The sequence below is a fragment of the Pseudomonas sp. GW821-FHT02H09 genome (assembly GCF_059421425.1).
Genome location: NZ_JBWKVA010000006.1, coordinates 138,808 through 252,768 on the forward strand (window position 1 = coordinate 138,808; position 113,961 = coordinate 252,768).

Genomic DNA, 113,961 nt, shown 5'->3' on the forward strand with positions numbered 1-113,961 from the left:
TGTCAAATACCTGCAACCTGGTCTGCGAAGGCTGCCTTTTCTTCGCCGGTTCCGACTATGAAGGGCATGTTCCGGTTACCGACCTTGATCAAATTGATCGATTCTTTGCCGCGGAAGCAAAGCGTGGAATCAATTATGCCGAGGTAGCCGGAGCCGAGCCGTCTCTGGTCGAAAGCAAACTTGTCGTGATGTCCCGACATATTCCAAAGGGAGTCATCTATACCAACGGCACCCGCAAGCTCACCCGCGAGCTGAACTATCGCCTGCAGATATCGCTCTGGGGCTTGCCCGAGGAAAGCGCCAAACTGAGGGGCGCGAACATATTCGCCAAGCAGGTGCGAAATTACGGTAATGACCCACGGGCCATCTTCGTCTTTACCGTTACCCGTCAAAACCTCCAAAGCATCCCGGCCATCGCGCGAATGTGCGCTGATGAAGGGCTGCGCCTTAGCTTCAACCATTACAGCCCGACGACTGACTACCTCACCCGACTGGGTAATGAGCAACTTGATCGTTCAGACTATTTTCGCTTCAGCCATAGCGACGATAACTTGCTACTTGACGCTCAAGATCTGGCTCTGTCACAGGTTTTAATTGGCGAAGCGATGGAAAACTTCCCCCAGACCATTCTCTACGACCGCAATTTCAATAAGTGGGTGCATAACGCCGACGGTCTTTATGACATCGACCCCGATACCGGCATCGCGACCAACTGTGCTGCCCGTGTAACACCTCACTACCGACATTTCCACGTCGATCTGCAAGATGCTGGTGAGGTCAAATGCTGCACGCCAAACATAGACTGCAGAGCTTGTCGGCTGTATGCCCAATCCCTGGGAAGCGCTTTGCAGCGACAAACCCGACGCGCACGCCAAGGGCCAGACTTTGAAGCCTGGATGGGACTTTGGAGACTCTGGCATCTTTTATTCTGGGGCGATCTGCCAGCAGCCTTCGACAACACCTGGACACCCGCCAACAGTCGCTTCCTGGCAGTACACCAACTCGAAAACACCCCCATGCCGGATGTCAGTTCAGCGCAGTAAAGCACCTCAAGCGTTATCCTCAATGCACGCCTGAATGCCCGTGCCCGACACACAGACAAAAAAAGCCCCGCTCTTCAATCGAAGGCGGGGCTTTTTGTTGCCATGCTCTAGCTCAAGGCGCGTAAGTCAGCAACAACTCACTTGGCACTTTGAAGTCCAGGGACATCATCACGCTCAGCGCGGTGATGGTGAAGATCGAGAAGACGAACAGCTTGCGCGCCCAGACTCGATCATCCACGGCCTTGTAGCCGGTCCAGGCCATGTACAGCCAGTACATGCCCATGGCGGCGGCGACGGCGAGGTAGCTCATGCCGGCGTAGCCGCTGAAGGTCAGCATCAAGGTCGCCACAAGGAACGCCAGGATGTAGAGCAGGATGTGCCGCTTGGCCACCTCAATCCCGCGCTTGACCGGCAGCACCGGAATCGATGCGGCCAGGTAATCGTTGAAGCGGAAGATCGCGATGGCGTAGGAATGCGGCATCTGCCACAGGCTGAACATCACCAGCAGCGTCAACGCCGCCATGTCGAAGCTGTTGCTCACGGCCACGTAACCGATCACCGGCGGCATGGCGCCCGACAGACTGCCCACCAGCGTGCCGTGAACCGACTTGCGCTTGAGGTACAGACTGTAGAAGCCGACGTAGATGACAAAACCGATCACCGCGAACAGCGCCGCCAACGGGTTGGCCACTCGGTACAGCAAAGCCACACCGGCGACCCCCAGGAGGGTGGCGTAAACCAGTGCCAGTTTCAGGGAGATGAGGCCCTGGACCAGCACACGGTTTTTGGTGCGTTCCATCTTCAGGTCGATGTCGCGGTCGATGCAGTTGTTGAACACGCAACCGGACGCCACCACCAACGAAGTGCCAATCATTGCGGCCAGGAACAGGGCGATGTCGACATGCCCTTTCGAGGCCAGGAAAAACCCGCCTGCCACAGAAAGCACGTTACCGAAAATGATCCCCGGTTTGGTGATTTGGATAAAGTGCTTTAGGGACATCCGGACTTTCCTCAGTGCGCCATCATGACGGAATGGATGCTGTACATGATCCACAGCGACAACCCGACCAACAGGAGGATAACCAGCGCCGCGAAAACAAACGCAATCACGTTGCTACGCTGGGCGGCGGAGCGGTCCAGGTGGAGGAAGTAGACCAGGTGCACCAGCACCTGGATCACTGCGAAGGCCAGTACGATCAACAGGGTCACGTCTTTCGGTAGCGACGGGTACATCACCAGGCCGAAAGGAATGATGGTCAGGATCACCGACAGGATGAAGCCGATGCCGTACGACTTGACGCTGCCGTGGCTGGCGTCGTGACTATCGTGGCCATTGTGTGAGTGAGCTGCGTTAGCCATTTACAGAGTCCCCATCAGGTAAACAACGGTGAATACGCAGATCCACACAACGTCCAGGAAGTGCCAGAACAGGCTCAGGCAGCTCAGACGGGTCTTGTTGGTCGCTGTCAGGCCATTCTTCTGGACCTGATACATCATGATCGCCATCCAGATCAGACCGCTGGTCACGTGCAGACCGTGGGTACCGACCAGGGTGAAGAACCCGGACAGGAAGCCGCTGCGGTTCGGACCGAAGCCTTCGGAGATCAGCGTATGGAACTCGTTGATCTCCATGCCGATGAAGCCCAGACCGAACAGGAAGGTGATGGCCAACCAGCCCAGCACCTGACTCTTCTTGCCTTTGAACAACGCCAGCATGGCGAAGCCGTAGGTGATCGAGCTGAGCAACAGGCAGGCGGTTTCGCCCAGCACGTATGGCAGTTCGAAGATGTCGTGGCCCGACGGGCCACCGGCTACGTTGTTTACCAGTACCGCGTACACCGCGAAGATCGACGCAAACAGAATGCAGTCGGTCATCAGGTAGAGCCAGAAACCGAATACGGTCATCTCGCCCGAGTCGTGGTGATGGTCATCGTGCCCATGGTCATGACCATGGGCGTGTCCAACATTGGTCACTAAGTTCGACATGGTTTAAGCCTGTTCCAACGAGGTTTCAACACGGGTGGCGGTGGCCGGAATCGCTTTGGCCGCAACCAGACGCTTGTGCTGCTCGGCTTCAATGCGCTCGATCACATCGACCGGCACCATGTAGCCCTGATCATCACGGGCAGCGTGGATCACGAAATAGATCACGGTGCCGGCAAGACCTGCGATGGCCATCCACCAGATATGCCAGATCATCGCAAAACCGAACACGGTCAACAGAGCACCCATGACCAGACCGGTCGCGGTGTTGTTTGGCATGTGGATCGGCTCGTACCTGGCCGGAGCCTTGTACGCAGTACCGTTTTGCTTGGCTTCGGTGAACGGGTCGATGCCGTCGGCTTTCGGCAGTACAGCGAAGTTGTAGAACGGTGGTGGCGAGGAGGTCGACCATTCCAGCGTGTGGGCATTCCACGGGTCGCCGGCTTCGCACATGTTCTGCGGCAGCTTGCGATCACGGATACTCACGTACAACTGGATCAACTGGCAGGCAATACCGAAGGCGATCAGTACCGCACCGACCATTGCAACGTGCAGGTATGGCGTCCACTCAGGGTTGGTGGTGCTGTTCAGACGACGGGTCATGCCCATGAAGCCCAGTGCATAGAGCGGCATGAACGCGACGAAGAAGCCCGAGATCCAGAACCAGAACGCTGCCTTGCCCCAACCTTCGTGCAGCTTGAAGCCGAACGCTTTAGGGAAGTAGAAGCCGAAACCGGCGATGTAACCGAACACGGCGCCGCCGATGATCACGTTGTGGAAGTGCGCGATAACGAACAGGCTGTTGTGCAGAACGAAGTCAGCACCCGGAATGGCCAGCAGTACGCCGGTCATGCCGCCGATGGCGAAGGTCACCATGAAGCCCAGGGTCCACAGCACCTGGCTGGTGAAACGCAGACGGCCCTGGTAGATGGTGAACAGCCAGTTGAATAGCTTCACCCCCGTCGGGATCGAAATCAGCATCGTCGCCAGACCGAAGAAGGCGTTGACGTTGGCACCCGACCCCATGGTGAAGAAGTGGTGCAGCCAGACCATGAAGCCCAGGATCGTGATCGCGCCGCTGGCGTAGATCATCGAGTGGTGGCCGAACAGTTTCTTGCCGGAGAAGGTCGAGATGACTTCGGAGAATATCCCGAACGCCGGCAGAATCAGGATGTAAACCTCGGGGTGACCCCAGGCCCAGAACAGGTTGACGTACATCATCGGATTTCCACCCAGTTCATTGGTGAAAATGTGGAAATCCATGTAACGGTCAAGCGTCAGCAAAGCCAGGGTAGCGGTCAGGATCGGGAAGGAAGCGACGATCAGTACGTTGGCCCAGGTGCAGGTCCAGGTGAAGATCGGCATGTCCATCATTTTCATGCCCGGGGTACGCATTTTCAGCACGGTGGCCAGGAAGTTGACCCCCGTCAGCGTCGTCCCTAGACCCGATAGCTGTAGTGCCCAGATGTAGTAGTCCACACCCACGCCCGGGCTGTAGCCCAGTTCCGACAGCGGTGGATACGCAACCCAACCGGTACGGGCGAATTCGCCGACACCCAGGGACACGTTGACCAGCACTACGCCAGATACCAGCAGCCAGAAGCTCAGGGAGTTCAGGAACGGGTAGGCAACGTCACGTGCGCCGATCTGCAGCGGCACTGCAAGGTTCATCAGGCCGGTGAAGAATGGCATCGCCATGAAGATGATCATGATCACACCGTGAGCGGTGAAGATCTGGTCATAGTGTTCAGGTGGCAGGTAGCCAGGCGAACCCTCGGTGGCCAGGGCCAGCTGGGAGCGCATCATGACCGCGTCGGCAAAACCACGCAGCAGCATGATCATGGCAACGACGATGTACATCACGCCGATTTTCTTGTGGTCGACCGACGTCAGCCACTCGGTCCACAAATAGGTCCACTTCTTGAAGTAGGTGATTGCAGCAAATACCGCCAGACCACCGAGCGCGATCATGGCGATGGTCACCATCACGATCGGCTCGTGGAACGGGATCGCTTCCCAACTTAATTTACCAAACATCGTTTACTCCTCTGCCCCGGCAGCTGAATGCGAACTCATGTCCATCCCTTCCATACCGGCCACTTCCTTCCCTTCCTTCTCGTGGTGCATCGGCTGGCCCGGTTTCATGCCTTCATACTTGTCGATGATGGTCTGGAACAGGTTCGGCGCGTACGAGGAGTAGAGTTCAACCGGGTTGTTCTGGCTTGGTTTGGAAAGGGCTTCGTATTCAGCTTTTTCAAGCTGTTTAGGTGCCTTCTTGACATCACTGACCCAGGCATCGAAATCTGCCTGAGAGGTGGCGATTGCTTTGAATTTCATGCCAGTGAAGCCAGCACCGCTGTAGTTGGCGGAGATACCGTCAAACTCGGCATTCTGATTGGCGATCAGGTGCAACTTGGTCTCCATGCCCGCCATCGCGTAGATCTGACCGCCCAGGCCCGGAATGAAGAACGAGTTCATCACGGTGTCGGAGGTGATTTTGAAGTTAACCGGCGTGTTGGCCGGGAACACCATCTTGTTGACGGTGGCGATGCCTTGTTCCGGGTAGATGAACAGCCACTTCCAGTCCATTGCGACCACTTGAATGGTGATCGGCTTGACGTCGGATTCCAGCGGACGGTACGGGTCCAGCGCGTGGGTCGACTTGTAGGTGACGTAACCCAGGGCAATGATGATGAGCACTGGAACAGCCCACACCGCGATTTCGATCTTGGTGGAGTGCGACCAGTTCGGCGCGTAGGTCGCGTCCTTGTTGGATGCGCGATATTTCCAGGCGAAAGCGAAGGTCATGACGATGACCGGCACCACGACCAACAGCATCAGCAGCGTTGCGGTGATGATCAGGTTTCGCTCGTCCAGGCCGACCTGGCCCTTCGGATCGAGCAAGGTCATATTGCAACCACCCAGCAACAACGTGCCGAGCAGAGGCAAGAAGCCTAAGAATCTGGGGTACCTGTTTTTACTCATCTCACGACCTCTAAAGCAGCTTGCGCAATGCAGTTGGGTTTTGATCGCCAACACTTCACCCTGCCAAGGGTTGGCATTTTTTCTTCGATTGAATAAGGGCCTGCCCGTCGCGCTAAACGCTGATCGACAAATCCTGGGCTAGCGGTAATTCTTATTCGAATTCGTGGTCAAAGGCCTTGTTACAGACCAATTCCATTTGGTGCGGATAGTTGGAAGGTTGCCGACACCTGGAGTCGTATGGAGCAATCAAACCGCCCCTCGCCTCCCCTCCTGACGAAGAATGGGCAGCGCCGGAAACTCAGTGCGTGCGATTGTAGATATGTAGCGTTTTATAAACCATGTCTCATATCGAAATAATTTTTATCGGATCTGGCAATAATCATTAACGATTATTGCATCACCCAGCGATCGTATCGCTTTTCATTCGCAACAGTAACCACAAGAAATGTAGGCTTAATGCGCTCATTTTAGACAGCTTCGCTGCCCGATCTTGCCCCTCAATTTGCCCCAAGACCTCTTGAAACAAGGCCTCCAGCGTTTCCCTGGAGCCTGTTAAATCTGCCTGATGGGGTTTTGCGGCTTTCGGCAATTTGATCGCTGAACGGGGAGAAATTCAGGCTGCCATACAGCACCAACATGACCACTTGAAATGTCTCGCCATACCCGGTGTGTGACAACGTGTCGCACATGCGCCGCACATTTCACTGCTGCAAACCACACTCTTTTTTCAAGGGCACCGAAATGCAAAGCGCCCCGATCCTCACACGCAGGACCAGGGCGTTTTTGTGTCGCTATGTGATGTGGCGGATGACTTCAGCGCAGGTTTTTGCGATTGCGGGAGATACCCAGCGGCACCAGCACCACCGTCAATACGAAGGCCACCAGCGCCCACTGCGCCAGGGACAAACCCAGCACGGGTGGGTAAGGCGTCTCGCAGAAACCGTCGACCCGAAAGCCCAGCGGGAAGATCGAAGCCAGCGGCAAGCCATCGACGATCGGCTGCAGGACGTCGATTCCGCAACTGACCGCCGGGTAGAACTGGATGTAGACGTGATGACCAGCCACCGCGGCGCCAGCGATGGCACTGAGCACCACCAACACTTCGAACACGGTAATACTGCGGCGGGTGTGCATCGCCGCGCCGATGAAGGCGAAGATCGCAATCAGCAATAAGGCATAGCGTTGCAGGATACACAGCGGACATGGCGCTTCGCCCAGCACCACCTGCATGTACAGCGCACCGCCGATCAGCGCCAGGCAGATCACACCCAGCAAGACCAGAAACCGTCGCTCGCGCCCCAAACGCAGTATTTCGTCACTCATCCCCGTATCCCTTTGCCAAAGTGGTGGTTTTCGTCTGTCCGCAAGTTTACACGCTGGCCGTGAGCGCACGCGGGCGGTTCGGTGGTTTTAACAGGAGGAATTAACGGCAGGGGAATTAACGGGGGATTAATCGTTGGAGATGATTTTGATCGTTCCCACGCTCCCGCGTGGGAATGCCTCACCGGACGCTCTGCGTCCGCTTTGTGACGCGCAGCGTCACGGGCTGCATTCCCACGCAGAGCGTGGGAACGATCATTCAATAAAGGTTTACTCCAGCGCCGCAGCCGGACCGAAGAACTCGTAACGGCTTTGTTTCTCCGGAACGCCCAACGCCTTGAGGTGACGTTTGATTGCGCCCATGAAGCCTTTGGGACCCAGGAAGTAAGCGTCCAGATCGCGCTCTTCAGGCATCCAGGCAGCAAGCTGATCCTGACTCAACAGCCCGACCCGGTGCGCCGCCGGACTGACGCCATCATCTTCGGCGTAGCAGTAGAAACGCTTGAGTTGCGGGTGACGCTCGGCCAGGCCATCCACCCAATCACGGAAGGCGTGGACACCGCCATTACGCGCACAATGAATGAAGTGCACCGGGCGTTTGCTCGCCAGAGCTGCTTCAAGCATCGGCAAAGTAGGTGTAATGCCGACACCGCCACTGATCAGTACCAAAGGTTTGTCGCTGGCGGTCAGGGTGAACTCGCCGGATGGCGGAAACAGCATGATGCTCGCGCCGACATGGAACCGGTCATGCAGGAAATTCGAGGCACGACCGCCAGCTTCGCGCTTGACGCTGATGCGGTACTGGCCGGCGTCAGCCAGGGCCGACAATGAATAGTTACGACGAATCTCTTCGCCATCGAGGATCAGTTTCATGCCGATATATTGGCCAGGCTCTGCCGCCAGAATCGGGCCCTTGTCTGCAGGCTCGAAGTAGAACGAAGTAATTTCCGAGCTTTCCTCGACCCGCGCGACCAGTTTGAATTCCCGCTCACCGCGCCAGCCGCCCGGTGCTTCGGCCTTCTGGTCATAGATCACCGTTTCAGCACCGATCAGGATATCGGCCAGTTGGTTATAGGCCGCGCCCCAGGCGCTTATGACTTCAGGGGTGGCAATCTCACTGCCGAGCACTTCGGAAATGGCCCGCAGCAGGCAGCTGCCAACGATTGGGTAATGCTCAGGGAGGATTTGCAGGGCAACGTGCTTGTTGATGATTTTCGCCACCAGATCGCCCAATTGGTCCAACTGTTCGATATGCCGCGCATACATCAATACGCCGTTGGCCAGTGCCCGAGGCTGATCGCCACTGCTCTGGTGGGCCTGGTTGAACAACGGACGCACTTGCGGGTATTCAGAAAGCATCATGCGATAGAAGTGAGTGATCAACGCTTCGCCACCGCTTTCCAGCAGAGGGACGGTCGATTTGACGATGGCACGGTCTTGAACGCTAAGCATAAGGGCAACTCCTGAGCTTTTTGGTTTCCAGCTGACTACCCTTTACCTATCAGTTTCCATGCCAACAATTAAATCTATATAAATCAATATGTTAATAAAATAGTAGTCATATCGACAATGCCTGCTTTATAGTCATTAAGACTATATGGAGTCAATATGACTGCAAAATCACTGCTCACCGCCCTGCTCCCTCTGGTCTCCGACCTGTCCCGCGAACTGCCGGAGGGCGAGCGCTATCGACGCCTGCTCGAAGCCATGCGCGCTCTGCTGCCGTGTGACGCCGCCGCCCTTTTGCGCCTCGACGGCGAATGGCTGGTGCCCCTGGCGGTGGATGGCCTGAGCCCCGACACCCTGGGCCGACGCTTCAAGGTCAGCGAACATCCGCGCTTCGAGGCGTTGCTCAGCAGTCCCGGGCCAACCCGTTTCGCCAGTGACAGCGAGTTGCCGGACCCTTACGACGGTCTGGTGGACGGTCTCGACGAACACCTGGAAGTCCACGACTGCATGGGTTGCCCACTGTTTATCGACGAACGCCCTTGGGGTCTGCTGACCCTCGATGCGCTGGACCCGCAGCGTTTTGAACCCATCGAACTGGACGCCCTGCAGGCCTTTGCCAGCCTCGCCGCCGCAACCGTCAATGCCGCTGAGCGTATGGAGCGTCTGGCCCTGCGCGTCGAGGACGAACACCAGCGTGCCGAGGTTTACCGTCAGGCCAGCGGCCAGCAAAACCGCGAAATGATCGGCCAAAGCAAAACCCATAAACGCCTGATGGAAGAGATCAGCCTGGTCGGCGGCAGCGACCTTACGGTGCTGATCACCGGCGAGACAGGAGTCGGCAAGGAGCTGGTGGCGCAGGCGATACACGCGGCTTCGCCGCGAGCCGACAAACCGATTATCAGCCTGAACTGCGCCGCCCTGCCGGACACACTGGTGGAAAGCGAGTTGTTCGGCCATGTGCGCGGCGCCTTCACCGGCGCGATGAACGACCGCCGCGGCAAGTTCGAACTGGCCAATGGCGGCACGCTGTTCCTCGATGAAGTTGGCGAGTTGTCGCTGACCGTTCAGGCCAAGTTGCTGCGAGTGCTGCAAAGCGGCCAGCTGCAGCGATTGGGTTCGGATAAAGAACATCAGGTCGATGTGCGCCTGATCGCTGCAACCAACCGCGATCTGGCCGAAGAAGTGCGCAGCGGCCGCTATCGAGCCGACTTCTATCATCGCCTCAGCGTTTACCCGCTGCTGGTGCCGGCGCTGCGGGATCGCGGCCGTGATGTGCTGCTGCTCAGCGGCTTCTTCCTGGAGCAGAACCGCTCGCGCATGGGCCTCAACAGCTTGCGCTTGACCAGCGATGCCCAGGCGGCGCTGCTGGCTTATGCCTGGCCGGGCAATGTCCGTGAACTCGAACACTTGATTGGTCGCAGTGCGCTGAAGGCGCTGGGCAATTGCCGCGAGCGCCCGAAGATCCTCAGCCTCAGCGCGGCGGATCTGGAGTTGCCGAATGTCGCGCAGCAAGCATCCCCGTCAGAGCCTGCCAGCGCCCCCGTGGATTTACCCGACGTCGCCGGGGATCTGCGCCTGGCTACCGAGAACTACCAGCGTCAGCTAATCAGCGCCTGCCTTGAGCGCCACCAGAACAACTGGGCAAGCGCGGCCCGTGAGCTAGGCCTGGACAGGGCAAACCTTGGAAGGATGGCCAAGCGGTTGGGGATGAAATGACACACATCCCCCGTAGCAGCTGGCGAAGCCTGCGTTCGAGGACGAAGTCCTCGCAAAACGGTCACCGTGTTCTACCTGTTACACCACGGTTTCAGGTTTTACGACTGCTGCGCAGCCGAACGCAGCCTTCGGCAGCTGCTACGAAGATCGCGCCGGTCTGGTTTACCGGGATTACCCCTAAAGCCAGCCCTGAACAAGTCGATAACCCGTTATCGATAGCTGTTCACGGCCCCGTTTCCGCGAACCACCTTATCCACAGAAGGTTTTTATGTCCTCCGATAAAGCCCGCGCAGACTCACTCTCGCTTCTGCTGTTTACCTTGCGCAGTGGCAAGCTGATGGCGATCAATCTGCTGAAAGTCAGTGAAATCATTCCCTGCCCGCCGCTGACCAAGCTGCCGGAGTCGCACCCGCACGTCAAAGGCATCGCCACTCTGCGCGGCGCGTCGCTGTCGGTGATCGATCTGAGCCGGGCGATTGGTGAAAAACCGTTGGTCGACCCGGACGGCGGCTGCCTGATCGTCACTGACGTCAGCCGCTCCAAGCAAGGTCTGCACGTTCAGGCCGTGAGCAAGATCGTGCATTGCCTGACCACCGATATCCGCCCGCCGCCCTACGGTGCCAGCGGCGCCAAGTCGTACATCACTGGCGTAACCCAGGTCGACGGCACCCTGGTACAAGTACTGGATATCGAGAAAGTCATCCACGGCATCGCCCCGGTACGAATCGAAATGGCACCGACCGAACTGAGCATGGAAGATGCCGAAGTGCTGGGTAATGCCAGGATTCTGGTGGTCGATGACAGCCAGGTGGCGTTGCAACAATCGGTGCACACCCTGCGCAACCTCGGCCTGCAATGCCACACCGCGCGCAGCGCCAAGGAAGCCATCGATTGCTTGCTGGACCTGCAGGGCACTGAACAGCAAATCAACCTGATCGTCTCGGACATCGAGATGTCGGAGATGGACGGTTACGCCTTCACCCGTACCCTGCGCGAAACCCCGGACTTCGCACACCTCTACGTGCTGCTGCACACCTCTCTGGACAGCGCGATGAACAGCGAAAAAGCCCGACTGGCCGGAGCCAACGCGGTGCTGACCAAGTTCTCCTCGCCAGAGCTCACCAAGTGTCTGATCGAGGCCGCCAAAGCCGTCGCGGCTCAGGGTATTTGAGCCTTGGCCGAGGACTACTGCCTGCTGCTGCGTCGAGACCTCACTAAGGTTTTGCCGCCCGTCGCCTGGCCGGCCGGCATCAGCCTGACCGTTTACCGTGCGCCGCTTGCCGAAACGGTTCATGGGCTGATGGAGCTGGGTTATCGGCAGGGCGGCGGCAGCGTGCCAGCACTGGACATTTGGCGTGAACGCTTCGAAACCGATGCCGAGTATGACCCGGCCCTGTGTTTTATCGCCACGCACGCCCAAGGGATTGTCGGCGTCGCCCAGTGCTGGACAAGCGCCTACATCAAAGACCTGGTGGTGCATCCCAGGGCTCAAGGCCAAGGGCTTGGGCGGGCTTTGCTGTTGCATGCATTCAGGGTTTTCCAGCAAAAACGCGAAGAGTATGTCGATTTGAAAGTGCTGGAAGATAACCATCGGGCCCGGCGCTTGTATGAAAGCGCGGGCATGCGTCTGGTGCGCAGAGAACTCGTTCCAGCGTAGCGCAGGCTGCGATCCTGGCGGTCCGGGATCCACCCAAGGATGACTGGCGCATAACTTGCTTTGTAACAGGCCTTTGCAGTGACTCTGTGGGTAATCCCGTCACCGCTCTCGTCTATCAATTGCAGCCGGCCGTTTAATGAATACAACGTTTTCCTGCGTAGGTTGCGGCAAGTGCTGCACCGACCATCACGTCCCCCTGACCCTCGCCGAAGCCCGGCAGTGGGCGGCTGACGGCGGCAACGTGATCGTGCTGGTGGAAGGCTTTCTCGGCAATGGCCTGGGCTTGCCTTTGCAGCAACGCGAGCATGCCGAACGACGTTCCTGTGTGGTGCCCAGCGGTGTGACCGAGGCTTATGTGGCGATCACCTTCGCCGCGTACAACGTTGGCCCCTGCCGGAATCTTGACGAAGACAACCTCTGCCGGATCTATGAACGCCGGCCTTTGGTGTGTCGCATTTACCCCATGGAAATCAATCCGCACATTGCACTCAAGCCAGCCGCCAAGGACTGCCCGCCAGAATCCTGGGAAAAAGGCCCGCAGCTGATTGTTGGCGGCGAGTTGGTCGACCGGGAACTGGCCGGCTTGATCCAGCGTTCGCGCCAGGCTGATCGGGACGACATCCAGACCAAGGAAGCCATCTGCGAACTGCTGGGCATTCGGACTACCGCGCTCAAGGGCGACGGCTTTACCGCTTACCTGCCGGACATGACGGCGTTCGCCATGGCCATCAAACAGATTGAAGCGCAGCCACCAGCGAGTTCGGCCAGCGAGTGGTTGTTCCATGTATCCGGGACAGATATCGCCGAACAAGTGCAGGCCGCCGGAGCGCAGGTGGCAACGACGCAGCCTTCAAACTACGCCTTCATCTCGCTGCGTGCGGCTTGATGCATCTGTGATCGCTCCCACGCTCTGCGTGGGAATGCAGCCGTAACGCTCTGCGTCACTGCCGAAAGCGGACGCGGAGCGTCCAGTGAGGCATTCCCACGCAGGAGCGTGGGAACGATCCAACGATCCATCCGGATCAATGACTCAGCGCTTGCCCATCGAGCGACGGGTGCCGGGAGGCGCTGCGCCCGGAGTCTTGGTGTGGCCGTTCTTGGCACCGTTTTTATACCAAGGCTGGCTGGCATTCTTCGCCGCGGCAAGCTCGCCCGGCTTGAACGGGAACTTGAACGCTGGGATTGCGGCTTTGTCTTCGGTGTCTGCGCTGGAGTCGACGCTGTTTTGCAGGTCAGCCTGTTCCTCGCTCTGGACGTCAGCAGCAGGCGGTTGTTTACGGGAAGTCATGAAAGCTCCAAGGGTGTAAAAATGGATCTGGCCGGGGTGACGGGCCGCAGAAGCCGGCAGTATACCTGTGCGACTGCGATCTTTAACCTGCGCACCGCGCGAATGGTCAGCCATTACTGACAGCGCTGTCAGTTAGCAGTCATTTTGCTGACCGGGTTTGAGGACTATAAGTAAGCCATTGATACTGGCCAAATCCCTCGACCACTTTGCTCTGGCGTCCTACAAGCATGCGTATTCAAAAAAAAACGGTGTTGATCGCAGGATTGCTGATTGCCTTGGCCGCAATGGCCACCTGGTTTGTGACCGGGCCGACCACCGCCAAACCGGCGGCGCCGAGCGCGATTCCAGTGCGGGTGATCAGCGTCGAGCAGAAGGACGTGCCACGCTATGTCAGCAGCATCGGCTCAGTGTTGTCGTTGCACAGCGTAATCATCCGGCCGCAGATCGATGGCATCCTGACCAAACTGTGGGTCAAGGAAGGCCAGCTGGTAAAAACCGGTGATCTGCTGGCCACCCTCGACGATCGCTCGATTCGCGCCAGCCTCGATCAGGCCCGCGCTCAGCTGGGGCAAAACCAGGCGCAGCTGCAAGTGGCCGAGGTCAATCTCAAGCGATACAAACTGCTAAGCGTCGATGATGGCGTCTCCAGGCAGACCTACGATCAGCAACTGGCGCTGGTGAACCAGTTGAAAGCCACCGCGCAAGGCAATCAGGCGGCCATTGACGCTGCGCAAGTCCAACTGTCCTACACCCAAATTCACTCTCCGGTGACCGGTCGAGTTGGCATTCGCTCCGTCGATGAAGGCAACTTTCTGCGCATGAGCGATACCCAAGGCTTGTTCTCAGTGACCCAGATCGACCCGATCGCCGTCGAGTTCTCCCTGCCGCAACAGATGCTGCCGACCCTGCAAAGACTGATCGGCGCCCAGACCCAAACCCAGGTCAACGCCTATCTTGGCGCCGACACCGATGGTGTAACCGGCGACTTGCTCGGTGAAGGCCATATGACCCTGATCGACAACCAGATCAACACCAACACCGGGACCATTCGCGCCAAGGCCGAATTCAGTAACGCCGGGCAAAAGCTCTGGCCAGGGCAATTGGTGACCATCAAGATCCAGACCGCCCTCGACAAAGATGCCTTGGTAGTGCCGCCATCCGTGGTGCAACGCGGGCTCGATCAGTATTTCGTCTATCGGGTCAAAGCCGACGAAGTGGAAGTGGTGCCGGTGCAGATGGTTTATCAGGGCAGTGACCTGAACATCATCAAGGGTGTGCAGCCCGGTGATGTGCTGGTGAGCGACGGCCAGTCGCGGCTCAAGGCAGGTTCCAGGATCGAGGTACTCAATGAGCCGACACCGGTCATTCAAACCGCGAAATCGGAGCTGCAACCATGAAGGGCCATGGCTCGGTTTCGGCCTGGTGCATCGATCACCCGGTCTCCACCCTTCTGCTGACCTTTGCGCTGGTGCTGCTGGGGCTGATCGCCTTCCCGCGACTGCCCATCGCGCCGTTGCCGGAAGCGGAGTTTCCGACCATCCAGGTCACTGCGCAGTTGCCCGGTGCCAGCCCGGACACCATGGCCTCCTCAGTGGCCACGCCACTGGAAGTACAGTTCAGCGCCATCCCCGGCATGACCCAAATGACCTCCAGCAGTGCCTTGGGCTCTACCAACCTGACGCTGCAATTTACCCTCAACAAAAGCATCGACACCGCAGCCCAGGAAGTTCAGGCGGCGATCAACACCGCCTCCGGCAAGCTGCCCAAAGACATACCGAGCCTGCCGACCTGGAGGAAACTCAACCCGGCCGACAGCCCGGTTCTGATCCTCGCTATCAGCTCGACGCAGATGCCCGGCACCGAACTCAGCGACTATGTGGAAACCCTGCTGGCGCGGCAGCTCAGCCAGATCGACGGTGTCGGCCAGATCTACGTCACTGGCCAGCAACGCCCGGCCATCCGCGTCCAGGTCGCGCCGGACAGACTGGCGGCCGTCGGTCTGACCCTGGCCGATATCCGGGTAGCCCTGCAGCAGGCTAGCTTGAATCTGGCCAAGGGTGCGCTATACGGCCCGTCGAGCATTTCCACGCTGTCGACCAACGACCAGCTGTTTCACCCCGAGGAGTATGGGCAGTTGATCGTCTCCTACAAGGACGGTGCACCGGTCCACCTCAAAGATGTCGCGCGGGTGATCAATGGCTCGGAAAACGCCTACGTTCAGGCCTGGTCCGGAGATCAACCAGGGTTGAACCTGGTGATCTTCCGTCAGCCCGGCGCCAACATCGTCGGGACCGTCGACCGCATCCAGGCTGAACTGCCGCGCCTGCAAGCGATGCTCCCGGCCACGGTGCAAGTGACCGTACTCTCGGACCGGACCAGGACCATCCGCGCCTCGTTGCATGAGGTGGAAATCACCCTGCTGATTGCTGTGTTTCTGGTGATCGCGGTGATGGCGCTGTTCCTGCGCCAGTGGTCGGCGACGATGATTGTTTCCAGCGTGCTTGGCGTGTCGCTGATCGCCAGTTTAGCGCTGATGTACGCGATGGGTTTCAGCCTGAACAACCTGACCCTGGTGGCGATCGTGATCTCCGTGGGTTTTGTGGTGGACGATGCGATCGTTGTGGTGGAGAACATTCACCGTCACCTCGAGGCCGGTGACGGCATGCGCGAGGCTGCAATCAAGGGCGCCGGCGAGATCGGGTTTACGGTGGTCTCCATCAGTTTCTCGCTGGTGGCGGCGTTTATCCCGTTGCTGTTCATGGGTGGTGTGGTCGGACGGCTGTTCAAGGAGTTCGCCCTGACCGCGACCTCGACCATTTTGATTTCGGTGGTGGTGTCGTTGACCCTGGCACCAACCCTGGCCGCACTGTTCATGCGAGCCCCGGGACACAATGCCCATACCAAACCCGGCTTCGGCGAACGACTGCTGGCGCTCTACGAAAAAGGCCTGCGGCGCGCCCTCGCCCACCAACGGCTGATGCTCGGGATTTTCGGCCTGACGTTCGCCATGGCGATCGTCGGTTACGTGATCATTCCCAAAGGTTTCTTTCCGGTGCAGGACACCGGTTTCGTGCTCGGGACCAGTGAAGCAGCGGCCGATGTGTCCTACCCGGACATGGTGGCCAAACACCTGGCGCTGGCGAAAATCGTCAACGCGGACCCGGCGGTTCAATCGTTCTCCCATTCCGTGGGCGTGACCGGCAGCAACCAGACCATCGCCAACGGCCGCTTCTGGATCGCCTTGAAAGACCGCAGTCAACGCGACGTCAGCGCCAGCCAGTTCATCGACCGGATCCGTGCGCAACTGGCCAAGGTTCCGGGGATCGTCCTCTATCTGCGGGCCGGCCAGGATATCAACCTCAGCTCTGGGCCGAGTCGCAGCCAATACCAATACGTGCTCAAGAGCAACGATGGACCAACCCTGAATACCTGGACCCAGCGTCTGACGGAAAAACTGCGAACCAACCCGGCGTTCCGTGACATTTCCAACGACTTGCAACTGGGCGGCAGCATTACCCACATCAGCATCGACCGCAGCGCGGCAGCGCGTTTCGGCCTGAATGCCAGCGATGTCGACCAAGCGCTTTACGATGCGTTTGGCCAGCGTCAGGTCAACGAATACCAGACCGAGACCAACCAATACAACGTGATCCTCGAACTCGACGCCAAGCAGCGCGGCAAGGCCGAAAGCCTGAATTACTTCTACCTGCGTTCGCCCCTCAGTGGCCAGATGGTCCCGTTGTCGGCGCTGGCCAAGGTCGATCCGCCCACCGTCGGGCCGCTGTCCGTTGCCCATGACGGGATGTTCCCGGCCGCCAACTTGTCATTCAACCTCGCCCCCGGCGTGGCGTTGGGCGATGCGGTGATCATGCTCAACCAGGCGAAGAACGAGATCGGTGTGCCCGCCTCGATCATTGGCAATTTCCAGGGCGCAGCCCAGGCGTTCCAAAGCTCGCTGGCCAGCCAGCCATGGCTGATTCTCGCGGCGCTGGTGGCGGTCTACATCATTCTCGGCGTGCTCTATGAGAGCTTCGTGCATCCACTGACGATCATCTCGACCTTGCCCTCGGCCGGCCTTGGCGCCCTGCTGATGCTGTGGATCTGGGGCCAGGACTTCTCGGTCATGGCGTTGATCGGCCTGGTGCTGCTGATCGGGATCGTCAAGAAAAACGGCATCCTGATGATCGACTTTGCCCTCGAAGCCCAACGCAAAGGTGGGCTAGCGCCGCAAGAGGCCATCTACCAGGCCTGCCTCATCCGGTTCCGGCCAATCATCATGACCACCCTCGCCGCGCTGCTCGGTGCCCTGCCGCTAATGCTCGGCTATGGCACCGGCGCCGAACTGCGCCAGCCGCTGGGGATCGCCGTGGTTGGCGGACTGCTGGTGAGTCAGGCGCTGACGTTGTTCACCACACCGGTCATATACTTGTGGCTTGAGCGGCTATTCCATCGGCCCAAACCAGCCCCAGTGCTGGCGACCACTGACTGAGGCGGGGTCATGCGCGTTCTGATTATCGAAGACGAAGAAAAAACCGCGGATTACCTGCATCGCGGTTTGACCGAACAAGGCTACACCGTGGACCTGGCCCGGGACGGCGTCGAAGGTCTGCACCTGGCGCTGGAAAGCGATTACGCGGTGATCGTGCTCGATGTAATGCTACCCGGCCTCGATGGTTTTGGCGTACTGCGTGCGCTGCGTGCGCGCAAGCAAACCCCGGTGATCATGCTCACCGCCCGCGAGCGCGTCGAAGACCGGATCAAGGGCCTGCGCGACGGCGCCGATGACTACCTCGGCAAACCCTTTTCCTTTCTCGAACTGGTGGCGCGTTTACAGGCATTGACCCGCCGCAGCGGCGGTCATGAGCCGGTGCAGATCAGCATCGCCGACCTGTGGATAGATTTGATCAGCCGCAAGGCCAGCCGGGCCGGCACGCGCCTGGACCTGACCGCCAAGGAGTTTTCGCTGCTCAGCGTGCTGGCCCGGCGTCAGGGTGAAATCCTCTCGAAAACCGCTATTGCCGAAATGGTCTGGGACATCAATTTCGACAGCGATGCGAATGTCGTCGAAGTGGCGATCAAACGCCTGCGGGCCAAGCTCGACGGACCGTTCGAAGAGAAACTGCTGCACACCATTCGCGGCATGGGGTATGTGCTGGAGAGCCGTGGTGTCTAACTCCATTGCGTTACGTCTGAGCGGCATGTTCACCCTGGTGGCTTTGCTGGTGTTCCTGCTGATTGGCTGGGCGCTCTATCAACAAGTCGACAAAGGCCTGGGCCTGCTGCCCGAAGCCGAACTGGTTGCGCGCTACAGCGTGCTCGAATCGGCCCTCAACCGCGATGGCACACCCGAACACTGGGTGAAGATCAACGCCAAGCTCAAGCTGCTCGGCGAAGAAGACAAACGCATCCGTTTCTGGGTGGTCAGCGGTGATGCCAGCTATGAATATGGCGCCCCGGACGCACAAATTCGCGCCTTTGCCCAAGGACCTTTGGGCATGCGTGACTTGACCTTGCCGGACCATCCTTATCCGCTGAAAGTGTTGGTCAGCCAACTCCCGGCCAAGGACCAGCAACCACCGCTGCGCTTTCTGATCGGCATCGACACCGAGACCTTCTCCCAGACCCAGCATCACTTGCTGATCGCCCTGATCAGCCTGGCCATCGTCGGTGTGTTACTGGCCTCGGTCTTGGGCTATTGGGTCGCACGGATCGGTCTGAAGCCATTGATAAAGTTGTCCCAGGAAGCTCAACGTCTAGCGCCGCCGTTGCTGTCCGGACGCCTGCAACTGTCACCGTTGCCGCCGGAACTCAATCAATTCGTCAGCGCCTTCAACTCGACACTGGAACGGGTCGAGCAAGCCTATTCACGCCTTGAGTCGTTCAACGCCGATGTGGCCCACGAGTTACGCTCGCCCCTGACCAACCTGATTGGCCAGACCCAGGTCGCACTGACTCGCGGGCGTTCGGCCGAGCACTACTTCGAAGTCCTGCAATCGAACCTCGAAGAGCTTGAGAGACTGAGGTCAATCATCAATGACATGCTGTTTCTGGCCAGCGCCGACCAAGGCAGCAAAGCCACCAAACTCACCCCGACGTCACTGGCCGATGAAGTCGCGACGACTCTGGATTATCTGGACTTCATTCTCGAAGACGCTCAGGTGAAAGTCGAAGTCAGCGGCGACGCCAACGTGCAAATCGAAAAAGCCCATCTGCGTCGGGCGCTGATCAATCTGCTGAACAATGCCGTGCAACACACCGCCCCCGGACAAGTCATCCGTGTACAGATCGAGGTGCAAGAACACCAGGTTGCCATCGGTGTCGCCAACCCCGGCAAGGCTATCGCCAGCGAACACCTGTCGCGGTTGTTTGAACGCTTCTACCGGGTCGATGCCTCGCGCAGCAACAGCGGCGCCAACCATGGATTGGGACTGGCCATCGTCAAGGCCATTGCGTTGATGCACGGCGGCGATGTGTTTGTGCGCAGCAATGACGGAATGAATACATTCGGTATTTACCTGCCGATTTAGCCCCCTGATGATCGTTGCGATCGTTCCCACGCTCCGCGTGGGAACGATCAAGAGCGTGGGAACGATCAGGCTCCTGACTATTACTGTAAAGGCAACAGTCCTTTATGCAATCCGCTCTTTTTCCCGACCTTGAAGACCGTTACTTTTGCCGCACTCACTAACACTAGCTCTGCAAGAAGGTCTTCAAGATGTCCAACTCCATGGGTATTGCCAGCGCTTTCGTTTTGTCTTCTTTATTCCTGTCACCCTTCGCCATGGCCAAAGAGTCTCCAGCATTCATTGCGCAAAATGCCGCACGCGCCAATGCCTTCGAAAAGTCCCAGGCCGAGTTGACTGCCAAGGCGCAAAACCCTGAGCAATCCCGGCAAACGTCAGCCAATCAGGCGCAACCACAGGTTGAGAAAGACAGCTGATCAGCACCATCGCTCTGTTTCCCTCGACACTTCTCTGGGCTCTTTCTCCTGAGAAGTTGTCTTCAAAGCCGCTGCTATCAGCGGCTTTTTTTTCGCTGTGTATAAACACCAACCTGCCTGGTTTTCTCTTGAGAAATACCCGCCGTATTTATACAGGTGCAAAAAATAACAACGGCCATTATTGATCAAAGGCGTTCTACTTCACGTGAGTCGTGCATTCAAATTCAGCCCTCTGTTCATTGCACTTACTGTAACGATCGCCCCAAACGCCTATGCAGCAAACGACTCAACCGAAGACTTCGTTGAAGGTTCCAGCCTCAAGCTCGATGCTCAAGACCTGGTACAGCGCCGACGGTAAGAACGCCAGGCACCGGAAGCGCGATGTCGACGATTACCCGTTGAACGTGTTCTAAGCTCATATAAGCAAAAGGCCAGCACGTTTTGCTGGCCTTTTTTATGCCCGGGATTTATACATGCGCCATAGGCGCAACAGGTCTCTGTCACTCTGCCCGCTTCCCTCGCAACAACTTCATTACCGCCCAGACAGCAGAAGTCAGAACCATGAGTGTGAGCAGTGCAACATCCCCGCGCCCGCCCCCCGTCAGCCGGTCGGAGTGGATCCTGATTCTCGGCAGTTCGCTGACTGTGATTGCCATTCTGAGCATCGTGACCTTTCTGCTGATCCGCGAACACCGTAGTGCCGAGTTAGCCGCAGCTCGTGCTGCCTCCAACATTGTGCAGTTGATCGACGCCGACGTGCTGCGCAATGTCGAGCTCTATGACCTGTCCTTGCTGGGATTGATTGCCGCTTCGCAGCGTACCGACCTCAGGACGGCTTCCCCGCAAATACGTCATCTGGCGATGTTCGATCGAGCAACTGCCGCCCCCCATAAAGGCGACATTCTGTTACTCGATCAACACGGCGACGTCCTCGCCGACTCGGCCTCAGTTGAACCACGAACGGGTAACTTCGCCGACCGTGAATACTTTCAGTCCCATGTAAACAATCCCGACCCTGGAATGTTTATCAGCCGGCCGTTCAGGGCCAGACGCGCCAATCAAGACTGGCTCATCAGCTTCAGTCGACGCATTTCATCCCAACAGGGCGAATTTCTCGGTGTCGCCCAAGCGGCCATGCGCCTGAGCTACTTCAATCATCTGTTCAGGAGTTTGCGTATCGATCGTGACAGTTCGGTCAATCTGATCAGCACTGACGGCGTCCTGCTGGCCCAGGAGCCGCCCCTGGCCGATGACCTGATCGGCAAGGACTTCAGTAACCGACCAAACTTCATGCGCATTCTGCGAGAAGGCAATGGCAGCTTTAACAGTGTCTCGAGCCTCGATCACCGACAGCGGCTGTACACCTTCTCCCGGGTTGGCAAACTGCCATTAATCGTCGTGGTAGCACTCTCGACCGATGAGGTACTTGCTTCATGGAAGCGCACCACAATACTGATCAGCAGCGCCACCGGCGTGCTTTGCATCGGCCTGCTCTGGCTGACCTGGCTGCTGTGCCGCGAGCTGCGTCTGCGCCACAACGCCGAGCAGGAACTGGCGCAATTGGCCGCAACCGATGCACTGACCGGTGTGGCCAACCGCAGAACACTGGATCAGGTACTCAACCGTGAATGGGTTCGCGCACAGCGTTCGGGCAAGCCATTGTCGGTACTGATGATCGATGCGGATCATTTCAAGGCCTTCAACGACCGGCACGGCCATCAGGTCGGTGACGAGGCGCTGCGCACGGTCGCCAGTGTGATCAGCGAGCATATCCGTCGCCCGGCGGACCTTGTTGCCCGTTATGGCGGCGAGGAGTTTGCCGTGGTCCTGGCCGAAACCGATGCCCTTGGCGCGTTGCGCATTGCCGAGAACATCCGCGCCGCCGTCGAAGTGCTTGCACCGATCAATGGCGACAATTTGCCAATCACCGTGAGCATCGGCCTGGGCACTTGGTCGGGAGAGCCCGGGGAAAGCCTGGAGACACTGCTGTTCGCTGCCGACACAGCGCTCTATCAGGCCAAATACAGTGGGCGAAATCGGGTGGTTACAGGCTGACATCCACGTTGCGAATAGCGGCCCCATCCAGGGCAAGCCTCGCGCCTGCAAGGAAACGCGGACACCTGTAGGAGCCGAGCTTGCTCGCGATGAACGATGACGCGGAGTGTCAGATTTGCCGCCATCGCGGGCAAGCCTCGCTCCTACGGACATAAAAAAAGGCCACCCGAAGGCAGCCTTTAAAAACTAAAGAAAGAGAGTGTTACTTACACTGCCGCAACGGGACGCATGTAAGAGATCGGTGCAGTGCTGGCATCTTCGAAGGTCACGACTTCCCAGGCATCTTTCTGCTCAATCAATTTGCGCAGAAGCTGGTTGTTCAGTGCATGCCCCGACTTGAAGCCGCGGAACTCACCTATCAGGCTGTTGCCCAGCAGGTAGAGGTCACCAATTGCATCGAGGATCTTGTGCTTCACGAATTCGTCTTCATAGCGAAGGCCGTCTTCGTTCAGTACACCATCCGCGTCGACCACGATGGCGTTTTCAACGCTACCGCCGAGTGCGAGGTTGTGCTTGCGCAGGTACTCGATATCACTCATGAAACCAAAGGTCCGGGCGCGGCTGACTTCTTTTACGAACGAAGTGCTGGAAAAATCCACGCTGGCACTTTGAGTGCGGTCACGGAACACCGGATGATCGAAATCGATCTCGAAGCTCACTTTGAAGCCTTCGAAAGGGACGAAAGTGGCGCGCTTGTCGCCGTCTTCCACTGTCACTTCACGCAGGATGCGGATGAACTTCTTGGCTGCGTCCTGTTCTTCCAGGCCGGCAGATTGAATCAGGAATACGAAGGGTCCAGCGCTACCATCCATGATCGGGACTTCGGACGCGGAGAGCTCGACGTAGGCGTTATCGATGCCCAGGCCAGCCATGGCCGAGAGCAAGTGCTCCACCGTGTCCACTTTGGTGTCACCGTTGACCAGTGTGGTCGACATAGTGGTTTCACCAACATTTTCCGCGCGAGCAGGAATCTGCACCACAGGGTCCAGGTCGGCACGACAAAACACAATGCCGGTGTCTACAGGTGCAGGCTTGAGGGTCAGGTATACCTTCTCCCCGGAGTGCAGACCTACACCTGTGGCACGGATAATATTTTTCAGGGTGCGTTGTTTAATCATGGCTTGGGCCGCTTCAGCGCAAATTGCGAACTGGTATCAACAAAGGCTGGCGATAATAGCAGACCAGGCCTTTGCTGAACACCAATCACCCTAATACCCCTGATACATTCCATCAATCGGCCTGGCGACGCAGGAATGCCGGGATGTCCAGATAGTCCAGATCATCCTGCGGATTCATCTTCGCCGCGGTCGCAGCACTGGCCTGAGCCTGGTTGCGCATCACGGTTGGACGGTCCAGATCGCGGTAGTTCACCGACGGCATTTCCTGACGCGAAGGTGCTGGCGATTGAGCGGCCATGGAGGTATGAACGGTATTGTCGATGACCTTTACAGGCTTCTCGATTTTAGCACCCAGACCTGTGGCAACCACAGTCACGTGCAGCTCGTCGCGCATGTCCGGATCGATAACAGTACCGACCTTGACCATTGCATGCTCGGAAGCGAAGGCTTCAATGATGCTACCAACGTCCGAGTACTCACCCAGAGACAGGTCGGGACCGGCGGTGATGTTTACCAGGATGCCGCGTGCACCTTGCAGGTTCACGTCTTCGAGCAACGGGTTGCGGATCGCCGCTTCAGTCGCTTCACGTGCACGGTTCGGACCGCTGGCGCAGCCAGTGCCCATCATCGCCATGCCCATTTCGCTCATCACGGTACGCACGTCGGCAAAGTCGACGTTGATCATGCCTGGGCGCTTGATGATGTCGGAGATACCGCGAACGGCACCGGCCAGTACATCGTCAGCCTTGGCGAAAGCCGACAGAAGGCTCGCGTCTTTACCGAGGATTGTCAGCAGTTTCTCGTTGGGAATGGTGATCAACGAGTCGACGCTTTCCGACAGCAGGCGGATGCCTTCATCGGCGATCTGCATGCGCTTGCGACCTTCGAACGGGAACGGACGCGTCACCACCGCAACGGTGAGGATGCCCATTTCCTTGGCCACTTCGGCGATGATCGGCGCAGCACCGGTACCAGTACCGCCACCCATGCCCGTGGTGATGAACACCATGTTAGTGCCCTGCAGCACTTCGGCAATACGCTCACGGTCTTCCAGAGCGGCCTGACGGCCCACTTCCGGATTGGCGCCAGCGCCCAGACCTTTGGTCACGCCGGTGCCCAGTTGCAGGATGGTCCGCGCGCCGATGCTCTTCAGCGCCTGGGCATCAGTGTTGGCGCAGATGAATTCAACGCCTTCAATGTTGCTCTTGACCATGTGATTGACAGCGTTGCCGCCGCCTCCGCCAACACCGATAACTTTAATAACCGGGCTTGCGGGGATGTTGTCTACGAGTTCGAACATTTTCCCTCTCCTTTCATTTCTCTAGTTTTTTCGCCTACTGCTGCCACTTTGAAACTGTCTTGCTGTAAATCTTTAGAAGTTGCCCTGAACCCAGCTTCTGAGACGATCGAATAGAGGCGTCTTGGCCTCGTCACTGCTGTAGCTGTCTCGGTTGCTGCTGATCCCGGAGAAGGACACGCCATCGGACTGTTTTTGCAGCCCGTACATCAGCAAGCCCACACCGGTGGAATAAATCGGGTTGCGCACGACATCGTCGAGGCCTTTGACGCCATGGGGTACGCCAAGGCGGACCGGCATGTGGAAAATCTCTTCGGCAAGCTCCACCGCGCCTTCCATCTTCGAAGTACCGCCGGTCAGCACGATGCCGGCCGGAATCAGGTCTTCATAACCGCTGCGACGCAGTTCGGCCTGAATCAGCGTGAACAGCTCGTCGTAACGCGGCTCGACCACTTCAGCCAGGGCCTGACGGGACAGCTCGCGCGGCGGACGATCACCGACGCTTGGGACCTTGATGGTTTCACCGGCACCGGCCAGTTTGGCCAGGGCGCAGGCGTAGCGAATCTTGATTTCTTCGGCGTACTGGGTCGGAGTGCGCAACGCCATGGCGATGTCGTTGGTCACTTGATCGCCTGCAATCGGGATCACCGCCGTATGGCGAATCGCGCCTTCGGTGAAGATCGCGATATCAGTGGTGCCGCCACCGATGTCCACCAGGCACACGCCAAGCTCTTTCTCGTCATCGGTCAACACCGAGTAAGCAGAGGCCAACTGCTCGAGAATGATGTCGTCGATTTCCAGACCGCAGCGACGCACGCACTTTTCAATGTTCTGTGCCGCGTTCACGGCGCAGGTGACCACGTGGACCTTGGCTTCCAGACGTACGCCGGACATGCCCAGAGGCTCACGCACGCCTTCCTGGTTATCGATTACGTAATCCTGCGGCAAGGTGTGCAAGACACGCTGGTCCGCAGGGATCGCTACAGCCTGGGCCGCGTCGAGTACCCGCTCCAGATCCGCCGAGCTGACTTCGCGATCACGAATCGCCACGATGCCGTGGGAGTTCAGGCTGCGAATGTGATTGCCCGCCACACCGACGAACGCCGAGTGAATGCGGCACCCGGCCATCAATTGCGCTTCTTCGATAGCGCGCTGGATCGACTGCACGGTGGATTCGATATTCACCACCACGCCCTTCTTCAGGCCACGGGATGGATGAGTGCCGATACCGACGATTTCCAGCGTGCCATCGGCCGCGACCTCGCCCACCAGTGCCACCACCTTGGAAGTGCCGATATCAAGACCGACGATCATTTTGCCGCTTTGCACATTAGCCATTGGTCCTGCCTCTTCTTAATTCTTCGCGACGGCGGGTTGGGCCGTCGTGGGCGCTACAGGTTCCCGCCAGCCGACGGCCAGGCCGTTGGCATAGCGCAGATCGATGCGCGCAATGTTCGTAATCTGTTCTTTCAGCGTTTTTTCATAAATGGCGATAAAGCGGCGCATCTTCTCGACCAGATGATCACGACCGAGCAACAGTTCGATCCCCGGACCGGCGCTGCCGGCACCGGTGGTCAGGAACCAGCTGCCACGTTCACGCAACTCCAGACGGGCAATCGAAAAACCCATCGGCCGAAGCATCTGGCTCAACACCTGGTACTGCTGCATCACTTGCTGTTGAGCGCGCTGCGGGCCGAACAGCTGTGGCAGGTGTTCGTAGTTCGCCAGCTCACGCGGGGTGAACGCCTCGCCCTGGTTGTTCAACAGTGCTTCGTCGCCCCAACGGGCCACGGGCAGTTGTTCTTCCAGGCGAATCACCACCTGATCAGGCCAGACGCGACGCACTTCGGCGTGGGCAATCCAGGGCATCGTCTCAAGCTCGGTACGCATGCTGGCCAGGTCAATGGTGAAGAAGCTCGAGGCCACGTAAGGGGCGATTCGCTGCTGCACGGCTTGCTGGCTGATGTAACTCAAATCACCCTGGACGTTGATCTTGGTGATTGGCCGGTCGGCATAAGGCAGCAAACGCTGCGCGCCTTCGTAGGTACCGAAGCCCAGAGCCACCAACAGCACCGGCCAGAACAGGCTTTTCAGAAAGCCGAAATTGGCTTTCGGCAGGCGCACCGACATCGGCTCTTTGGCCACCATACGGCTGGCACCACGCGGCACCGGCTTACGGCCAGGAGCGGGTTGCGGATGACGTAGCTGGTGGCCTTGCATGGTCTTAACCTCGCGGCTCTTTGTTACCGGCAGCGTTACTGGCAACACTTGCAGCCAGAATCGCCAACACCAACTGCTGGAAATCCAGGCCGGCAGCACGGGCTGCCATTGGGACCAGACTGTGGTCGGTCATACCCGGTGCAGTGTTGACTTCCAGAAACCAGAACTGCCCTTCGGCGTCCTGCATCACGTCAGCCCGTCCCCAACCGGCAATACCCAACGCCTCACAGGCTTTTGCCGTGAGGTCCATGAGTTCTTGTTCTTTTGCGCTATCGAGGCCGCACGGGATCCGGTACTGGGTATCGCTAGCCACATACTTGGCGTCGTAGTCGTAGAAACTGTGGGTCGTGCCCAGGGCGATCGGTGGCAACACCTGGTCACGCAGGGTGGCGATGGTGAACTCCGGACCTTGAATCCATTGCTCGACCAACACTTGCGAATCGTAGGTACTGGCCGCTTTCCAGGCGTCGATCAACTCGGGCGTGGAATTCACTTTGGCCATACCGATACTTGAACCTTCATGGGCCGGTTTGACGATCAAAGGGAAGCCCAGTTCCGTCGCCGCCAAAATACAGTCGGCTTCGCTGCTCAGTACCGCGTGACGCGGCGTAGGAATACCCAGGCTGTGCCAGACCTGCTTGGTCCGCAGCTTGTCCATGGCCAGCGCCGAGGCGAGGATGCCGCTGCCGGTGTAAGGAATGCCCAGGCATTCGAGCAGGCCCTGCATACTGCCGTCTTCACCGCCACGACCGTGGAGAATGATGAAGGCGCGGTCGATTTTCTCGCTCAGCAAACGTTGCAGAAAATCATCACCGACATCGATGCCGAAGGCGTTCACACCCGCGCTTTGCAATGCATCGAGAACGGCGTTGCCGGATTTGAGCGAAACCTCGCGTTCGGCGCTCTTGCCACCGAACAGCACGGCAACGCGGCCGAAGTCTTTCGGCTCGATCGTCGAGAACAGGTTGGCGTAGGCAGCAGTCATTTCAACTTCCCCTGACCGGCAGCGGCAACGGCACCCGCAAACAGCGGACTGATCAATAGTTTTGGTGCGAGACCACCGATATCACCGGCGCCCTGGCAGAGCAGAATGTCGCCGGCACGCAGCAGCGGCTTGACCAGCGGTGCCAGTTCGACGCCACGCTCGATGTAGATCGGGTCGAGCTGACCGCGTTGACGAATGCTGTGGCACAGCTGACGACTATCGGCACCTGGAATCGGTTCTTCACCGGCCGGGTAGACTTCCATCAACAGCAACACATTGGCATCAGCCAGCACCTGCACGAAATCGTCATACAGGTCACGAGTGCGACTGAAACGGTGCGGCTGGTAAACCATCACCAGACGCCGATCCGGCCAGCCACCGCGCACGGCTTTGATCACTGCGGCCACTTCGGTCGGGTGGTGACCGTAGTCGTCAACCAGCATCACGCTGCCGCCTTCCACCGGCAGCTCGCCGTACACCTGGAAGCGTCGGCCCACACCCTGGAAGCCCGACAGGCCCTGAACGATGGCTTCATCGCTGATGCCCTCGTCGGTGGCGATACAGATGGTTGCCAGGGCGTTCAATACGTTGTGGTTACCCGGCATGTTCACCGAGACATCCAGCGGCTCGCGGTCACGACGCAGCACGGTGAAGAAGGTCTGCATGCCTTGCTGGCGAACATTGATCGCGCGCACGTCGGCTTCTTCGCTGAAGCCGTAGGTGACCGTCGGGCGTTTGACCTGCGGCAGGATCTCGCGCACGACAGGATCGTCCAGGCAGACCACAGCCAAACCGTAGAACGGCAGGTTGTGCAGGAACTCGACGAAGGTTTTCTTCAGTTTGTTGAAGTCACCGTCATAGGTCGCCATGTGATCGGCGTCGATATTGGTGACGACCGCTACCAGTGGCTGCAGGTGCAGGAAGCTGGCATCGCTTTCATCAGCTTCGGCGATCAGATAACGGCTGGTGCCCAGCTGTGCATTGGTGCCTGCTGCATTCAGCCGGCCACCGATGACGAAGGTAGGGTCCAGACCACCGGCCGCGAACACCGAGGCGATCAGGCTGGTCGTGGTGGTTTTGCCGTGAGTACCGGCAACGGCGATGCCGTGGCGATAACGCATCAGCTCGGCGAGCATTTCGGCGCGCGGCACTACCGGAATCCGGCGTTCCAGAGCAGTGGCGACTTCCGGGTTGGAAGTGTTCACGGCGCTTGAAACCACCAGGACATCGGCGTTCGCCGCGTTCTCGGCGCGGTGGCCGATATAGATGTGCGCACCGAAAGACTCGAGACGCTCGGTCACCGGCGAAGCTTTCAGGTCGGAGCCGGAAACTTCATAGCCCAGGTTCAACAACACTTCGGCAATCCCGCACATACCGACGCCACCGATACCGACGAAGTGGATACGACGGATACGGCGCATTTCCGGTTGAGGCATGGCTTTCTGATTCTCAACCACGGGCCACCTCCAGGCAGATATCGACCACGCTACGGGTGGCATCGGGTTTGGCCAGGCGACGGGCAGCGCTCGCCATGCTATTGAGTCGTTCCGGTTGCATCAAAACCTCTGTCAGGCGAGCAGCCAGATCGGCTGCGCCAGTCGTTCTTTGCGGCATCAGGAAGGCAGCGCCTTCACGAGCCAAATAATCGGCATTGCGGGTCTGGTGATCGTCGATTGCGTGGGGCAAAGGCACCAGCAACGAGGGCAGACCGGCGGCAGCCAGTTCACTGACGGTCAGCGCGCCTGCGCGACAAACCACCAGGTCGGCCCAGCCATAGGCTTGGGCCATGTCTTTGATGAAGGGTTGCACTTGCGCATTGACGCCAACGGCGCGATAGCGCTCGGCGGTCACTTCATCATGATTTTTTCCAGCCTGATGAAACACTTCCGGGCGCAGCTCGACAGAGACTTGCGCCAGGGCTTCAGGCAACAGTTTGTTCAGCGGCTCAGCCCCCAGGCTTCCGCCCAGGATCAGCAAACGCGCCTTGCGTCCGGCTAAAGCCTGGCGCGGTGTTTCGAGGAACAGCTCGGTACGCACCGGGTTACCGGTGGTCCGGCGGCTGTTCGATGCCCCGAAGGTATCCGGGAAAGCTTCGCAGACTCGGGCAGCCAGCGGCACCAGCAGCCGATTGGCGGTACCAGCGACGGCATTTTGTTCGTGAACGATTACTGGCACGCCAGCCAGTTTGGCCGCAACGCCACCGGGACCGGTGACATAACCGCCAAACCCCAGGACACAGACCGGCTGCAACTGACGAATGATCTTGCGCGCCTGCCAGATCGCCTTGAGCAGCACGAACGGCGCCTTGAGCAAGGACAACTTACTTTTGCCGCGCAGGCCGCTGACGTTGATCAGATGCAGGGCAAGACCAGCGTTTGGCACCAGCTCGTTCTCGATCCCGCGTGGCGTGCCCAGCCAGTGCACGGTATAGCCGCGCGTCTGGAATTCACGGGCGCAGGCCAGCGCCGGGAACACGTGCCCGCCTGTACCGCCAGCCATGATCAGCACATTAGCGCCCATGAGTCGGCTCCTCAGCGAAGTCGCTCTCGTTGAACTCCATCTCCTCACTGCCCAAATGAGTTCTACTTTCCCATTCGATACGCAGCAACAAACCGAGGCAGGCGCAGCAAATAACCAGGGAACTGCCGCCATAACTGAGGAACGGCAAGGTCAGACCTTTGGTCGGCAGCAAGCCGACGTTCACACCGATGTTGATCAGGAACTGGCCGATCCACAGGAACGACAAGCCGTACGCAACATAAGCCGCAAAGAATTGCTTGGCCTTTTCTGCCCACAACCCGATGTACATGCCACGTATGCAAACGAAGACGAACAGGCCGATGGTCGCCAGCGAGCCAACCACGCCCAGCTCTTCAGCCAGGACCGAGAATACGAAGTCAGTGTGGGCTTCGGGCAGGTAGAACTGTTTCTGCACGCTGTTGCCCAGGCCGACGCCGAACCATTCACCACGCCCGAAAGCGATCAGCGCCTGAGTCAACTGGTAGCCGGAACCGAACTGGTCGGCCCACGGGTCGGTAAAGGTAATCAGACGCGCCATACGGTAGGGCTGGGCCTGAACCAGAATCGTCACCGCAGCCACCGCCAGCACCACCATCAAGGTGAAACGGAACAGCCCGACCCCCCCGAGGAACAGCATCGCCGCTGCGGCGCCCATCATCACGACGGTGGCCCCGAAGTCTGGCTCCATCAGCAGCAGACCAGCCATAGGCAGCAATACGATGAACGGTTTGAAGAAGCCCATCCAGCTTTCGCGGACTTCCTTCTGACGGCGTACCAGATAACCGGCCAGGTAGAGCACCACGAAGACTTTGGCGATCTCGGAAGGCTGGACGTTGAAGAAGCTGAAACCAATCCAGCGCATCGAGCCGTTCACCTCACGACCGATCCCGGGCAGCAACACCATGACCAGCAAACCGAAGGCGCCGATCAGCATCAGCCAGCCCAGACGTTGCCAGGTTGCAATCGGGATCATCATGGTCACGACGCAGGCACCGAGGCCGAGGACCAGATAAACAAGGTGGCGAATCATGTGGTACAGCGTGTTGCCGGACTGTACCGCGGCGACTTCCGAGGACGCCGATGTGATCATGACCAGGCCAAGACCGAGCAGCGCCAGACAACCGGCAAGCATCGGGAAGTCGAGATCGATACCGCGACCGGTGATGATCGGCGATGGGTACGGCTTGATAATATTCGCAAAGATCATTTCAAGCCCTCCACGGCCCGGGCGAACAAGTGCCCACGCTCCTCGTAGTTCTTGAACATGTCGAAACTGGCGCAGGCCGGAGACAGCAACACAGCGTCGCCCGGTTCGGCGACAGCCTTGCAGCGCTCAACGGCTTCAATCAGCGAATTGACGCGAATCAGCGCAACCTCGTCGCCGATCGCCTTGGCAATCAACTCCGAGTCACGGCCCATCAGCACCACGGCACGGCAGTTGGCCGCAACCGGAGCGCGCAGGTCCTTGAAATCCGCCCCCTTGCCATCGCCGCCAGCAATCAGCACCAACTTGCCGGCGATGTCTGCACCCAAGCCTTCAATGGCGGCCAAAGCGGCGCCCACGTTAGTGGCTTTGGAATCGTTGTAGTAGCTCACGCCATTCAGGTCCCGGACCCACTGGCAGCGATGCTCAAGGCCGGCGAAGGTGCGCAGGCTCGACAGCATGGCGTCGAACGGCAGCCCCACGGCATGCCCCAGGGCCAGGGCCGCCAGGGCGTTGGACTGATTGTGAGCACCACGAATTTTCAACTCGCGAACCGGCATCAGGTTCTGGAATTCGAAGGCCAGATACTTCTCGCCGTTCTCTTCACGCAGACCGAAAGCCTTGAAGTCAGGCTGGCTCAAACCGAAGGTCCAGCACGGCAACCCCTCGCCCACCAACGGACGGGTCAAGGCATCCTGACGGTTCACCACAACCTGCCTGGCACCACGGAAGATCCGGTGTTTGGCCAGGTGATACGCCGGCAGACCGCTGTAACGGTCCATGTGGTCTTCGCTGACGTTCAATACGGTGGCGACTTCCGCACCGAGTTGATCTGTCGTTTCAAGCTGGAAACTCGACAGCTCCAATACGTACAGCTCGACGTCGTCGCTGAGCAGGTCCAGCGCTGGTGTGCCAAGGTTGCCGCCGACCGCAACACGCTTGCCGGCCGCCGCTGCCATTTCACCCACCAGCGTGGTCACGGTGCTTTTCGCGTTGGAACCGCTGATGGCGACGATCGGCGCTTTCGCGTTACGCGCGAACAGCTCGATATCACCGGAAAGTTTCACGCCACGGGCTGCTGCCGCTTGCAGCGCCGGCGTCGCCAAGGCCAGGCCCGGGCTCACGTAGAGCTCGTCGGCGCGGCACAGGAACTCAACGTCCAGCTCGCCACAACGCACGTCCACGTGCGGGTAATCACGGCGCAGCGTGACCAGCTCCGGCGGATTCTCCCGCGTATCGGCCACAGCAAACGACACACCCCGACTCGCCAGGAAGCGAACCAGGGACATGCCGCTCTTGCCGAGGCCGACAACGATGCGGAAGTGGTCAGAAGCGATCAGAGACACTCGTTCTACCTCAGCTTCAGGGTGGCAAGGCCGACCAGGACCAGAATCACGGTGATGATCCAGAAGCGGACGATCACGCGCGGCTCGGGCCAGCCCTTGAGTTCAAAGTGGTGGTGAATCGGCGCCATGCGAAACACACGACGACCGGTCAGCTTGAAGGAAGCAACCTGAATGACGACAGACAGGGTCTCCATCACGAACACGCCGCCCATGATGAACAGGACGATTTCCTGACGGACGATGACTGCAATGGTGCCCAGCGCCGCACCCAGCGCCAGCGCACCGACGTCGCCCATGAAGACTTGTGCCGGGTAGGTGTTGAACCAGAGGAACCCAAGGCCGGCACCGATCAACGCGCCGCAGAACACAATCAGCTCACCCGCGCCCGGTACATAAGGGATCAGCAGGTATTCGGCGAACTTCACGTTACCCGAGAGGTAGCAGAAGATCCCCAGCGCGCCGCCGACCATGACGGTCGGCATGATCGCCAGGCCATCGAGACCATCGGTCAGGTTGACCGCATTACTCGAGCCGACGATGACGAAATAGGTCAGCACCACGAAGCCGACGCCCAGCGGAATGCTTACATCTTTGAGCATTGGCAGGATCAGCGTGGTTTCAACCGCGCTTGGCGCAGTCATATACAGGAAGACTGCTGCACCCAGGCCAAACACCGATTGCCAGAAATACTTCCAGCGACTTGGCAGACCACGAGAGTTCTTCTCGATCACCTTGCGGTAGTCATCGACCCAGCCAATCGCGCCGAACAGCAGTGTCACCAGCAGCACGACCCAGACGTAACGGTTATCCAGGTCAGCCCAGAGCAGTGTGCTGACAGCGATTGCGGAAAGGATCAACGCACCGCCCATGGTCGGCGTGCCCGATTTGGACAGGTGCGATTGCGGCCCGTCGTTACGCACCGACTGACCGATCTGGCGATTCTGCAAGGTGCGGATCATCCATGGCCCCAGCCACAGCGACAACGACAACGCGGTCAGCACACCGAGGATCCCGCGCAGGGTCAGGTACTGGAAGACCGCGAAGCCTTTGTAGAACTGTTGCAGATACTCAGCCAGCAGCAGCAGCATTAATGTTTCTCCCCGCTGGAACCACACAAAGCCGCGACGACGTTTTCCATCACCGCGCTGCGCGATCCCTTGATCAAAATTGTGGTGTTTGTATCGTGTTCGGCACCCAGCGCTTCGATCAGCTCGGCCTGAGTGGCGAAGTGATAAGCCTGTTGGCCAAAAGCTGCCACGGCGTGAACCATCATCGGCCCAACGGCGTAGAGCGCAGAAACCTTGCCGGCGGCATAAGCGCCAACGTCACGATGCCCCTGCTCCGCCCACGCGCCCAACTCGCCAATATCTCCGAGCACCAGAACGGTGCGTCCGGAAAAGCCGGCAAGTATATCAACGGCAGCGCACATAGAGGTGGGGTTCGCGTTGTAAGAATCATCAATCACGCGCATGCCGTTGGTCGCCAGTTGCGCGACGGCACGGCCCTTGACCGGTTGCACCGCATTCAACCCCGTGGCGATGCCGATCAGCGACACACCCAAGGCATGGGCAGCCGCTGCCGCCGCCAGGGCATTGGCAACGTTGTGGTTGCCAAGCAGGTTCAGCTGAACGTGCTCGACACCTTGCGGGCTGTGCAGCTTGAAGGACGGGCAACCGCGTGCGTCACGATCCAGATCGCTGGCATGGAAATCGGCACGGCTGTCGTTCAAGGCAAAGGTCAGCACCTGGCGACCGGCGGCACGCTTCTTCCAGATATCAAAAGCCTTGTCGTCGAGGTTCAGAACGGCGAGGCCATCGGCGTCCAGCCCTTCCAGAATCTCGCCCTTGGCTTCAATGATTTTTTCCGGCCCGCCGAATTCGCCGACGTGGGCAGTCCCGGCGTTGTTGATCACGGCCACATGCGGTTTGGTCATGCCGACGGTGTAGGCAATCTCGCCGATACGCGAAGCACCGAGTTCGATGACTGCCGCAGTGTGTTCCGCGGCCAGCTCGAGCAAGGTCAGCGGAACGCCGAGATCATTGTTCAGGTTGCCACGGGTCGCCAGTACCGGCCCGCGCGTGCGCAGGATGCTTGCGAGCATTTCCTTGACCGTGGTTTTGCCACTGGAGCCGGTGATTGCCGCGACCGGGTTCGAATACGCAGCGCGGTTCAGCGCGCCGAGTTCGCCCAAGGCCTGACGAGTATCCTTGACCAGCAGTTGCGGCAATGTGCTGTTCGCCACTTCACGCTCGACCAGAGCTGCGACCGCGCCTTTGCTGGCAACGTCGTTCAGGTAGTCATGACCATCGAAACGCGGCCCGGTCAGGGCGACAAACAACTGGCCCGGCTTGATCGCCCGACTGTCGATACTGACGCCATCGAAATTGCAATCGGCAGTCAGCACACGGCCGGCCAACGGGCCGGCCACTTCGCTCAACTTCAAGGCTTTAAGCATGGGCCACCTCCCATGCGGTCAAGGCGCGGTCGGCCTCCACCAGATCAGAGAAGTCATGGCGCACGCCGTTGATTTCCTGATAGTCCTCATGACCTTTACCGGCCAGGACGATCACATCGTCAGCCGAGGCACTGGCAATCAGTTGGGCAATGGCCTGGCCGCGACCGGCCACGAATGTGACTTTATCCACAGCGCTGAAACCGACGCGGATATCGTCGAAAATTCTCGAGGGAGCTTCGGTGCGCGGATTGTCGTCGGTGACCAATACACCGTCCGCCAGACGCTCGACTATTTGCGCCATCAACGGGCGCTTGCCGCGATCGCGATCACCACCGCAACCGAACAGGCACAGCAACTTGCCCTTGGCATGAGGACGCAGGGCCGTCAGAACTTTTTCCAGCGCGTCCGGGGTGTGGGCGTAATCGACCACTACCAGCGGCTGAGTGCCGCCACCCAGGCGCTGCATGCGACCGGCCGGGCCTTCGAGTTTCGGCAGCACTTGCAGGATCTCGTCCAGCGCGTAGTCCAGACCGAGCAAGGCGCCGACAGCCGCCAACACGTTGCTCAGGTTGAAACGACCGAGCAAGGTGCTGCGCAAATGGTGTTCGCCCTGAGGTGTGACCAATGTGGCGCGCACGCCTTCGTCGTCGAACTGCGCTTCACGGCAATACAGGTAAGCGCTGGAATTTTCCAGGCTGTAGCTGATCAGGCGTGACTCATGTTTTTCGGCCGCCAGTTGCCGACCAAAATCGTCGTCGAGATTGATCACCCGGCAGCTCAGATCAGCCCAGCCGAACAGCTTGGCCTTGGCGTCGGCGTAGGCATCCATGGTCCCGTGATAATCCAGGTGATCCCGGGACAGGTTGGTCATCACTGCCACATCGAACGCCAGAGCGGTGACGCGGCCTTGATCCAGACCATGGGAGGAGACTTCCATCGCCACGGCTTTCGCACCCGCCTTTTTCAGGTCCGCCAGGGTCGCCTGCACGGCAATCGGATTGGGCGTGGTGTGCAGGCCACTTTGTAGCGCGCCGTAAAAACCCGTACCCAATGTGCCGACGATGCCGCAATGCTGGCCGAGCAAGTCCAGTGCCTGCGCAACCAATTGGGTCACGCTGGTTTTACCGTTGGTACCGGTCACACCGACCAGATTCAGGTTGCGGCTCGGGTCACCATAGAAACGCCCGGCGATATCCGACAGCTGCGCCGCCAGGCCTTTGACCGGAATCAGCGGCACATCGGTAATAGGCAGAACAGTAGCGCCGTCGACTTCATAGGCCACGGCCGCCGCACCGCGCTGCAAGGCGTCGACAATGTGTGCACGACCATCCACTTTACCGCCAGGGACCGCGAGAAACAGGTCGCCTGCGCGAACATTGCGGCTATCGAGCGTCAGCTCGCGAATCAACAGATCACGACCGGCGTGGGCAAAAATCTTGTTCAGGCTAAGAGACATTAACCGCGCCCTCCTTTAGCTGGTGCTGCATTAGCTGGTGCTGCATTCGCTTGTTGCACAGGCGGCAGGTTATCCGGTGAAATATTCATCAAGCGCAGGGTCCCGGACATCACTTTGCTGAACACCGGCGCAGAAACCAGACCACCGAAGTAACCGGCCTTGCTTGGCTCATCGATGACCACCACGATCGCGTAACGCGGGTCGCTCATCGGACCGAAGCCGGCGAACAGCGAACGGTATGAATTCTCGGCATAGCCCTTGGTGCCAACCGAAGTCTTACGTGCGGTACCACTCTTGCCGGCCACGTGATAAGCCGGCACTTGTGCGCGGAACACGCCACGCGGCGCTTCAATCACTTGCTGCAACATGCCTTGCATGGTTTTGGCGACTTTCTCCGGGATCACCTGGGTTGTTTCTGGAGCCTTGTCAGTCTTGATCAGGGTCAGCGGTGCAATCCGGCCGTTGTTGGCCAACGCCGAGAAAGCGTGAACCAGCTGGATCGCAGTCACCGACAAGCCGTAGCCGTAGGACAACGTGGCCGTCTCGGCCTTTTTCCAATCCCGATAGTTCGGCAGGTTGCCGACGCGCTCTCCCGGAAACCCCAGACCGGTGTCCTGACCGAGGCCGACCTTCTGCATCAGGCGGAAAATCGCTTCACCGCCAATATCGAAGGCAACCTTGCTCATGCCCACGTTACTGGAGTTGATCAGAATGCCGGTCAGATCGAGTACCGGCCCTTCAGTCTTGGAAACGTCGCGAATGGTGTACTTGCCAAGCTGCAACGTACCTGGGTAGACCTCGACCGTATCGCTGGGTTTCCAGCGCCCGGTTTCCAGGGCTGCACTCATGGAGATCGGCTTCATGGTCGATCCCGGTTCGAACACATCGATCATGGCGCGGTTACGCATCATGATCGGTTGCAGGTTGCGACGATTGTTCGGGTTGTAAGTGGGCTGGTTGACCATGGCCAGGATCTCGCCGGACTTCACATCCATGATCACCAGGCTTCCGGCCTTGGCTCCGTTTTCCACAATGGCATTACGCAGTTCGCGGTTGGCCAGATATTGCAGGCGCAGGTCAATCGACAACGCCAAGGGCTTACCAGCCTTGGCGTTTTTGGTGACCTGGACATCCTGAATCAGTCTGCCGCGCCGGTCCTTGATGACCTGGCGCTTGCCCGCCACACCGGCCAGCCACTCATCATAAGCCAGCTCGACACCTTCGCGGCCGTGGTCATCAATGTCGGTAAAGCCGACCATGTGCGCGGTGACCTCACCGGCCGGGTAGAAACGCCGGAACTCTTCGATGCCATAAACACCAGGCACTTTCAAATCAAGCACGGCCTGACCCTGCTCGGGGGTCAATCCACGCACCAGATAGATAAATTCTTTATTGGCCTGCGCCTCGAGGCGTTCGCTCAGCGCTTTGGGATCCTGCCCCATCGCAACCGCCAATTCTGGCCACTTGTCCTTGGCCAGTTGCATTTCCTTGGCGTTGGCCCACAGGGTGGTCACCGGCGTACTGACAGCCAGAGGTTCACCGTTACGGTCGGTAATCAGACCGCGGTGGGCTGGAATCGGAATATGACGAACGCTGCGCGCATCCCCCTGCCCCTTGAGGAAGTCACGGTCAACGACTTGCAGGTCAATGATGCGCCAGGCAATCGCCGACACCATCACTGCCAGCAAACCCAGCACCACGCGGAAGCGCCATGGATAAAGGGCGCCTTCGAGTTTCATCATGGCGCCACCATACGGACTTCAGCCGCGCCAGGAATTCGCATCTTCAGCTGTTCGGAGGCTAGCACTTCGATCCGGCTGTGGGCGGTCCAGGTGCTCTGTTCAAGAATCAACCGGCCCCACTCGGCTTGCGCCTTGTCGCGCACGCTCAACTCGTTATAGAGGGCGTTGAGCAGTTGACGGTTCCAGTGGGCGCTGTAAGACACCGCAATCGCGGACACCAACACGCCTATAAACAGCAGCAGCATGAAAAAGCTTCCGCCTGGAAGCGGTTTGGCGAAGAGCTTGCTCACCGAAGCTTCTCCGCGACGCGCATGACAGCGCTACGAGCGCGTGGGTTGGCCTTGAGCTCGGCCTCGGAAGCGAACTGCGCCTTGCCATGGATTTTGATTTTTGGCACGAAGGTTTCGAAACGCACCGGCAGGTTACGCGGCAGGTTATCGGCTTCGCCCTTGACCAGACGACGCATGAACAGTTTGACGATGCGGTCTTCCAGCGAGTGGAAGCTGATAACGACCAGACGGCCGCCCACTTCAAGGGCTTCCAGCGCGGCGTCAAGGCCGGTTTCCAGATCGCCCAACTCGTTATTGACGTGAATGCGCAAACCCTGGAACGCCCGGGTAGCCGGGTGCTTGCCCTTTTCCCAGGCCGGATTGGCGACTTTCAGGACTTCGGCCAGATCGCCGGTACGCTCGAACGGCTTGATTACACGACGCTCGACGACCGCGCGGGCCATGCGCCCGGAGAAACGTTCTTCACCATATTCCTTGAACACCCGGGCGATTTCTTCCGCCGCAGCCGTGGCGATAAACTCGGCTGCGCTGACACCGCGACTCGGGTCCATGCGCATGTCCAGCGGGCCATCGTTCATGAAGCTGAAGCCACGCTCTGGATCATCGAGTTGTGGCGAGGAAACGCCCAGGTCGAGCAGAACGCCGTTGATCTTGCCGGCCAGACCGCGATCGGCAATTTCCGAACCCATCTCGGCAAAGCTGCGCTGCACAATGACAAAGCGGCCGTCTTCGGCCGCCAGCGCTTGCCCTGTGGCAATCGCTTGAGGATCTTTGTCGAATCCCAGCACTCGACCATCGGGGCCGAGCTGGCTGAGTATCAGGCGACTATGCCCGCCGCGCCCGAACGTACCGTCCAGATAGCAGCCATCAGGACGTACGGCGAGAGCCTCGACGGCTTCGTCAAGCAGTACGGTGATGTGGTTAAAGCCGCTATCAATAGTCACAGGATCAAATCACGCAGTTCATCAGGCATGGCGCCCGGTTGTTGAATGGCAGCCAGGTCCGCAGCAGAAACGGCGTCCCAGGCATCCTCGTCCCACAATTGGAACTTGTTCAGTTGGCCAACCAGCATTGCGCGCTTATCCAACTTGGCGTATTCGCGCAAACGTGGCGGGACCAGAAAACGACCACTGCCATCGAGCTCGAGGTCGACGGCATTACCGATCAGCAAACGTTGCAAGCGACGGTTTTCTTCGCGCAGCGAAGGCAGTGCGCGCAGTTTGGTTTCAATCAGCTCCCACTCATCGAGGGGATAAACGCATAAACAAGGATCAACGGCATCGATGGTGACGATTAATTGCCCGGAACTTCGCGAAACGAGCTCGTCACGATACCGGCTCGGCATGGCGAGACGGCCTTTTGCATCGAGACTGATAGCGTTGGCTCCGCGAAACACGTCAGCGTTTCTCCAAATATTAGCGTTTTGCGCTCAAAAAACCCACTTCATGCCACTTTCCGCCACTTGCGCACACTATAGGAATGCGCCCACCACACCGTCAAGGCGCGGAGTGACGGAAAAGCCTTACAGATCGGAGATTTAGGAGACTAAAGGGAGGGGTAGAAAGAATTTGGCGGATGTTTTAACTCATTAACTTCAGCCTGCTCATAAAGCTACGATCAGAAGTTAAAGTGATTTGTTAAGAGTAAGATTTTTTTGGTATTACAAAAGCGCTTCTGCTATGGATTCAAGCAGGGAGGGAAAAAGGTGGAGAGTCGATCTGTAAGCCGGGTTCTGTCGAGGACAGTCATTCGTCTACGATGGCCATCACTGGACATCTTTAGCAACCTACCCGGTTCCAGCGCGGGCCACGCCTTGGAACCCTATTTGGTCTTGCTCCGAGTGGGGTTTACCTAGCCACGAACTGTTGCCAGTCGTGCGGTGCGCTCTTACCGCACCTTTTCACCCTTACCGGCACCGAAGTGCTTAGGCGGTTATTTTCTGTGGCACTTTCCGTAGGCTCACGCCTCCCAGGCATTACCTGGCACTCCGCCCTATGGAGCCCGGACTTTCCTCCCCCCCCTAATTTTCATAGAGGGCAGCGACTGTCCAATCGACTCTCCGTCGCAAAGATTAACGGCAGAACCGCTCAAGAACAAGCGCTAAAAGCCTTTTGCCACTCCGCGACCTGCGACCTACTCGCCTTTCTGCTTGTCCAGGGCAACCTGATACAAGACATTTTTGCGCTCGCCGGTAATTTCCGCCGCCAATGCCGCAGCTCGTTTGAGCGGCATCTCTTTTAGCAACAAATCGAGAATGCGCATCGCCTCGCCACTGACCGCCTCGTCGCTTACCGGCGTGGACCACCCCTCCACCAGCACAACGCACTCACCGCGCTGCTGATTGCTGTCGCCTTCGACAAAAGCCCGCAAGTCCGCCAGCGGCAAACCCTTGAGTGTCTCGAAGGTTTTGGTCAACTCCCGAGCCAGCAACGCCAGACGTCCAGCGCCAAATACCAGCTCCATATCCTGCAGGCACTCAAGAATCCGGTGCGGGGCTTCGTAGAAAATCAGTGTGCGCGGCTCTTCCTTCAAGAGCTCCAGGCGAGCGCGACGCCCCACAGCCTTGGCCGGTAGAAAACCCTCAAAGATAAAACGATCAGAGGGTAAACCTGCCGCAGACAAGGCGGCGATCAGCGCGCAGGCGCCCGGCACAGGCACCACATTGATACCGGCAGCCCGGGCTTGACGAACCAGATGGTAGCCGGGATCGGAAATCAGCGGCGTACCCGCGTCGGAAATCAGCGCCACGTTGTCGCCGGCCAGTAATCGAGTAATGAAACGACTGCCTTCGTCGCGTTCATTGTGCTCATGACACGCCGCCAGCGGTGTCGAAATACCGAAGTGCTGCATCAGCCGCAAGGAATGACGCGTGTCTTCTGCGGCAATCAATGCCACCTCGCGCAATATTTTCAGCGCCCGCGCACTGATGTCGTCCAGGTTGCCGATGGGCGTCGCCACCACATAAAGCGAGCCAGCAGCGGAATTCAAAGCACCTGGAGCAGTCAAAGCGCACACCTCTTGATCGGTAAAAGCGCCATTGTAGCCTGTTGAGGCCTTCGCAATGCGCTCCACAGACACCTTGTAGACCTGCGTTTTTCAGTCTTTCCCGAAGTCCTGCAACATTTACACGACCTAATTTAACGGTTTAACGCCAGTAACATCGCGCCCCGGCCAGTGCTTGGGTACAATTCCACGCTAATTTGATCGAGTATCAGGAACACTTACATGATCGCTTGCCTGCGGCTGTTCTCTGCCCTCTGCCTCGCTGCCCTGCTGGCGGCTTGCGCCAGCTCGCCCTCGTCCAGCCTTGGCGAACTTCCACGAACTCCGGAAGCCAGTATCGAGCAGTTGCTCGAACAGGCCGCCGCCAACAAAACGCCCGAGAAAGCCGCCTTGCTGCGCTTGAGCGCGGCGGACCTGGCCTATCACCAAAACAAGGCCGGTCAGGCTGCGCAGATTCTTGCGCAAGTCCCGCTGGAACAACTCAAGCCTGGTCAACAGGTTTTCGCCAGCACCCTGGCGGCCGAACTGGCCATGACCCGCAACCAGCCCAAGGCGGCGCTGACAGCTTTGGGCCACCCAAGTCTGCAGCGTCTGGGCGAGTTGCCGGTCGAGCAACAGATCCGCACCGACAGCGTACACGTTCTCGCGCTTGAGGCTGATGGCCAGACCCTGGCCGCCGCGCGGGAACGCACCCTCATCGCCCCGTTGCTCAGCGGCGATGCCGCCAGTAAAAACCACGAAACGATCTGGGCCCTGATCGCCGCCCTGCCTGCCGAACAATTGCAACCCATCAGCAATGACGATCTCGGTGGCTGGATGAGCCTGGCCCTGGCAGTGAAAAACGCCGGCACTCTGGAACAACAACAAGCCGCCATCGATAAATGGCGCGCGCAGCACCCTAATCACCCTGCCGCCATTCAACTGCCACTGCCATTGACCAAGCTCAAGGAACTGGTCAGCCAACCACTGAGCAAAATCGCCCTGCTGTTGCCACAGGACGGCCCGCTGGCCTCGGTCGGCAAAGCGCTGCGCGAAGGCTTCGTGGCTGCTCACTACCAGGCTCAACAAGCCGGGCAGAAACCGCCAAGCATCGAGTTTTATGACAGTTCGCGCCTGACCTCGCTGGACGATTTCTATCGCAAGGCGCAGGCCGACGGCGTGCAACTGGTGATCGGCCCGCTGGAAAAACCGCTGGTCAAACAACTCAGCGCTCGTGCGCAACTGCCGATCACCACTCTGGCTCTGAACTACAGCGAAAGCGAACAAGGACCGGCACAGCTGTTCCAGTTCGGCCTTGCCGCCGAAGATGAAGCCCGCGAAGTGTCTCGCCGCGCCCGCGCCGATGGCCTGCATCGCGCTGCCGCCATGGTGCCGAAAGGTGAATGGGGTGATCGCGTACTCAAAGCCTTCCGCCAGGATTGGGAAGCCAACGGCGGTACCGTGATCGGCGTCGAACACGTCGACCAGCCGGTTGCTCTGGCCCAGCAGATTGCCGACCTGTTCCAGCTGCGTCAGAGTGAAGGTCGCGCCAAGAGCCTGCAAAACACTGTAGGTTCGCAGGTGACCGCACAACCTTCGCGCCGCCAGGACATCGATTTCATTTTCCTCGCCACTACCCCACAGCAAGCCCAACAGATCAAGCCGACCCTGAACTTCCAGTACGCAGGTGACGTGCCGGTTTACGCCACCTCGCACGTATTCAGCGCCAGCGGCGATCAAAACCAGTACAACGACATGAATGGTGTGCGCTTCTGCGAAACACCATGGCTGCTGGATGCCAACGATCCACTGCGCAAGCAAGTGACTGCACAATGGCCACAAGCCGGCGGCAGCCTGGGTCGCCTGTACGCAATGGGCGTCGATGCCTATCGCCTTGCGCCGCGCCTGGGTCAGCTCAAGTCACTGCCAGACAGCCGCATTGAAGGGCTGTCAGGGAGCCTGAGCATGAGCCGGACACAACGCGTCCAGCGCCAGCTGCCCTGGGCCCAGTTCGTCAGCGGCCAGGTTCAACGCCTGCCGGATACCCCACACTGATGCCTGACAGGTCACGCCAACAAAGCGGAAAAGATGCGGAAAGCCAGGCGCTCAAGCATCTCCAGCAACAAGGTCTGCGCCTGCTGGCGCAGAACTGGTTGTGCAAACGCGGCGAGCTTGATCTGGTCATGCTTGACGGCGATACAGTAGTATTCGTTGAAGTCCGTTATAGACAACACACGCAATGGGGTGGCGCACTCGGCAGCATCGATGCACGCAAGCGCCAGAAGTTGATACTCGCCGCGCAGTATTTTTTGCTGCGCGAGTCGCGCTGGGCCAATCACCCCTGCCGTTTCGATGTGGTCGCAATAGACAGCACCACCGGCGCAGCACCTCATTTGAACTGGCTACGGAATGCCTTTGACAGCTGATCGAAGCGCTCAAGCCGAGCCGAACACTTTCACTGAACAATTTTGCTCTTTGCTTTGCGGGCTGCACATTCATGTGCCGGAAAGCCGCGCTACTTAAGGTCACACAGATGGACATGCAATCCCGTATTCGCCAGCTTTTTCAGGCCAGTATCGATACCAAGCAACAGGCGATGGACGTACTTGCACCGCACATCGAGCAAGCCAGCCAGGTGATGGTCAACGCCCTGCTCAACGAAGGCAAAATGCTCTCGTGCGGAAACGGCGGCTCTGCGGGCGACGCACAGCATTTCTCCTCCGAACTGCTCAACCGCTTCGAGCGCGAGCGCCCAAGCTTGCCAGCCATCGCACTGACCACCGACAGCTCGACGATCACCTCGATCGCCAACGACTATAGCTACAACGAAGTATTCTCAAAACAGATCCGCGCCCTCGGCCAACCTGGCGATGTTTTGCTGGCGATTTCTACCAGCGGCAACTCGGCGAACATTATTCAAGCGATCCAGGCCGCACACGATCGCGAAATGATTGTCGTAGCATTGACGGGACGCGATGGCGGCGGCATGGCCTCGCTGCTCTTGCCTGAAGACGTCGAAATCCGCGTACCGGCCAATGTCACTGCACGTATTCAGGAAGTCCACCTGCTGGCGATCCACTGCCTTTGCGACTTGATCGACAGCCAACTGTTCGGGAGTGAAGAATGACCCCTAATCGCCTCGGCCTACTGGCCTTGACTCTATGCCTGAGCATCAGCGGCTGCACCACGATGGTTAGCGCCAGCCGCGAAAAACCCATTGAAGATGATCGCGGCACCCGCACCATCGGCAGCAAGATCGACGATTCCTTGATCGAAACCAAGGTCGGCGTGAACGTCGCCAAGGCCAATCCGGACCTGGACAACAACTCGCACATCGTCGTCACCAGCTTCAACGGCGTCGTCCTGCTGGCCGGACAGACTCCGCGCGCCGACCTCAAGGCCCAGGCCGAACAAGCCGCCAGCTCTGTCCAGCGTGTGAAGACAGTGCACAACGAGCTACAAATTCTGCAGCCCTCCTCGCTCCTGGCGCGCCAGAACGACACCTGGCTGACGACCAAGATCAAGACCCAGATGCTTACCGACGCCAGCATTCCTGGCTCGCGCATCAAAGTCGTGACCGAGAATGGCATCGTCTATCTGCTGGGACTGGTAACCAAACAGGAAGCCGCCCAGGCCACCAACCTGGTGCAGGGCGTTTCCGGCGTGCAGAAGATCGTGAAGTTGTTCGAGTACATCGACTGATATCTGCGCACCGACTTGCTGGCGATGACGTCCTTGAGATCGCCATCACCCTGTAGGAGCACGGCTTGCCGGCGATAGCGCCCTGAAGATCGCCATCGCCCTGTAGGAGCACGGCTTGCCGGCGATAGCGTCCTGAAGATCGCCATCGCCGGCAAGCCGTGCTCCTACAGTAATAAAAAAGGCGATCCTTGCGGATCGCCTTTTTTATTACTTGACCACTTTCAGGCTTGGCCGACCGCTTGGACGCGGTGGCTCGCTGTCAGGTGGCGAACCGTCATCATCCGGCTCAACCTCGTCATCGTCCTCTATAGACGATTCCAGATCGAAGACCATGCCTTGGCCGTTCTCGCGAGCATAAATGCCCAGGATGGCGGCTATAGGCACGTAAAGCGTGTGCGGCACACCGCCGAAACGCCCTTCGAAGCTGACCGCATCGTTATCCATGTGCAAATGCCTCACAGCACTGGGCGATACGTTCAGGACAATCTGTCCGTCACTGGCAAAGCCCTGAGGCACCTGCACTGACGGGTACTCGGAATTGACCAGTATGTGCGGGGTGCAATCGTTGTCCACAATCCACTCATAGAGCGCGCGGACCAAATAAGGTCGACTGGAGTTCATAGCGGCTCCTTAAGCCTTAGCGCATATCGCGTTCGACACCAGACAGACTCGCCTGGAAAGCCTCACGCGCAAACTGACGCTCCATATAGTCAAGCAGCGGCTTGGCTGGCCGCGGCAATTCAATACCTAGAATCGGTAAACGCCAGAGTATTGGCAATAGGCAGCAATCGACCAGACTTTGTTCCTCACTGAGGAAAAACGGCTTGTCGGCGAACAGTGGCGAAACACCGGTGAGGCTTTCGCGCAACTCTTTACGAGCCTGTACGCGAGCGGCTTCTTTACTGCGCGGATCCAGAATCAGATCCACCAGCCCACACCAATCGCGCTGAATGCGATGAATCAGCAAACGGCTATTGGCACGTGCCACCGGATAAACCGGCAGCAATGGCGGATGAGGGTAACGCTCATCCAGATATTCCATCACCACGGTTGACTCCCACAACGCCAGATCGCGATCGACCAGGGTGGGCAAGCTGCCGTAAGGGTTCACCTCGATCAGCTTTGGCGGATGACGTCCCGTCTCTACAGAAATGATCTCGGCGCTGACACCCTTCTCTGCGAGCACGATGCGTACTCGGTGGGAATAGTGGTCGGCGGGGTCGGAGTAACAGGCCAACCGATTGGTCACGCCCATGGCGGTCCTCCTCGCTTGTTGAAATAATCGGGAGCAGAAAAACGAGCGCGCCCAAAGGGCGCCTCCCGTAACGCCTGGATGATCCAGACACGTTACACGTTTAGAGACGCCCCTGGGCGCGCACGATTAACAGCAATTACTTACAGCTCTATCAATGAACGTCCTTCCAGTATTCGCGCTTGAGCAGATAAGCAAATACGAAGAAGAAGGCCAGGTAGAGTAACACGTACGTACCGATGCGCTGATGCTGCAGCTTCACCGGGTTGGCCGAATAGGCCAGGAAGGTCACCAGATTCTTGACCTTCTCGTCGAACTGCTCTTGGTTCAGTGTGCCGGTTTTCGGCAATACCGTCAGCTGATCGCACGCTTCATGAGTCAAAGGCGTACCAGTCAGCGGATCGAATTGCTTCTTGCCGTTTTCGACGATTTGAACTTGTTTGCAGCCTACGACCTGACGGCCTTGCAGCCCCGCCAGAACGTTAGGCATACCGACATTCGGGAATACCTTGTTGTTCACACCCCAAGGGCGTGCCGGATCTTCGTAGAAAGAACGCAGGTAGCCGTAGAGCCAGTCAGTACCTCGAACGCGAGCCACCAGGGTCAGGTCGGGCGGAGCCGCACCGAACCAGGCTTTTGCGTCAGCAGGCTGCATGCCAGTGCTCATGTGGTCACCGATCTTGGCGCCAGTGAGCACCAGGTTCTTGAGCATCAGATCATGAGGAATACCCAGATCGTCGGCGACGCGCTCATAGCGCTGGAACTTGGCACTGTGGCACCCCATGCAGTAGTTGGCGAACGTACGCGCGCCATCCTGCATTGCAGCCTTGTCGGAGACGTCGATATCGACCTTTTCCAGCTCAGGACCACCATGTTCGGCCGCGAAGGACAATACAGGCATAGCAGCAAGAATCAGTACAGCAAATAGCTTTTTCATCAGCCAGTCACCCTTTCCGGAACCGGTTTGGTCTTCTCGAGCCTGGTGTAGAACGGCATCAGAATGAAGTAGGCGAAGTACAGGAAGGTACATACCTGCGACAGCAACGTACGTTCCGGAGTTGGCGCCATGACACCCAGCCAGCCAAGAATCACGAAGGCGATACAGAAGACCCACAACCAGATCCTGCTCAGCCAGCCCTTGTAGCGCATGGACTTGACCGGACTACGATCGAGCCAGGGCAGGACGAACAGCAAGGCAATCGAAGCACCCATGGCGACAACGCCCAGGAGCTTGTCGGGAATCGCACGCAGGATCGCGTAGAACGGCGTGAAGTACCAAACCGGCGCAATGTGTTCCGGGGTCTTGAAGGCGTTAGCCACTTCGAAGTTCGGCTTCTCGAGGAAGTAGCCGCCCATTTCCGGGAAGAAGAACACGATCGAGCAGAAGATGAACAGGAACACCACCACGCCGACGATATCTTTCACGGTGTAGTACGGGTGGAAAGCAATGCCATCCAGCGGTACGCCGTTTTCGTCTTTGTGCTTCTTGATGTCCACGCCGTCAGGGTTGTTCGAACCGACTTCGTGCAGTGCCAGAACGTGCAGCACCACCAGACCGAGAATCACGATCGGCAAGGCGACAACGTGCAGGGCGAAGAAGCGGTTCAGGGTAATACCCGAAATCAGGTAGTCGCCACGAATCCACTGGGTCAGGTCGTTGCCGATGACCGGAATCGCACCGAACAGCGAGATGATCACCTGAGCACCCCAGTACGACATCTGGCCCCAAGGCAGCAGGTAGCCCATGAAGGCTTCAGCCATCAGTGCCAGGTAGATCAGCATGCCAAATACCCACACCAGCTCACGCGGCTTCTGATACGAACCGTAGAGCAAGCCACGGAACATGTGCAGATAGACCACGATAAAGAACGCCGAAGCGCCGGTGGAGTGCAGCAGACGCAGGATCGAGCCATACTCGACGTCGCGCATGATGTATTCGACGGAAGCAAATGCTTCTTCTGCCGATGGGTTGTAGCTCATGGTCAGCCAGACACCGGTAACGATCTGGTTAACCAGAACCAGCAGTGCCAGGGAGCCAAAGAAATAGAAGAAGTTGAAGTTCTTCGGGGCGTAGTACTTGCTGAGGTGGTCTTCCCACATTTTGGTTGCGGGAAAGCGTGCATCAATCCAATCCATGAATTTGCTCATCACGCCTTCTCCGTATCGACGCCAATGACAACGACACTGTCCGACTCATAGGAATGCGGTGGTACTGGCAGATTCAGCGGCGCAGGTTGCGACTTGTAGACGCGGCCGGCCAGATCGTAGTGAGAACCGTGGCAAGGGCAGAAATAGCCACCCACCCAATCCTTACCCAGATCCGCTGGCGCCACTTCCGGACGGAAGGTCGGTGAACAGCCCAAGTGTGTGCAGATACCGATCAGCAGCAGAACTTCTGGCTTGATCGACCGCGTTTGCGGGTCGACATAGGTCGGTTGCGTAGAGTTCTTGGAGGTCGGGTCAACCAGCTGCCCCTCGATCTTTTTAAGATTCCCAAGGATTTCCTCGGTACGGCGGACGATGAATACCGGCTGACCGCGCCACTCAGCAATCATCTGCTGGCCTGGATCGATCTTGCTGATATTCACTTTCACCGGTGCACCTGCGGCTTTCGCCTTGGCACTGGGAAACCACGACCCCACGAACGGGACCGCAGCCCCCACCGCTCCTGCAGCACCCACAACGGATGTGGCTGCTACAAGGAAGCGACGCCGGCCTGCATTCACGCCGTCATTGCTCATTCAGTCCTCTCCCATCAGCTTTGTGGCCTGTTAAATCAGGCATCTACTAAGTAAAAATCTGAACTTATAAAAATTTTGCAGAATGGTAAAGAAAAGCCCCTATTCTGACAAGGTAATTACCATCCTGACCCAGCGGCAAGCCTTGTAGTATAGGGGGTCTACGGATGTGGCAAGTTGTCACACTAAAAAACATCGCCCATAAAAAACGCCCAGCTCCGTGAGGAAACTGGGCGCTTTTGAACGCAAAAGCGAATTAACGCTTCGAGTACTGCGGACGCTTACGCGCTTTACGCAGACCAACTTTCTTACGTTCAACTTCACGTGCATCGCGAGTAACGAAACCGGCTTTGCGCAGAGCACCACGCAGAGTTTCGTCGTACTGCATCAGAGCGCGAGTGATACCGTGGCGGATTGCGCCAGCTTGACCACTCACACCACCACCGATCACGGTGACGTAGATGTCGAATTTCTCGACAGTCTCAGTCAATTCCAGCGGCTGACGAACTACCATGCGGGCAGTTTCGCGACCGAAGAAATTATCCAGGGAACGGTTGTTGATGGAGATGTTACCAGTGCCCGGACGCAGGAAAACGCGTGCGGTTGCGGTCTTGCGACGGCCAGTGCCGTAATTTTGAGTCGCCGACATAATGAACTATTCCGTTAAATCTTCAGTTCTTGGGGCTGCTGAGCAGTATGAGGGTGTACAGCGCCCGCATAGACTTTCAGCTTACGGTACATGTCGCGACCCAGCGGGTTCTTCGGCAGCATGCCTTTGACCGCGGTCTCGATCACGCGCTCAGGGGCCTTGGCGATCAGTTTTTCAAAGTTGATCGACTTGATGCCGCCCGGGAAACCGGAGTGGGAGTAGTACATTTTGTCAGTGGTTTTAGCACCGGTAACACGGATCTGCTCGGCGTTGATAACGACGATGTAGTCGCCAGTGTCAACGTGAGGAGTGTACTCAGGCTTGTGCTTGCCACGCAGACGGCTCGCGATTTCGGTGGCCAGACGACCCAGGGTCTGACCAGCAGCGTCGACGACAAACCAGTCGCGCTTTACTGTTTCCGGTTTAGCAGTAAAAGTTTTCATTCTTTATAGCCTCAGGGGCCGCCCTGTAAATTAGACGGCGGATCTTACTGAATAGTGCGTACTTTGACAAGTCAAAGGCAGCCGGATACAGACGCTTTCGGGGGCTCGGGTCGGCGCGTCCGTTCAACGGCAAGATTCTTCGGCGGCGGCGCATCACTTCCACTGCAGAAAGAGGTGCGTAATTATGCAGATTGCGAAAAGATTTTCAACCTGCTTTTATGATTGTTTTGCCCAAGGAGCACCCGATGGATTATCGCAAGCTAGGCCGAACCGATCTGAATGTGAGCGCCATCTGTCTCGGGACCATGACCTGGGGCGAGCAAAACAGCGAGTCTGAGGCCTTTGCCCAGATCGAACGGGCCAAGAGTGCCGGGATCAATTTCATCGACACCGCCGAGATGTACCCGGTGCCGCCAAAAGCCGAAACCTATGCCAGCACCGAGCGTTATATCGGCAACTGGTTCAAGACTCGCGGCGATCGTGCCGACTGGGTGCTCGCCAGCAAGATCGCCGGCCCCGGCAACGGAATCGACTACATTCGCGGCGGCCAGCTCAAGCACAACCGCAAGCACATCGTTGAAGCGCTGGATGCCAGCCTCAAGCGCTTGCAGACCGACTGGATCGACCTTTATCAATTGCACTGGCCCGAGCGCAGCACCAACTTCTTCGGTCAACTGGGCTACAAGCACAAGGCCAATGAAGACTTCACCCCACTGGAGGAAATCCTTGAAGCGCTGGACGAGCAGGTCAAGGCTGGCAAGATCCGCCATATTGGCCTGTCCAACGAAACCCCGTGGGGCGCAATGAAATTCCTTGCGTTGGCCGAAAGCCGCGGCTGGCCGCGAGCGGTGTCGATCCAGAACCCGTACAACCTGCTCAACCGCAGCTTTGAAGTGGGCCTGGCGGAAATCGCCATCCGCGAACAGTGCGGGCTGTTGGCTTATTCGCCGCTGGCATTCGGCTTCCTCTCTGGCAAGTATGAAGGCGGGGCACGCCCGGCCAAAGGTCGCTTGAGCCTTTACAGCCGCTTCAGCCGCTACTTCAATCCACAGTCGGAAGCCGCTTGCAGCCGTTATGTCGCCCTGGCTCGCGAACACGGCCTGGATCCGGCGCAAATGGCCCTGGCGTATGTGACCCAGCAGCCGTTCGTGACCAGCAACATCATTGGCGCCACCACCCTTGAGCAACTGGACAGCAACATCGCCAGTGTCGATTTGAAGCTGTCGGATGAAGTCCTGGCAGGGATTGAGGCGATTCACAAGGATCACCCTAACCCGGCGCCATAATTTTCAGCACTGATCGTTCCCACGCTCCGCGTGGGAATGCCGCCATGGATGCTCCGCGTCCACTTCTGAATGTGACGCAGAGCGTCACGGGATGCATTCCCACGCGGAGCGTGGGAATGATCGTTATAAAGACCGCGCAATAATCTCTTTCATGATCTCGTTGGTCCCCGCATAGATCCGCTGCACGCGCGCATCCGCCCAGGCGCGAGCGATAGGGTATTCCCACATGAAGCCGTAACCACCATGCAACTGCACGCATTCGTCGAGCACTTTGCATTGCAGGTCAGTGCCCCAGTACTTGGCCATCGCCGCCGTCGGCACGTCCAGCTTGCCTTGCAGGTGCAGCTCTAGGCAGCGGTCGACGAAGACCCGGCCGATCTGTATTTCAGTGGCCATCTCAGCCAGCTTGAAGCGGGTGTTCTGAAAATCAGCGATCGCCTTGCCGAATGCCTTGCGCTCGCGAGTGTATTCCAGGGTCCACTGCAACGCCGCCTCGGCCGACGCCAGACCGCCTATGGCAACCGTCAGGCGCTCCTGGGGCAACTCCTGCATCAGATAGGCGAAGCCCATCCCGGCCTGCCCCAACAGGTTCTCCTTGGGTACGCGCACGTCCTGGAAGAACAGCTCCGAGGTATCCTGGGCCTTCATGCCGACCTTTTCCAGACGCTTTCCCTTGGCGAAGCCCGGGGTCTGCGCCTCCACCAGGAATAGACTGGTACCTTTGGCTCCGGCCTTGGGGTCGGTCTTGGCCACGACAATCACCAGATCGGCAAGAAACCCATTGGTGATGAACGTTTTCGAGCCATTGATCACGTACTCGTCACCGTCCAGCACCGCGGTAGTCTTCACCCCTTGCAGGTCGGAACCGGCGCCTGGCTCGGTCATGGCAATGGCCGTGACCATCTCGCCGGAAACCAGTTTTGGCAGGTATTTGTGCTTCAAGGCTTCACTGCCGTAATGCAGGATGTACGGAGCAACGATGTCCGAATGCAGCGAAAAGCCTATGCCGGTCAACCCGAGACGACCAACCTCTTCGATCACCACCGCGCTATAGAGGAAATCAGCTCCTAGCCCACCATATTCTTCCGGCAGATGCGAGCAGAGCATCCCCGCCTCCCCCGCCTTGTTCCACAGTTTGCGATCGACGTACCCCTGCTTTTCCCACTGCGCATGGAACGGAACAGCCTCTTTTTCGAGAAAGGTACGTACGCTGTCGCGAAAGAGTTCGTGCTCGGAACTGAACAAGGTTCTGGGGATCATGCACACACCTGTAATTATTGTTAGCCGGGATTGACTCACAGAGCCTATGCCGCCTATCCATCACAGGACACTGGACACATCCGACAAAAAATAAGACGATCCAGCCGTTTGGTGACCACTTTCCCCTATAAGAATAATTGAATTATGTCTATCCAACTCTCCACGCCCCTACGGCGTGTCAGCATCCTGGCTATTGATCGGGTTTTTGCGTCAACCCTCATGCAAGCCAAGGATTTCTTCCATCTGGCCAGCCTGCGTTATGGCAAACAACTCGGCCACGGCCTGACCCCGGCATTCGAAACCCGTCTGGTCAGCCCCGATGGACAATCGGTGTGTAGCTTCAGCGATGTGATTTTGCCGGTGGACGGCGGCCTGGAAAATACCGACGTGATCATCCTCCCGGCCTTCTGGGACGACTTCGAAACGCTCTGCCAGCGTTATCCACAAGTGATGCCATGGCTGCGCGAACAACACGCACGCGGTGCCGTGCTCTGCGGCGAAGCCACCGGAGTGTTCTGGCTTGCCGAAGCCGGCTTGCTCGACGGCAAGGAAGCGACCACCTACTGGCGCTTCTTCAATGCCTTCAGCGAACGCTTCCCAAAGGTCCAGCTCAATCAGGACAAGCACCTGACCGACGCCGACAACCTGTACTGCGCTGGCGGCACCACGTCGGCCTGCGACCTTTATATCTACCTGATCGAGCGCTTCTGCGGCGCCAACGTCGCCCAGGCCGTGGCCCGGGACATTCTCTACGAAGTGCAACGCAGCTACGCCCCCGGCCGAATCGGTTTCGGCGGGCAAAAACTGCACCAGGACGTGATCATCCTGCAGATCCAGCACTGGCTCGAAGAACACTTCGCCGACAAGTTCCGCTTCGAGGACGTCGCCCGCGAACACGGGATGAGCATCCGCAACTTCATGCGCCGTTTCCAGACCGCCACCGGCGACAAGCCGCTGCACTACCTGCAACGCCTGCGCATCGAAACCGCCAAGGGCCTGCTCTCGGCCAGCCGCAAAAGCATCAAGACCATCAGCTATGAAGTCGGCTATGACGATGCCAGCTTCTTCGCTCGATTGTTCCGCCAGCACACCGAGCTGTCGCCGAATCAGTATCGGCAGCAGTTTCAGCAGGCGGCATAGCACCAGCCAACAAGCTGATCGTTCCCACGCTCTGTGTGGGAACGATCAGTTGGAGCGACGCACAGCACAAAAAAGGGCCTGCAATGCAGGCCCTTTTTTATTTTCGGAAACGTCCTACGGCTTGTGCGCCCGCGACAGAAATTCGTGGGACTGCATTTCCAGCAAACGGCTGAGGGTGCGCTGGAACTCGAAGTTCAAGCGACCGCCGGTGTAGAGGTCCTTGAGCTCGACTTCAGCGGAGATGATCAGCTTGACGTTACGGTCGTAGAACTCGTCGACCATGTTGATGAAGCGTCGGGCGATGTCGTCGGTGGTGACGGTCATCTGCTCGACGCCACTGAGCAGCACGGCGTGGAAGATCTTGCCCAGCTCGATGTAGTCGTTCTGGCTGCGAGGGCCGTCGCAGAGTTCGCGGAAGTCGAACCAGGCCACGTCATCGCAGGTGCGCAAGGCACGGATTTCGCGGTTTTCAATCATCAGCACATCGTTTTCGACGGCCTGAGTGCATTCCGGAGTCAGGGCACGGAAGCTCTTGCGCAGGCTTTCGTTGGCCGCTTTGTCCAGCGGGTAGTGGAACAGCTCGGCCTGTTCGAGATGACGCAGGCGATAATCGACGCCGCTGTCGACGTTGACAATATCGGTGTTCTGCTTGATCAGGGCGATAGCCGGCAAGAAGCGCGCACGTTGCAGACCATCTTTGTACAGACCGTCCGGGACGATGTTCGAGGTGGCAACAAGCGTTACACCATTCTTGAACAGCTCTTCCATCAACGTGCCAAGAATCATGGCGTCGGTGATGTCGGAAACGAAGAACTCATCGAAACAGATCACCCGTGCTTCGTCGGAGAAGCGCTTGGCGATGATGGTCAGCGGGTTTTTCTCGCCGCTGAGGGTCTTCATCTCTTCGTGCACGCGCTTCATGAAGCGGTGGAAGTGAGTGCGGACCTTTTCCTTGAACGGCAGGGCTTCGAAGAAGGTATCGACCAGATAGGTCTTGCCGCGGCCGACGCCACCCCAGAAGTACAGCCCCTTGACCGGCGCCTGATCTTTTTTGCCAAACAGTTTACCGAACAGGCCCGGCTTGCTATGCGAAGCCGCGACCAGATCGTCGTACAGGCGTTGCAAATGACGTACCGCAGTTTCCTGGGCGGCATCATGGAAAAATTCCGGGCGTTTCAGATCAGCTTGATATCGTTCTAGGGGGTTCATAATTCGTTAGCAAGGCAACAAAAACGGGCCGTCACTGTAGCGACGGCCCTTGAGAATGGCAATCAACCCTTAGTCGGGCAGACCTCCGATTAGTCCTGCGCAGGTGTCAGAGCAACCCGCAAGGCGTCGATGGCAGCATCGCGAGCAGCGCTGTCAGCGAAGGTCGGGCTGTCTGCCACGCACTCGCCTTCCAGCCAGACACTGAAGCTCAGGTTGTCGCTACGCAGGTCCAGTGCCTGACCGGCTTGCAGTTGCTTGGTCACTGCGCCTGCTGCCTTACCGTCGGCAAAGTTGCGCGACAGCAGCAGTTGCTCACCATCAGCCGCCAGCAGACGGAAGCGGAAACTGCCGTCGTCTTCACGAAAACTGACGAAGCGCGCGGCTTTCGCAGCTTTCTTCTTGGTGGTCGTGGTGACTTGCACCTGATTGACGAAAGAACGCAGGCCAACCGCTTCACGCAGCTCATTGAGGAATGGCATCGCAATGGCGCGCGCCTTCCTGGCACCGGCCTGGAGGATGTCTTCCAGATCCGCCGGACGCTCGATCAACTGGTAATAGCGCTCGCGGGATTCGCCCAGCTCGTTGTCGAGCAGTTGGAACAGACGATTTTTTGCTTCACCCCAACCCAGCCCCTGCAGCAGTTCGCTGCGAAATTCGTCGGACTGCGCCGGCGTGGCGAAGGCCTGGAACAAGGTGAACAGGTGCGAGTTGTCCGGGTCTTTGGCTTCACCGGGGGCGCGGGAGTCGGTGACGATCCGCGAAATGGCGTCCTTCATTTCCTTGACGCTGCTGAACAACGGTATGGTGTTGTCGTAGCTTTTGGACATCTTCCGGCCGTCGAGACCTGGCAGTGTGGCCACGCTCTCTTCGATCAGTGCCTCGGGCATGGTGAAAAATTCTTTGCCCTGGCCGAACAGGTGGTTGAAGCGCTGGCCGATGTCGCGAGCCATTTCTACGTGCTGGATCTGATCGCGACCGACCGGCACCTTGTGTGCGTTGAACATCAGAATGTCCGCCGCCATCAGCACCGGGTAGCTGTACAAGCCCATGGTGATACCGGCATCCGGGTCTTCACCGGTTTCGACGTTTTTGTCCACCGAGGCCTTGTAGGCGTGGGCGCGGTTGAGCAGGCCCTTGGCCGCGACGCAGGTCAGCAGCCAGGTCAGCTCAGGGATTTCCGGGATATCGGACTGGCGATAGAACGTTACCCGATCCACATCCAGACCACCGGCCAGCCAGGTCGCGGCGATTTCCAGACGCGAGCGCTGGATGCGCAGCGGGTCATCGCATTTGATCAGGGCGTGGTAGTCGGCCAGGAAGTAGAACGAATCGGCATTGCTGTCGCGGCTGGCAACGATCGCCGGACGGATGGCCCCGGCATAGTTGCCCAGGTGCGGCGTGCCGGTGGTGGTGATGCCGGTGAGGATACGCGTACGAGTAGTCATGGGTAATCGCTTGTCAGACTGCAATCAATTCGAAAGGCGCGGCAGTATCAGATCTTTGAGGTCCGTCAGCTTGCCGTGAAAAAAGTGTCCGCATTCTGCCACTTTCAGCAGCTCATGGGGACGATCAAGGGCATCGGACCAGTCGTAGACCAGTTGCGGATCGATCACTTCGTCGGTTTCTGGCTGAATCAGGGTCAGCGGACAGTTTTGCGGCAACTGATCCTGATCGCCCAGACGCATGACCGCAGGCGCGACCATGAACAAGTGAGCCAGTGTTTCACCCTTGGCTTCCAGGCGACCACCAAGGCTGGCCGCGACGAAACCGCCGAAGGAAAAACCGAACAGGGTGATGGGCAGCTCAGGATGCCGGGCCCGAAACCATTGTGCCGCCGCCAGTGCATCATCGACTTCACCGCAGCCCATGTCATGGCTGCCAGCGCTGGCGCCAACGCCACGATAGTTGAAGCGCAGGGTGATCAAGCCAGCATCACGCGCGGTGCGCTGCAGGGTCGAAACAACTTTATTGAGCATGGTGCCACCCTGCACCGGATTCGGGTGACAGATCAGTGCCAGGCCACGGGCGTCGGGCTGATCCAGGTGCAAGGCTTCCAATTGACCAACCGGGCCATCGATAAATACAGGGGTTTCGCGCATAAGCAAGGAAGGAACTCCGTGACCTCGAATTGGGTCGACTCGTCTAGCTAAAAGTCTGTGCCTGGCATGATTGCGATCTCGTCGCGGTATACAGCGCAGGTCCGAGCCGTTAACGTAAAGCAAAGCCGTTTATAGAGGAAGGACTCGTGGAACACTCGCTCTTAGTTTGGTTGTTGCCGACTCTTGCCCTGGTTGCCGGTGTCGTCATTGGATTCCTGGTCGCTCGCCTGCTGCCCAATGCCGCGCCTAACCGCACGCAGCGTCAGCTGGATGATATTCAGGAACGTTTTGACAGTTATCAAAATGAAGTGGTCACCCACTTCAACAGCACCGCAGCTTTGGTACAGAAGCTCACTCAGAGCTATCAGGACGTACAAGAGCATCTCGCCGAGGGCGCCAACCGTCTGGCCCTGGACGAACTGACTCGCCAACGCTTGCTGGCCGCTCTGCACGCCGATTCGGTACAAGCGCCACGGGAACGTCTGACACCACCGCGCAGCCAGGAAGCGCCGAAAGATTACGCGCCAAAATCGCCGAACGCTCCCGGCATGCTCGATGAGCATTACGGCCTGAAGAAATAATCAGGGTTCAAGCGTAAAAAAAGCCCGCCCGATCTATTGAAGATCGGGCGGGCTTTTTTGTACCTGAGCGTCAGGGCTTATTGCTGATATTGCTGGCCTTGCTGCTGACCTTGCTGCTGATACTGCTGACCAGGAATCGGTTTGAGGTTGACCTCTACCCGACGGTTCTGGGCACGGCCGTTGACGTCGGCGTTGCTGGCGATCGGGCCATCCGGACCGGCACCGCGAGCCGACAGGTTGGCACCGCTGACACCCTGGGACGTCAGGTAGGTTGCTACGCTTTGAGCGCGACGCTGCGACAAGTCCATGTTGTGCTGACGGCCGCCGGTGCTGTCGGTGTAACCCACGATCTCGATCTGATTCTGGTTGAACTCCTTGAGGGAGCCGGCCAGGTTGTTCAGCGGCTGATAAAAGCTCGGGGCGATGTTCGCCGAATCGGTGCCGAAGGTGATGTTGCCCGGCATGATCAGCTTGATCTGATCACCCTGGCGCTGCACTTCTACACCGGTGTTGGCCATGCTGGCACGCAGTTTCTTTTCCTGCTGATCCGCGTAGTAACCATAGCCGGCGGCGGATGCACCCACCACGGCGGCGCCAATCAGCGCGCCCTTGCCACGGTTATTGTGGTCGATGGCAGCACCGGCCAGCGCACCGGCCAAGGCTCCCAAACCACCGTATTTGGCAGTTTTGCTCATGCCCGTGGAGCCTGTGGAGCTGTCGGCCTGACCCTGGTTGTCATACGGGTTCTGGTTCGCACAGCCAGACAACAAGGCCACGGCAGTAGCGACAATAATCAAACGACGCGAGGTGAACATGGAAAGCTCCTACTTTTTTGCATTCTGTGGTGCAACGGACGTTGGCAATAGACCCGTGCTGGCGTTGGAACACGACCGACGGTAAAAATTCCGTAAGCCTGTCCACGCCAGAAAATCAGGCTCGCACAAAAGGGTTTTCCCGCATTTCATCACCCAGACGGGTATCGGGACCATGCCCGGCAACCACCGTCGCCTCCTCGTCCAGGGTATACAGACGCTGCTTGATCGAGCGCACGATGGTCGCCTGATCGCCGCCCCACAAGTCCGTACGCCCCACTCCGCGACGAAACAGCGTGTCACCGGCAATCAGCAGCTTAGCCTCAGAAAACCAAAAGCTCATGGAACCTGGCGTATGACCGGGCGTGTGCAGCGCAACGCCGCAGCCACAGGCCAGCTCTTCGTCATCCGCCAACCAGCGATCCGGCGACGGGACTGGCGTGTAAGGCACGCCGAACATGCTGCACTGCATCTCCAGGTTGTCCCAGAGGAACTGATCTTCTTTATGCAGATGTAAGGTGGCGCCGGTTTTTTCCTTCAATTGACCGGAGGCGAGGAAATGATCGAGATGGGCGTGGGTATGGATAATGCTCACCACCTTCAGGCCCAACGCATCGAGCCGCGCCAGGATCAACTCATGATTGCCACCCGGATCGACGACGATAGCCTTTTTCGTGATCGGGTCGCCGATGATCGTGCAGTTGCACTGCAACGGGCCGACGGGGAAGGTTTCGCGGATAAGGGCGGGGGGCTGGGACATCGGGGGCATGCTCGGAAATCAGTGATGGGGGCGATTCTGGCACAAAAGATGAGTTGCCTGATCCAGAGTCTTCGCGGGCAAGCCTCGCTCCTACATGAGATTTGCGTCGGGCCAGAATTGTGGGACCGTCTGATACTCGTAGGAGCGAGGCTTGCCCGCGAAGAGGCTGAACAGTCAAAGTGCGAGCTCAAACCTGTCTTCACCTTCCAATGTAAGCAGAAACTTTTTGGCTCCGAGCCCACCTGCAAATCCCGTGAGAGCACCCGATGCACCGATGACGCGATGGCAAGGCGCGACAATTGAGATCGGGTTTCTTCCATTTGCAGCGCCAACCGCTCGAACCGCCTTTGGATTGCCGATTTGCACGGCGATTTGACTGTAACTGCGGGTTTCGCCGAACGGGATGGTCAGCAACGCCTGCCAGACCTTTTGCTGGAAGTCAGTGCCGGCAAAGTCGAGCTCCAGCTCAAAGCGGTTGCGGTTGCCCGCGAAGTACTCGTTGAGTTGGCGCTCGGCCTCCAGCAACACCGGGCTGTGGATATCTTCTTGCAGGGTGGTGAAGCGAACCCGGTTGGGTTTGTCGTTCTCCCAGAGGATGGCGCAGAGTTTGTTGCCCTTGGCCACCAGGGTGAGTGTGCCGACGGGCGAGTTCATCAGTTTGAATACGTACGACATGGGTGACTCCTTGATCCGACAGGCACTTCAGACGTCGCTGGACGGTGAAGGCGATCGTTCATCTTTGTCAGAGGACGTATTCACAATAATTTGTGGTTCAACCGCAAGAACTACGTTTCTTGCGGTTGAATTTGATGATTGTTCCCATGCTGCCGCGTGGGTATGCAGCTATGACGCTTTGCGTCACGGGACGCGGAGCGTCCCCAGAGGCATTCCCACGCAGAGCGTGGGAACGATCAATGCGTGTACTTGGCGGGCAGCCGATCAGTGCGCTTCCTCCAGCTCATCATGCAGCAAGCCGAATATCTCGCGTTTCATTTCGATGAACGAGCGCTCCATGACCATGTCCAGGGTGCGCGGGCGGTCGATGGGTACGTCGAGGATTTTTTTGATTCGCCCGGGCTTTGCGCCCATGACGTACACCCGGTCGCCCAGGAGGATGGCTTCGTCGATGTCGTGGGTGACAAACAGCACGGTCTTTTTGCTGTTGCCCCACACCCGCAGCAACAGTTGCTGCATTTGCAAGCGGGTCTGGCTGTCGAGGGCACCGAAGGGTTCGTCCATCAGCAGGATTTGCGGGTCGTTGGCCAGGGCGCGGGCGATGGCTACGCGCTGCATCATGCCGCCGGAGAGTTGCTTGGCATAGTTGTCGGCGAAGCTCGTCAGGCCGACTTCGTTCACGTAGTAGTCGACGATTTCCTTGCGCTGGGCAGCGGGCATGCCGCGACGTTTGAGGCCGAATTCGACGTTTTGCCGCACCGTCAGCCACGGGAACAAGGTGTAGCTCTGGAATACCATGCCGCGATCGGCGCCGGGGCCTTCGACTTGCTGACCACCCACGTAGATCTCCCCCTCCGTGGGTTCGGCCAGGCCGGCCGTCAGGTACAGCAGGCTGGATTTGCCGCAGCCCGACGGCCCCACCAGCACCGCGAATTGCTGGTCCGGCACTTCAAACGAGACCTTTTCCAGCGCGGTGAAGATGCCGCCGTCGGGCTTCTGGTAGCGCAGGCTGACCTTGTCCACTTGCAACCGTGGCGCGGCCTGTACCGGGGTGGCAGCGGGGGTGACGAAGCGATGATTGGCAGCGGTTACTGAGCCCATGCGGCGATCCTCAAGCGAAGGAAGCGGAACAGTTGATCGGTGATCAGGCCCAACAGACCGATGATCGCGATCGCCAGGAAGATCACATCCACCTGAAAGCCGCGCATGGCTTTCAGACTCAGGTAACCCAGGCCACTGGAGGCCGCCACCAGTTCGGCGACGACCAGATAGGTCCAGGCCCAGCCCATGGTGACCCGCAGGGTATCGAGCACACCCGGCAGCGAGGCCGGAGCGATGACATGCAACACTGCATCGCGACGGCTCGAGCCGAGGGTGTAGGAGGCATTGATCAGGTCCTTCGATATGCCTTTTGACACATCAGCAATCATCACCAGCTGCTGGAAGAACACCCCGAATATGATCACCGAGACCCGCTGCTCCAGGCCGATGCCGATCCACAGGATGAACAGCGGCACAAAGGAGGTCACCGGCAGGTAGCGAATGAAGTTGACCATGGGTTCGAGGAACGCTTGGACGATACGGAAGCTGCCCATCAGCAAACCCAAGGGCACTGCCACCAGCGACGAGACGATGAAGCCAACCATCACCACTTCCAGGCTGGCCCACACATGCACCCCCAGTGTGCCGTCGCGCCCCAGACGCAGCGCGGCGTCCAGCACCGCCCCCGGGGTCGGCAGAAACATGCCCGGCACCACGCCGCCGTAAGACAGTCCCGCCCATAACCCGATCAACAACACCCAGGCCATGGCGCTGGCACTCAATATCATTTGCGCCGGCAGACCGGTCTTGGGCGTGACGCAGCGGCTCAGCCATGAATTTCGCTTGAACATGCTGACCTCCTAGAGCGGGGTGACGAAGCGGTTGTCCACGAGGTCGTCATTACTGACGTTGTAGGGTTTGCCCTGAAGTTCGCTGGCAGTTTCGTTGGCCAGTTTGATCAGCGCCGCGCTGTCGCCCGGTTTGCCCAGCGAGCCGAGAAGCTTCTCGCTCATAGTCTGATCGTAGAAGCGCACGCCCTTGGCGGCGGCAGCCAGTTCTTTGGGATCAGACAGGTAACCGCCGACACCCTTGGCCATGATTTTGTAGGCCTCTTCGGGATGTTCCTGGGTGTACTGCACAGCTTTGTATAAACCGGCGACCAACGCTTTGACGTCTTGCGGTTGCTTTTCAATGACCGCGCAGTTGAGCGCTACCACATCGACAATGACGCCGGGGGTGGAACTGCTGTCGATCAGCACCTTGCCTTGTTGCTTGTCACGGACCATCGACAGATGGGGTTCCCAGGTCACGGCAGCTGGTACTCGGCCAGCGATGAACGCGGTGGCAGCGTCATCAGCAGTCATGTTCTGAACGATCAGGTCGCTCATTTTCATGCCGTTCTTTTTCAGCAGGTACGACAGCCAGAACTGCGACACCGAGCCTTCGTTCACGGCGATGGCCTTGCCTTTGAGCTCCTGCAAATTCTTGACGTCCTTGCCGACCAGCACACCGTCGCCACCATGGCTTTCATCCAGCGCCGCCACCGCTTTGAAGCAGAACTGCGGACGGTACTTGAGTACTTCGTCGATGGTCGAGGCCGAGCCGGACAGCTGACCCGAAGCTTGAGCGGCCATGTACATCGAAGCCTCTTCAACGACTGGCAGTTCGACCGTCAGGCCATTCTCCTTGAAGTAGCCCAGGTCCTGAGCGAGGTAGAGGGTGCCATAGCCGACCCAGGTGGTATGGCCGATGGACAGGGTGCCGGCCTGGGCGCTGGTGGCGACGCAGGTGGCGATGGCGGTGATCGCCAGGGGATGGGCGAAACGGATTAGCAAGGACTTGATCATGAAGCACTCCCACAGCTATTGATTTAGTTTTGTCTTGCGGGGCAGTACGGCCAGCGGCCTTGAACAGGTGCAACGTGCGGTCTCTGTCTGGACCTTGAACTGGTCAGCGTTCGGCTGACTGGCGTGGTCGATGTTGGCCCAAGCCCGGGGATAGGAAAACGAGGAAATATGTCGCCGGGAACGATGAAAAACCTCGGTAGCGCGCACGGCAAAAGAGCGCCGTGAGCAAGGTTGCCCGGAGTGGGTGCGGTTTGGGGAAAAGAAGATCGTTCCCACGCTCTGCGTGGGAATGCCGCCATGGACGCTCTGCGTCTGCTTTGAGATGTGACGCAGAGCGTCACGGGATGCATTCCCACGCGGAGCGTGGGAACGATCAATCATAAGGTCCGCAGGACCTTCGGCAATATCAGAGCCGGCCAAACTCCTGCGCCGTGCGATCCACTGCTTTCAGTGTCTTGCCGACCAGTTCATCGATCTCTTCGCGGCTGGCGATCAGCGCCGGGGCCATGATCATCCGGCCCAGGGTCGAACGGATGATCACACCTTCTTCGAAACCCAGAGTCCGGCAGCGCCAGGCGATGTCGCTCTCGTTGGCAAAGCGCTTGCGAGTGGTTTTGTCTTCGGCGAACTGCAAGGCGGCGACCATGCCTACACCTTGAATGTCACCCACCAACGGGTGCTTGCCGAACACCTCGCGCAAGCACTGCTGCAGGTACGGGCCGATGTCATCTTTCACCCGTGTGACCACCCCCTCGTCGCGCAATGCCTTGAGGTTGGCGATGGCCACCGCCGCCGCCACCGGGTGACCGGAATAGGTCAGGCCGTGGGCGAACACCCCGCCCTGCTCCACCAGCACTTCGGCCATGCGCCTGGACAACACCAGCCCGCCCATGGGGATGTAACCCGAGGTCAGGCCCTTGGCGATGGCCAGCGTGTCCGGCTCGAAACCGAAGTGCTCGTGGGCGAACCATTCACCGGTGCGACCGAAGCCGCCAATCACTTCATCGGCGCACAGCAGCACGTCGTATTTACGGCAGATCCGCTGAATCTCCGGCCAGTAGCTTTCTGGCGGGAAAATCATTCCGCCGGCGCCCTGGAAGGGTTCGGCAACGAACGCCGCGACCTTGTCCGCGCCAAGTTCGAGGATCTTGTCTTCCAGTTGCCGCGCCGCCCGCCGACCGAACTCAGCCGGCGTCAGGTTGCCTTCATGGGCGAACCAATAGGGTTCGTCGATGTGCGCGATATCCGGAATCATCCCGCCCATTTCATGCATGAACTTCATGCCGCCCAGTGCCGTGGCCGCTAGCGTCGAGCCGTGGTAACCGTTCCAGCGGCCGATCATGATTTTCTTCTCGGGTTTGCCGAGGATGGTCCAGTAGCGGCGCACCGTGCGGATCAGTACTTCGTTGGCTTCGGAGCCTGAGTTGGTGTAGATCGCGTGGCTGTAGTGACCCGGCAGCAGACTGAATAGCAGTTCCGACAGTTCGATCACCTGCGGGTGGGTGGTGTGGAAAAACATGTTGTAGTACGGCAACTGTTCCAGTTGCTGGCTCGCCGCGGCGGCCAGATCCTTGCGCCCGTAACCGAGGTTGGTGCACCAAAGACCCGACATGCCGTCCAGGTAGCGCTGGCCATCGTTGTCCCACAAATGCAGGCGCTCGCCACGAACCATCACCCTCGGCCCTTCGTCGTTGAGCGCTTTCTGATCAACAAATGCATGGATGTGGTGCGCGGCATCGGCGGCCTGGTAGTCGCGGGTTTCACGTAGGGTGGTCATCGCCAGTTCTCCGTTTTTATTGTCAGCGCAGTTGAAACCAGGTGGTCTTCAACTGGGTGTATTTATCGAATGAGTGCAGCGACAGGTCGCGGCCGAAGCCGGACTGCTTGCCGCCACCGAACGGCACCGTCACGTCCAGCGCATCGACGCTATTGACCGAAACCGTGCCGGCACGCAATTGCCGCGCCACGCGGTGGGCGCGATTGAGATCATCGGTCCACAGCGACGCGGCCAGACCGTAGACGCTGTCGTTAGCCAGTTGCAGGGCATGTGCTTCATCATCGAAGGCCGTGACTGCCAGCACCGGACCGAATACTTCATCGCGAAACAGCGGCATGTCCGGGCTCACGCCGGTAAAGATCGTCGGCTGGATAAAGTTATGGGACCCATTGAAGGTCAGTTGCTGACCACCGCAAACGCGTTGCGCGCCTTGCCGTTCGGCGGCCTGGATAAACGTCATGATCCTCCCGGTCTGACGGCTGTCGACAATGGCCCCGGCGGTGCTTGAAGGATCCAGTGGATCGCCCGGCTGCCAGCGTTCAACCTGAGCCTTGAGGCGCTGGACAAACTCATCATGAATCGAGCGCTCCACCAGCAACCGCGAGTTGGCCGAACAGACTTCGCCCTGATTGAAGAAGATCCCGAACGCGGCTTTCTGCGCCGCCAGCTCCAGGTCCTGGCAATCGGCGAACACCAGGTTGGCACTCTTGCCGCCGCATTCGAGCCAGACTTGCTTGAGGTTCGATTGCGCCGAGTACTGCATGAAATACTTGCCGACTTCGGTGGAGCCGGTGAACACCAGGCAATCGATGTCCGGATGCAGACCCAGCGCCTTGCCCGCCTGTTCGCCAAGACCCGGCAGCACGTTCAGCACACCTTCCGGCAAACCGGCTTCCAGCGCCAGTTCACCCAGACGCAATGCAGAGAATGGTGATTGCTCGGCGGGTTTGAGAATCACCGAGTTGCCCGCGGCCAGGGCCGGCGCGAGTTTCCAGGCAGCCATGTCCAGCGGGAAATTCCACGGCACCACCGCCGCGACCACACCCAGGGCTTCACGGGTGATGGTCGCCAACACGTTCTGCGCACTTGGCGCGACCTGGTCATAGAGCTTGTCGAGGCTTTCGGCGTACCAGCGAAACACGCCGGCGGCACCCGGCACGTCGATGTTGTAGGCGTCCATCACCGGTTTGCCCATGTTTAGCGAGTCGAGCAGCGCCAGTTCTTCGCGGTGGGTCATGATCAAGTCCGCCAGGCGCAGCAGCACCTGCTTGCGCTCACTGGGTGAACGCGCCGACCAACTGCCGGACTCGAACGCCTGACGCGCGCTGAGCACCGCCGCATCAACGTCTTCGCTGCCACAAGCGGCGACCCGGGCCAGGCACTCGCCGGTGGCCGGGTTGATCGCGGCAAAGGTTTGCCCGGACTGCGCAGACACGCTTTTGCCGCCAATCAGTGCCTGATCACGAAAGCGCAGCGTGGCTGCCTGGCGTTGCCAATATTCAAGCTCGAACACGTTCAGACTCCCCTGATGCTGACTATTGGAGTGGATGGTGGCGCAGGCCTTGGTCGAGGAAAAATAGTAAATATGTGTTCGCAGGCCATGAAAAAACTGGGCAGCTAAATACCCCAAGCGCACGCCTTGTGGTTATTGTTCTGGTACAAGAAAAGCGCTCGCCAAGCGGACGTGGCGGTGCGCAATTTGCTTAGGCTCTAAGCAACAGAAGTCGAGCCAGAAGATGTCTGGCTTCGAATTCACCCACCCCGCGACGGGGCATAGAACGAGGTTCGCTGTGGCTGCCTACAATCTGCGTCAACTGAAGTACTTCATCACCACCGTCGAATGCGGCAGCGTCGCCGAGGCTTCGCGCAAGCTGTACATCGCACAGCCATCGATCTCCACGGCGATCAAGGGACTGGAAGACAGCTTTGGCGTGCAACTGCTGATCCGCCATCATGCCCAGGGGGTTTCACTGACGCCCAGCGGCGCACGCTTTTATCGCAAGGCTCAGGAGCTGTTGCGCATGGCCAAGGAGTTCGAACAGAACGCCCTGGCCGACAACGATGTAGTGGCCGGGCAGATCGATATCGGTTGCTTCGAAACCGTGGCGCCGCTGTATTTGCCGCAGTTGATCGCAGGCTTTTCCGCGCTCTATCCGGGAGTGGAGATCCGTATCCGCGACGGCGAACAACAGGAGCTGGTGCAAGGTCTGACGTCCGGCACCTTTGACCTGGCGATCCTCTATGAACACGACCTGGACGGCACCATCCAGACCGAACCGCTGATGCCTGCGCAGCGACCTTATGCATTGCTGCCGGCCGACCATCGCTTTGCCCGGCAAGCGCAGGTTTCCCTGCGTGACTTGTGCCTGGAACCGATGATTCTGCTGGACGTGCAGCCGAGCAGGACCTACTTCGTCAGTCTGTTTGAAGAGTTTGATTTGACACCCAGAATTGCCTTCAGCTCACCGTCGATCGAGATGGTTCGGGGGATGGTGGGCCAGGGTTTCGGCTTTTCGATTCTGGTGACCCGGCCGCATTCGGAGTGCACCTATGACGGGCAGAAAGTGGTGTGCGTGGATATCGTCGAAGACGTCACCGGTTCAGGTCTGGTAGCAGCCTGGCTCAAGCGCGGGCAACTGACCAAACCGGCGCAGCTGTTTGCTGATTATTGTCGGGAGCAGCTCACAGCGAAGGCCGAAAGATCTCTGTGATCTCTAGGCCCTCATCGCGAGCAATCGAGCGTCGACCGGCTGCTCCTACAGGGTTGATGATCGTTCCCACGCTCTGCGTCCGCTCCTGGATATGACGCAGAGCGTCACGGGCTGCATTCCCACGCGGAGCGTGGGAACGATCAGTACGCGGAGCGTGGGAACGAGACTCAGGTGGGTTGACGCAACCACTGCACCAACCGCTCCAGCATCTGCTCACAGCCCTGCATCTGCTCGACGCTCACGAATTCATCGGGCTTGTGACCTTGGTCCATGCTGCCCGGCCCGCACACCACGGTGGGAATCCCGGCCTGACTGAACAGCCCACCTTCAGTGCCAAAGGCCACGGTGCCGAATTCGCTGGAGCCACTGAGCCGGGCGATGAGTTCTGCCGCGAAACCTTCGGGGTCGGTCGCCAGTCCCGGATAACCGCTCAAAGGCTGAAAGCGAATTGCCGTTTCAGGCCGTACGACCCGCATCTTCGGCAGCAATTCCTGCTCGGCATAGGCTTGCAACGCGTCCGCGACCTGCTGCGGATTGAAGCTGGGCAAGGCCCGCACTTCAAAGTCGAACTCACACTGCGCCGGCACGATGTTCAGCGCCGTCCCGCCGCGAATCACCCCGGTCTGCACGGTTGAATAGGGCGGATCGAATCGCAGATCAAGGCCTTCACTCTCCGCCAGCGCGTCGCCGATCTGCCCCAGCTTGCCGATAAGCCGTGCCGCATATTCGATGGCATTCACCCCTTGCGGTGCATAGGCCGAATGGCAGGCCGCGCCTTGCACGCAGCAGCGCATTGCCAGTTTGCCTTTGTGCCCGAGTACCGGGCACAGCTCGGTGGGTTCGCCAATGATGCAGGCCAGCGGCTTGGGGTCGCGTTGCGCAAGCTCGGCCAGCAATGAGCGCACGCCGAGACAGCCGACTTCTTCATCGTAGGAAAACGCCAGATGCACCGGTACCTGCAACGCTGCAGCGACAAAATCCGGAACCGCCGCCAGCACGCAAGCCAGATAGCCTTTCATGTCTGCCGTGCCGCGACCGTACAGGCGCCCTTCCCGCTCGCTCAAGGTAAAGGGTTCGACGGTCCACGGCTGACCGTCCACGGGCACCACATCGGTATGCCCGGACAGCACGATGCCACGTCGATCCGTGGGGCCGATGCTGGCGTAGAGGTTGGCCTTGGTTCGTTCGGCATTGAAGAACATTTCGCTGACCACGCCAAAATCCGCGAGGTAGTCGCGGATAAATTCGATCAGGGCCAGGTTGGACTCACGGCTGACGGTATTGAAGCCGATCAGCCGCTCCAGCAACGCACGACTTCTAAAGGCACTCATTCATCACCCGGCACACCGTAGCTGGGCGCGACCGTCGGGTTCAGCGCGCGGATGACGTAGTCGTCCATTTGCGGGCGATAAGCCTGCCAGAGTTGATCAAGCTGACCGATCGGGTTTTGTTCAGCCCAGTCCACCCGCAGATCGACAATAGGCCAAAGCAGATCACTGACCACCGACAACGCCGCCGAATGCACCGGTCCAGCCTCACCGCCAGCCGCCATGGCCGCATGCATGGCCGCGAGCAAACGATCGGCCAATAACTCGCCGGCGGTGACTTCGAATGCGTCAACCATCGCCTGAATCACCCCTGGGTTCGCCAGCAGGTTACCGGCGGCCACGCATTGTTCACCCGCGACGGCGTTGTTCACGCCCAGCGCCTGGCTGCCGGTAAACAGCGCCGTGGCGCCGTGATGATCGATCACCGCGACCTGGCGGTATTGGCTGAAGCCGTGGCGGGTCAAGGCTTTGTCCAGCGCCGCGCTGGCGCTTTCCCCGGCGTCGAGCAGGTCGAGAATTTCCGGGCCGAGGGCCGGCAAGGTGATGTTCTGGGTCGCTACCGCGCCGACGCCCGCGCGCAACCAGGGGCAACGCGCACCAACGGCGATGCTCGACGAGCTGATGGCAATTCCCAGTTGCCCGGTTTCAGCGCAACGACCGACGATGGAAAAAGTCATCTGCTCGCCTCCTGGTCCGGGATCACTGCAATCACGTCGATTTCCATCAGCCATTCAGGCTGGCCAAGGCCGGCAACCACCAGCCCGGTGGAGATCGGAAACACGCCCTTGAGCCACTTACCGATTTCCCGATAGACCGGCTCGCGAAAGCGCGGGTCGGTGATGTAGGTGGTGGTCTTGACGATATGACTCAGGTCGCTGCCAGCTTCTTCCAGCAACTGTTTGAGGTTCTTCATCGCTTGTTCGGCCTGGGCCCGTGGATCACCCAGACCGACTAGCCTGCCCTCGAAATCGGTGCCGACCTGGCCCCGCACATACACCGTATTGCCGGCGACGACGGCTTGGCAGAGGTCGTTGTCCAGGGTCTGGTTGGGGTAGGTTTCTTTGGTGTTGAACATGCGAATACGGGTATGGGTTGGCTTGGACATCTGACGCTCCTGGGGGAAGAAAGGCAAAATATGGCCCGGCGGTTCAACCGCCGGGGCGGATCTTGAGCATCAAGCGCTTACGGTTGTTTTATTGACGGCCGGGGCGGTAGGGGCGGTTTCGCAGTCTTCTGCCTGACGTTGCGCGGCATCCCGGTAGGCGAGGTACTTACTCTGCGTGGCGATATGGTCAGCCACATACTTGGCGTCGTGCCAAACGCCCCAGATGAACGAGGAGCCACGACGCGACTGCCACGGCAGGCCCAGGAAATACACGCCAGGCTCGCTCGAAACGCCCCGCTGATGCTGCGGCTTACCGTTGGCGTCGAAGGCGTCGACCTTCAGCCAGCTGTAATCAACGGCAAAACCGGTTGCCCAGATGATCGATGTCACGCCGGCCTCGGCCAGGTCGAGCTCAAGAATGGGCGTGGTCACACACTCCGGATCCGCGAAGGTATGGCGGGCTTCAGGTTCTTCCGGCAGGTCCAGACCATTGCGCTCAATGTAGGCGTCAGCCGCATTGAGCAGCGCCAGGTAGTTCTCATCGCCGCGAGCCAGGTTGTCGGCAAGATTCGCCTGGAAGGTCGCCACGGCGCCATTGAACGCTTGCGTCAGGCCAACCAGCGTCATCCCGCGATGGGCGAGACCGCGGAAGTCCACCGTACGGCCGCCATGGGCACCGCTGACGGCAATGGTGACGTGTTCCCTGCCCGGCTTCATGGCCGCCGCATCCCATTCACCGAGAACGCCCAGCCACCAGCAGAAGTCACGGTTGCGATAGGCGCGGGGCGGGCGATCGTGTGCGCCAACCGAGAGGTAAACCTTCTTGCCGGCACGCTGCAACTCATCGGCAATCTGCACTCCCGACGACCCGGCACCCACAACCAATACAGCCCCTTCGGGAAGCTGCGCTGGATTGCGGTATTCGGCCGAATGGATCTGTGTGAATTGCTCATCTTTCGGAGCGATCGGCGGGATAACCGGACGCTGGAAAGGTCCGGTGGCGGCCACCACGCGGTTGGCCTCGATCACGCCCTCGGAGGTTTCAATGGTGAAGCCCGGCCGGCCAACATTGCGTTCTACCTTCTTCACTTCCACGCCGGTGCGGATGGGTGCATTGAACTTCCTGGCATAGGCTTCGAAATAATCCGCAACCCGCTCTTTCGGGGCAAAGCCGTCGGGACTGAGATCGTCGAACTCAAGACCCGGAAAACGATCGTGCCAGGCCGGACCGTTGGCAACCAGCGAATCCCAGCGTCCGGTGCGCCAGCGTTCGGCGATACGATTGCGCTCCAGCACGAGGTGGGACACGCCGAGTTTGCTCAGGTGTTCACTCATGGCCACCCCAGCCTGACCGGCGCCAACAACAAGCGTATCTATTTTTATTTTATCAATGGTCATCTCTACACCCTTCTAACAAGCAGTTGGATTCAGGTCGGACATGGCTTGTCATCTCTTGGCGCAAGACTAGGGATCACCCCTGTATTGGTAAAATATTATTAAGCTGGTAATTGAAGATAAATAACTGATGCAGAGCCTTTTGACCCGTTTAAATCGCGGGTCTGGATGAGGTGTAAAGATGCGTTTTACCCAGTTATTTTTTGCCCGGCGAACACCTGGGCCACCGGCCCCCGCACACCACGGGCGCGCCATTACTGGACAATGCCCTGGCGAGTTTTGATTGCCACATCGAGCACCAAATGGACCTGGGCACCCACACGGTGTTTATCGGCAAAGTGATGGCAGTGAAAAGCCGTAAAAGCGCGCCGCTGGCGTATTCGCAGAGGAAATTTTGCGGGTTACAGGCGTTGGAGGCGGTTTAGCAATGCCGGTCTGGCGAGCACTTGTGGTGAGGGAGCTTGCCCGCATGCCCGTAGCAGCTGCCGCCAGGCTGCGTTCGGCCGCGCAGCGGTCGTAAAATCAGGCACCGCGTTTTTTCAGGTTAACCGTGGCGGCAGGATTTACGACCGCTGCGCGGCCGAACGCAGGCTTCGCCAGCTGCTACGGGAAGTTGGGCAAGCTCCCTCGCCACAGGGTTCATGCCCGACATTCTGGATCACCCCAACACCCCCAATTCCTTCGCCCGGGCCACGGCCTGGGTCCGGCGCTCGACGCCGAGTTTGCTGTTGATGTGGCTGGCGTGGGTTTTTACGGTGTGCAGGGAGATGAACAGCCGATCGCTGATTTCCTGGTTCGAGCAGCCCTGGGCGATCAATTGCAGGACCGCCATTTCGCGGGCACTCAGACTTTCGGTGTGATGCTGCGGCTCGACCGGCTCCCGGGCCACGGTTACGGCCGCTGGCAAGCGCTCAAGCAAGCTTTGGCGCAGCGCAGGTTGCGAACTGAACTGAAGTTGCTCCCTCAGCCAGTCGGGATGGCCACCCAGCAACCACTCGAAAGGTTGCAATACGCCCCCCGCCGCCGCTTCAAACGCCTGGGCCAAGGCTTGCCGTGCTTCAGGTTCGCGCCCGCTACCGAGCAGCAACGTGACCTTCTGATTCAACGCCATCGCGCTGAGCATCTGCCGACCGGTTCGCTGCCCATGCTCGACCAGTGTATTCAACCGCTGCTCGGCCACTGCGGGACGCCCCTGGATCACGTCCAGCGAGGCCTGTTGCAGTTCGATGTGCATCGGCAGTTGTGGATGGAATTCCGGAGGCGCTGCCGCCTTTTCACCGTTATAGGTCTGCCCTAGCCGCGCCAGCCACGCTTCGGCCAGATCGGTACGGCCCTGAGCCAGCCACAGCTCGCATTTGACCAGGGTGATCATCGCCAGGTAGTAGATCGGCGGCACGTCCCAGATGTGCATCAACCGCTCGGCTTCGGCCAGTTCGGCAAAGGCTTTGGCGAACTGGCCGTTATGCCCTTCGAGCTTGGCGATCACACAATGACCGATCAGCACACTGATATCCCGACAGGCTCGCGCTTCGCCCAATCCGGCCTGCAATCGAGCGAGCCCGGCTTCGGGCTGCATGCGCAGGGTCAGCAGAAATCCTTCATACAGAGTCAGCCGAGCGCGAACTGCGTACAGCCGCTGCGGGGACAACTTCTGCAGGCGTTGCAAACCCTGGCGCACCTCATCGAGCGCGCGGAGGATTTCCCCCCGGGCTTGCAGCACCCGGGCCCGATCGTAATGGGCCAGGGCTTCGAAAAGCGGGTTGCCAACGCGTTGCGCCAACTCCAGCGAATCACGGTTCAAACCACGGGCGCGCCACAGGTCGGCGTCGGCAATTGCCAGATTGGAGAGCGTCGAAAGACACATCAAGCGCTGCCCGTAACGCTTGTGCGGCAGGCTCTCCAGCGCTTGCGTGCAATAAAGCAGGGTCAGCTCGCGGTTACCGCGACCACGGGCGATGATCCCGCTCAGCGCCAGCCATTGAGCCAGCATGGATTTCTGCGCGGTCGCCGAAGGTGCCGGCAGGAATCGACTCAAATGACTCGCCAGCTCCTCGGCGGCGTCCAGCTGACAGGCGAGTCCAAGCGCCCAGCTATAGAGCACGATCAACCGCGGCGTGCTGATCAGCAGGCTGTCGGGAAGGTCCATTTTCCAGCGCAGCAGCATGCCAACGTTTTGCTCGGCCAGCAGCTGTTCTTCGGAAAGGTTCTGCACCAGATTCGCCGCCACATCCAGGTGTCCGGCACGCAATGCCTGTTCCACCGCTTCATCGAGCAAGCCCTGGGCATTGAACCAGCGGCAAGCCCGCAGGTGCAGACTGGCGGCCGGCAATACCGCATTGGTCGTGGGGCGGGTACGCAGCAGGTCGGAAAACAAATGGTGATAACGATACCAATGGCCTTGATCATCCAGTGGCACGAGAAAAACCTGATGGGCCTGCAAATACCGAAGAATTTCAGCGCTGTCGTGGGCTTCGCGAACAGCGTCGCACAACTCGCTGCAAAAACGCTCCTGCGGCGCGGTGTCATACAGGAATGACTGCACCTCGGCGGGCAGGCAATCGATGACTTCTTCGAGCAGGTAGTCGCGAATCAACCCTTCCCCGCCGTGCAACGCCTGAGGCAGAGCACCGCCATTGCCGGCTTCGGAGGCCGCCAGCAGCCAGAAGCGCAGCCCGGCAACCCAGCCTTCACTGCGCTGGATCAGGCTTTCCAGCGCTTCACCGCGCAGCGAACTGCTGTGCCTGTCGAGCAATGTCAGAGATTCGTCGTGAGTCAGGCGCAGGTCCTGCTCATGCAACTCAAGCAATTGCCGGGACAGCCGCAAACGCGCCAGGTGCCAGTCCGGACGCTGACGGCTGGTGACCAGCACCAGCAAGCCATCGGGTAAATGATTGAGGAAAAATTGCAGGCAGCGATCGAGCACCGGTCCCTGGGCCAGATGGTAGTCATCCAGCACCAGCAATAACGGATTGCTCGCACTGAGGTGCTCGGCCAGTTCATCCAGCAGACCATCCAGCCATTCTTCGAAGGCAAACGGCTGGTGCCGCTGGCGCATTTTCAACAGACCAAGAGCCTGACTGCCCAGTTGCGGGAAATATTGTTGAAGACCGTCGAGCAGGCGCTCGAGGAAGCGGCCGGGGTCGTTGTCACGAGGACTCAGTCCCAACCAGAGGCTTTGCCAGTGAGCAGGCAGGCTCTGACAGAACTCCACCGCCAGGGAGCTTTTACCAAAACCGGCCGGCGCGCTGACCAACAGCAAACGCCCGCTCAAGCCTGCACTCAGGCGCTCGCACAAGCGAGGCCGCAGTACATAGCCGTCGGGCAAGGGTGGTCGGTAAAAACGCCCTTCCAGTGCTGGAATCGCCACACTGGAAGGCCCTTGTAAGCGGGACAGGTCAGTCATAGCCAACTCTTGTTGAAGTGCTGTTGTCGGCATTGCAGATGTCCGCAGACTAGCGGTAAAAGGCCTCGTTTTGTAGATTTCCGCTACAAATTGATAGAAAAAGAATACAACCAAAATTGTCAGCGCCGGTTTGCCGTTACCACCGGCCAGCCAGAGAAAACCGCATAGCTCTTCGTAGGAGCCGGGCTTGCCCGCGAATGGGACGACGCGGTTTACCTGAAACCCCTCGGCGCCTGTGCCGATGCCTCGCGGGCAAGCCTCGCTCCTACCTTGATGAGCCCAATAGAAAACGCCCCGATCCAGTCGGGGCGTTCAGAGGATGCGGCCTCTGTTTTACAACGTATTAGCGAACACCATCCTGACGCAGTGCAGCAGGGGTGAAATCGCTGGTGGTCGCGGTGAAGCCGAAGTCATACGCCTGTTTCTCTTCGTTCTTCATGCCCAGTGCCAGGTAGCGACCCGATTGCAGGTCGTAGAGGGTTTCCAGGGCGTACCACGGCACTTGCTTGTCGTAATAGTTTTCAGCATGGGCTTCGGCCACACGCCAGAGTTGATTACGACCGTCGTAGTGATCGATCACCGCCGCTTGCCAGGTGTCTTCGTCAATGTAGAAGTCACGCTTGGCATAGATATGACGCTGCCCTTCCTTCAGGGTAGCAACCACATGCCAGACGCGGCGCAGCTCGTAACGCGCCAGGTCCTGGTTGATGTGACCGGCCTTGATGATGTCGGTGTACTTGAGCTGCGGTGAATCGAGCTTGTAGCTGTCGGAGGCGATGTACATCTCCTTCTTGCCTTCGAGTTTCCAGTCGTAACGATCTGGCGCGCCGTTGTACATGTCCAGGTTGTCAGAGGTGCGCAGGCCGTCAGCCGCGGTACCCGGACCGTCATAGGACACTTGTGGAGCCCGGCGAACGCGACGCTGACCGGCGTTGTAGACCCACGCCGAACGCGGCTCCTTCACCTGGTCGAGGGTTTCGTGCACCAGCAGCACACCACCGGCCAGACGTGCCGGAGCGGTCACTTTCTGCTTGAAGTAGAACAGGATGTTGCCCGGGCTTTTCGGGTCGTAATCCTTCATCTTGTCGCGGAACACGAACTGGTCCTGGAAGTACACCATGCTGTACGAGCCGTTTGGCTGTGGCGTGGCCTGGGTCACCAGACGGGTCACGCTGCCGCCACGATAGCGGGTGATGTGGTTCCAGATAACCTCAACGCCACTTTTTGGAATCGGGAAAGGCACTGCGGTCTCGAAGTTCTCCAGACCGTTGCCACCAGAGACCAGATTGGTGTTGGTGGCATTCCTTTTGATGGCGGCGAGTACGTCATCCGGCACAGTGGCGCCGCGATGGGACGGGTAAACCGGCATCTTGAAGGTTTCCGGGTAGCGCTTGAACATCGCGTACTGCCCTGGAGCCAGCTTCTCTTTGTACTTATCGACGTTCTGCGCGGTGATGGTGAACAGCGGCTTTTCACTGCCATAAGGGTCGGACAGGAAGCCTTTGCTGTCGATGCTACCGGCGTTCCTGGCCATCGGTTTCCAGGCCGGGATCGAGCCATCGGCATTACCGGCCATCTCGGCGCCCATCGGTGTCAGGCTTTTGCCCAGCTTGTCCGCTTCAGCCGCGGGAACCGCTGCCATGACGCTGGTCGCCAGCAGCGACAGCCCAAGGACACCGACATGCAACAGACTCTTGGTTATTTTCATAGTTTTGTTCGTCCTCAAGATGCAGTGCTTAGAAGTTCACGCCGACGCTGAGCGCAACGAAGTCGCGGTCATCCACGGTGCTGTACTTACCGCCAAAGAAGTTGGTGTATGCCAGGCTTGCGGTGTAGGTGTTCTGGTATTCAGCATCGACCCCAAGGCTCACGGCCTTGCGACCTTCTTCGAAGTTACCGCCAGGGCCAGGGGAATAGCCGCTGACGTCATGGGACCAGGCCACATTCGGCTTGAGGTTCACACCGGCGAACACGTCGGGGTATTCCCAGATCGCGCGGCCGCGATAACCCCACGAGTTGGCCGTGGTGAAACCATTGTTGTTGCAGTTGCTGCTACGGTTATTGGCCGAAGCGCCCGGACCGGCACCGTTGATGGTGGAGGTGTTGAGGATCTGCGAGCAGGTGTCCAGACCACCCGTGGCTGGCAGTTCGCCTGGGCCGAAGACCGGATCGCGGCCGTAACGGACGTCGGACGTGCTTTCCAGGCCACCGACGTGAGTCAGGCCGACTTCACCCACCAGGGTCAGACGCTGGGCGCCCATGACCTGATCGAAGAAGTGCGTCAGGGTGGTCTGGATCTGGGTGATTTCCTTGCGGCGAAAGCCGTGCAGGTCTTCACCCGGAACGCCAGTGAGCAAGGAGGCGTTGGTCAGCGTACCGCCCAGTGGGCGAACCCCAGCGAACAGAATGTCAGTGGAGTTCAACTGCACCGGGGCATTCGGACGGTAGCTGATCTCACCGCTCCACGCGGTACCGGTAGGCAAGGTGGTTGAGAAGCTCAGACCATAGAGGCGGATGTCTTCAGGGTACTCGACGAAATACTGCGAGTTACCCGCGACCACCAGCGGCCCCAAGGCCTGGAATGGACCCGGCAAGGCCTTGACGCCGTTGAAAACCGACTGCGGAGCCCCGGTGGCACTGAAGATCGGCGCCCGGCTGTGGTAGTTCATGAAGTACGCACCGAACTCGGTGTCCAGCGGGTCGAACATGTACTTGAAGGACGCGCCCCACTGGCCGCTGTTACGGGCTTCGCGATCATCACCACGACGAACCAGCACCCCTTCTTCGTTGACATCAACGCCGGCTGCGGCCAATGGCCCCAATGCGACTGCCGGGATAGTGGAGCGCTTGTTCAGTACACGCAGGTTGTCGGTGCAACCGTTGGCAATGATGTCTGGCTGGGAGAAAAAGGTGCCGCAGTTATCGACAACAGTCTGGTCCCACCCGATCTGGTAGAACGCCTCGGCCGACAGGTTCTCGGTCAGGCTTTGCGAGATGTAGAACATGTTGACCGGGATCAGGCCTTCCTTGATCTCGGCACCAGGACGACGGAACGCGGAAACATCGATCGGGTTGATCGAGTTGATACCGCCGCCAATGAAGGTACTTTCGCCCCAGCTTACGACCTGTTTGCCCAGACGCACGGAACCCGGCTCGTCACCAATGGAGTAGTTGTGGTAGACGAAGGCGTCGAGGATTTCCCCACCCGACGACTTGGCGCCTTCCTTACGTCCGTCGTTGCTGACGTTCTTGAATTCCAGATCCTGGTTTTGCAGCGCGAAGTCGTACCAGTATTTACCGCGTACGAAGACGCCGGTATCGCCGTATTTCAGTTCAAGGTCATGGATGCCCTTGAAGATCTTCGAAAAGGCTTGCCCGCTCTTGAAGTTCAAGTGACCGTCATCGGAGGTCTGGGACAGACCTTTCCCACCGTTGTTGACGCCGATCAGGTTCTTGTTCGGCTGCTGGGTTGACACACTCATACCCAGGGAGAGAGACGAGTCGAACTGACCTTCTATTTCACCGATGTTGAAACTGACGCCGAATGCGGGCCCGGCAAGCGTAGAGGCGAGACTGACCGCCAGGGGCAGTTTCGCCCGGCGCCAGAACTGGTTTACTGATGTCATCGACGCTACTCCATGTGCTTTATTTTTATGGCTGTGAGCACTTCTAAAAACGCTCTGAGTGACAGGAAACCAGGTTGTCCCAAAGTCAGTCAGAGTTGCATCGCCCCGTTTTGTGCGTTTGCCCCGTTCTTAAAAATCCTTGAGCGGACTATAGCCAGCAGGTAGTACTGCTTGATCCCTCTAAAGTGTGATTTGCAGCCCCGCCCACTCTGCAACACTCCTTTCGCCAAACCGGCAGATGCCGGCACGACAAGGATGACTGAAAATAACGTTTTGACAAGCCAAGCGCTTGCTTGGTGGGCTTGCCGTGCCCTTTCGGGCACGGCAAAGGACGCTTAAAGCGTCGAGAGGAAGGTGCTGTTGTTGGTCTGCCACTCAGTGATGTCGAGGCGGATGCGCTTCTTGTCGAGTTTGCCGACACTGGTCTTGGGAATTTCAGTAACAAGGGCGATCTGGCTAGGAATTGCCCATTTGCTGAGATGGCCCAATTCAACGAACGGCTTGAGATGTTCCTTGAGTTCCCTGGCTTCAATCGCGTGCCCTTCGCGCACTACCAGCAGTGCAAACGGCCGCTCGCCCCATTGCGGATCCGGGATGCCGACCACTGCTACTTCGCGTACCGCCGGATGGCGGCTGATCAGGTCTTCCAACGCCAGGGACGACACCCATTCGCCACCCGTCTTGATCACATCCTTGATCCGGTCACGAATATCGATCACGCCCATGCTGTCCAGGGTGGCCACGTCGCCGGTGTGCAACCAACCGCCGGCCCACAGTTCAGCCCCCTTCTGCGGTTCGCGGAAATAGCCCTCGGTCAGCCAGGGCGCACGTAATACCAACTCGCCCTGGGACTCGCCATCAGCCGGCAGGAAGTTGCCATCGTCATCGACAATCGCCGCTTCCACCAATGGCCCTGGCACACCGGCCTTGATTCGATAGGTGGTGCGTTCGTCTTCAGTACCGGCCATCAGCTCGTCATTGAGATGAGCGCAAGACACCAGCGGGCCGGTCTCCGACATGCCGTAAGCGGCGGTCAGTTGAATACCCTTGGCCTTGGACGCTTCGTACAGCGCACGGTTGAGGGCGCTGCCACCGATAACGATTTTCCAGCCGCCGAAGTCTGTGTCCCTGGCCGCCTTGGCATTGAGCAGCATCTGCAGGATGGTCGGGACGCAATGGGAGAAGGTGACCTTTTCCTTGCGCCACAACTGCACCAGATACTCCGGATCGTAACGACCGGGATAAACCTGCTTGAGCCCGAGCATGGTCGCCACATACGGCAGGCCCCAGGCATGTACGTGGAACATCGGCGTGATGGGCATGTACACATCGTTTGTGCCCAACAGTCGCACACTGTCGATGCTGCCCATGATCGTCGACACGCCCATGGTGTGCAGTACCAATTGCCGATGGGTGAAATACACCCCTTTCGGATTACCCGTGGTGCCGGTGGTGTAGAAAGTGGTCGCGACCGAGTTCTCGTCGAAGTCTTCGAAGTTGTACTGCGGGCTGGCCGCGGCCAGCAGTTGCTCATACTCGCCAACCAGATTCGGCAAGTCCGCGGTTTTTTCCGCTCCGTCGGTCAGCAGCAGGGTTTTCTCGACCGTGGTCAGCTGCCCGGCAATTGCCTGGTAGAGCCCCGTGAACTCACTGTAGACCAGCACGAAGCGGTCCTGGGCGTGGTTCATGGTGTAGAGAATCTGCTCAGGCGACAGACGCACGTTGATGGTGTGGATCACCGCGCCAATCATCGGAATGGCGAACATGCACTCCAGATAGCGATGGCTGTCCCAGTCCATCACCGCCACGGTATCACCGGCCTTGACCCCGGCTGCCGTCAGTACGTTGGCCAGCCGCGCGACACGCTCAATGAGGGTCGGGTAGCTATAGCGCAGTTGATCACGGTAGACGATCTCGCGGGTTTTCTCGTAACGGCTGCCGGACATCAGCAGCCGCTTGATCAACAGCGGGTATTGATAAGCGCCTTCGGCTGGCGGGATAACGCGAGTCTGCAACATAAGAATCCCTTTTGTGACTGCACGGTCTTGGCTGTAAAGATCTGCACTTTAGAACCCCTTTATGACAGCCAAATCAGCCAAAGGAATGATTTGCAGAGCCGTACAAATGCTGGCCTTGCGCCAGCATTCATTTCCGGTCGTACAATCAATGCATCTCGGTGAATGCCAGCTTCACGCCAATGGCGATCAGCACCGCGCCCATGGTCCGGTCGAACCAGTGGCCCATGCGGGCGAAACCGGCGCGTACCCGCTGCTGGCTGAACAGCATGGCCACCAGGCAGAACCAGGAACCGGTTGCCACGGCCAGGTAAACCCCATAACCCGCCTGAATCGCCAGCGGTGTTTGCGGGTTGATGACTACGGTGAACAACGACAGGAAGAACAATGTCGCCTTGGGGTTCAAGCCATTGGTCACGAAACCTGCGGTGAAAGCGCCGCGAGCCGTGCGTTCGCCGGCTTCCTTGTGCAGGTCTTCAGTCGCCGGCCTGGCCGGCTGGGCGCGCAGGGCCTTGAAACCGATGTACAGCAGATAGGCGGCCGCCAGCCATTTCAGGGCATTGAACAGGACGATCGACTGCGACACGATCAGGCCGATACCCAGTAATGAATAGCCCACATGCAGGAAGATCGCCATACCGACGCCCAAGGCCGTCCAGGTACCCGCACGGCGACCGTGAGTCACGCTTTCGCGCACCACCACAGCAAAGTCCGGGCCGGGGCTTGCAACAGCGAGTAGGTGAATAAGGGCGACGGTCAAGAACTCTGTCCAGTACATGGGGGCTCCTTTTTGGCAGGGAGTATCAGATTGTTTCATCTGTTAGGCTCGCCACATTACGCCTTCAGTTAACCGCACAAAAGGTACAGTTGATGAGTAACAATCGCCGCGCCGTGTTCCTTGACCACACTTCCCTGGACCTGGGCGACCTTGACCTCAGTGCGCTGCGAAACAGTTTCAGCGATCTGCAGCTGTGCGCACAAACCACGCCGGATCAAGTGATCGAACGCCTGCAAGGTGCCAATGTCGCCATCAGCAACAAGATCATGCTCAACGCCGAAACGTTAGCCGCCTGCCCCGAACTGAAGCTGATCCTGATTGCCGCCACCGGCACCAATAACGTCGACCTCGCCGCCGCTCGCGCCCACGGCATCACCGTCAGCAATTGCCAGGGTTACGGCACACCGTCAGTTGCCCAGCACACGATCATGCTGCTACTGGCCCTGGCCACGCGCCTGAGCGACTATCAGAAAGCGGTCGGCGAAGGCCGCTGGCAACAGGCCAGGCAGTTTTGCCTGCTGGACTTCCCCATTGTCGAGCTGGAAGGCAAGACCCTCGGCCTGTTGGGCCATGGCGAACTGGGCGGCGCCGTCGCGCGGCTGGCCGAAGCCTTCGGCATGCGCGTACTGCTCGGCCAACTACCCGGACGCCCTGCCCGCGCCGATCGTTTACCGCTGGAGGAGCTGTTGCCGCAAGTCGACGCGCTGACCCTGCACTGCCCGCTCAATGAACACACGCGCAACTTCATCAGCTCCCGCGAGCTGGCGTTGCTTAAACCCGGCGCCTTCATCGTCAACACCGCTCGCGGCGGCTTGATCGACGAACAGGCTCTGGCCGACGCCTTGCGCAGCGGTCACCTCGGCGGCGCGGCCACCGACGTGCTGAGCGTCGAGCCGCCGACTGCCGGCAATCCCTTGCTGAGCAACGACATTCCACGCCTGATAGTTACCCCGCACAACGCCTGGGGCAGTCGCGAGGCACGGCAGCGGATCGTCGGTCAGTTGACGGAAAACGCCCAGGCGTTTTTCAACGGTACAGCGCTGCGGGTCGTCAATTGATAAACTGCGCCACTTTTTCAGGAGCAGACCATGGATCCGCGCAGTGAAGTACTGCTTCGTCAGGCTGAGTTATTCCAGGGCTCGCTGCTGCTGGCCGGTTTACCCGCCGATGATTTGCTGGGCAAATTGCCCAACGCCCATGGCTGGTGCTGGCATGCCGGTGATCAGGCGGCGCTGGGCGCACGCTTTGCCGAGCGCAGCCATTTTGGTGTGAACGCGCCGCAGCAACCGTTCGAGACAGCGGTGGTGTTCCTGCCCAAATCCAAAGACCTGACCGACTACGTGCTCAATGCCCTGGCCTCGCGCCTGGCCGGCCGCGAGTTGTACCTGGTCGGTGAAAAACGCAGCGGTATCGAAGGCGCAGCCAAGCAACTGAACCCCTTCGGCAAACCTCGCAAACTCGACAGCGCACGGCATTGCCAGCTCTGGCAGGTCACCGTGGCCAATGCGCCGCAAGCCGTAACGCTGGAAAGCCTTGCGCAAGAGTACGAACTGCCGCTGGCCGAGGGACCGCTAAAAGTCATCAGCCTGCCCGGTGTATTCAGCCACGGTCGCCTGGATCGCGGCAGCGCCTTGCTGCTTGAGCATCTGGACAAACTGCCCAGCGGCCATTTGCTGGACTTCGGCTGCGGCGCGGGCGTGTTGGGCGCCGCGGTCAAACGTCGGTATCCGCACAACACCGTCACGCTTTTGGACGTCGATGCATTTGCAGCCGCCAGCAGTCGTCTGACTCTGGCCGCCAATGGCCTGGAAGCCGAGGTTCTGACCGGCGATGGAATCGACGCAGCACCCATGGGTCTAAGTGCGATCTTGAGCAATCCGCCGTTCCATGTCGGGGTTCATACCGATTATCACGCAACGGAAAACCTGCTGCGAAAAGCGGTAAAACATCTGAAAACAGGTGGCGAACTGCGCCTTGTCGCCAACAGCTTCCTGCGTTATCAACCACTGATAGAAGAGCATCTGGGGCAGTGTTCGATCAAGGCCGAAGGACAAGGCTTTCGCATCTATCGGGCCAAGCGCGGCTGAAACCTCTTTTAGAAAAGAAGGCTTGCCGAATGGATTTTGCCTAGGCAGAATCCGCTCCGTCCTAGGGGAGTAGTCTCCCACGAGCGCCATGCTCGTCCGGCATACGTCAACATACTTGGTCCTCAGACCATGGCGTATGCGACCCAGAGTCCGCACAGACGGACCGCAGGGTTTGACAAGACCTATGACACGAACACCTTACCCGGGGCGGGAAGGCTGTACGTGTCATAGCCGTGTCGACCCGCCCCTTAGGAAATACCTGATGCTGGATTCTCTACTCGTTCCTACCGCAATCGTTGCCTTGGCCGAAATCGGCGACAAGACGCAGCTGCTTGCCCTGATTCTCGCCGCGCGCTTCCGCAAACCCTGGCCAATCATCGCCGGTATCGTTGCGGCGACCCTGGCCAACCATGCCGCAGCCGGTGCGGTCGGCGCCTGGTTCGGGAGCTTCTTCTCGGACGCCACCCTGCACTGGATCCTCGCCGCGAGCTTTACCGCAACGGCGCTGTGGACCCTGGTGCCAGACAAAATGGATGACGACGAAGCCAGCACTGCCCGAAAATTCGGGCCGTTCCTGACTACGTTGATAGCGTTCTTCCTCGCAGAAATCGGCGACAAAACCCAAATCGCCACGGTGATGCTCGCCGCTCAATACCCTGAACTGTGGCTGGTGATCATCGGCACCACCCTCGGCATGTTGATTGCCAACGTACCGGTGGTGCTGGCGGGTAACTTCGCGGCAGACAAACTGCCCCTGACCCTGATCCGTCGTCTGGCGGCCACCGCGTTCTTCATCCTTGCCATTGTCGCGGTGTACAAGGCGATGCAAATGAGCGGGTGGGTCTGATTACATACACCGATCGTTCCCACGCGGGAGCGTGGGAACGATCATTGACTCAGGGCTTCCTGGCCTTCAGGTAAAGCGGCATGACCTTCGGAATCGCCGCCTGCAACGAAGCCATCCGGCTGCTGGAAGACGGGTGGGTACTCATGAATTCAGGCGGCGAACCTTCCGACGCCTTGCTCATTTTATTCCACAGAGTGATCGCTGCATTCGGGTCAAAACCGGCGCGGGCGGCCAGTTCCAGGCCAATCAGATCCGCTTCGTTTTCATTGTTTCGGCTGTTGGGCAAGGTCATGCCGTAATTGGCCACGGTGTCCGCCAGGGCCAGGCTGTCCTGTCCCAGACCGAGTAGCGCCCCGGCACCCTGCTTCGCCATTTCAATGCCATAGGCCTTGGACATCGCCTCACGGCCATGCTCGCGCAGAGCGTGGGCAATTTCATGGCCCATGACCGCAGCGATTTCATCGTCGGTGAGTTTCAGGCTGTCGATCAGCCCGCTGTAGAAAATGATCTTGCCGCCAGGACCACAGTTGGCGTTGAGTTCGTCACTCCTGATCAGGTTGACTTCCCACTGCCACTGGGCCGAATCCGGACGAAAAACCGGCGCCTGGGCGATCAGTCGATCGGCAATAGCCCGGACTCGTTTGGCCTCGGTACTGGTCTTGTCCAGCACTCCCTTCGTGGTCGCCTCCCCCACCGTCTTCTGGTAGGACTGCGCATACATCTGGTTGACCTCGTCGGTCGACAGCATGCTGAACATGTACTGCTTGCGCTCAACGCCCACCGCGCCGCCGTTGGTGGTGTTGACAGACTCGCAACCGCTGAGCAGCAGAGCCGCGCTCAGCGCACACAAAACCAATGACTTATTCATCAATACGCTCCCTGAAAACATGGCGCGTATCCTAGGCGGTGAAATGTATCGGCGCCAGATACAACGGACGTGTAACACGTACATTTCAGATACATCTCTGCTCCCACTCGTGCTTCTGATCGTTCCCACGCTCTGCGTGGGAATGCATCCCGTGACGCTCTGCGTCACAGCGTCAGAAGCGGACGCAGAGCGTCCATGCCGGCATTCCCACGCGGAGCGTGGGAACGATCAATGCACCACGGTCTGAAGCTGAATCAACCCGGCGTCAAACACTCCGGTGCATTGAGCTTCGGATCATTCACCAGGTTGGCCAGCACCCGCTCGCGCAAAGGCGCCGGCTCGCTGGCTAATAAAGCCTGCAAGGTGTGCAGTGGCGTTTCGGGGTTCAGCCAGGCTTCCTGGCCCGCGGCATCGAGAATCAGCGGGCGGCGCTGACTCGAAGCGGCCTGAGTGACCACCGCAGTGCTCAACCAGACCTGCTCCTGCACCGGATAAGCCTCCCAGATAGCCGCGAAGTACAGTGCCGAGCCCTCCCCCGGTGTCAGCCAGTACGGGCGCTTGCGGCTGGTCCCGCGCCACTCGTAGAAACCATTGGCCGGCAACAGGCAGCGGCGTAAACGAAACGCTTCGCGAAACATCGGCTGCTCGGCCAGGGTTTCGGCTCGAGCATGGGCCGGAGTACGCGACATATCGGTTAACCACGGCGGTGTCAGGCCCCAACGGGCGCGGGCCAGATCACGCTGACCGTCGGTCGCACGCAGGATCAGCACCGAATCGTTGGGCGAAATATTCCATTGCGCCTGCTGATCCGCAGGGAATCCTGGCAAGGCCGCGAAAGCGGGGTTCCAGCGAAACAGGGCATAACGTCCACACATGGGGCAACACGACTCCAGGACAAAACAAACGTCAGCCTAACAGACCAGAACGCCAGGGAAGCTTTCCGGCTCATCGCCCGACAGCGGCTGTGCGGCATTGTACGCGGCGATCAGTTCTCGTGCGTATTGCGCCTGATCGTTATCCACCGACAACCCCAGCAGACCGAACACCGGCAGCTCACCGGCACCGCCCAGCAGATCCCGCCCCACCAAATGGGATTCCACGCCTTCGCTGGCCAGCATGCCCTGAAGCAACTCGCCCTCCATCAGGTTTTCCGGTTCGTAGACTCGCTGCATACAGGCTCACCCTTCACTCGTTCTCAGTGTGAACGTCGAGCATCCATTCCTGACCGTCGGTTTGCAGCGTGAAAACAATCGGCCGGCAGCACACCGGACAATCCTCAATGTACTGCTGATCGCCCCCGGAAAGATCGAGAACCGCCTCAACCGTTTCACCGCAATAAGGGCAGTCGTAGTGCGCAGTTTCCAGCATCGCGGTCTCCAAGTGACTTGTGCGTATAATCGCCGGTCTATTTGCAGGGCCATTTTTGTTAGAGCTTGATTTTCAAACCGTGCCCCGCCAGTTTCGATCAATTCCTTTACTTACCCTAGCCGTTTCCAACAAGAGAGCATGATGGGCGAATTCGATACCATCCGACCTTACGACGACAGCGAAGTCCCAGCGGTGCTGGCACGACTGCTCGGTGACAAGGCGCTTCTAGATATCCTCACCCACTTTCGCTTCCCGCGCTTTGCCGGCTTGCTCGGCTGGTTGCTCAAACCACTTATAGCTCATCAGCTGCGCCGTGAGTTCGCCGGGATCACTTCGGTGGCCACCTTGCAGGACAAGGTCGAGTTTTATGTCGACCACACGATCGAGCGTGCGACCGACGGTGTGACCTACACTGGCGTCGAGCAGTTCAAGTCCGGCAGTGCTTACCTGTTCCTGGCCAACCACCGGGACATCGTCATGGACCCGGCTTTCGTCAACTACGCGATCTACCACGCCGGCCTGCCGACACCGCGCATCGCCATTGGCGATAACCTGCTGCAAAAGCCCTTTGTCAGCGACCTGATGCGCCTGAACAAGAGCTTTATCGTGCACCGTTCGATCAACGGCCGACGCGAGAAGATGGCCGCCTACCAGCTACTTTCGGCCTACATCAACCATTCGATCCTCAACGATTGCCAATCGATCTGGATCGCCCAGGCCGAAGGCCGCGCCAAGGACGGGGATGACCGCACCGAGTCGGCGATCCTCAAAATGTTCCACATGAGCCGCAAGGACGAGCCGTTCGCCGAGGTCATCCGTTCGCTGAACCTGACCCCTGTGTCGATCAGCTACGAATACGACCCGTGCGACCAGGCCAAGGCCCGCGAACTGTACATCCGCACCACCACTGGTTCTTACAGCAAGGTGCCGGGCGAGGACGATGCCAGCATCGCCAAAGGTATCACCGGCTACAAAGGTCGCGTGCATGTGAATTTTGCCGCACCGATCACCGAGCTCTTCGAAGACACCAAGCAACTGGCGATCGAAATGGACCGGCAGATTCTCGGCGGCTATCGCTTGTTCCCGGTTCACTACCTCGCTTACGCGCAATGGAGCGACGCCGACCCGCAATTGCAGGTGCCGGCCGCAGCCGATGTGTTCCCGGCCGAGGAGTTGGCCGTGGCCCAGGAGGAATGGCAACGCCGCCTGGACGCCTGCCCGGCGGAGCACCGTCCGTTTCTGGTGCTGCAATACGCAACGCCGGTACGCAATCAGTATCGGGTCAAGGCGGGTTTGCTGCTGTAAGGCTTTTGCTGAATACGACAACGGCGCCCTCGGGCGCCGTTGTTTTTTCTGGAGCGGGCGGCCAACGTAGCAGTTGCCGCCAGGCTACGTTCGACTGCGCAGCAGTCGCAATATGGCAAAGCGCGCCTGATCAGGAAGAATGAGTTTGCTGGTTTCACGACTGCTGCGCAGCCGAACGTAGCCTTCGGCAACTGCTACAGGGCTTAGCCGGCCCTTAGATCCGGGTGCTGACCCACGATACCAGCAGCGCCAACGCCAGGCAGGCGAAGCCGAAGCGGTAGAAAAAACGGTTCATGCGCAAGGTTGCAACGTCTGGCAGCAACACCGGTTGGTCGAGCCTGCGGTTCTGGCTTTGCGCTTCCAGACTGGCCAGCGTGCGTTGTTCACGGCGACGGGTCGCATGCAGCAGCCAGGCGCCTGGGCAGGCAAACAGCAGGGCAAGGACATTGATCAGTTTGGCGGGGTGGGCGTTGAACATGGACCAAATCAGTTGCAGCGACATCATGAACCTCGAGTAAAACATGCCTTAGGGGCCGTCGAACAAGCACCCGCGGCGCGGATTCTACCGGAAGCCCTGACACATGCCCGCCCTTTTCCGACAAATAACAAACCATTGCCTGATTAACTTATGTCGTCACAGGTTCGTCATCTAAACAAGCCAGTCTGTTGCCCCTCGATACCGACACGGAGCTTGTCATGCTGCACGCAGAAAACCAGGATCGCCTTTATTTGATCTCCCCCAGCGATGAGCAACAAGCGCTGGTCGGCAGCCTGGCCTTCAACGTCCAGGACCGCCATTGGCTGGTGTATTGCGCCCTGGGCGGCCATCAGCATGCCGACCTGCCGGAAACCGACCTGCTGACCGGCGTGAGCATTCTCGACTTTTATGTCGAAGCAGCCTGAATTCATACAGCCATGAAAAAGCCCGGTTTCAGTGATGAAACCGGGCTTTTTCGTAGCGGGCATATCGCCTGGATGAGCTTTACTGGCTCAGCATCTGGCCGACGGTCGGGTCCTTGAACACTCGAGTCAGGGCATCGCTCAGGACGTCACTGACCAGCTTGGTGTTGGTTTCCTGGTTCGGTGCCATACCGAAACGCTGATCCAGAGATGAACCATAACGGCCGCTATAGCGACGGTTGGCGTTCGACACATCGGAGCGGAAGATCGCACCGATAGTCGCTTCGGTTACATACATGCCTTCTTTAGGCGACTGATACTTGAGTTCGGTCAGGGTCACGATCAACTGCGGAGCATTCAGGGCGTTCGGGTTCGGGGTGAACCCCAGCAGACGCACGGCGGCTTCGGCCTGGGCTTGCAGTTTAGGCACGATGTCGGCACTGGCAACGGTGATGGCGCTGGTTTCAGGGTACAGACCGCCGCGTGTCCCCAGGGTTTGCGACGCACGACCGTCAACCACTTTCACCACCACCGGCTGCCCCTGACCCACAGGTGCGAGCTGGGTCGTGAGTTTCGGTTGCGGGCTGAGTTGTTGCGGGCTGTTGGCGCAGCCAACCAGCGTCAAACTGGTCACAGTGATCAAACCGAACAACAGGCGTTGCAACATGCTCATCTCTCCAGAATCAGGCACACACAGACCCGCAGTATAGCGGTGGGCACGCGTAGCAAACCAGCGACCCTGAACACTTGCTGAAGAGATCTGCAAAGTTATGCCTGGCGGCCCCCCCCGTAACATCAACGTCATGCAAGACTGGCAAGCTTCAAAGCAGTAAGACATCAGGTACGTTGCCAAGCAATTCCTTTGGTCACTGTTCACCCCAAGACGCCAATACCGCTATTTCGCTCTGCTCGACTGCGATGGGTGCTGCCAGACTTTCAAGCACTGCAGCCTGCCGCCAATGGGTGATGATTGGGTTGAAATCGAAGAAATTCGCCTCAACTGGCTGCATCAACCACTACCCGCCAGCGCCTGTATCAGCCCGCGCACTCCTCGCTCACGGCTACAACAGGTGTTGACCACCTGACCGAACGGCTAATAAAAGTCATTTAACAGGACCATTTCTCCACGTTTCTTCGCTACAATCTCCCCCCGATTATAAGGACGTCTCCTGATCGGGCCTCGCAGCATCGCTAATGCACTTGCATTAGCTCCCCGCACCGCCCACAGAGAGCCGCCCACACAGATCGAGTGAAGCTGGCGGCGCTTGCTGTTTACCCTGCAATCCACCACTTTTCGCGAATCTGCCAGAGCTGCCATTGCGCTCGGTCACTGAGTTGTTTGCCCGTTTTGCCTGTCATGTATTGCATGTCGGCATTTACTCCTCGGGCTCGGTGCCAGGCTGAGGCAGCCCTTTTTTGAGGTTCACGTCTTCAAAAGAGCGTGAAAAAACGGGTTTTCACAACTTCACAAGAGTGTGGCGAGCAAATGAAAAGCTTTGCGTCTGAAAATGCACTATTAGCGTCTACAACAGCCCAACCACACAGGACCGAGCACTCCTCTAGAACTGGAGACTGAAGCCTGTCCGCTACGGATTTGGTTGCACAAACGGACGCCTTGACCATAAGTCGAATTGCCTCCGGCGCACTGAAGTGAGTTCATATGAACCTCAGGCCCGGTTGGTAGCGTCCGTCGAAGTTGCAAAAAATTGCGAAGATTCGGACATGGCGATCCTGGCCATGGGTGACCTGGGGCTCTATTTGAAGCATGCCCCGTAACTCCTGGCAGCTATGCCGTCAATTTGGTGCTGCAGATTTTGGAGACGCGTTAATGGCGCATAACGAAGCAGTCGACGTAGTATTGGTTGGGGCGGGCATCATGAGTGCCACCCTCGCCGTACTGCTCAAAGAACTCGACCCCGCGATCAAGCTGGAAGTCGTCGAGTTGATGGATTCGGGTGCAGCGGAGAGTTCCAACCCATGGAACAACGCCGGTACCGGCCACGCCGGGCTGTGTGAGCTGAACTACACCCCTCAGGCCGCCGACGGCACCGTCGATGTCAAAAAAGCCGTGCATATCAACACCCAGTTCGAGGTGTCGAAGCAATTTTGGTCTTATCTGACCAGTAAAAGCACGTTCGGCTCGTCAAAAACCTTCATCAGCCCGGTGCCGCACCTGAGCTTCGTGCAGGGTGACAGTGGCGTTTCGTTCCTGAAAAAACGCTTCGAAAAGATGCACAAGCATCACGCTTTCGCGGACATGGAATACACCGAAGACAAGGCGAAAATGGCTGAGTGGATGCCATTGATGATGCCTGGTCGTCCGGCTGACGAAGTCGTTGCCGCAACCCGCGTGATGAACGGCACCGACGTCAACTTCGGCGCCCTGACCAACCAATTGCTCAAGCACCTGACCAGCGCAGCCGATGCCCAGGTCAAGTACTGCAAGCGTGTCACCGGCCTCAAGCGTAACAACGGCGGCTGGACCGTCAGCATCAAGGACGTGAATACTGGCAACTCCCGTGATGTCGACGCCAAATTCGTCTTCCTCGGTGCTGGCGGCGCGGCATTGCCGTTGTTGCAGGCTTCGGGCATCGAAGAAAGCAAAGGTTTCGGCGGTTTCCCGATCAGTGGCCAATGGCTGCGTTGCGACAACCCGGAAGTGGTCAAACATCACCAGGCCAAGGTCTACAGCCAGGCAGCGGTAGGTTCGCCACCGATGTCCGTGCCGCACCTGGATACCCGCGTAGTGGATGGCAATAAGTCCCTGCTGTTCGGACCTTACGCCGGGTTCACCACCAAGTTCCTCAAGCACGGTTCGTTCATGGACCTGCCGATGTCGGTTCGCGTCGGCAACATCGGCCCGATGCTGGCTGTGGCCAAAAGCAACATGGACCTGACCAGGTATCTGGTCAGCGAAGTGATGCAGTCGATGGAACAACGTCTGGATTCGCTGCGTCGCTTCTACCCCGAAGCCAAGGCTGAAGACTGGCGCCTGGAAGTGGCCGGTCAGCGCGTGCAGATCATCAAGAAAGACCCGAAGAAAGGCGGCGTTCTGCAGTTCGGTACCGAACTGGTCGCAGCCAAGGACGGCTCACTGGCCGCTCTGCTCGGTGCCTCACCTGGTGCGTCGGTCACCGTTTCGATCATGCTTGAGCTGATCGAACGTTGCTTCCCGAGCAAGACCAAAGGCGAATGGGCAGCCAAGCTCAAGGAAATCTTCCCGGCCCGTGAAAAGGTACTGGAAACCGACGCTGCGCTGTATCGCAAGATCAACGCGCAGAACAACCTCAGCCTGGAACTGGTTGAACAAAGCAGCGAGACCGAAAGCTACGCTTAAAGTCTTCGCCCACAAAAAACGCCCCGCTCTTCTTCAAGAACGGGGCGTTTTTTTGTCACCGGCAATACCGAAGTGTCGAGCCGCCTGCTTCGCGAGCAAGCCTGGCTCCTACACGCGAGCTTTCTGGATCAGTTCGATGTAGTCGGCGGCGTTACGCTGATCCTGGATCAGCGCGACGAAATCCTTGCCGTGCTCGTCTTTGCCATCCAGATCAAAACCGGCTTCGATGAAGAACACCAGGAAGCGCTCGAAATCGTCGATACGCAGGCCACGGTAGGCCTTGATCAGTTTGTGCAAGGACGGTGAAGTCGCGTCGACCGGTTCAAAATCGAGGAACAATTTGATCTGCGCATCGCCGATCTCGTCACCAATCACCTGTTTCTTATCTTTACGCATTGCCGACTCCAGCTCGCGGACTTTTCACGGGGCGGGCAGTTTACCCCTCGCCAGCCCTCGCGCTCAACGCGCGCGTACGGCCCCGGTGTGCAAGTCAGCCCAGACATGCCCGTTGGCATAGCTCAGGAACTGGCAATAGACCGTGTCGTTGCGCAGCAGATCGAGCACTGCGCGGTATTGGACCAGCGGGTAATACAGGGTAAGGGTCTTGGTCTTGTCGTCGAATACCGGCTTTTTCAGGCTTTTGCTTTCGCCATCGAAATTGACCAGAACCTGATTGATAGCCGCGCCCTTGTTCAGCGGTTTGCCCTTCAAGCGGATCAATAACGGTGACGTCACCGGAATCGGCTGCTGACTGGACTGGCGCTGACTGCCGACCACCACCGAGTAATCGGTAACTTGCAGCAGTTGCTGTTGCTCAGGCTGAGCGTCACGCAGGGTCAGATCGTCTGGCGGCAGGAACTGCGCGTGCATCGGCGCACTCAACACCTGAGCAGCTGCCAGTGGCAGGCCAAGTAGCAGCACACAAGTGACCACCTTGCGAATCAAAAGGCTCATATAAGGTTCCGAACACGGGGCCAGACACTCTACACGAGGCCTGATCACACCCGCCACCGACCTGGATCAATACGCTGACTTGACGATCCGCGCATACACTGCAAGCAACCGACTGGCGGTGAAGCCCATTTCTCGCGGAGCACCTATGGCGTTCTCCTTTCCACCGTTATTTGCAGCCTGGCGCCAAACCTGGCGCGCAAATTACTCCTTCAAAGCCCTGCGCGGAGACCTCAGCGCAGGGGTGACGGTAGGTATCATCGCCATTCCGCTGGCCATGGCGTTAGCGATTGCCGTCGGCGTGGCACCTCAGCAAGGTTTGTATACGGTGCTTGTTGCGGCGCCGCTGATTGCGCTGACCGGTGGTTCCCGCTTCAACGTTTGCGGCCCGACAGCGGCTTTCGTGGTGATACTGCTGCCCATCACCCAACAATACGGGCTTGGCGGCTTGTTGCTTTGCACAATGCTAGCCGGCGTAATTCTGATCACCCTCGGCCTTATTCGCGCCGGACACCTGATTCAGTACATCCCCTATCCGGTCACACTGGGGTTCACCGCAGGGATCGGTATTGTCATTGCCACATTGCAATTGAAAGACTTTCTGGGGCTTAGCCTCTCCAGCCACCCGCAACACTACGTAGAACAGCTTGGTGCGCTGCTTGCGGCATTACCCAGCGCGCACCTTGGAGACGGGCTGACTGGCGTCACTTGCCTGGCCATTCTGATTGCCTGGCCACGGGTAGTCCCAAAGATCCCCGGGCATCTGGTTGCCCTGGCCGTCGGCGCATTGCTGGGCGTGTTGCTGGAAAAAAATGGCCTGCCAGTGGCCACCCTTGGCGAACGCTTCAGTTATCTGATCGACGGCGTCAACCATGCTGGCATTCCGCCGTTCCTGCCAGATTTTGACTGGCCCTGGAACTTGCCTGGGGCCGATGGCCAGTCGCTGCCGCTGTCCTATGATTTGATCCGCCAACTGATGGCCCCGGCGTTTGCCATCGCCATGCTCGGTGCAATTGAGTCGTTGCTCTGCGCCGTTGTGGCAGATGGTATGACCGGCAGTAAACACGACCCCAATGCCGAACTGCTTGGCCAGGGCCTGGGCAATTTGATTGCACCGCTGTTCGGCGGTATTACCGCCACCGCCGCTATTGCCCGTACGGCGACCAATGTGCGCGCCGGAGCCTTTTCACCCCTTGCCGCCATCATTCACAGCGGCGTTGTATTGGCCGCGATTCTGGTGTTCGCGCCCTTGTTCAGTTATCTGCCGATGGCAGCATTGGCGGCACTGTTGATGATGGTAGCGTGGAACATGAGCGAAGCCAGGCACGTCATTCATACGCTGCGCATCGCACCGCGCAGCGACGTGCTGGTACTGCTGACTTGCCTGAGCCTGACGGTAATGTTCGATATGGTGCTGGCCGTGGCTGTTGGCCTGCTGCTGGCGGCAGGGCTGTTCATCAAGCGCATGAGCGAGCTGACCGATACCGCCGAACTTCCCCGAGACTTCCATCAGGCACTGCTCAACTTGCCCGAGCACGTTCGCTGCTATGCAATACGTGGCCCGCTGTTCTTTGGCGCCGCCGAAAAGGCCTTCAGCGTACTGCGCAAATTCAGCCCGGAAGTCAAAGTCGTGATCGTCGAAATGAGCGCTGTCCCCATGCTGGACATGACCGCACTGTCAGTCTTCGACACTATTCTCAAGGATTACCGCGCCGATGGCATCGGCCTGATTCTGGTGGCAACCCACCCACGTGTCCGTCTGAAGCTGCGCCGTGCCGGGATTCACCGAGAGCAACGTCAGTTGGTCTATGTGCAAACCCTTGAACAAGCCAGGCGTAAAAGCGAGCAATGGCTGGCGCAGGATGCACTGATTCGCTGAGTCGAGCCCTGCGGTGTTCGTATACAATATTCGTCCACGCCTGCCGGGACTCACTCAATTGCCTTTACCGAGCTTCAATGCGCCCAACCTTGGCATTGCGCCTTCCGCCTCGGAAGTCATCGCCAAACACTTACGTGAAGCGATCATCGGCGGGCACTTCGCCGAAGACGAGCCGATCCGGCAGGACGATATCGCGCGCCTGTTCAACGTCAGCAAAATTCCCGTGCGCGAAGCGCTCAAACGCCTTGAGGCTGAAGGCCTGGTGCAGTTCCAGCGCAACAAGGGTGCGGTGGTGACGAAGATTTCCGAGCCTGAGCTGGCGCAGATCTTTGAAGTCCGGGTGCTGCTGGAGGTCCAGGCTATTCGCCTGGCCGTACCGAACATGACCGAAGCCACTTTCGCCCGCGCCGAAAGCATCTGTGCCGAGTTCATCGATGAAAATAACATCGGTCGCTGGGCCGAATTGAACTGGGCCTTGCATGCCTGTTTGTACGAACCCGCGCAACGACCCTTTCTGATCAACCTGATTCGTTCGATTCACGACAAGGTCGAGCGCTACCTGCGTATGCAGATGAGTCTCTCCGAAGGCAAGGAGCGCGCCGACCATGAGCACCGCGACATTCTCGCGGCCTGCCGTGCCGGCGACGCCGACAAGGCTGCCGAACTGATCGAACAACACATCATCGGCGTCTGCCGCACGCTCTATGAACATCTGCCGAATGCACCTGCGCGGACCTGACTCACTGTGCTGATTTCGTCATCCTCACCGAGTAAATCCCTCAAGCCGCAAGCCGCCTCAAAGGCCAGTCTTGCACAGACATTTCCTGTGCAAGGTGGCGCCTCTCGTGAAACGCATCCATGTCCTCGACTCCCACACCGGCGGTGAACCGACCCGCCTGGTGATCGCCGGTTTCCCGGAACTCGGCAACGGCTCCATGGCCGAACGCAAACAACGCCTGGCTGAGCGATACGATGACTGGCGCGCTGCTACGGTACTGGAGCCGCGTGGCAGTGACGTGCTGGTCGGCGCCCTGCTCTGCGAGCCCCAGGACCCGAGCGCCTGCGCCGGGGTGATCTTTTTCAACAACAGCGGTTACCTCGGCATGTGTGGCCACGGCACCATCGGCCTGGTGGCGTCACTGGCGTATCTCAAACGCATTGAGCCCGGAATGCACCGGATCGAAACCCCGGTCGGCACGGTCGAGGCGACCTTGCACGAGGACCGCTCGGTCAGCGTGCGCAATGTTCCGGCCTACCGTTATCGCAAAGCCGTGAAGCTGAGCCTGCCGGGCTATGGCGCGGTCAGTGGTGACATCGCCTGGGGCGGCAACTGGTTCTTCCTGATCGCCGAGCATGGCCAACGCATCGCCAGTGACAATCTCGACGCCCTCACCGCCTACAGTCGGTTGGTCCGCGAGGCCCTGGAAAACCAGGGTATTCGGGGTGAGGACGGGGGCGAGATCGATCATATCGAGCTGTTCGCCGACGACCCGCAGGCCGATAGCCGCAACTTTGTCCTTTGCCCCGGCAAAGCCTACGACCGCTCACCCTGCGGCACCGGTACCAGCGCCAAACTGGCCTGCCTGGCGGCGGACGGCAAGTTACAGCCGGGCGAAGTCTGGCGCCAGGCCAGCGTCATCGGCAGCCAGTTCGAAGCCAGCTATGAGCGACTCGATGAGCAGCGCATCATCCCGACCATTCGCGGCCGCGCCCACATGAGCGGTGAGAACCACTTGTTGCTGGAAGAGGACGATCCGTTCGCCTGGGGCATTCGTCCATGAATGCCGACGTCATCGTCATCGGCGCCGGTATTGTCGGCAGCGCCTGTGCCCATGAACTGGCACAACGCGGCCTCGACGTGCTGGTGCTCGACAGCCAGCGCGGCGGCGCCACGGCGGTCGGCATGGGCCATCTGGTGGCGATGGATGACAATCCGGCGGAGCTGGCCCTGAGCCGCTACTCCATTGACCTGTGGCGCCAATGGGCGCCGCGGCTGGACGACGGTTGCGCCTACAGCAATTGCGGCACCCTGTGGCTGGCGGCCAATGAGCAGGAGTTGGCCGCCGCCGAGATCAAGCATCAGACCCTCAGCGCTCAAGGTATCGCCTGCCGGATGCTCGATAGCCGAGCGCTGTACAACGCCGAGCCGATGTTGCGCCCGGGCTTGAGTGGCGCGCTGAAAGTCAGCGGTGACAGCATTCTTTACGCACCCAATGCGGCGCAATGGTTGCTGACACAAGGAGCAAAACGCCTCACACGTCGCACGGCAGAAGTCGCCGAGGTCTGTGGCAATCAGCTGCGCTTGACCACCGGCGAACGCCTGCGCGCCGAAGCCGTGGTACTGGCCAACGGGATTCAGGCCACCGACCTCTGCCCGGAACTGCCGATCCGCCCCAAGAAGGGCCACCTACTGATCACTGACCGTTATCCCGGCAAGATCCACCATCAACTGGTGGAACTGGGATATGTCACCAGTGCCCACGCCAGCGAGGGCACTTCGGTTGCGTTCAACGCTCAACCGCGGCCCACCGGACAGATTTTCCTCGGCTCCTCCCGTCAGTTCGATACCACCGATCTGCAGGTCGAAGGCGCTGTGCTGGCGCGTATGTTGCGCCGTGCCCTCGACTATCTGCCGGAGCTGGGCGGGATGAACGCCATCCGCAGCTGGACCGGCCTGCGCGCAGCGACGCCCGATGGCCTGCCCTTGCTCGGCGAACACCCGCAACAGCCGGGCTTGTGGCTGGCGGTCGGCCATGAAGGTCTGGGCGTCACCACCGCCCCCGGCAGCGCGCACGTGCTGGCGGCGCAGCTGTGCAAAAGCGTCGCGGCTATCGACCCGGCACCGTATCTGCCGGGGCGGTTCTTATCCACAGCACAAGGGCTACGCGCATGATTGAACCCCTCATGATTGAACTAAGGCTCGACGGCCGGGCGGTTACGGTCGACGTAGGCAGCACTGTCGCTGCCGCGCTTTATCTCGGTGGCGATGGCAACAGTCGGACGTCGGTCAGCGGCCAACGCCGCGCGCCGTTTTGCGGGATGGGTGTATGCCAGGAGTGTCGGGTGATGATCGACGGCCAGCGCCGCCTCGCCTGCCAGACAGTGTGCCGCAACGGTATGTGCGTGGAGACCCGGGCATGAAGGTTGATCTGCTGATCATCGGCGCCGGACCGGCCGGCATGGCTGCTGCGTTAGCGGCCGCCCCCAGTGGCGCACACATTGTCATCATCGACGACAACCCGGCACCCGGCGGGCAGATTTGGCGCGATGGGCTGAAAGCGCAATTACCGGTCAATGCACGGCGCCATCGCCAGGCACTGGCCGCAGCGAGCAATGTGCAGGTGTTCAACTCGACACGAGTGGTAGCGCTTGCCGGCCCTAAGCAACTGTTGCTGGAAGGCCCCGAACACGGCTGGCGAATTCATTACCGGAAACTGATTCTCTGCACCGGCGCCCGCGAATTGTTGCTGCCGTTTCCCGGCTGGACCTTGCCCGGTGTCACCGGGGCCGGTGGCCTGCAAGCCTTGATCAAGGGCGGGATGCCGGTGGCAGGCGAACGTCTGGTGATTGGCGGCAGCGGTCCGCTGTTACTGGCCAGCGCCGCCACCGCAAAAAAAGCCGGCGCCCGGGTGCTGCAGATCACCGAGCAAGCGCCATTGCGCGCCGTCGCCGGGTTCGCCCGGCATCTGCCGAAGTGGCCAGGCAAACTGCTGCAAGCCGCTCGGCTGTTTGATCGCCATTACCATTGCGCAAGCCATGTGCTGGCCGCCCTTGGCGACGAACACGTTGAAGCCGTCAGGCTGAAACGTAATGGTCGGGTGCTGGAAATCCCTTGCGAACGATTGGCCTGCGGCTTCGGCCTGATCCCCAACACCCAGCTCGCTCAAGCGCTGGGCTGTGACTTGAAGAACCAGGCCATTGCCGTTGACGCCACCCAGACCACCAGCCTGATCGATCACTTTGCCGCCGGTGAATGCACCGGGTTCGGCGGCAGTGAACTGGCGTTGGTGGAAGGTACCATCGCCGGTTTGAACGCAATCGGCGAAACCCGAAAGGCCAGCGCCCTTTGGCCTCAGCGTCAACGCTGGCAGTCTTTTGCCGATCAATTGAACAGTGCCTTCGCCTTGAGCGATGAGCTCAAGCACCTGACCGAACCCGACACCCTGATTTGTCGTTGTGAAGACGTAGCGTTTTCCACCCTCAAGGATTGCACGGGCTGGAACCAGGCCAAACTCCAAAGCCGTTGCGGCATGGGCGCCTGCCAGGGACGGATCTGCGGTGCGGCAACGAGTTTTCTGTTCGACTGGCCGACACCTGCGCCACGTCCGCCATTTTCTCCGACGCGGATCGACACTTTGCTGCAACTCGCCGACAGCACCGAGCTTCCCAAGCCGGATCCGCTCGCCGTAGAGTAAGGCCCTCCATCACCAGGGCCGCTGCTTGATGACGTTCCCCCTGTCGTTGCCCTCCCCGCGAGATCTGCCCGAGTTACTGGGCAGTCTGCAATTGATCGCGCCCCTGCTCGACGCCATGCCCGGCGTGGTGTTCTTCATCAAGGATACCGCCGCGCGCTACATGCTGATCAATCAAACCCTGGCCCAGCGCTGCGGTGTCAGGGATGGCCGCGAGTTGCTCGGCAAGACGGCCGAGCAGGTATTCCCCTCACGCTTTGGCCCGCATTACACCGAACAGGATCGCCGGGTGCTGAACGACGGTAGCCCACTCAGTGATCAGCTTGAACTGCATCTATACCCCGGCCGCGAGCCCGGTTGGTGCCTGACCCACAAGCTGGCGCTGCACAATGCCCAAGGCATCATCATCGGTATGGCGGGGATTTCCTATGACCTGCTGGCGCCACAGTCCAATCATCCGGCCTATCAAAAACTCGCCGCCGTCGACGGGCATATCCGCGAGCACTACGCGCAAAATATCGCGCTGAGCGATCTGACCGCCCTCACCGGGTTTTCCGTGGCGCAACTGGAGCGGCACTGCAAACGCATCTTCCAGTTGACGCCCCGGCAGATGATCCACAAGGCCCGGCTGGGCGCCGCCTCACAGTTACTGTCGGGCGACCTGCCGATCACCGAGATTGCTCTGCGATGTGGTTACACCGACCACAGCGCTTTCAGCCGTCAGTTCAAGGCACTCACCGGCCTTTCCCCGACCCAATACCGCGACAGCCATCGTTGACTGTTACCCGTTACGAAGCACCCCGATCAAACCTGCTCCCTTTTGTGACATGAGTAGCCACATCACCCAGTCCACTCACCGATTGCCTGACCGGGCCCGGTAATCCCTTTCTTTCTCTCTTGCCGTCTGTTTCGGGCTTCGTAGCCAAACCGGGATTCAGTCCCGGGTTTTCGCTGTGTTTTTGGCACACGCAGTGCATATCAAATATCGTATACGAAATTCTAAATACCAATTTGATAAGAACTGCCCACTGCTCGACACCATCCGACAACGAGGCCCCTTATGAAAAACCCTGCATCCGCCGTCCTCTTCACCGCCGTTCTGAGCACTGCGTTCATTGGCCAGGCCCAGGCCGACAAACTCGATGACATCATTGAGTCCGGCAGCCTGCGCTGCGCCGTCACGCTCGACTTCCCGCCGATGGGGTTCCGCGATGAGAAGAACACTCCGGCCGGGTTCGACGTCGACTACTGCAATGACTTGGCAAAAACCCTCGGGGTTAAAGCCGAGATCGTCGAAACGCCTTTCCCTGACCGCATTCCAGCGCTGGTTTCGGGCCGCGCCGATGTGATCGTGGCATCGACCTCCGACACCCTGGAGCGCGCCAAAACCGTAGGCATGACCATTCCCTACTTCGCCTTCCAGATGGTGGTGCTAACCCGCACCGATGCCGGGATCAAAACCTACGACGACCTCAAGGGCCGCTCGGTCGGCGGCCCGGCCGGTACGTTCGAAGCGATCTCACTGGAAAACGACGTGAAGAAATGGGCCAACGGCAAAGGCGCCTTCCATGCCTATCAATCGTTGGCTGATGCCGTACTTGCCTTGAGCCAGGGGCAGATTGATGCCACCACCGTGACCTCCACCGTCGCCTCATCACTGATCAAGTCCGGCAAGTACAAAAGCCTCAGCGTCGCGGGCACCGCACCCTATGACATCGACTACGTGTCCCTGGGCGCCAAGCGCAGCGAGTACGGTCTGCTCAACTACCTCAACCTGTTTGTGAACCATCAAGTGCGCTCCGGTCGCTATCAGGCGTTGTTCGCCCAGTGGGTCGGCGGGACCGCGCCGGAGCTGACGGCGAATGGGGTGTATCGCTAAGCACCGAATACCTGTGGGATTGGGTTTGTCCTCGTGTAGGAGCGAGCTTGCTCGCGATGGACTCATGGGCGGCGCGTCGATTCAGAGAATACGCGTCATCGTTAACGCCCATCGCGAGCAAGCTCGCTCCTACATAGGGACCTCATTTCTTTAACTGACAACGCCCAAACCAGTTGAAACCCAAGGAACTCCTTTGATGTTCGACTACACCTTCCATTGGCGTGCGGCCTTTCAGGCGCTGCCGGACATGCTCGACGGCGCCCGGATCACCCTGGAAATCGCCGTGCTGTCGATGCTCGGCGGCACCCTGATCGCGATGTTTCTCGCCCTCGGCCAGCAGTCCCACCGACGTCTGTTTCGGGCGATTGCCGCCAGCTGGGTATCCGTAGCGCGCAATACCCCGGCGCTGTTCCAGGTCTACGTCCTGTATTTCGGCCTCGGTGCCTTTGGCATTCATATGGGCTCGTGGCTGGCGCTGCTGATCGGTATCACCTTCAACAACGCCGGCTACCTGGCGGAAACCTTTCGCGGTGGCCTCAACGCGGTGCCCGACACCCAACTGCGCTCTGCTCGCTCGCTGGGCATGAGTGCACCGCAAGCCTATCGCCTGGTGGTACTGCCGCAGCTGTTGCGCGTGGTGTTTTACCCGCTGACCAATCAAATGGTCTGGGCGCTGCTGATGACCTCGCTCGGGGTGGTGGTCGGTCTGACCAGCGACCTCACCGGGGTCACCCAGGCGTTGAACGTGAAGACGTTCCGCACGTTCGAGTTCTTCGCCATCGCCGCCGTTCTCTACTTCGTCCTGGCCAAACTGGTGGTGCTGATCGCCCGCCTGCTGGCCTGGCGTTTGTTCCGGTACTGAGGAGCCCACCATGTACACATCGAGTTTGACCTGGGGCGATGTTCAGTACCTGCTGCAAGGTGCTGGCACCACCCTGCTGCTGACCTTCTGGGCAATGTTTATCGGCACACTGCTGGGGGTTGTTTGCGGCTTGTTTCGTGCTCTGTTACCACGTCTGAGCCTGCCGCTGGCGTGGGTGCTGGATGTGTTTCGCAGCGTGCCGTTGCTGATCCAGTTCGTTCTGCTCAACTCGTTCAAGTCCATCATCGGCCTGAACTGGAGCGCCTTCAGCGTAGCCTGCGTAATCCTCGGCACCTACGCCACCGCCTACTGCGCGGAGATCGTCCGTGGCGGCGTGCTTTCGGTGCCGTCGACCACCCGCCGTGCCGCGCGCTCGCTGGGCATGAGCCACACCCAGGACTTGCTGCACATCGTCCTGCCGATGGCGACCCGAGTGGCGTTTCCCGGCTGGATCAACCTCACCCTGGCAGTCATGAAAGACACCTCGCTGGTGCTCTGGATCGGCATCGTCGAACTGTTGCGTGCCTCGCAAACCATTGTCACCCGGCTACAGGAGCCGCTGTTCGTGCTTGCCCTGGCCGGCCTTATCTACTACGTCATGAGCCTGGTGATCGCCCGTCTGGGTGCGCGGCTCGAACAGAGGTGGCAGGAAAATGATTGAGATCGAGAACGTCCATAAGTCCTTTGGCAATCTGGCAGTGGTCAAGGGTGTCGACCTGACGGTGAACAAAGGCGAAGTGGTGTCGATCATCGGCGGCTCGGGATCGGGTAAATCGACCCTGCTGATGTGCATCAACGGCCTGGAAGCGATTCAGGGTGGACAGATCCGCGTCGACGGCACACCGGTGCATGCCACCGGAACCGATCTGAACAAATTGCGCCAGAAGATCGGCATCGTCTTCCAGCAATGGAACGCCTTCCCGCACCTGACGGTCATGGAAAACGTCATGCTCGCACCGCGCAAAGTCCTCGGTAAAAGCCGTCAGGAAGCCGAAGAGATCGCCGTGCGCCAGCTCACCCACGTCGGGCTCGGCGACAAGCTCAAGGTCTTCCCGAGCAAGCTCTCCGGCGGCCAGCAACAACGCATGGCGATTGCCCGGGCGCTGGCCATGTCGCCGGACTACATGCTCTTCGACGAAGCCACCTCGGCCCTCGACCCGCAACTGGTGGGCGAGGTGCTGGACACCATGCGCCTGCTGGCCGAGGAAGGCATGACCATGGTGCTGGTGACCCACGAGATTCGCTTCGCCCGGGACGTCTCGGACCGCGTGGCATTTTTCCGCAACGGCAAGATCCATGAGATCGGCCCGCCAGACCAGGTGATCGGCCAGCCGCAACGGCCGGAAACCGCCGACTTTCTCAAATCGGTCGTGTAACCCACAGAGACTTCAAAGGAGACCAGCATGCGCTCAAGCAAGATCATTCATGTGGTGAGTTGCCACGCCGAAGGGGAAGTCGGCGATGTGATCGTCGGCGGTGTCGCACCGCCGCCCGGTGCCACCCTGTGGGATCAATCGCGCTGGATTGCGCAAGACCAGACCCTGCGCAATTTCGTCCTCAACGAACCGCGCGGCGGTGTATTCCGCCACGTCAATCTGCTGGTTCCGGCCAAAGACCCGCGAGCCGACATGGCCTGGATCATCATGGAACCGGCTGATACACCACCGATGTCCGGCTCCAACTCCCTGTGCGTGGCCACGGTGCTGCTCGACAGCGGGATTTTGCCGATGACCGGGCCGGTGACCCGATTGGTGCTGGAGGCGCCCGGCGGGCTGATCGAAGTCACCGCTCAATGCCGTGACGGCAAAGCCGAGCGGGTCGAAGTGCGCAATGTGGTGTCGTTTGCCGACAAACTGGACGCGTGGATCGAAGTCCCCGGGCTAGGCTCCGTACAGGTCGATACCGCTTATGGCGGCGACAGTTTCGCGATCGTCGATGCTCAGCGCCTGGGCTTCTCGCTGACCGCCGATGAAGCTGCGGATCTGGTGGCCACAGGGCTGAAAATCACCCAGGCCGCCAACGAACAACTGGGCTTCGTCCATCCGCTGAACCCGGACTGGAAGCACATTTCCTTCTGCCAGATCGCCGCACCGGTCAATCGTGCCAATGGCGTAGCCAACGCTGCCAACGCGGTAGTGATTCGCCCCGGAAAGATTGATCGTTCGCCTTGTGGGACGGGCTGTTCGGCGCGCATGGCGGTGTTGCATGCCAAAGGTCAACTTGAGGTTGGCGAAGCCTTTATCGGGCGCTCGATCATCGGCTCAGAGTTTCATTGCCGAATCGACGCCATCACCGAAATTGCCGGGCGTCCGGCGATTGTCCCTTGCCTGTCCGGGCGCGCCTGGATTACCGGCATTCACCAGCACCTGCTTGACCCAAGTGACCCTTGGCCCGGCGGTTATCGACTGTCCGATACCTGGCCGGTCGAACTGAACATTTGAAGCACGCTAATCTGACAAAGACTTTTGAACCACACGGCACTTTCAGTGCTCAACACTAACGTATACGAAATACTAAAATTCCATCAGCGGAGGCAACATGAGCAAGCACGTTAACTGGAGCGGCGTTTTCCCAGCGGTCACGACCCAATTCAATAGTGACTTTTCCATCGACTACGAGGGCACGCACAAGGTCATCAGCGGCCTGGTTCGCGACGGTGTTTCAGGTCTGGTGATCTGCGGCACCGTCGGCGAAAACACCTCGCTGAGCACCGAAGAAAAAATCAGCCTGGTAGAACTCGCCAAGGACGCCGCGGCCGGTCGGGTGCCGGTGATCTCCGGCGTCGCCGAGTTCACCAGCGCCAACGCCAGCAAGGTCGCCAAGGAAATCCAGCGGGTTGGTGCCGACGGCATCATGCTCATGCCTGCGCTGGTCTACTCTTCGAAACCCTTCGAGACCGCCACGCACTTTCGCAGCGTAGCCGCCAGCATCGACCTGCCGGTGATGGTCTATAACAACCCACCGATCTATAAGAATGACGTCACGCCGGACATCCTGATTTCTCTGGCCGACTGCGACAACGTCGTCTGCTTCAAGGACTCCTCGGGCGATACCCGGCGCTTCATTGACGTGCGCAACGAGGTCGGCGACCGCTTCGTGCTGTTCGCCGGGCTCGATGACGTGGTGCTCGAAAGCATCGCCGTCGGCGCGGTGGGTTGGGTTTCCGGGATGTCCAACGCGTTCCCGAAAGAAGGCGAGACGTTGTTCCGACTGGCCCGCGATGGCCGCTTCAAAGAAGCGATGCCGATCTACGAATGGTTCATGCCGCTGCTGCACCTCGATGCCCGTCCGGATCTGGTGCAGTGCATCAAACTCTGCGAAGAGTTGATGGGCCGTGGCTCGGCACTGACCCGCCCTCCACGCCTGGGCTTGCTCGACCACGAACGCAGCGAAGTCCAGGCGCTGATCAAGACCGCCCTCGCCAACCGCCCAACGCTGCCGGACGTTGGTCTGTAAGACGCCACCTGTGGGAGCAGCCGGTCGACGCTCCCACAGGTTCTGCGCCTTGGCTTACCGACATCCGTCCTGACCGCCGCGCGCCTCACCGGGCGCGGCCCCGCCGAGAATTTCTGCTTATGTTTATCATTACCGGCCACAACTTCATCGGCTTCGGCCGCAGCGCGTTGGGCGATCAGCAACTGCAAAGCCTTGACGCCAGCACCGGCGAAGCCCTGCCCTATCGCTTCAGTCAGGCCAACGCCGAAGAGGTCGACAACGCTGCGCAATTCGCCGCCAGGGCCTACCCGAGCTATCGCAACCTGCGGGCCACCGCTCGCGCCGGATTTCTTGAAACCATCGCCGAGGAAATCGATGCTCTGGGCGATGACTTTATCGCCATCGTCTGTCGTGAGACCGCCCTGCCCGCCACCCGCATCCTGGGTGAACGAGCGCGCACCAGCGGTCAATTGCGCTTGTTTGCACAGGTTTTGCGCCGAGGCGATTTTCTCGGTGCGCGCATCGACCGCGCGCTGCCTGAACGTCAGCCACTGCCTCGTGTCGACCTGCGCCAATGGCGCATCGGTCTCGGACCGGTTGCGGTGTTTGGCGCCAGCAACTTTCCGCTGGCGTTTTCCACGGCCGGCGGCGATACCGCCGCCGCGTTGGCCGCCGGTTGCCCGGTGGTGTTCAAGGCCCACAGCGGGCACATGGCAACCGCCGACTATGTTGCATCGGCAATCATCCGCGCCGCCCAACGCTGTGGTATGCCCGAAGGCGTGTTCAACATGATTTATGGAGCTGGCGTTGGCGAGGCGCTGGTCAAGCACCCGGCGATCCAGGCAGTTGGCTTCACCGGCTCTCTGAAAGGTGGGCGCGCACTGTGCGACATGGCGGCAGCCAGAGCGCAACCCATCCCGGTATTCGCCGAGATGTCGAGCGTCAACCCGGTACTGGTGCTACCGGCGGCTCTCCATGCACGGGGTGAAACGATCGCCAGCGAGCTAAGTGCGTCGATCGTGCTGGGCTGCGGTCAGTTCTGTACCAATCCGGGACTGATTATCGGTCTGCGTTCGTCGGCGTTCAGCGCTTTCGGCGAACAGCTCGCGGCGAACATGCGTGAAAAACCGCCACAGGCCATGCTCAACAGCGGCACGCTGCGCAGCTTCCAGCAAGGCGTTCAACGCTTGCTGCAGCATCCACGGGTCAGCCGGCTGAGCGGTGAAGACCCGCAAGGAAACCACGCCCGCCCACAGCTGTTCAAAGCCGATGTCGGCCTCTTGCTCAAGGGCGATGAATTGCTACAAGAGGAAGTCTTCGGACCTGCCAGCATCCTGATCGAAGTGGCCGATGAGACCGAGCTGAGACAGGCACTGCACGCGCTGCAAGGACAATTGACCGCCAGCCTGATCGCCGAACCGGCGGACCTTGAGTTGTGCTCAAGCCTGCTGCCGATCCTCGAACAAAAAGCCGGACGCCTGCTGCTCAATGGCTACCCGACCGGTGTTGAAGTCTGCGATGCCATGGTTCACGGCGGCCCATACCCGGCCACCTCGGATGCACGAGGGACGTCGGTCGGTAGCCTGGCGATCGATCGATTCTTGCGGCCCGTGTGCTATCAGAACTGCCCGGACGAGCTATTACCGGACGCACTGAAGAACGCCAATCCGTTGAGGATTTTACGGTTGGTGGATGGGGTGAATACGCGGGAGGGGTGGGGACGTGACAGCTAAGGCGACGACGCGGTCCGTAGCAGCTGGCGAAGCCTGCGTTCGGCTGCGCAGCAGTCGCAAATCATGCAACCGCGGTTAACCTGTAACACCACAACGCCTGATTTTAAGACCGCTTCGCGGTCGAACGCAGCCTTCGGCAGCTGCTACGGGGAATACGCGAAGCCAGAAATTCCTTACCTGAGCGGAATCAGGGTTTGCACAGCCCGCCTTCAATCAAACTGCGCGCGCATCCAGGCCAGATACCCGGCCACGCCCGCCTCACCTTCGCGGGGCGCCCAAACAGCGTATTCGCCTTCACCCACGGGTTGATAAGGCCCAGCCTTGCATTCGAACATCAGCGTATCGGCCTCCAGCACCACAAAGCTGTGGAACACGCCCGGCGGCAGGTCGACACCCAGGCAATCGCCGCCGGCCTGCATGACACGCTTGCTCAGCAGTTCACCCGAGTCGCTGAACACCAGCAAACCAAGGCAACCTTTGAGCACCAGGATGGTTTCGGCTTTGTCGATACCCAGGTGCCGGTGCGGCGGGACGTAGGTACCCGGCTGCATCCCAATGGCCATGCGGTGACAGGGTTCTTGCATCTGGTGGAAGTTGTGGTGATGGCGACCGCGCGGGCTGGCCGCGGCTTTTTCGGCCAGCTCGGCGAACAATGACTGATCGAAAAAACCCGTTGTCGCCATGTCTTACATACCTTTGACGGCGTAGATACCCGCAGCGTTGCGCCAGTAGCCTTTGTAGTCCATGCCGTAACCGAAGATGTAGCGGTCGATGCACGGCAAGCCGACGTAATCTGCTTTCAGATCAGGGCGAGCCTTGCGGTCGTGATCCTTGTCGATCAGCACGGCGGTGTGCACCGCACGGGCACCGGCGTGTTTACAGAAGTCGATGATCGCGCCCAGGGTATGACCTTCGTCGAGGATATCGTCGATGATCAGAACGTCACGGTCGATGAACGAAACTTCTGGCTTGGCTTTCCAGAACAGGTCGCCGCCACTGGTTTCGTTGCGGTAGCGGGTCGCGTGCAGGTAGGACGCTTCCAGTGGGAAATTCAGATGGGGCAGCAGTTTGCCGGAGAAAATCAGACCACCGTTCATCACACAGAAAACCACTGGATTACGCTCAGCCAGCTCGAAGTTGATTTGCGCACCGACTCGGGCGATGGCCGCCTCGACTTCAGCTTCGGTGTACAGGCAGTCAGCCTCTCGCATGATTTGACGGATATGCTCGAGATCAGCGGACATGGCGTTCTCCAAGGGGGTGGCTGTTTCGGAAAAGCGGGCAAAGGTACGCATCCTGCGAAGTCAGATCAAGCGTTTCTGGACTAACGTACAGCATGTCTATAGGACAACACCCTCGGATAGATTAACCTAGGCCGGTTTTTTTGCCCGCCGCCGGAGCCTTTCCCCATGCCCATCCGTGAGATCCGCCATCCGCTGATCCGCCACAAGCTCGGCCTTATGCGCCGCGCTGACATTAGCACGAAGAACTTCCGTGAGCTTGCTCAGGAAGTCGGTGCCCTGCTCACCTACGAGGCCACCAAAGACCTGCCCCTGGAGAGTTACGAAATCGAAGGCTGGTGCGGCGCCGTTGAAGTCGAAAAAATCGCCGGCAAGAAAATTACCGTGGTGCCGATCCTGCGCGCCGGTATCGGCATGCTCGAAGGCGTCCTCAGCCTGATCCCGGGCGCCAAGGTCAGCGCCGTGGGTGTGGCCCGCAACGAGGAAACCCTCGAAGCGCATACCTATCTGGAAAAACTGGTTCCGGAAATCGACGAACGCCTGGCCATGATCATCGACCCGATGCTCGCCACCGGCGGTTCGATGGTCGCGACCATCGACTTGCTGAAAAAGGCCGGCTGCAAGGACATTCGCGCCATGGTCCTGGTCGCCGCTCCCGAAGGCATCGCCGCCGTGGAGAAAGCTCACCCCGACGTGACCATCTACACCGCGTCCATCGATGAGCGCCTGAACGAACACGGCTACATCATTCCGGGCCTGGGTGATGCCGGCGACAAGATTTTCGGTACCAAGCAGAAGGACGCTTGAGCATGCAGGACGAGTTCAACGACCCGCTCTGGCGCCAGATTCTGTCGGGTGCACAGATGTTGTTCGTGGCGTTTGGCGCGTTGGTGTTGATGCCGCTGATTACCGGCCTCGACCCCAACGTCGCGCTGTTCACGGCGGGCCTGGGGACTTTGCTGTTTCAGCTAGCCACCGGGCGCCAGGTGCCGGTGTTCCTGGCTTCGAGCTTTGCCTTTATCACGCCGATCATTCTCGCCAAGGGCCAGTTTGGCCTCGCCGCGACCATGGGCGGGGTGATGGCGGCCGGTTTCGTTTATACCTTTCTGGGCATTGCGGTGAAGATCAAGGGCACCGGTTTTATCGACCGACTGTTGCCACCCGTGGTCATCGGCCCGGTGATTATTTCCATCGGTCTGGCCATGGCACCGATTGCCGCCAACATGGCGATGGGCAAGGCCGGCGACGGGACTGAGCTGATCCACTACCAGACGGCAATGATGATCTCGATGCCGGCACTGCTGACTACGTTGATCGTGGCTGTGTTCGGCAGGGGGATTTTCCGCCTGGTGCCGATCATTTCCGGCGTATTGGTGGGGTTCGCCATGGCGTTCTTTTTCGGCGTGGTCGATACCGCAAAGATTGCCGCAGCACCGTGGTTCGCGCTGCCGCACTTCACCGCACCCGAGTTCAACTGGCAGGCGATTCTGTTTATCGTTCCAGTCGCGCTGGCGCCAGCCATCGAGCATATCGGCGGGGTTATTGCGGTCGGTAGTGTTACAGGCCGTGATTACTTGAAGAAACCCGGTCTGCATCGCACGCTGTTTGGTGATGGCATCGCCACCACCGCCGCTGGACTGCTGGGTGGCCCACCCAACACCACCTACGCCGAAGTGACCGGCGCGATAATGCTGACCAGGAACTACAACCCGAAAATCATGACCTGGGCGGCGATCTTCGCCATCAGCCTGGCGTTTATCGGTAAATTCGGCGCGTTGTTGCAGAGCATTCCGGTGCCAGTGATGGGCGGGATTCTCTGCCTGTTGTTCGGCTCGATCGCCGCAGTGGGGATGAACACGATGATTCGCCACAAAATCGATCTGAGCGAAGCGCGCAATCTGGTGATTGTGTCGGTGACCCTGGTGTTCGGGATTGGCGGCGTGCTGATCGGTACCGGGACAGGCCCGAACGACTTCGGCCTCAAAGGCATCGCCTTGTGCGCCGTGGTGGCGATTGCACTGAACCTGATCCTGCCGGGTAACGATAGCTGGAAGCACAAGAAGGCGGATGAGTCGTTGCTCTAAACCTTGATCGTTCCCACGCTCTGCGTGGGAATGCAGCCCGTGACGCTCCGCGTCACAGTAAGAGCGGACGCAGGCGTCCAGTGAGGCATTCCCACGCGGGAGCGTGGGAACGATCATTGCTCCTACAACACAATCGGCGCCCGCTCGCAAAGCGCATTCAACGCATGCGCCCACTGCGGGTTGTCATTCAGACACGGCACCAGCACCAGCTCCTCACCACCCGCTTCGCGGAATTGTTCTCGCCCACGATCACCGATCTCTTCCAGCGTCTCTATGCAATCGGCGACGAATGCCGGGCACATCACCAGAATTTTTTTCACGCCCTGCTGCGCCAACGCCTCAAGACGTGCTTCGGTGTAGGGTTCGATCCATTTGGCGCGGCCCAGCCTGGACTGGAACGACACCGACCACTTGCCCTCCGGCAATCCCATGCGCTGCGCAAAGGCCTGTGCGGTGCGCAGACACTGGCCGCGATAACAGGTCGCCACGACTTCCGGCGGTGCATCACGGCAGCAATCCCCGCCCCCTTCGAAGCTATGGCCAGGGTTAAGCTTCTTCAAATGCCGCTCTGGCAAGCCATGAAAACTCAGCAGCAGGTGATCGAAATCCTGCTCTAAATGCGGCTTGGCACTGGCGACCAAGGCGTCGAGGTATTCCGGCTGATCATAAAACGGCTGCAAGATCGAGAACTGCACCGCCAGTTTCTTAGCCAGCACCACGCGTTTGGCTTCCTCGATCACCGTGGTCACGGTGCTGTCGGCGAATTGCGGATAGAGCGGTGCAAGCGTCACGCGCTTCACGCCTTGGGCAGCCATGCGAGTCAGCACCGTTTCAATCGACGGCTCGCCATAACGCATCGCCAATTCCACCGGTCCCTGCTTCCATTGCTCGGTCATCGCCTGTTGCAGGCGGCGGCTGAGCACCACCAGCGGGGAGCCTTCATCCCACCAGATCGACGCATAGGCTTGGGCAGACTGCTCAGGGCGCTTGATCAGAATCAGCGAGACCAACAAACGCCGCACCGGCCAGGGTAAGTCGATGACGTAAGGGTCCATCAGAAATTGATTGAGGTAGCTGCGCACATCTGCCACCGAAGTGGAAGCTGGCGAACCCAGGTTGACCAGGAGCAACGCGTGATCGGTCATGCAACGTCCTATTTCAAAGGCGGCTGGATAAATCGTCCAGGGCCGCGCGCAAATCAGTGAACTGGAAAGTGAAACCCGCCGCCACCAAACGCGTCGGCATGGCCCGCTGGCCACCCAGCAGCAACAGTGACAACTCGCCCAGGCCAACTCGCAAAGCGAAGGCCGGCATCGGCAGTATCGCCGGTCGGTGCAACACGCTGCCAAGGGTCTTGGCAAACTCGCGATTGCGCACAGGCTCAGGCGCACAGGCATTATAAGGACCGCGTGCATCATTCTGATTCAGAAGAAAATCAATCAGGGCGATTTGATCGTTGATATGGATCCATGGCATCCACTGCCGACCACTGCCGATCGGCCCGCCCAGCGCCAGTTTGAACGGCAACAACAGGCGCGACAAAAAGCCGCCCTCGGCGGCCAGCACCAGCCCGGTGCGGATCAGTACCACGCGAATGCCCATGGCCTCGGCACGTTGTGCCGTCTCCTCCCAGGCAATACACAACTGGCTGGCGAAGTCTTCACTGACCGGAGGCGAGTCCTCGTTCAACACACGCTCACCGCCATCGCCGTACCAACCCACCGCCGAACCGGAAATCAGCACACGGGGTTTCTGCTCGCGACTTTCCAGCCAGGCGAGCAAGGTTTCGGTCAGGCTGATCCGGCTGCTCCACAGCTTTGCCTTGCGCCTGTGGGTCCAGGGCCGATCAACAATGGGCGCACCGGCGAGGTTGATCACCGCATCGACCGGATCCGGACCGATTTCCTCGAGCCGACCTATTCCACGTACCTGGACTCCGCAGAGTTTGGTCACCTTGTCGGGTCGACGACTCCACACAGTCAAACGATGGCCCCGGGTCAACCAGTGTCGACAAAGTTGACGTCCTATCAAACCAGTACCGCCGGTCAGCAATATGTGCATGACATCTTCCTCGCATGGCGTTTTACCCGGATCACTAGTCTATTTTTATAAGCAGGGATCTTTTCAATCGGATAAGCCCTATGGTTAACAATAGGACAACCTATCTAGAACAGCTTGTAAGACCGAGAACGCCAAAAGTTATACCAAAAAACAATATTGTATAGGTTTAAACGACGGCGTAGTCTGTACTGAAAGGTAAGCGAGGCCCCTATGACTGTACCCATCGCAATCATCGGTACCGGTATCGCCGGACTCTCAGCTGCCCAGGCACTTCGCGATACCGGGTATGAAGTGCAGCTTTTCGATAAAAGCCGTGGCAGCGGCGGACGCATGTCGAGCAAGCGCAGTGACGCTGGCGCGCTGGACATGGGTGCGCAGTATTTCACCGCCCGCGACCGCCGCTTCGTCATCGAAGTCCAGCGCTGGCAAGCCAATGGCTGGGTCGCCGTATGGTTGCCGCAACTCTATAACTTCCACGGCGGCCAGCTCAGCCCCTCGCCGGACGAACAGATTCGCTGGGTCGGTACGCCACGCATGAGCGCCATCACCCGTGCCCTGATCGGCGATATGGAAGTGCATTTTTCCTGCCGCATCACTGAGGTCTACCGTGGCGAACAACATTGGCATCTGCAAGATGCCGAAGGCTTCACCCATGGCCCTTTCAGTCATGTGGTGATTGCCACTCCAGCGCCTCAGGCCACCGCCCTGCTGGCTTCCGCGCCGAAACTGGCCGGTGTCGCTGCCGGGGTGAAGATGGATCCGACCTGGGCCATTGCCCTGGCATTCGAAACACCGCTGGACACCCCGATGGAAGGCTGCTTCATACAGGACAGCCCGGTCGACTGGCTGGCTCGCAACCGCAGTAAACCGGGGCGCGACAACACGCTCGATACCTGGGTACTGCACGCCACGAGTAGCTGGAGCCGGCAGCATATCGATCTGCCAAAAGAGGCAGTGATCGAGCAACTGCATGGCGCTTTCGCCGAACTGCTGCACAGCGCCATGCCCGCTCCGACCTTCAGTCTCGCC

The 113,961-nt window shown here is 59.2% G+C and carries 109 protein-coding genes, 1 other RNA gene and 1 riboswitch (2 of these 111 cut by a window edge); of the genes, 44 read left to right on the forward strand and 66 right to left on the reverse strand.

Translation table 11 applies throughout. From position 1 onward, the window contains the following. On the forward strand, positions 1-1,043 hold the 3' portion of the coding sequence (locus tag AC07VR_RS09990; RefSeq protein ID WP_495011159.1) for a hypothetical protein. 91 nt of this gene lie to the left of the window's left edge; the window shows 1,043 of its 1,134 coding nt (coding positions 92-1,134); its start codon lies off the left edge, out of view; it ends in the stop codon at positions 1,041-1,043. Positions 1,044-1,155: 112 nt separating this feature from the next. On the opposite strand, the gene cyoE is transcribed toward AC07VR_RS09990, so the two are convergent. The 7 genes from cyoE to hmpA all read right to left on the reverse strand — a co-directional run bounded on the left by cyoE (position 1,156) and on the right by hmpA (position 8,783). Further along, positions 1,156-2,043, reverse strand: coding sequence for a heme o synthase (gene cyoE / locus AC07VR_RS09995; protein WP_494991888.1), 888 nt, complete (start codon positions 2,041-2,043; stop codon positions 1,156-1,158). Positions 2,044-2,054: 11 nt separating this feature from the next. Then, a complete protein-coding gene (gene cyoD / locus AC07VR_RS10000; RefSeq protein WP_494991887.1) occupies positions 2,055-2,402 on the reverse strand; it encodes a cytochrome o ubiquinol oxidase subunit IV in 348 nt (115 codons plus the stop codon). Further along, positions 2,403-3,029, reverse strand: a complete 627-nt coding sequence (locus AC07VR_RS10005; RefSeq protein ID WP_494991886.1) for a cytochrome o ubiquinol oxidase subunit III — start codon at positions 3,027-3,029, stop codon at positions 2,403-2,405. Positions 3,030-3,032: 3 nt separating this feature from the next. Next, positions 3,033-5,063 (reverse strand): cytochrome o ubiquinol oxidase subunit I, encoded by a 2,031-nt coding sequence (gene cyoB, locus AC07VR_RS10010; protein ID WP_494991885.1) that lies wholly within the window; start codon positions 5,061-5,063, stop codon positions 3,033-3,035. Positions 5,064-5,066: 3 nt separating this feature from the next. Continuing rightward, the gene (cyoA, locus tag AC07VR_RS10015) at positions 5,067-6,011 is read right to left on the reverse strand and encodes a ubiquinol oxidase subunit II (protein WP_494991884.1); all 945 of its coding nucleotides are present in this window, start codon (positions 6,009-6,011) and stop codon (positions 5,067-5,069) included. Between the two features lie 813 nt (positions 6,012-6,824). Next, positions 6,825-7,334: a disulfide bond formation protein B gene (locus tag AC07VR_RS10020; protein ID WP_494991883.1), complete on the reverse strand. Its 510-nt coding sequence runs from the start codon at positions 7,332-7,334 to the stop codon at positions 6,825-6,827. Positions 7,335-7,601: 267 nt separating this feature from the next. Beyond that, positions 7,602-8,783, reverse strand: a complete 1,182-nt coding sequence (hmpA, locus tag AC07VR_RS10025; RefSeq protein ID WP_495011160.1) for an NO-inducible flavohemoprotein — start codon at positions 8,781-8,783, stop codon at positions 7,602-7,604. 156 nt (positions 8,784-8,939) lie between these two features. Here hmpA and norR point away from each other — a divergent pair, with 156 nt between their 5' ends. From norR to AC07VR_RS10045, 4 genes are all read left to right on the forward strand, one after another. Beyond that, positions 8,940-10,496, forward strand: a complete 1,557-nt coding sequence (gene norR / locus AC07VR_RS10030; RefSeq protein WP_494991881.1) for a nitric oxide reductase transcriptional regulator NorR — start codon at positions 8,940-8,942, stop codon at positions 10,494-10,496. 268 nt (positions 10,497-10,764) lie between these two features. Next, positions 10,765-11,667 (forward strand): chemotaxis protein CheV, encoded by a 903-nt coding sequence (locus tag AC07VR_RS10035; RefSeq protein WP_494991880.1) that lies wholly within the window; start codon positions 10,765-10,767, stop codon positions 11,665-11,667. A gap of 3 nt (positions 11,668-11,670) precedes the next feature. Continuing rightward, a complete protein-coding gene (locus AC07VR_RS10040; protein WP_494991879.1) occupies positions 11,671-12,153 on the forward strand; it encodes a GNAT family N-acetyltransferase in 483 nt (160 codons plus the stop codon). A gap of 136 nt (positions 12,154-12,289) precedes the next feature. Beyond that, positions 12,290-13,039, forward strand: a complete 750-nt coding sequence (locus AC07VR_RS10045; protein WP_495011161.1) for a YkgJ family cysteine cluster protein — start codon at positions 12,290-12,292, stop codon at positions 13,037-13,039. 144 nt (positions 13,040-13,183) lie between these two features. Here AC07VR_RS10045 and AC07VR_RS10050 read toward each other — a convergent pair whose 3' ends face one another. Further along, positions 13,184-13,441 carry a hypothetical protein gene (locus AC07VR_RS10050; protein WP_494991877.1) on the reverse strand — a complete coding sequence of 86 codons (258 nt, stop codon included), beginning with the start codon at positions 13,439-13,441 and terminating at the stop codon, positions 13,184-13,186. Between the two features lie 227 nt (positions 13,442-13,668). On the opposite strand from AC07VR_RS10050, the gene AC07VR_RS10055 reads away from it, so the two are divergent. The 6 genes from AC07VR_RS10055 to AC07VR_RS10080 all read left to right on the forward strand — a co-directional run bounded on the left by AC07VR_RS10055 (position 13,669) and on the right by AC07VR_RS10080 (position 22,436). Then, the gene (locus AC07VR_RS10055) at positions 13,669-14,838 is read left to right on the forward strand and encodes an efflux RND transporter periplasmic adaptor subunit (RefSeq protein WP_495011162.1); all 1,170 of its coding nucleotides are present in this window, start codon (positions 13,669-13,671) and stop codon (positions 14,836-14,838) included. After that, on the forward strand, positions 14,835-17,930 hold the full coding sequence (locus tag AC07VR_RS10060; protein WP_495011163.1) for a multidrug efflux RND transporter permease subunit: 3,096 nt from the start codon (positions 14,835-14,837) through the stop codon (positions 17,928-17,930). Before AC07VR_RS10055 ends, AC07VR_RS10060 begins: the two co-directional genes overlap by 4 nt. Before the next feature lie 9 nt (positions 17,931-17,939). Beyond that, on the forward strand, positions 17,940-18,614 hold the full coding sequence (locus tag AC07VR_RS10065; protein ID WP_489376411.1) for a heavy metal response regulator transcription factor: 675 nt from the start codon (positions 17,940-17,942) through the stop codon (positions 18,612-18,614). Beyond that, complete coding sequence (locus AC07VR_RS10070) at positions 18,604-19,968, forward strand: heavy metal sensor histidine kinase (protein ID WP_494991873.1); 1,365 nt, start codon at positions 18,604-18,606, stop codon at positions 19,966-19,968. Before AC07VR_RS10065 ends, AC07VR_RS10070 begins: the two co-directional genes overlap by 11 nt. Positions 19,969-20,156: 188 nt before the next feature. Further along, the gene (locus AC07VR_RS10075) at positions 20,157-20,381 is read left to right on the forward strand and encodes a hypothetical protein (protein ID WP_495011164.1); all 225 of its coding nucleotides are present in this window, start codon (positions 20,157-20,159) and stop codon (positions 20,379-20,381) included. A 561-nt stretch (positions 20,382-20,942) separates the two neighbouring features. Further along, positions 20,943-22,436 (forward strand): diguanylate cyclase, encoded by a 1,494-nt coding sequence (locus AC07VR_RS10080; RefSeq protein WP_495011165.1) that lies wholly within the window; start codon positions 20,943-20,945, stop codon positions 22,434-22,436. Between the two features lie 206 nt (positions 22,437-22,642). Here AC07VR_RS10080 and lpxC read toward each other — a convergent pair whose 3' ends face one another. From lpxC to rsmI, 18 genes are all read right to left on the reverse strand, one after another. After that, complete coding sequence (gene lpxC / locus AC07VR_RS10085; RefSeq protein ID WP_494991870.1) at positions 22,643-23,554, reverse strand: UDP-3-O-acyl-N-acetylglucosamine deacetylase; 912 nt, start codon at positions 23,552-23,554, stop codon at positions 22,643-22,645. 112 nt (positions 23,555-23,666) lie between these two features. Further along, on the reverse strand, positions 23,667-24,854 hold the full coding sequence (ftsZ, locus tag AC07VR_RS10090) for a cell division protein FtsZ (RefSeq protein WP_489073363.1): 1,188 nt from the start codon (positions 24,852-24,854) through the stop codon (positions 23,667-23,669). Between the two features lie 72 nt (positions 24,855-24,926). Next, positions 24,927-26,189 (reverse strand): cell division protein FtsA, encoded by a 1,263-nt coding sequence (gene ftsA, locus AC07VR_RS10095; RefSeq protein WP_489376406.1) that lies wholly within the window; start codon positions 26,187-26,189, stop codon positions 24,927-24,929. 15 nt (positions 26,190-26,204) lie between these two features. Next, positions 26,205-27,071: a cell division protein FtsQ/DivIB gene (locus AC07VR_RS10100; protein WP_494991869.1), complete on the reverse strand. Its 867-nt coding sequence runs from the start codon at positions 27,069-27,071 to the stop codon at positions 26,205-26,207. Positions 27,072-27,075: 4 nt separating this feature from the next. Then, positions 27,076-28,056 carry a D-alanine--D-alanine ligase gene (locus tag AC07VR_RS10105; RefSeq protein WP_495011166.1) on the reverse strand — a complete coding sequence of 327 codons (981 nt, stop codon included), beginning with the start codon at positions 28,054-28,056 and terminating at the stop codon, positions 27,076-27,078. Next, positions 28,053-29,492, reverse strand: a complete 1,440-nt coding sequence (murC, locus tag AC07VR_RS10110) for a UDP-N-acetylmuramate--L-alanine ligase (RefSeq protein ID WP_494992140.1) — start codon at positions 29,490-29,492, stop codon at positions 28,053-28,055. Before murC ends, AC07VR_RS10105 begins: the two co-directional genes overlap by 4 nt. Before the next feature lie 13 nt (positions 29,493-29,505). Then, entirely contained in the window at positions 29,506-30,576 is a 1,071-nt protein-coding gene (gene murG, locus AC07VR_RS10115) for an undecaprenyldiphospho-muramoylpentapeptide beta-N-acetylglucosaminyltransferase (RefSeq protein ID WP_494991867.1), read from the reverse strand. Then, positions 30,566-31,783 carry a putative lipid II flippase FtsW gene (ftsW, locus tag AC07VR_RS10120; protein ID WP_494991866.1) on the reverse strand — a complete coding sequence of 406 codons (1,218 nt, stop codon included), beginning with the start codon at positions 31,781-31,783 and terminating at the stop codon, positions 30,566-30,568. The genes murG and ftsW overlap by 11 nt, the downstream gene beginning before the upstream one ends. After that, positions 31,780-33,126 (reverse strand): UDP-N-acetylmuramoyl-L-alanine--D-glutamate ligase, encoded by a 1,347-nt coding sequence (murD, locus tag AC07VR_RS10125; protein ID WP_495011167.1) that lies wholly within the window; start codon positions 33,124-33,126, stop codon positions 31,780-31,782. The genes ftsW and murD overlap by 4 nt, the downstream gene beginning before the upstream one ends. 5 nt (positions 33,127-33,131) lie before the next feature. Next, complete coding sequence (mraY, locus tag AC07VR_RS10130) at positions 33,132-34,214, reverse strand: phospho-N-acetylmuramoyl-pentapeptide-transferase (RefSeq protein ID WP_494991864.1); 1,083 nt, start codon at positions 34,212-34,214, stop codon at positions 33,132-33,134. Then, on the reverse strand, positions 34,214-35,581 hold the full coding sequence (locus tag AC07VR_RS10135) for a UDP-N-acetylmuramoyl-tripeptide--D-alanyl-D-alanine ligase (RefSeq protein WP_494991863.1): 1,368 nt from the start codon (positions 35,579-35,581) through the stop codon (positions 34,214-34,216). The genes mraY and AC07VR_RS10135 overlap by 1 nt, the downstream gene beginning before the upstream one ends. Next, positions 35,574-37,037 (reverse strand): UDP-N-acetylmuramoyl-L-alanyl-D-glutamate--2,6-diaminopimelate ligase, encoded by a 1,464-nt coding sequence (locus AC07VR_RS10140; RefSeq protein WP_494991862.1) that lies wholly within the window; start codon positions 37,035-37,037, stop codon positions 35,574-35,576. The genes AC07VR_RS10135 and AC07VR_RS10140 overlap by 8 nt, the downstream gene beginning before the upstream one ends. After that, entirely contained in the window at positions 37,037-38,776 is a 1,740-nt protein-coding gene (locus tag AC07VR_RS10145) for a peptidoglycan D,D-transpeptidase FtsI family protein (protein WP_495011227.1), read from the reverse strand. Before AC07VR_RS10145 ends, AC07VR_RS10140 begins: the two co-directional genes overlap by 1 nt. After that, positions 38,776-39,069, reverse strand: a complete 294-nt coding sequence (gene ftsL, locus AC07VR_RS10150) for a cell division protein FtsL (protein ID WP_494991861.1) — start codon at positions 39,067-39,069, stop codon at positions 38,776-38,778. The genes AC07VR_RS10145 and ftsL overlap by 1 nt, the downstream gene beginning before the upstream one ends. Further along, the gene (gene rsmH, locus AC07VR_RS10155; protein WP_495011168.1) at positions 39,066-40,013 is read right to left on the reverse strand and encodes a 16S rRNA (cytosine(1402)-N(4))-methyltransferase RsmH; all 948 of its coding nucleotides are present in this window, start codon (positions 40,011-40,013) and stop codon (positions 39,066-39,068) included. Before rsmH ends, ftsL begins: the two co-directional genes overlap by 4 nt. Continuing rightward, entirely contained in the window at positions 40,010-40,465 is a 456-nt protein-coding gene (mraZ, locus tag AC07VR_RS10160; protein ID WP_019693566.1) for a division/cell wall cluster transcriptional repressor MraZ, read from the reverse strand. Before mraZ ends, rsmH begins: the two co-directional genes overlap by 4 nt. A gap of 309 nt (positions 40,466-40,774) precedes the next feature. After that, positions 40,775-41,128: RNase P RNA component class A (gene rnpB, locus AC07VR_RS10165), an RNA gene on the reverse strand. 74 nt (positions 41,129-41,202) lie between these two features. Beyond that, the gene (gene rsmI, locus AC07VR_RS10170) at positions 41,203-42,075 is read right to left on the reverse strand and encodes a 16S rRNA (cytidine(1402)-2'-O)-methyltransferase (protein ID WP_494991859.1); all 873 of its coding nucleotides are present in this window, start codon (positions 42,073-42,075) and stop codon (positions 41,203-41,205) included. 219 nt (positions 42,076-42,294) lie between these two features. On the opposite strand from rsmI, the gene AC07VR_RS10175 reads away from it, so the two are divergent. From AC07VR_RS10175 to AC07VR_RS10190, 4 genes are all read left to right on the forward strand, one after another. Next, the gene (locus AC07VR_RS10175; protein WP_495011169.1) at positions 42,295-44,106 is read left to right on the forward strand and encodes a penicillin-binding protein activator; all 1,812 of its coding nucleotides are present in this window, start codon (positions 42,295-42,297) and stop codon (positions 44,104-44,106) included. Then, positions 44,106-44,477 carry a YraN family protein gene (locus AC07VR_RS10180; protein WP_494991857.1) on the forward strand — a complete coding sequence of 124 codons (372 nt, stop codon included), beginning with the start codon at positions 44,106-44,108 and terminating at the stop codon, positions 44,475-44,477. Before AC07VR_RS10175 ends, AC07VR_RS10180 begins: the two co-directional genes overlap by 1 nt. Before the next feature lie 107 nt (positions 44,478-44,584). Beyond that, positions 44,585-45,178 carry a phosphoheptose isomerase gene (locus tag AC07VR_RS10185; protein WP_007928463.1) on the forward strand — a complete coding sequence of 198 codons (594 nt, stop codon included), beginning with the start codon at positions 44,585-44,587 and terminating at the stop codon, positions 45,176-45,178. After that, positions 45,175-45,753 (forward strand): BON domain-containing protein, encoded by a 579-nt coding sequence (locus tag AC07VR_RS10190; protein WP_494991856.1) that lies wholly within the window; start codon positions 45,175-45,177, stop codon positions 45,751-45,753. Before AC07VR_RS10185 ends, AC07VR_RS10190 begins: the two co-directional genes overlap by 4 nt. 207 nt (positions 45,754-45,960) lie before the next feature. Here the strand turns inward: AC07VR_RS10190 and AC07VR_RS10195 are convergent, their stop codons facing one another. The 7 genes from AC07VR_RS10195 to rplM all read right to left on the reverse strand — a co-directional run bounded on the left by AC07VR_RS10195 (position 45,961) and on the right by rplM (position 50,835). Continuing rightward, positions 45,961-46,374 (reverse strand): ClpXP protease specificity-enhancing factor, encoded by a 414-nt coding sequence (locus AC07VR_RS10195; RefSeq protein ID WP_495011170.1) that lies wholly within the window; start codon positions 46,372-46,374, stop codon positions 45,961-45,963. Between the two features lie 16 nt (positions 46,375-46,390). Next, positions 46,391-47,008 (reverse strand): glutathione S-transferase N-terminal domain-containing protein, encoded by a 618-nt coding sequence (locus AC07VR_RS10200; protein WP_495011171.1) that lies wholly within the window; start codon positions 47,006-47,008, stop codon positions 46,391-46,393. 151 nt (positions 47,009-47,159) lie between these two features. Further along, complete coding sequence (locus tag AC07VR_RS10205; RefSeq protein WP_494991853.1) at positions 47,160-47,942, reverse strand: cytochrome c1; 783 nt, start codon at positions 47,940-47,942, stop codon at positions 47,160-47,162. Next, a complete protein-coding gene (locus tag AC07VR_RS10210) occupies positions 47,942-49,153 on the reverse strand; it encodes a cytochrome b (RefSeq protein WP_494991852.1) in 1,212 nt (403 codons plus the stop codon). The genes AC07VR_RS10205 and AC07VR_RS10210 overlap by 1 nt, the downstream gene beginning before the upstream one ends. Next, complete coding sequence (gene petA / locus AC07VR_RS10215) at positions 49,153-49,746, reverse strand: ubiquinol-cytochrome c reductase iron-sulfur subunit (RefSeq protein ID WP_494991851.1); 594 nt, start codon at positions 49,744-49,746, stop codon at positions 49,153-49,155. Before petA ends, AC07VR_RS10210 begins: the two co-directional genes overlap by 1 nt. A 253-nt stretch (positions 49,747-49,999) precedes the next feature. Continuing rightward, a complete protein-coding gene (rpsI, locus tag AC07VR_RS10220) occupies positions 50,000-50,392 on the reverse strand; it encodes a 30S ribosomal protein S9 (protein WP_002555064.1) in 393 nt (130 codons plus the stop codon). Positions 50,393-50,406: 14 nt separating this feature from the next. Further along, complete coding sequence (gene rplM, locus AC07VR_RS10225; protein WP_494991850.1) at positions 50,407-50,835, reverse strand: 50S ribosomal protein L13; 429 nt, start codon at positions 50,833-50,835, stop codon at positions 50,407-50,409. A 245-nt stretch (positions 50,836-51,080) separates the two neighbouring features. Here rplM and AC07VR_RS10230 point away from each other — a divergent pair, with 245 nt between their 5' ends. Continuing rightward, a complete protein-coding gene (locus tag AC07VR_RS10230) occupies positions 51,081-52,121 on the forward strand; it encodes an NADP(H)-dependent aldo-keto reductase (RefSeq protein ID WP_494991849.1) in 1,041 nt (346 codons plus the stop codon). A gap of 123 nt (positions 52,122-52,244) precedes the next feature. On the opposite strand, the gene AC07VR_RS10235 is transcribed toward AC07VR_RS10230, so the two are convergent. After that, positions 52,245-53,381, reverse strand: a complete 1,137-nt coding sequence (locus AC07VR_RS10235; protein ID WP_495011172.1) for an acyl-CoA dehydrogenase family protein — start codon at positions 53,379-53,381, stop codon at positions 52,245-52,247. A 243-nt stretch (positions 53,382-53,624) separates the two neighbouring features. Between AC07VR_RS10235 and AC07VR_RS10240 the strand changes: the two genes are divergently transcribed. Then, positions 53,625-54,521 carry a GlxA family transcriptional regulator gene (locus tag AC07VR_RS10240; RefSeq protein ID WP_494992138.1) on the forward strand — a complete coding sequence of 299 codons (897 nt, stop codon included), beginning with the start codon at positions 53,625-53,627 and terminating at the stop codon, positions 54,519-54,521. Between the two features lie 114 nt (positions 54,522-54,635). Here the strand turns inward: AC07VR_RS10240 and zapE are convergent, their stop codons facing one another. The 3 genes from zapE to AC07VR_RS10255 form a co-directional block, all read right to left on the reverse strand. Continuing rightward, complete coding sequence (zapE, locus tag AC07VR_RS10245; protein WP_494991847.1) at positions 54,636-55,730, reverse strand: cell division protein ZapE; 1,095 nt, start codon at positions 55,728-55,730, stop codon at positions 54,636-54,638. 89 nt (positions 55,731-55,819) lie between these two features. Next, positions 55,820-57,175: a tryptophan--tRNA ligase gene (locus tag AC07VR_RS10250; protein WP_494991846.1), complete on the reverse strand. Its 1,356-nt coding sequence runs from the start codon at positions 57,173-57,175 to the stop codon at positions 55,820-55,822. A 24-nt stretch (positions 57,176-57,199) separates the two neighbouring features. Further along, positions 57,200-57,829 (reverse strand): alpha/beta hydrolase, encoded by a 630-nt coding sequence (locus AC07VR_RS10255; protein WP_494991845.1) that lies wholly within the window; start codon positions 57,827-57,829, stop codon positions 57,200-57,202. 146 nt (positions 57,830-57,975) lie between these two features. Here AC07VR_RS10255 and AC07VR_RS10260 point away from each other — a divergent pair, with 146 nt between their 5' ends. After that, a complete protein-coding gene (locus AC07VR_RS10260; RefSeq protein WP_494991844.1) occupies positions 57,976-58,410 on the forward strand; it encodes a Z-ring associated ZapG family protein in 435 nt (144 codons plus the stop codon). Positions 58,411-58,487: 77 nt separating this feature from the next. Here the strand turns inward: AC07VR_RS10260 and AC07VR_RS10265 are convergent, their stop codons facing one another. The 8 genes from AC07VR_RS10265 to AC07VR_RS10300 form a co-directional block, all read right to left on the reverse strand. Continuing rightward, complete coding sequence (locus tag AC07VR_RS10265; protein WP_494991843.1) at positions 58,488-59,225, reverse strand: YiaD family glycine zipper/OmpA-like lipoprotein; 738 nt, start codon at positions 59,223-59,225, stop codon at positions 58,488-58,490. 115 nt (positions 59,226-59,340) lie between these two features. Further along, positions 59,341-59,982 (reverse strand): MBL fold metallo-hydrolase, encoded by a 642-nt coding sequence (locus tag AC07VR_RS10270; RefSeq protein WP_495011173.1) that lies wholly within the window; start codon positions 59,980-59,982, stop codon positions 59,341-59,343. Between the two features lie 174 nt (positions 59,983-60,156). Continuing rightward, positions 60,157-60,657: a methylated-DNA--[protein]-cysteine S-methyltransferase gene (locus AC07VR_RS10275; RefSeq protein WP_495011174.1), complete on the reverse strand. Its 501-nt coding sequence runs from the start codon at positions 60,655-60,657 to the stop codon at positions 60,157-60,159. 264 nt (positions 60,658-60,921) lie between these two features. Continuing rightward, complete coding sequence (locus tag AC07VR_RS10280) at positions 60,922-61,758, reverse strand: ABC transporter ATP-binding protein (protein ID WP_494991840.1); 837 nt, start codon at positions 61,756-61,758, stop codon at positions 60,922-60,924. Next, positions 61,746-62,549, reverse strand: a complete 804-nt coding sequence (locus tag AC07VR_RS10285) for an ABC transporter permease (RefSeq protein ID WP_494991839.1) — start codon at positions 62,547-62,549, stop codon at positions 61,746-61,748. The genes AC07VR_RS10280 and AC07VR_RS10285 overlap by 13 nt, the downstream gene beginning before the upstream one ends. Positions 62,550-62,558: 9 nt before the next feature. After that, complete coding sequence (locus tag AC07VR_RS10290; RefSeq protein ID WP_494991838.1) at positions 62,559-63,545, reverse strand: ABC transporter substrate-binding protein; 987 nt, start codon at positions 63,543-63,545, stop codon at positions 62,559-62,561. 406 nt (positions 63,546-63,951) lie between these two features. Then, positions 63,952-65,322, reverse strand: coding sequence for an aspartate aminotransferase family protein (locus AC07VR_RS10295; RefSeq protein WP_495011175.1), 1,371 nt, complete (start codon positions 65,320-65,322; stop codon positions 63,952-63,954). A 22-nt stretch (positions 65,323-65,344) separates the two neighbouring features. Next, complete coding sequence (locus tag AC07VR_RS10300; RefSeq protein ID WP_495011176.1) at positions 65,345-66,835, reverse strand: aldehyde dehydrogenase; 1,491 nt, start codon at positions 66,833-66,835, stop codon at positions 65,345-65,347. A 277-nt stretch (positions 66,836-67,112) separates the two neighbouring features. On the opposite strand from AC07VR_RS10300, the gene AC07VR_RS10305 reads away from it, so the two are divergent. Further along, a complete protein-coding gene (locus AC07VR_RS10305; protein ID WP_494991835.1) occupies positions 67,113-68,033 on the forward strand; it encodes a LysR substrate-binding domain-containing protein in 921 nt (306 codons plus the stop codon). A gap of 167 nt (positions 68,034-68,200) precedes the next feature. Here AC07VR_RS10305 and argE read toward each other — a convergent pair whose 3' ends face one another. The 4 genes from argE to AC07VR_RS10325 form a co-directional block, all read right to left on the reverse strand. Then, positions 68,201-69,364 carry an acetylornithine deacetylase gene (gene argE / locus AC07VR_RS10310; protein WP_495011177.1) on the reverse strand — a complete coding sequence of 388 codons (1,164 nt, stop codon included), beginning with the start codon at positions 69,362-69,364 and terminating at the stop codon, positions 68,201-68,203. Next, positions 69,361-70,038 carry a DUF1028 domain-containing protein gene (locus tag AC07VR_RS10315; protein ID WP_494991833.1) on the reverse strand — a complete coding sequence of 226 codons (678 nt, stop codon included), beginning with the start codon at positions 70,036-70,038 and terminating at the stop codon, positions 69,361-69,363. The genes argE and AC07VR_RS10315 overlap by 4 nt, the downstream gene beginning before the upstream one ends. Continuing rightward, positions 70,035-70,466 (reverse strand): RidA family protein, encoded by a 432-nt coding sequence (locus AC07VR_RS10320; RefSeq protein ID WP_494991832.1) that lies wholly within the window; start codon positions 70,464-70,466, stop codon positions 70,035-70,037. Before AC07VR_RS10320 ends, AC07VR_RS10315 begins: the two co-directional genes overlap by 4 nt. A 69-nt stretch (positions 70,467-70,535) precedes the next feature. Beyond that, positions 70,536-71,864 carry a flavin-containing monooxygenase gene (locus tag AC07VR_RS10325; RefSeq protein WP_495011178.1) on the reverse strand — a complete coding sequence of 443 codons (1,329 nt, stop codon included), beginning with the start codon at positions 71,862-71,864 and terminating at the stop codon, positions 70,536-70,538. 200 nt (positions 71,865-72,064) lie between these two features. Here AC07VR_RS10325 and AC07VR_RS10330 point away from each other — a divergent pair, with 200 nt between their 5' ends. Beyond that, on the forward strand, positions 72,065-72,286 hold the full coding sequence (locus tag AC07VR_RS10330; protein ID WP_495011179.1) for a flavin reductase family protein: 222 nt from the start codon (positions 72,065-72,067) through the stop codon (positions 72,284-72,286). Between the two features lie 233 nt (positions 72,287-72,519). On the opposite strand, the gene AC07VR_RS10335 is transcribed toward AC07VR_RS10330, so the two are convergent. The 5 genes from AC07VR_RS10335 to AC07VR_RS10355 form a co-directional block, all read right to left on the reverse strand. Next, complete coding sequence (locus AC07VR_RS10335) at positions 72,520-75,264, reverse strand: winged helix-turn-helix domain-containing protein (protein ID WP_495011180.1); 2,745 nt, start codon at positions 75,262-75,264, stop codon at positions 72,520-72,522. A gap of 343 nt (positions 75,265-75,607) precedes the next feature. Continuing rightward, the gene (locus AC07VR_RS10340) at positions 75,608-76,972 is read right to left on the reverse strand and encodes a DUF1329 domain-containing protein (protein ID WP_495011181.1); all 1,365 of its coding nucleotides are present in this window, start codon (positions 76,970-76,972) and stop codon (positions 75,608-75,610) included. 28 nt (positions 76,973-77,000) lie between these two features. After that, on the reverse strand, positions 77,001-78,890 hold the full coding sequence (locus AC07VR_RS10345) for a DUF1302 domain-containing protein (protein ID WP_495011182.1): 1,890 nt from the start codon (positions 78,888-78,890) through the stop codon (positions 77,001-77,003). 335 nt (positions 78,891-79,225) lie between these two features. Beyond that, on the reverse strand, positions 79,226-80,908 hold the full coding sequence (locus AC07VR_RS10350; protein ID WP_494991826.1) for a fatty acid--CoA ligase: 1,683 nt from the start codon (positions 80,906-80,908) through the stop codon (positions 79,226-79,228). Between the two features lie 145 nt (positions 80,909-81,053). Then, complete coding sequence (locus tag AC07VR_RS10355) at positions 81,054-81,683, reverse strand: LysE family translocator (protein WP_494991825.1); 630 nt, start codon at positions 81,681-81,683, stop codon at positions 81,054-81,056. Between the two features lie 92 nt (positions 81,684-81,775). On the opposite strand from AC07VR_RS10355, the gene AC07VR_RS10360 reads away from it, so the two are divergent. The 3 genes from AC07VR_RS10360 to AC07VR_RS10370 all read left to right on the forward strand — a co-directional run bounded on the left by AC07VR_RS10360 (position 81,776) and on the right by AC07VR_RS10370 (position 84,617). Next, complete coding sequence (locus AC07VR_RS10360; protein ID WP_495011183.1) at positions 81,776-82,741, forward strand: 2-hydroxyacid dehydrogenase; 966 nt, start codon at positions 81,776-81,778, stop codon at positions 82,739-82,741. Positions 82,742-82,771: 30 nt separating this feature from the next. Continuing rightward, positions 82,772-83,770: a methyltransferase gene (locus AC07VR_RS10365; RefSeq protein ID WP_494991823.1), complete on the forward strand. Its 999-nt coding sequence runs from the start codon at positions 82,772-82,774 to the stop codon at positions 83,768-83,770. A 51-nt stretch (positions 83,771-83,821) separates the two neighbouring features. Further along, positions 83,822-83,944, forward strand: a riboswitch (yybP-ykoY riboswitch). A gap of 88 nt (positions 83,945-84,032) precedes the next feature. Next, a complete protein-coding gene (locus AC07VR_RS10370; RefSeq protein WP_495011184.1) occupies positions 84,033-84,617 on the forward strand; it encodes a TMEM165/GDT1 family protein in 585 nt (194 codons plus the stop codon). Positions 84,618-84,666: 49 nt separating this feature from the next. On the opposite strand, the gene AC07VR_RS10375 is transcribed toward AC07VR_RS10370, so the two are convergent. The 4 genes from AC07VR_RS10375 to AC07VR_RS10390 all read right to left on the reverse strand — a co-directional run bounded on the left by AC07VR_RS10375 (position 84,667) and on the right by AC07VR_RS10390 (position 86,853). Next, positions 84,667-85,485: a M48 family metallopeptidase gene (locus tag AC07VR_RS10375; protein ID WP_495011185.1), complete on the reverse strand. Its 819-nt coding sequence runs from the start codon at positions 85,483-85,485 to the stop codon at positions 84,667-84,669. A 254-nt stretch (positions 85,486-85,739) separates the two neighbouring features. Continuing rightward, a complete protein-coding gene (locus tag AC07VR_RS10380) occupies positions 85,740-86,360 on the reverse strand; it encodes an SOS response-associated peptidase (RefSeq protein WP_495011186.1) in 621 nt (206 codons plus the stop codon). A gap of 36 nt (positions 86,361-86,396) precedes the next feature. Next, positions 86,397-86,657: a putative signal transducing protein gene (locus AC07VR_RS10385; RefSeq protein WP_494991819.1), complete on the reverse strand. Its 261-nt coding sequence runs from the start codon at positions 86,655-86,657 to the stop codon at positions 86,397-86,399. A gap of 13 nt (positions 86,658-86,670) precedes the next feature. Next, positions 86,671-86,853, reverse strand: a complete 183-nt coding sequence (locus AC07VR_RS10390; RefSeq protein ID WP_489072338.1) for a CPXCG motif-containing cysteine-rich protein — start codon at positions 86,851-86,853, stop codon at positions 86,671-86,673. 138 nt (positions 86,854-86,991) lie between these two features. Between AC07VR_RS10390 and AC07VR_RS10395 the strand changes: the two genes are divergently transcribed. Then, complete coding sequence (locus tag AC07VR_RS10395; protein WP_494991818.1) at positions 86,992-88,158, forward strand: 1-acyl-sn-glycerol-3-phosphate acyltransferase; 1,167 nt, start codon at positions 86,992-86,994, stop codon at positions 88,156-88,158. Positions 88,159-88,372: 214 nt separating this feature from the next. Here AC07VR_RS10395 and AC07VR_RS10400 read toward each other — a convergent pair whose 3' ends face one another. After that, positions 88,373-88,660: a hypothetical protein gene (locus AC07VR_RS10400; protein WP_494991817.1), complete on the reverse strand. Its 288-nt coding sequence runs from the start codon at positions 88,658-88,660 to the stop codon at positions 88,373-88,375. A 194-nt stretch (positions 88,661-88,854) separates the two neighbouring features. On the opposite strand from AC07VR_RS10400, the gene AC07VR_RS10405 reads away from it, so the two are divergent. Then, positions 88,855-89,061, forward strand: a complete 207-nt coding sequence (locus tag AC07VR_RS10405; protein ID WP_494991816.1) for a hypothetical protein — start codon at positions 88,855-88,857, stop codon at positions 89,059-89,061. 79 nt (positions 89,062-89,140) lie between these two features. On the opposite strand, the gene AC07VR_RS10410 is transcribed toward AC07VR_RS10405, so the two are convergent. Then, positions 89,141-89,725 carry a YajG family lipoprotein gene (locus tag AC07VR_RS10410; RefSeq protein ID WP_494991815.1) on the reverse strand — a complete coding sequence of 195 codons (585 nt, stop codon included), beginning with the start codon at positions 89,723-89,725 and terminating at the stop codon, positions 89,141-89,143. A 169-nt stretch (positions 89,726-89,894) separates the two neighbouring features. On the opposite strand from AC07VR_RS10410, the gene AC07VR_RS10415 reads away from it, so the two are divergent. Beyond that, entirely contained in the window at positions 89,895-90,143 is a 249-nt protein-coding gene (locus tag AC07VR_RS10415; RefSeq protein WP_495011228.1) for a hypothetical protein, read from the forward strand. A 743-nt stretch (positions 90,144-90,886) separates the two neighbouring features. Beyond that, the gene (gene mqo / locus AC07VR_RS10420) at positions 90,887-92,395 is read left to right on the forward strand and encodes a malate dehydrogenase (quinone) (RefSeq protein WP_495011187.1); all 1,509 of its coding nucleotides are present in this window, start codon (positions 90,887-90,889) and stop codon (positions 92,393-92,395) included. Positions 92,396-92,503: 108 nt separating this feature from the next. Here the strand turns inward: mqo and AC07VR_RS10425 are convergent, their stop codons facing one another. Together AC07VR_RS10425 and AC07VR_RS10430 are read right to left on the reverse strand one after the other, a co-directional pair. Continuing rightward, positions 92,504-92,791 (reverse strand): PA4642 family protein, encoded by a 288-nt coding sequence (locus AC07VR_RS10425; protein WP_494991813.1) that lies wholly within the window; start codon positions 92,789-92,791, stop codon positions 92,504-92,506. 63 nt (positions 92,792-92,854) lie between these two features. Further along, on the reverse strand, positions 92,855-93,349 hold the full coding sequence (locus AC07VR_RS10430) for a hypothetical protein (protein ID WP_495011188.1): 495 nt from the start codon (positions 93,347-93,349) through the stop codon (positions 92,855-92,857). 145 nt (positions 93,350-93,494) lie between these two features. Between AC07VR_RS10430 and dauA the strand changes: the two genes are divergently transcribed. The 14 genes from dauA to AC07VR_RS10500 all read left to right on the forward strand — a co-directional run bounded on the left by dauA (position 93,495) and on the right by AC07VR_RS10500 (position 107,546). Beyond that, positions 93,495-95,225 (forward strand): C4-dicarboxylic acid transporter DauA, encoded by a 1,731-nt coding sequence (gene dauA / locus AC07VR_RS10435; RefSeq protein ID WP_495011189.1) that lies wholly within the window; start codon positions 93,495-93,497, stop codon positions 95,223-95,225. A 58-nt stretch (positions 95,226-95,283) separates the two neighbouring features. Beyond that, positions 95,284-95,964 carry a GntR family transcriptional regulator gene (locus AC07VR_RS10440; protein ID WP_494992136.1) on the forward strand — a complete coding sequence of 227 codons (681 nt, stop codon included), beginning with the start codon at positions 95,284-95,286 and terminating at the stop codon, positions 95,962-95,964. A 106-nt stretch (positions 95,965-96,070) separates the two neighbouring features. Next, complete coding sequence (locus AC07VR_RS10445) at positions 96,071-97,006, forward strand: 4-hydroxyproline epimerase (RefSeq protein ID WP_495011190.1); 936 nt, start codon at positions 96,071-96,073, stop codon at positions 97,004-97,006. After that, positions 97,003-98,118, forward strand: coding sequence for an NAD(P)/FAD-dependent oxidoreductase (locus AC07VR_RS10450; protein WP_495011191.1), 1,116 nt, complete (start codon positions 97,003-97,005; stop codon positions 98,116-98,118). The genes AC07VR_RS10445 and AC07VR_RS10450 overlap by 4 nt, the downstream gene beginning before the upstream one ends. Positions 98,119-98,129: 11 nt before the next feature. Next, the gene (locus AC07VR_RS10455) at positions 98,130-98,366 is read left to right on the forward strand and encodes a (2Fe-2S)-binding protein (protein WP_495011229.1); all 237 of its coding nucleotides are present in this window, start codon (positions 98,130-98,132) and stop codon (positions 98,364-98,366) included. Next, complete coding sequence (locus AC07VR_RS10460; protein ID WP_495011192.1) at positions 98,363-99,640, forward strand: FAD-dependent oxidoreductase; 1,278 nt, start codon at positions 98,363-98,365, stop codon at positions 99,638-99,640. The genes AC07VR_RS10455 and AC07VR_RS10460 overlap by 4 nt, the downstream gene beginning before the upstream one ends. Before the next feature lie 28 nt (positions 99,641-99,668). Further along, positions 99,669-100,415, forward strand: a complete 747-nt coding sequence (locus tag AC07VR_RS10465; RefSeq protein WP_494991807.1) for a helix-turn-helix domain-containing protein — start codon at positions 99,669-99,671, stop codon at positions 100,413-100,415. Between the two features lie 282 nt (positions 100,416-100,697). Further along, positions 100,698-101,516, forward strand: a complete 819-nt coding sequence (locus tag AC07VR_RS10470; protein ID WP_495011193.1) for an ABC transporter substrate-binding protein — start codon at positions 100,698-100,700, stop codon at positions 101,514-101,516. Positions 101,517-101,712: 196 nt separating this feature from the next. Next, positions 101,713-102,378, forward strand: a complete 666-nt coding sequence (locus AC07VR_RS10475; protein ID WP_494991805.1) for an amino acid ABC transporter permease — start codon at positions 101,713-101,715, stop codon at positions 102,376-102,378. Positions 102,379-102,388: 10 nt separating this feature from the next. Beyond that, on the forward strand, positions 102,389-103,039 hold the full coding sequence (locus AC07VR_RS10480) for an amino acid ABC transporter permease (RefSeq protein WP_494991804.1): 651 nt from the start codon (positions 102,389-102,391) through the stop codon (positions 103,037-103,039). Next, entirely contained in the window at positions 103,032-103,754 is a 723-nt protein-coding gene (locus tag AC07VR_RS10485) for an amino acid ABC transporter ATP-binding protein (protein WP_494991803.1), read from the forward strand. Before AC07VR_RS10480 ends, AC07VR_RS10485 begins: the two co-directional genes overlap by 8 nt. A gap of 27 nt (positions 103,755-103,781) precedes the next feature. Beyond that, positions 103,782-104,819: a trans-3-hydroxy-L-proline dehydratase gene (locus AC07VR_RS10490; protein WP_494991802.1), complete on the forward strand. Its 1,038-nt coding sequence runs from the start codon at positions 103,782-103,784 to the stop codon at positions 104,817-104,819. 97 nt (positions 104,820-104,916) lie between these two features. Next, the gene (locus AC07VR_RS10495) at positions 104,917-105,834 is read left to right on the forward strand and encodes a dihydrodipicolinate synthase family protein (protein ID WP_494991801.1); all 918 of its coding nucleotides are present in this window, start codon (positions 104,917-104,919) and stop codon (positions 105,832-105,834) included. 119 nt (positions 105,835-105,953) lie between these two features. Further along, complete coding sequence (locus tag AC07VR_RS10500; RefSeq protein WP_495011194.1) at positions 105,954-107,546, forward strand: aldehyde dehydrogenase (NADP(+)); 1,593 nt, start codon at positions 105,954-105,956, stop codon at positions 107,544-107,546. Positions 107,547-107,755: 209 nt separating this feature from the next. Here the strand turns inward: AC07VR_RS10500 and AC07VR_RS10505 are convergent, their stop codons facing one another. Together AC07VR_RS10505 and AC07VR_RS10510 are read right to left on the reverse strand one after the other, a co-directional pair. Then, positions 107,756-108,229, reverse strand: coding sequence for a WbuC family cupin fold metalloprotein (locus AC07VR_RS10505; RefSeq protein ID WP_494991799.1), 474 nt, complete (start codon positions 108,227-108,229; stop codon positions 107,756-107,758). A 3-nt stretch (positions 108,230-108,232) separates the two neighbouring features. Continuing rightward, a complete protein-coding gene (locus AC07VR_RS10510; RefSeq protein WP_494991798.1) occupies positions 108,233-108,790 on the reverse strand; it encodes a hypoxanthine-guanine phosphoribosyltransferase in 558 nt (185 codons plus the stop codon). Between the two features lie 165 nt (positions 108,791-108,955). Here AC07VR_RS10510 and upp point away from each other — a divergent pair, with 165 nt between their 5' ends. Both upp and AC07VR_RS10520 read left to right on the forward strand, forming a co-directional pair. Beyond that, on the forward strand, positions 108,956-109,594 hold the full coding sequence (gene upp / locus AC07VR_RS10515; RefSeq protein WP_494991797.1) for a uracil phosphoribosyltransferase: 639 nt from the start codon (positions 108,956-108,958) through the stop codon (positions 109,592-109,594). A 2-nt stretch (positions 109,595-109,596) separates the two neighbouring features. Continuing rightward, positions 109,597-110,871, forward strand: coding sequence for a uracil-xanthine permease family protein (locus AC07VR_RS10520; protein ID WP_494991796.1), 1,275 nt, complete (start codon positions 109,597-109,599; stop codon positions 110,869-110,871). Positions 110,872-110,993: 122 nt separating this feature from the next. Here AC07VR_RS10520 and hemH read toward each other — a convergent pair whose 3' ends face one another. Continuing rightward, positions 110,994-112,016 carry a ferrochelatase gene (hemH, locus tag AC07VR_RS10525; RefSeq protein ID WP_495011195.1) on the reverse strand — a complete coding sequence of 341 codons (1,023 nt, stop codon included), beginning with the start codon at positions 112,014-112,016 and terminating at the stop codon, positions 110,994-110,996. Between the two features lie 13 nt (positions 112,017-112,029). Then, a complete protein-coding gene (locus AC07VR_RS10530) occupies positions 112,030-112,932 on the reverse strand; it encodes a TIGR01777 family oxidoreductase (protein ID WP_494991794.1) in 903 nt (300 codons plus the stop codon). Positions 112,933-113,142: 210 nt separating this feature from the next. On the opposite strand from AC07VR_RS10530, the gene AC07VR_RS10535 reads away from it, so the two are divergent. Next, a protein-coding gene (locus AC07VR_RS10535; protein ID WP_494991793.1) for an NAD(P)/FAD-dependent oxidoreductase crosses the window boundary here: on the forward strand, positions 113,143-113,961 show its 5' portion. 168 nt of this gene lie beyond the right edge of the window; 819 of the gene's 987 nt are visible here — the first part of the coding sequence; the start codon lies at positions 113,143-113,145; its stop codon lies beyond the right edge, outside the window.

What these genes read in the sequence shown, in the direction of transcription:
- AC07VR_RS10185 (WP_007928463.1), top strand. Translation starts at nt 44,585, where the DNA reads ATGGACATGCAATCCCGTATTCGCCAGCTTTTTCAGGCCAGTATCGAT.
- norR (WP_494991881.1), top strand. Translation starts at nt 8,940, where the DNA reads ATGACTGCAAAATCACTGCTCACCGCCCTGCTCCCTCTGGTCTCCGAC.
- AC07VR_RS10270 (WP_495011173.1), bottom strand. Translation starts at nt 59,982, where the DNA reads ATGTCCCAGCCCCCCGCCCTTATCCGCGAAACCTTCCCCGTCGGCCCG.
- AC07VR_RS10075 (WP_495011164.1), top strand. Translation starts at nt 20,157, where the DNA reads ATGTCCAACTCCATGGGTATTGCCAGCGCTTTCGTTTTGTCTTCTTTA.
- AC07VR_RS10340 (WP_495011181.1), bottom strand. Translation starts at nt 76,972, where the DNA reads ATGAAAATAACCAAGAGTCTGTTGCATGTCGGTGTCCTTGGGCTGTCG.
- AC07VR_RS10100 (WP_494991869.1), bottom strand. Translation starts at nt 27,071, where the DNA reads ATGCAAGGCCACCAGCTACGTCATCCGCAACCCGCTCCTGGCCGTAAG.
- AC07VR_RS10370 (WP_495011184.1), top strand. Translation starts at nt 84,033, where the DNA reads ATGCTGGATTCTCTACTCGTTCCTACCGCAATCGTTGCCTTGGCCGAA.
- hmpA (WP_495011160.1), bottom strand. Translation starts at nt 8,783, where the DNA reads ATGCTTAGCGTTCAAGACCGTGCCATCGTCAAATCGACCGTCCCTCTG.
- petA (WP_494991851.1), bottom strand. Translation starts at nt 49,746, where the DNA reads ATGAGCAATGACGGCGTGAATGCAGGCCGGCGTCGCTTCCTTGTAGCA.
- AC07VR_RS10005 (WP_494991886.1), bottom strand. Translation starts at nt 3,029, where the DNA reads ATGTCGAACTTAGTGACCAATGTTGGACACGCCCATGGTCATGACCAT.
- AC07VR_RS10200 (WP_495011171.1), bottom strand. Translation starts at nt 47,008, where the DNA reads ATGGGCGTGACCAATCGGTTGGCCTGTTACTCCGACCCCGCCGACCAC.
- AC07VR_RS10265 (WP_494991843.1), bottom strand. Translation starts at nt 59,225, where the DNA reads ATGTTCACCTCGCGTCGTTTGATTATTGTCGCTACTGCCGTGGCCTTG.
- argE (WP_495011177.1), bottom strand. Translation starts at nt 69,364, where the DNA reads ATGAGTGCCTTTAGAAGTCGTGCGTTGCTGGAGCGGCTGATCGGCTTC.
- AC07VR_RS10320 (WP_494991832.1), bottom strand. Translation starts at nt 70,466, where the DNA reads ATGTCCAAGCCAACCCATACCCGTATTCGCATGTTCAACACCAAAGAA.
- mraY (WP_494991864.1), bottom strand. Translation starts at nt 34,214, where the DNA reads ATGCTGCTGCTGCTGGCTGAGTATCTGCAACAGTTCTACAAAGGCTTC.
- AC07VR_RS10325 (WP_495011178.1), bottom strand. Translation starts at nt 71,864, where the DNA reads ATGACCATTGATAAAATAAAAATAGATACGCTTGTTGTTGGCGCCGGT.
- AC07VR_RS10365 (WP_494991823.1), top strand. Translation starts at nt 82,772, where the DNA reads ATGGATCCGCGCAGTGAAGTACTGCTTCGTCAGGCTGAGTTATTCCAG.
- AC07VR_RS10510 (WP_494991798.1), bottom strand. Translation starts at nt 108,790, where the DNA reads ATGTCCGCTGATCTCGAGCATATCCGTCAAATCATGCGAGAGGCTGAC.
- AC07VR_RS10230 (WP_494991849.1), top strand. Translation starts at nt 51,081, where the DNA reads ATGGATTATCGCAAGCTAGGCCGAACCGATCTGAATGTGAGCGCCATC.
- AC07VR_RS10410 (WP_494991815.1), bottom strand. Translation starts at nt 89,725, where the DNA reads ATGTTGCAACGCCTGTTGTTCGGTTTGATCACTGTGACCAGTTTGACG.
- AC07VR_RS10400 (WP_494991817.1), bottom strand. Translation starts at nt 88,660, where the DNA reads ATGTCGCTGCAACTGATTTGGTCCATGTTCAACGCCCACCCCGCCAAA.
- AC07VR_RS10355 (WP_494991825.1), bottom strand. Translation starts at nt 81,683, where the DNA reads ATGTACTGGACAGAGTTCTTGACCGTCGCCCTTATTCACCTACTCGCT.
- AC07VR_RS10460 (WP_495011192.1), top strand. Translation starts at nt 98,363, where the DNA reads ATGAAGGTTGATCTGCTGATCATCGGCGCCGGACCGGCCGGCATGGCT.
- ftsA (WP_489376406.1), bottom strand. Translation starts at nt 26,189, where the DNA reads ATGGCTAATGTGCAAAGCGGCAAAATGATCGTCGGTCTTGATATCGGC.
- AC07VR_RS10380 (WP_495011186.1), bottom strand. Translation starts at nt 86,360, where the DNA reads ATGTGTGGACGTTATGCCCTGTTTCGCTGGAACCCCGCTTTCGCGGCC.
- AC07VR_RS10175 (WP_495011169.1), top strand. Translation starts at nt 42,295, where the DNA reads ATGATCGCTTGCCTGCGGCTGTTCTCTGCCCTCTGCCTCGCTGCCCTG.
- lpxC (WP_494991870.1), bottom strand. Translation starts at nt 23,554, where the DNA reads ATGATTAAACAACGCACCCTGAAAAATATTATCCGTGCCACAGGTGTA.
- upp (WP_494991797.1), top strand. Translation starts at nt 108,956, where the DNA reads ATGCCCATCCGTGAGATCCGCCATCCGCTGATCCGCCACAAGCTCGGC.
- AC07VR_RS10080 (WP_495011165.1), top strand. Translation starts at nt 20,943, where the DNA reads ATGAGTGTGAGCAGTGCAACATCCCCGCGCCCGCCCCCCGTCAGCCGG.
- AC07VR_RS10190 (WP_494991856.1), top strand. Translation starts at nt 45,175, where the DNA reads ATGACCCCTAATCGCCTCGGCCTACTGGCCTTGACTCTATGCCTGAGC.
- rpsI (WP_002555064.1), bottom strand. Translation starts at nt 50,392, where the DNA reads ATGTCGGCGACTCAAAATTACGGCACTGGCCGTCGCAAGACCGCAACC.
- AC07VR_RS10480 (WP_494991804.1), top strand. Translation starts at nt 102,389, where the DNA reads ATGTACACATCGAGTTTGACCTGGGGCGATGTTCAGTACCTGCTGCAA.
- ftsZ (WP_489073363.1), bottom strand. Translation starts at nt 24,854, where the DNA reads ATGTTCGAACTCGTAGACAACATCCCCGCAAGCCCGGTTATTAAAGTT.
- AC07VR_RS10285 (WP_494991839.1), bottom strand. Translation starts at nt 62,549, where the DNA reads ATGTTCAAGCGAAATTCATGGCTGAGCCGCTGCGTCACGCCCAAGACC.
- ftsW (WP_494991866.1), bottom strand. Translation starts at nt 31,783, where the DNA reads ATGATCTTTGCGAATATTATCAAGCCGTACCCATCGCCGATCATCACC.
- AC07VR_RS10290 (WP_494991838.1), bottom strand. Translation starts at nt 63,545, where the DNA reads ATGATCAAGTCCTTGCTAATCCGTTTCGCCCATCCCCTGGCGATCACC.
- mqo (WP_495011187.1), top strand. Translation starts at nt 90,887, where the DNA reads ATGGCGCATAACGAAGCAGTCGACGTAGTATTGGTTGGGGCGGGCATC.
- AC07VR_RS10455 (WP_495011229.1), top strand. Translation starts at nt 98,130, where the DNA reads ATGATTGAACTAAGGCTCGACGGCCGGGCGGTTACGGTCGACGTAGGC.
- AC07VR_RS10350 (WP_494991826.1), bottom strand. Translation starts at nt 80,908, where the DNA reads ATGTTGCAGACTCGCGTTATCCCGCCAGCCGAAGGCGCTTATCAATAC.
- murC (WP_494992140.1), bottom strand. Translation starts at nt 29,492, where the DNA reads ATGCCTCAACCGGAAATGCGCCGTATCCGTCGTATCCACTTCGTCGGT.
- cyoE (WP_494991888.1), bottom strand. Translation starts at nt 2,043, where the DNA reads ATGTCCCTAAAGCACTTTATCCAAATCACCAAACCGGGGATCATTTTC.
- AC07VR_RS10335 (WP_495011180.1), bottom strand. Translation starts at nt 75,264, where the DNA reads ATGACTGACCTGTCCCGCTTACAAGGGCCTTCCAGTGTGGCGATTCCA.
- AC07VR_RS10255 (WP_494991845.1), bottom strand. Translation starts at nt 57,829, where the DNA reads ATGCGCGAAACCCCTGTATTTATCGATGGCCCGGTTGGTCAATTGGAA.
- rplM (WP_494991850.1), bottom strand. Translation starts at nt 50,835, where the DNA reads ATGAAAACTTTTACTGCTAAACCGGAAACAGTAAAGCGCGACTGGTTT.
- AC07VR_RS10395 (WP_494991818.1), top strand. Translation starts at nt 86,992, where the DNA reads ATGATGGGCGAATTCGATACCATCCGACCTTACGACGACAGCGAAGTC.
- AC07VR_RS10520 (WP_494991796.1), top strand. Translation starts at nt 109,597, where the DNA reads ATGCAGGACGAGTTCAACGACCCGCTCTGGCGCCAGATTCTGTCGGGT.
- AC07VR_RS10280 (WP_494991840.1), bottom strand. Translation starts at nt 61,758, where the DNA reads ATGGGCTCAGTAACCGCTGCCAATCATCGCTTCGTCACCCCCGCTGCC.
- AC07VR_RS10205 (WP_494991853.1), bottom strand. Translation starts at nt 47,942, where the DNA reads ATGAAAAAGCTATTTGCTGTACTGATTCTTGCTGCTATGCCTGTATTG.
- cyoA (WP_494991884.1), bottom strand. Translation starts at nt 6,011, where the DNA reads ATGAGTAAAAACAGGTACCCCAGATTCTTAGGCTTCTTGCCTCTGCTC.
- AC07VR_RS10065 (WP_489376411.1), top strand. Translation starts at nt 17,940, where the DNA reads ATGCGCGTTCTGATTATCGAAGACGAAGAAAAAACCGCGGATTACCTG.
- AC07VR_RS10495 (WP_494991801.1), top strand. Translation starts at nt 104,917, where the DNA reads ATGAGCAAGCACGTTAACTGGAGCGGCGTTTTCCCAGCGGTCACGACC.
- AC07VR_RS10430 (WP_495011188.1), bottom strand. Translation starts at nt 93,349, where the DNA reads ATGAGCCTTTTGATTCGCAAGGTGGTCACTTGTGTGCTGCTACTTGGC.
- AC07VR_RS10235 (WP_495011172.1), bottom strand. Translation starts at nt 53,381, where the DNA reads ATGATCCCCAGAACCTTGTTCAGTTCCGAGCACGAACTCTTTCGCGAC.
- zapE (WP_494991847.1), bottom strand. Translation starts at nt 55,730, where the DNA reads ATGAACCCCCTAGAACGATATCAAGCTGATCTGAAACGCCCGGAATTT.
- AC07VR_RS10505 (WP_494991799.1), bottom strand. Translation starts at nt 108,229, where the DNA reads ATGGCGACAACGGGTTTTTTCGATCAGTCATTGTTCGCCGAGCTGGCC.
- AC07VR_RS10105 (WP_495011166.1), bottom strand. Translation starts at nt 28,056, where the DNA reads ATGACTGCTGCCTACGCCAACCTGTTCTCGACGATCGAGCCGAAAGAC.
- AC07VR_RS10210 (WP_494991852.1), bottom strand. Translation starts at nt 49,153, where the DNA reads ATGAGCAAATTCATGGATTGGATTGATGCACGCTTTCCCGCAACCAAA.
- AC07VR_RS10360 (WP_495011183.1), top strand. Translation starts at nt 81,776, where the DNA reads ATGAGTAACAATCGCCGCGCCGTGTTCCTTGACCACACTTCCCTGGAC.
- AC07VR_RS10530 (WP_494991794.1), bottom strand. Translation starts at nt 112,932, where the DNA reads ATGCACATATTGCTGACCGGCGGTACTGGTTTGATAGGACGTCAACTT.
- AC07VR_RS10475 (WP_494991805.1), top strand. Translation starts at nt 101,713, where the DNA reads ATGTTCGACTACACCTTCCATTGGCGTGCGGCCTTTCAGGCGCTGCCG.
- hemH (WP_495011195.1), bottom strand. Translation starts at nt 112,016, where the DNA reads ATGACCGATCACGCGTTGCTCCTGGTCAACCTGGGTTCGCCAGCTTCC.
- AC07VR_RS10195 (WP_495011170.1), bottom strand. Translation starts at nt 46,374, where the DNA reads ATGAACTCCAGTCGACCTTATTTGGTCCGCGCGCTCTATGAGTGGATT.
- AC07VR_RS10385 (WP_494991819.1), bottom strand. Translation starts at nt 86,657, where the DNA reads ATGCAGCGAGTCTACGAACCGGAAAACCTGATGGAGGGCGAGTTGCTT.
- AC07VR_RS10465 (WP_494991807.1), top strand. Translation starts at nt 99,669, where the DNA reads ATGACGTTCCCCCTGTCGTTGCCCTCCCCGCGAGATCTGCCCGAGTTA.
- AC07VR_RS10140 (WP_494991862.1), bottom strand. Translation starts at nt 37,037, where the DNA reads ATGTCTCTTAGCCTGAACAAGATTTTTGCCCACGCCGGTCGTGATCTG.
- AC07VR_RS10180 (WP_494991857.1), top strand. Translation starts at nt 44,106, where the DNA reads ATGCCTGACAGGTCACGCCAACAAAGCGGAAAAGATGCGGAAAGCCAG.
- AC07VR_RS10405 (WP_494991816.1), top strand. Translation starts at nt 88,855, where the DNA reads ATGCTGCACGCAGAAAACCAGGATCGCCTTTATTTGATCTCCCCCAGC.
- cyoD (WP_494991887.1), bottom strand. Translation starts at nt 2,402, where the DNA reads ATGGCTAACGCAGCTCACTCACACAATGGCCACGATAGTCACGACGCC.
- AC07VR_RS10490 (WP_494991802.1), top strand. Translation starts at nt 103,782, where the DNA reads ATGCGCTCAAGCAAGATCATTCATGTGGTGAGTTGCCACGCCGAAGGG.
- AC07VR_RS10250 (WP_494991846.1), bottom strand. Translation starts at nt 57,175, where the DNA reads ATGACTACTCGTACGCGTATCCTCACCGGCATCACCACCACCGGCACG.
- AC07VR_RS10295 (WP_495011175.1), bottom strand. Translation starts at nt 65,322, where the DNA reads ATGACCACCCTACGTGAAACCCGCGACTACCAGGCCGCCGATGCCGCG.
- AC07VR_RS10135 (WP_494991863.1), bottom strand. Translation starts at nt 35,581, where the DNA reads ATGCTTAAAGCCTTGAAGTTGAGCGAAGTGGCCGGCCCGTTGGCCGGC.
- dauA (WP_495011189.1), top strand. Translation starts at nt 93,495, where the DNA reads ATGGCGTTCTCCTTTCCACCGTTATTTGCAGCCTGGCGCCAAACCTGG.
- AC07VR_RS10275 (WP_495011174.1), bottom strand. Translation starts at nt 60,657, where the DNA reads ATGTCGTACGTATTCAAACTGATGAACTCGCCCGTCGGCACACTCACC.
- AC07VR_RS10425 (WP_494991813.1), bottom strand. Translation starts at nt 92,791, where the DNA reads ATGCGTAAAGATAAGAAACAGGTGATTGGTGACGAGATCGGCGATGCG.
- AC07VR_RS10060 (WP_495011163.1), top strand. Translation starts at nt 14,835, where the DNA reads ATGAAGGGCCATGGCTCGGTTTCGGCCTGGTGCATCGATCACCCGGTC.
- AC07VR_RS10500 (WP_495011194.1), top strand. Translation starts at nt 105,954, where the DNA reads ATGTTTATCATTACCGGCCACAACTTCATCGGCTTCGGCCGCAGCGCG.
- AC07VR_RS10045 (WP_495011161.1), top strand. Translation starts at nt 12,290, where the DNA reads ATGAATACAACGTTTTCCTGCGTAGGTTGCGGCAAGTGCTGCACCGAC.
- AC07VR_RS10345 (WP_495011182.1), bottom strand. Translation starts at nt 78,890, where the DNA reads ATGACATCAGTAAACCAGTTCTGGCGCCGGGCGAAACTGCCCCTGGCG.
- AC07VR_RS10050 (WP_494991877.1), bottom strand. Translation starts at nt 13,441, where the DNA reads ATGACTTCCCGTAAACAACCGCCTGCTGCTGACGTCCAGAGCGAGGAA.
- AC07VR_RS10375 (WP_495011185.1), bottom strand. Translation starts at nt 85,485, where the DNA reads ATGAATAAGTCATTGGTTTTGTGTGCGCTGAGCGCGGCTCTGCTGCTC.
- cyoB (WP_494991885.1), bottom strand. Translation starts at nt 5,063, where the DNA reads ATGTTTGGTAAATTAAGTTGGGAAGCGATCCCGTTCCACGAGCCGATC.
- AC07VR_RS10145 (WP_495011227.1), bottom strand. Translation starts at nt 38,776, where the DNA reads ATGAAACTCGAAGGCGCCCTTTATCCATGGCGCTTCCGCGTGGTGCTG.
- AC07VR_RS10020 (WP_494991883.1), bottom strand. Translation starts at nt 7,334, where the DNA reads ATGAGTGACGAAATACTGCGTTTGGGGCGCGAGCGACGGTTTCTGGTC.
- AC07VR_RS10390 (WP_489072338.1), bottom strand. Translation starts at nt 86,853, where the DNA reads ATGCTGGAAACTGCGCACTACGACTGCCCTTATTGCGGTGAAACGGTT.
- AC07VR_RS10035 (WP_494991880.1), top strand. Translation starts at nt 10,765, where the DNA reads ATGTCCTCCGATAAAGCCCGCGCAGACTCACTCTCGCTTCTGCTGTTT.
- murG (WP_494991867.1), bottom strand. Translation starts at nt 30,576, where the DNA reads ATGGGCGCTAATGTGCTGATCATGGCTGGCGGTACAGGCGGGCACGTG.
- AC07VR_RS10485 (WP_494991803.1), top strand. Translation starts at nt 103,032, where the DNA reads ATGATTGAGATCGAGAACGTCCATAAGTCCTTTGGCAATCTGGCAGTG.
- AC07VR_RS10315 (WP_494991833.1), bottom strand. Translation starts at nt 70,038, where the DNA reads ATGACTTTTTCCATCGTCGGTCGTTGCGCTGAAACCGGGCAACTGGGA.
- AC07VR_RS10470 (WP_495011193.1), top strand. Translation starts at nt 100,698, where the DNA reads ATGAAAAACCCTGCATCCGCCGTCCTCTTCACCGCCGTTCTGAGCACT.
- AC07VR_RS10450 (WP_495011191.1), top strand. Translation starts at nt 97,003, where the DNA reads ATGAATGCCGACGTCATCGTCATCGGCGCCGGTATTGTCGGCAGCGCC.
- AC07VR_RS10055 (WP_495011162.1), top strand. Translation starts at nt 13,669, where the DNA reads ATGCGTATTCAAAAAAAAACGGTGTTGATCGCAGGATTGCTGATTGCC.